The 115343-nt window shown below is 51.2% G+C and carries 111 protein-coding genes and 1 tRNA gene (1 of these 112 running past the window's edge); 39 read left to right on the forward strand and 73 right to left on the reverse strand.

The features are described 5' to 3' along the window. Positions 1 to 105 precede the first annotated feature (105 nt). On the reverse strand, positions 106 to 1269 hold the full coding sequence (locus AAC636_RS09200) for an MFS transporter (protein ID WP_340301275.1): 1164 nt from the start codon (positions 1267 to 1269) through the stop codon (positions 106 to 108). Positions 1270 to 1471: 202 nt separating this feature from the next. On the opposite strand from AAC636_RS09200, the gene AAC636_RS09205 reads away from it, so the two are divergent. The 5 genes from AAC636_RS09205 to AAC636_RS09225 are packed head-to-tail and all read left to right on the forward strand — an operon-like array spanning position 1472 to position 5658. Continuing rightward, entirely contained in the window at positions 1472 to 2386 is a 915-nt protein-coding gene (locus AAC636_RS09205) for a polysaccharide deacetylase family protein (RefSeq protein ID WP_340301276.1), read from the forward strand. Then, entirely contained in the window at positions 2383 to 3282 is a 900-nt protein-coding gene (locus tag AAC636_RS09210) for a polysaccharide deacetylase family protein (protein WP_340260030.1), read from the forward strand. Before AAC636_RS09205 ends, AAC636_RS09210 begins: the two co-directional genes overlap by 4 nt. Further along, a complete protein-coding gene (locus AAC636_RS09215) occupies positions 3279 to 3581 on the forward strand; it encodes a DUF4387 domain-containing protein (RefSeq protein WP_340301277.1) in 303 nt (100 codons plus the stop codon). Before AAC636_RS09210 ends, AAC636_RS09215 begins: the two co-directional genes overlap by 4 nt. Continuing rightward, positions 3578 to 4981 carry an acyclic terpene utilization AtuA family protein gene (locus AAC636_RS09220; RefSeq protein WP_340301278.1) on the forward strand — a complete coding sequence of 468 codons (1404 nt, stop codon included), beginning with the start codon at positions 3578 to 3580 and terminating at the stop codon, positions 4979 to 4981. The genes AAC636_RS09215 and AAC636_RS09220 overlap by 4 nt, the downstream gene beginning before the upstream one ends. After that, the gene (locus AAC636_RS09225; protein WP_340301279.1) at positions 4978 to 5658 is read left to right on the forward strand and encodes a cysteine hydrolase family protein; all 681 of its coding nucleotides are present in this window, start codon (positions 4978 to 4980) and stop codon (positions 5656 to 5658) included. The genes AAC636_RS09220 and AAC636_RS09225 overlap by 4 nt, the downstream gene beginning before the upstream one ends. Positions 5659 to 5660: 2 nt before the next feature. Here AAC636_RS09225 and AAC636_RS09230 read toward each other — a convergent pair whose 3' ends face one another. Both AAC636_RS09230 and AAC636_RS09235 read right to left on the reverse strand, forming a co-directional pair. Further along, positions 5661 to 6041, reverse strand: a complete 381-nt coding sequence (locus AAC636_RS09230; RefSeq protein WP_340254916.1) for a hypothetical protein — start codon at positions 6039 to 6041, stop codon at positions 5661 to 5663. Further along, on the reverse strand, positions 6038 to 6424 hold the full coding sequence (locus tag AAC636_RS09235; RefSeq protein ID WP_340254913.1) for a nuclear transport factor 2 family protein: 387 nt from the start codon (positions 6422 to 6424) through the stop codon (positions 6038 to 6040). Before AAC636_RS09235 ends, AAC636_RS09230 begins: the two co-directional genes overlap by 4 nt. 160 nt (positions 6425 to 6584) lie before the next feature. Here AAC636_RS09235 and AAC636_RS09240 point away from each other — a divergent pair, with 160 nt between their 5' ends. From AAC636_RS09240 to AAC636_RS09260, 5 genes are all read left to right on the forward strand, one after another. Then, positions 6585 to 7265, forward strand: a complete 681-nt coding sequence (locus AAC636_RS09240; protein ID WP_340301280.1) for an isochorismatase family protein — start codon at positions 6585 to 6587, stop codon at positions 7263 to 7265. Position 7266: 1 nt separating this feature from the next. Continuing rightward, a complete protein-coding gene (locus AAC636_RS09245) occupies positions 7267 to 8631 on the forward strand; it encodes an MmgE/PrpD family protein (RefSeq protein ID WP_340301281.1) in 1365 nt (454 codons plus the stop codon). After that, complete coding sequence (locus AAC636_RS09250; protein ID WP_340254904.1) at positions 8624 to 9979, forward strand: FAD-dependent oxidoreductase; 1356 nt, start codon at positions 8624 to 8626, stop codon at positions 9977 to 9979. Before AAC636_RS09245 ends, AAC636_RS09250 begins: the two co-directional genes overlap by 8 nt. Continuing rightward, complete coding sequence (locus AAC636_RS09255) at positions 9976 to 11325, forward strand: MmgE/PrpD family protein (RefSeq protein ID WP_340301282.1); 1350 nt, start codon at positions 9976 to 9978, stop codon at positions 11323 to 11325. Before AAC636_RS09250 ends, AAC636_RS09255 begins: the two co-directional genes overlap by 4 nt. Before the next feature lie 84 nt (positions 11326 to 11409). Continuing rightward, positions 11410 to 12774 (forward strand): nitroreductase family protein, encoded by a 1365-nt coding sequence (locus AAC636_RS09260; protein WP_340301283.1) that lies wholly within the window; start codon positions 11410 to 11412, stop codon positions 12772 to 12774. Here AAC636_RS09260 and AAC636_RS09265 read toward each other — a convergent pair. Then, a complete protein-coding gene (locus AAC636_RS09265) occupies positions 12767 to 14158 on the reverse strand; it encodes a dihydroorotase (protein ID WP_340301284.1) in 1392 nt (463 codons plus the stop codon). The genes AAC636_RS09260 and AAC636_RS09265 overlap by 8 nt on opposite strands. Positions 14159 to 14298: 140 nt before the next feature. Between AAC636_RS09265 and AAC636_RS09270 the strand changes: the two genes are divergently transcribed. Continuing rightward, positions 14299 to 15195, forward strand: a complete 897-nt coding sequence (locus tag AAC636_RS09270) for an isocitrate lyase/PEP mutase family protein (protein ID WP_340254892.1) — start codon at positions 14299 to 14301, stop codon at positions 15193 to 15195. Between the two features lie 27 nt (positions 15196 to 15222). On the opposite strand, the gene AAC636_RS09275 is transcribed toward AAC636_RS09270, so the two are convergent. Beyond that, positions 15223 to 16548 (reverse strand): MmgE/PrpD family protein, encoded by a 1326-nt coding sequence (locus AAC636_RS09275; protein WP_340301285.1) that lies wholly within the window; start codon positions 16546 to 16548, stop codon positions 15223 to 15225. A gap of 84 nt (positions 16549 to 16632) precedes the next feature. Here AAC636_RS09275 and AAC636_RS09280 point away from each other — a divergent pair, with 84 nt between their 5' ends. From AAC636_RS09280 to tcuB, 3 genes are all read left to right on the forward strand, one after another. After that, a complete protein-coding gene (locus AAC636_RS09280; RefSeq protein WP_340254885.1) occupies positions 16633 to 17397 on the forward strand; it encodes an aspartate/glutamate racemase family protein in 765 nt (254 codons plus the stop codon). A 139-nt stretch (positions 17398 to 17536) separates the two neighbouring features. Continuing rightward, on the forward strand, positions 17537 to 18937 hold the full coding sequence (gene tcuA / locus AAC636_RS09285; protein WP_445322502.1) for an FAD-dependent tricarballylate dehydrogenase TcuA: 1401 nt from the start codon (positions 17537 to 17539) through the stop codon (positions 18935 to 18937). Then, positions 18927 to 20003, forward strand: coding sequence for a tricarballylate utilization 4Fe-4S protein TcuB (tcuB, locus tag AAC636_RS09290; RefSeq protein WP_340301286.1), 1077 nt, complete (start codon positions 18927 to 18929; stop codon positions 20001 to 20003). The genes tcuA and tcuB overlap by 11 nt, the downstream gene beginning before the upstream one ends. Positions 20004 to 20073: 70 nt before the next feature. Here the strand turns inward: tcuB and AAC636_RS09295 are convergent, their stop codons facing one another. Together AAC636_RS09295 and AAC636_RS09300 are read right to left on the reverse strand one after the other, a co-directional pair. Further along, positions 20074 to 20967, reverse strand: coding sequence for a polysaccharide deacetylase family protein (locus AAC636_RS09295; protein ID WP_340301287.1), 894 nt, complete (start codon positions 20965 to 20967; stop codon positions 20074 to 20076). A gap of 1 nt (position 20968) precedes the next feature. After that, entirely contained in the window at positions 20969 to 21961 is a 993-nt protein-coding gene (locus AAC636_RS09300; protein ID WP_340301288.1) for an asparaginase, read from the reverse strand. Between the two features lie 184 nt (positions 21962 to 22145). On the opposite strand from AAC636_RS09300, the gene AAC636_RS09305 reads away from it, so the two are divergent. The 3 genes from AAC636_RS09305 to arsC are packed head-to-tail and all read left to right on the forward strand — an operon-like array spanning position 22146 to position 23882. After that, positions 22146 to 22484 carry a DUF952 domain-containing protein gene (locus AAC636_RS09305; RefSeq protein ID WP_340260016.1) on the forward strand — a complete coding sequence of 113 codons (339 nt, stop codon included), beginning with the start codon at positions 22146 to 22148 and terminating at the stop codon, positions 22482 to 22484. Positions 22485 to 22503: 19 nt separating this feature from the next. Continuing rightward, complete coding sequence (locus tag AAC636_RS09310) at positions 22504 to 23556, forward strand: quinone-dependent dihydroorotate dehydrogenase (protein ID WP_340301289.1); 1053 nt, start codon at positions 22504 to 22506, stop codon at positions 23554 to 23556. Then, the gene (gene arsC / locus AAC636_RS09315) at positions 23547 to 23882 is read left to right on the forward strand and encodes an arsenate reductase (glutaredoxin) (RefSeq protein WP_340301290.1); all 336 of its coding nucleotides are present in this window, start codon (positions 23547 to 23549) and stop codon (positions 23880 to 23882) included. The genes AAC636_RS09310 and arsC overlap by 10 nt, the downstream gene beginning before the upstream one ends. Here the strand turns inward: arsC and AAC636_RS09320 are convergent. Genes AAC636_RS09320 through AAC636_RS09330 form a run of 3 tightly spaced genes read right to left on the reverse strand, consistent with a single transcriptional unit; the run spans position 23879 to position 26057 of the window. Beyond that, complete coding sequence (locus AAC636_RS09320) at positions 23879 to 25195, reverse strand: MATE family efflux transporter (protein ID WP_340301291.1); 1317 nt, start codon at positions 25193 to 25195, stop codon at positions 23879 to 23881. The two genes, arsC and AAC636_RS09320, sit on opposite strands and share 4 nt — an antisense overlap. Further along, positions 25192 to 25584 (reverse strand): PaaI family thioesterase, encoded by a 393-nt coding sequence (locus AAC636_RS09325; RefSeq protein ID WP_340301292.1) that lies wholly within the window; start codon positions 25582 to 25584, stop codon positions 25192 to 25194. Before AAC636_RS09325 ends, AAC636_RS09320 begins: the two co-directional genes overlap by 4 nt. After that, positions 25584 to 26057 carry a PaaI family thioesterase gene (locus AAC636_RS09330; RefSeq protein ID WP_340301293.1) on the reverse strand — a complete coding sequence of 158 codons (474 nt, stop codon included), beginning with the start codon at positions 26055 to 26057 and terminating at the stop codon, positions 25584 to 25586. Before AAC636_RS09330 ends, AAC636_RS09325 begins: the two co-directional genes overlap by 1 nt. Before the next feature lie 139 nt (positions 26058 to 26196). On the opposite strand from AAC636_RS09330, the gene AAC636_RS09335 reads away from it, so the two are divergent. From AAC636_RS09335 to AAC636_RS09345, 3 genes are read left to right on the forward strand one after another with little or no spacing between them, the layout of a single operon-like run. Then, on the forward strand, positions 26197 to 26619 hold the full coding sequence (locus AAC636_RS09335) for a MerR family transcriptional regulator (protein WP_340301294.1): 423 nt from the start codon (positions 26197 to 26199) through the stop codon (positions 26617 to 26619). 22 nt (positions 26620 to 26641) lie between these two features. After that, positions 26642 to 27295, forward strand: a complete 654-nt coding sequence (locus AAC636_RS09340) for a glutathione S-transferase family protein (protein WP_340301295.1) — start codon at positions 26642 to 26644, stop codon at positions 27293 to 27295. Positions 27296 to 27310: 15 nt separating this feature from the next. After that, entirely contained in the window at positions 27311 to 28333 is a 1023-nt protein-coding gene (locus AAC636_RS09345) for a hypothetical protein (protein WP_340301296.1), read from the forward strand. A 5-nt stretch (positions 28334 to 28338) separates the two neighbouring features. On the opposite strand, the gene AAC636_RS09350 is transcribed toward AAC636_RS09345, so the two are convergent. The 8 genes from AAC636_RS09350 to AAC636_RS09385 form a co-directional block, all read right to left on the reverse strand. Continuing rightward, positions 28339 to 29382, reverse strand: a complete 1044-nt coding sequence (locus AAC636_RS09350) for an SPOR domain-containing protein (RefSeq protein WP_340301297.1) — start codon at positions 29380 to 29382, stop codon at positions 28339 to 28341. 329 nt (positions 29383 to 29711) lie between these two features. Then, positions 29712 to 30350 (reverse strand): uracil phosphoribosyltransferase, encoded by a 639-nt coding sequence (gene upp, locus AAC636_RS09355; protein ID WP_340301298.1) that lies wholly within the window; start codon positions 30348 to 30350, stop codon positions 29712 to 29714. Positions 30351 to 30360: 10 nt separating this feature from the next. After that, the gene (locus AAC636_RS09360) at positions 30361 to 31347 is read right to left on the reverse strand and encodes an adenosine deaminase (RefSeq protein ID WP_340301299.1); all 987 of its coding nucleotides are present in this window, start codon (positions 31345 to 31347) and stop codon (positions 30361 to 30363) included. A 10-nt stretch (positions 31348 to 31357) separates the two neighbouring features. Continuing rightward, complete coding sequence (locus AAC636_RS09365) at positions 31358 to 31519, reverse strand: hypothetical protein (RefSeq protein ID WP_340301300.1); 162 nt, start codon at positions 31517 to 31519, stop codon at positions 31358 to 31360. Next, positions 31516 to 32700 carry a phosphopentomutase gene (locus AAC636_RS09370; protein ID WP_340301301.1) on the reverse strand — a complete coding sequence of 395 codons (1185 nt, stop codon included), beginning with the start codon at positions 32698 to 32700 and terminating at the stop codon, positions 31516 to 31518. Before AAC636_RS09370 ends, AAC636_RS09365 begins: the two co-directional genes overlap by 4 nt. Next, positions 32701 to 34011 carry a thymidine phosphorylase gene (locus tag AAC636_RS09375; protein ID WP_340301302.1) on the reverse strand — a complete coding sequence of 437 codons (1311 nt, stop codon included), beginning with the start codon at positions 34009 to 34011 and terminating at the stop codon, positions 32701 to 32703. An 8-nt stretch (positions 34012 to 34019) separates the two neighbouring features. Further along, positions 34020 to 34433, reverse strand: coding sequence for a cytidine deaminase (locus AAC636_RS09380; RefSeq protein WP_340301303.1), 414 nt, complete (start codon positions 34431 to 34433; stop codon positions 34020 to 34022). 116 nt (positions 34434 to 34549) lie between these two features. Further along, on the reverse strand, positions 34550 to 36442 hold the full coding sequence (locus AAC636_RS09385; protein WP_340301304.1) for a propionyl-CoA synthetase: 1893 nt from the start codon (positions 36440 to 36442) through the stop codon (positions 34550 to 34552). Positions 36443 to 36597: 155 nt separating this feature from the next. On the opposite strand from AAC636_RS09385, the gene AAC636_RS09390 reads away from it, so the two are divergent. Next, a complete protein-coding gene (locus tag AAC636_RS09390; protein WP_340301305.1) occupies positions 36598 to 36849 on the forward strand; it encodes a hypothetical protein in 252 nt (83 codons plus the stop codon). Between the two features lie 18 nt (positions 36850 to 36867). On the opposite strand, the gene AAC636_RS09395 is transcribed toward AAC636_RS09390, so the two are convergent. Continuing rightward, the gene (locus AAC636_RS09395) at positions 36868 to 39147 is read right to left on the reverse strand and encodes an NADP-dependent malic enzyme (RefSeq protein ID WP_340301306.1); all 2280 of its coding nucleotides are present in this window, start codon (positions 39145 to 39147) and stop codon (positions 36868 to 36870) included. A 106-nt stretch (positions 39148 to 39253) separates the two neighbouring features. Further along, positions 39254 to 40021 (reverse strand): NAD kinase, encoded by a 768-nt coding sequence (locus tag AAC636_RS09400; protein WP_340301307.1) that lies wholly within the window; start codon positions 40019 to 40021, stop codon positions 39254 to 39256. Positions 40022 to 40256: 235 nt separating this feature from the next. Between AAC636_RS09400 and glyA the strand changes: the two genes are divergently transcribed. After that, positions 40257 to 41555, forward strand: coding sequence for a serine hydroxymethyltransferase (glyA, locus tag AAC636_RS09405; protein ID WP_340301308.1), 1299 nt, complete (start codon positions 40257 to 40259; stop codon positions 41553 to 41555). A 3-nt stretch (positions 41556 to 41558) separates the two neighbouring features. Here the strand turns inward: glyA and AAC636_RS09410 are convergent, their stop codons facing one another. Beyond that, a complete protein-coding gene (locus tag AAC636_RS09410; protein WP_340301309.1) occupies positions 41559 to 42710 on the reverse strand; it encodes a M24 family metallopeptidase in 1152 nt (383 codons plus the stop codon). Further along, the gene (locus AAC636_RS09415; protein ID WP_340301310.1) at positions 42703 to 43779 is read right to left on the reverse strand and encodes a pyridoxal-phosphate dependent enzyme; all 1077 of its coding nucleotides are present in this window, start codon (positions 43777 to 43779) and stop codon (positions 42703 to 42705) included. Before AAC636_RS09415 ends, AAC636_RS09410 begins: the two co-directional genes overlap by 8 nt. A gap of 248 nt (positions 43780 to 44027) precedes the next feature. Here AAC636_RS09415 and AAC636_RS09420 point away from each other — a divergent pair, with 248 nt between their 5' ends. The 5 genes from AAC636_RS09420 (at position 44028) to AAC636_RS09440 (ending at position 48599) form a co-directional block, all read left to right on the forward strand. Next, a complete protein-coding gene (locus AAC636_RS09420) occupies positions 44028 to 44207 on the forward strand; it encodes a hypothetical protein (protein ID WP_340254815.1) in 180 nt (59 codons plus the stop codon). A gap of 110 nt (positions 44208 to 44317) precedes the next feature. Further along, positions 44318 to 45604: a homoserine dehydrogenase gene (locus AAC636_RS09425; protein ID WP_340301311.1), complete on the forward strand. Its 1287-nt coding sequence runs from the start codon at positions 44318 to 44320 to the stop codon at positions 45602 to 45604. An 18-nt stretch (positions 45605 to 45622) separates the two neighbouring features. Beyond that, positions 45623 to 46591: a class II fructose-bisphosphatase gene (glpX, locus tag AAC636_RS09430; RefSeq protein WP_340301312.1), complete on the forward strand. Its 969-nt coding sequence runs from the start codon at positions 45623 to 45625 to the stop codon at positions 46589 to 46591. A 47-nt stretch (positions 46592 to 46638) separates the two neighbouring features. Further along, complete coding sequence (recJ, locus tag AAC636_RS09435) at positions 46639 to 48420, forward strand: single-stranded-DNA-specific exonuclease RecJ (protein ID WP_340301313.1); 1782 nt, start codon at positions 46639 to 46641, stop codon at positions 48418 to 48420. Positions 48421 to 48524: 104 nt separating this feature from the next. Next, positions 48525 to 48599 (forward strand) — tRNA-Glu (locus tag AAC636_RS09440). Positions 48600 to 48809: 210 nt separating this feature from the next. On the opposite strand, the gene AAC636_RS09445 is transcribed toward AAC636_RS09440, so the two are convergent. The 6 genes from AAC636_RS09445 to AAC636_RS09470 form a co-directional block, all read right to left on the reverse strand. Further along, the gene (locus tag AAC636_RS09445) at positions 48810 to 49388 is read right to left on the reverse strand and encodes a YdeI/OmpD-associated family protein (RefSeq protein WP_340301314.1); all 579 of its coding nucleotides are present in this window, start codon (positions 49386 to 49388) and stop codon (positions 48810 to 48812) included. 34 nt (positions 49389 to 49422) lie between these two features. After that, positions 49423 to 50340 carry a DMT family transporter gene (locus AAC636_RS09450; protein WP_340301315.1) on the reverse strand — a complete coding sequence of 306 codons (918 nt, stop codon included), beginning with the start codon at positions 50338 to 50340 and terminating at the stop codon, positions 49423 to 49425. 239 nt (positions 50341 to 50579) lie between these two features. Beyond that, positions 50580 to 51233 carry an aspartate/glutamate racemase family protein gene (locus AAC636_RS09455; RefSeq protein WP_340301316.1) on the reverse strand — a complete coding sequence of 218 codons (654 nt, stop codon included), beginning with the start codon at positions 51231 to 51233 and terminating at the stop codon, positions 50580 to 50582. Then, a complete protein-coding gene (hydA, locus tag AAC636_RS09460; RefSeq protein ID WP_340301317.1) occupies positions 51230 to 52678 on the reverse strand; it encodes a dihydropyrimidinase in 1449 nt (482 codons plus the stop codon). The genes AAC636_RS09455 and hydA overlap by 4 nt, the downstream gene beginning before the upstream one ends. 34 nt (positions 52679 to 52712) lie before the next feature. After that, positions 52713 to 53648: a dihydrodipicolinate synthase family protein gene (locus AAC636_RS09465; protein WP_340301318.1), complete on the reverse strand. Its 936-nt coding sequence runs from the start codon at positions 53646 to 53648 to the stop codon at positions 52713 to 52715. A 100-nt stretch (positions 53649 to 53748) separates the two neighbouring features. Further along, on the reverse strand, positions 53749 to 54675 hold the full coding sequence (locus tag AAC636_RS09470; RefSeq protein ID WP_340254788.1) for an N-carbamoyl-D-amino-acid hydrolase: 927 nt from the start codon (positions 54673 to 54675) through the stop codon (positions 53749 to 53751). Positions 54676 to 54793: 118 nt separating this feature from the next. Here AAC636_RS09470 and AAC636_RS09475 point away from each other — a divergent pair, with 118 nt between their 5' ends. The 3 genes from AAC636_RS09475 to AAC636_RS09485 all read left to right on the forward strand — a co-directional run bounded on the left by AAC636_RS09475 (position 54794) and on the right by AAC636_RS09485 (position 58653). Next, a complete protein-coding gene (locus AAC636_RS09475) occupies positions 54794 to 56470 on the forward strand; it encodes a flavin-containing monooxygenase (RefSeq protein WP_340301319.1) in 1677 nt (558 codons plus the stop codon). Between the two features lie 207 nt (positions 56471 to 56677). Continuing rightward, positions 56678 to 57631, forward strand: a complete 954-nt coding sequence (locus tag AAC636_RS09480; RefSeq protein ID WP_340301320.1) for a class I SAM-dependent DNA methyltransferase — start codon at positions 56678 to 56680, stop codon at positions 57629 to 57631. A 101-nt stretch (positions 57632 to 57732) separates the two neighbouring features. Continuing rightward, a complete protein-coding gene (locus tag AAC636_RS09485; protein WP_340301321.1) occupies positions 57733 to 58653 on the forward strand; it encodes a DMT family transporter in 921 nt (306 codons plus the stop codon). Here the strand turns inward: AAC636_RS09485 and AAC636_RS09490 are convergent. Further along, positions 58650 to 60164, reverse strand: a complete 1515-nt coding sequence (locus tag AAC636_RS09490; protein WP_340301322.1) for a malonate--CoA ligase — start codon at positions 60162 to 60164, stop codon at positions 58650 to 58652. The genes AAC636_RS09485 and AAC636_RS09490 overlap by 4 nt on opposite strands. 98 nt (positions 60165 to 60262) lie before the next feature. Here AAC636_RS09490 and AAC636_RS09495 point away from each other — a divergent pair, with 98 nt between their 5' ends. Together AAC636_RS09495 and AAC636_RS09500 are read left to right on the forward strand one after the other, a co-directional pair. Continuing rightward, positions 60263 to 61519, forward strand: a complete 1257-nt coding sequence (locus AAC636_RS09495; RefSeq protein ID WP_340301323.1) for an aminotransferase class V-fold PLP-dependent enzyme — start codon at positions 60263 to 60265, stop codon at positions 61517 to 61519. Positions 61520 to 61596: 77 nt separating this feature from the next. Then, positions 61597 to 62283: a D-lyxose/D-mannose family sugar isomerase gene (locus tag AAC636_RS09500; protein WP_340301324.1), complete on the forward strand. Its 687-nt coding sequence runs from the start codon at positions 61597 to 61599 to the stop codon at positions 62281 to 62283. Between the two features lie 92 nt (positions 62284 to 62375). Here AAC636_RS09500 and AAC636_RS09505 read toward each other — a convergent pair whose 3' ends face one another. The 8 genes from AAC636_RS09505 to AAC636_RS09540 form a co-directional block, all read right to left on the reverse strand. Continuing rightward, positions 62376 to 63407, reverse strand: coding sequence for an NAD(P)-dependent oxidoreductase (locus AAC636_RS09505; protein WP_340301325.1), 1032 nt, complete (start codon positions 63405 to 63407; stop codon positions 62376 to 62378). Next, entirely contained in the window at positions 63404 to 64474 is a 1071-nt protein-coding gene (locus AAC636_RS09510; RefSeq protein WP_340301326.1) for an ABC transporter ATP-binding protein, read from the reverse strand. Before AAC636_RS09510 ends, AAC636_RS09505 begins: the two co-directional genes overlap by 4 nt. A 10-nt stretch (positions 64475 to 64484) precedes the next feature. Continuing rightward, positions 64485 to 65465 carry a levansucrase gene (locus AAC636_RS09515; protein ID WP_340301327.1) on the reverse strand — a complete coding sequence of 327 codons (981 nt, stop codon included), beginning with the start codon at positions 65463 to 65465 and terminating at the stop codon, positions 64485 to 64487. Positions 65466 to 65469: 4 nt separating this feature from the next. Next, positions 65470 to 66348 (reverse strand): carbohydrate ABC transporter permease, encoded by an 879-nt coding sequence (locus tag AAC636_RS09520; protein ID WP_340301328.1) that lies wholly within the window; start codon positions 66346 to 66348, stop codon positions 65470 to 65472. After that, the gene (locus AAC636_RS09525; RefSeq protein ID WP_340301329.1) at positions 66348 to 67433 is read right to left on the reverse strand and encodes a carbohydrate ABC transporter permease; all 1086 of its coding nucleotides are present in this window, start codon (positions 67431 to 67433) and stop codon (positions 66348 to 66350) included. The genes AAC636_RS09520 and AAC636_RS09525 overlap by 1 nt, the downstream gene beginning before the upstream one ends. Before the next feature lie 62 nt (positions 67434 to 67495). After that, entirely contained in the window at positions 67496 to 68749 is a 1254-nt protein-coding gene (locus AAC636_RS09530) for a sugar ABC transporter substrate-binding protein (RefSeq protein ID WP_340301330.1), read from the reverse strand. After that, positions 68746 to 69825 carry a LacI family DNA-binding transcriptional regulator gene (locus AAC636_RS09535; protein ID WP_340301331.1) on the reverse strand — a complete coding sequence of 360 codons (1080 nt, stop codon included), beginning with the start codon at positions 69823 to 69825 and terminating at the stop codon, positions 68746 to 68748. Before AAC636_RS09535 ends, AAC636_RS09530 begins: the two co-directional genes overlap by 4 nt. A 144-nt stretch (positions 69826 to 69969) precedes the next feature. After that, positions 69970 to 71457 (reverse strand): FGGY-family carbohydrate kinase, encoded by a 1488-nt coding sequence (locus AAC636_RS09540; RefSeq protein WP_340301332.1) that lies wholly within the window; start codon positions 71455 to 71457, stop codon positions 69970 to 69972. A gap of 270 nt (positions 71458 to 71727) precedes the next feature. Between AAC636_RS09540 and AAC636_RS09545 the strand changes: the two genes are divergently transcribed. After that, positions 71728 to 73527, forward strand: coding sequence for an NAD(P)/FAD-dependent oxidoreductase (locus tag AAC636_RS09545; protein WP_340301333.1), 1800 nt, complete (start codon positions 71728 to 71730; stop codon positions 73525 to 73527). A 291-nt stretch (positions 73528 to 73818) separates the two neighbouring features. Here AAC636_RS09545 and xylB read toward each other — a convergent pair whose 3' ends face one another. The 9 genes from xylB to AAC636_RS09590 form a co-directional block, all read right to left on the reverse strand. Next, a complete protein-coding gene (gene xylB / locus AAC636_RS09550; protein WP_340301334.1) occupies positions 73819 to 75267 on the reverse strand; it encodes a xylulokinase in 1449 nt (482 codons plus the stop codon). 39 nt (positions 75268 to 75306) lie between these two features. Further along, positions 75307 to 75441: a hypothetical protein gene (locus AAC636_RS09555; protein ID WP_340301335.1), complete on the reverse strand. Its 135-nt coding sequence runs from the start codon at positions 75439 to 75441 to the stop codon at positions 75307 to 75309. Between the two features lie 70 nt (positions 75442 to 75511). Continuing rightward, positions 75512 to 76999, reverse strand: coding sequence for a mannitol dehydrogenase family protein (locus AAC636_RS09560; protein ID WP_340301336.1), 1488 nt, complete (start codon positions 76997 to 76999; stop codon positions 75512 to 75514). Further along, a complete protein-coding gene (locus AAC636_RS09565; protein ID WP_340301337.1) occupies positions 76999 to 77772 on the reverse strand; it encodes an L-iditol 2-dehydrogenase in 774 nt (257 codons plus the stop codon). The genes AAC636_RS09560 and AAC636_RS09565 overlap by 1 nt, the downstream gene beginning before the upstream one ends. Continuing rightward, on the reverse strand, positions 77769 to 78773 hold the full coding sequence (locus tag AAC636_RS09570; RefSeq protein ID WP_340301338.1) for an ABC transporter ATP-binding protein: 1005 nt from the start codon (positions 78771 to 78773) through the stop codon (positions 77769 to 77771). Before AAC636_RS09570 ends, AAC636_RS09565 begins: the two co-directional genes overlap by 4 nt. An 11-nt stretch (positions 78774 to 78784) precedes the next feature. Beyond that, positions 78785 to 79615, reverse strand: coding sequence for a carbohydrate ABC transporter permease (locus tag AAC636_RS09575; protein WP_340301339.1), 831 nt, complete (start codon positions 79613 to 79615; stop codon positions 78785 to 78787). Positions 79616 to 79627: 12 nt separating this feature from the next. Continuing rightward, positions 79628 to 80494 carry a carbohydrate ABC transporter permease gene (locus AAC636_RS09580; protein WP_340301340.1) on the reverse strand — a complete coding sequence of 289 codons (867 nt, stop codon included), beginning with the start codon at positions 80492 to 80494 and terminating at the stop codon, positions 79628 to 79630. A 128-nt stretch (positions 80495 to 80622) separates the two neighbouring features. After that, a complete protein-coding gene (locus AAC636_RS09585) occupies positions 80623 to 81927 on the reverse strand; it encodes an ABC transporter substrate-binding protein (protein WP_317656338.1) in 1305 nt (434 codons plus the stop codon). Between the two features lie 115 nt (positions 81928 to 82042). Continuing rightward, positions 82043 to 83074 (reverse strand): LacI family DNA-binding transcriptional regulator, encoded by a 1032-nt coding sequence (locus tag AAC636_RS09590; RefSeq protein ID WP_340301341.1) that lies wholly within the window; start codon positions 83072 to 83074, stop codon positions 82043 to 82045. 171 nt (positions 83075 to 83245) lie between these two features. On the opposite strand from AAC636_RS09590, the gene AAC636_RS09595 reads away from it, so the two are divergent. Continuing rightward, the gene (locus tag AAC636_RS09595) at positions 83246 to 83437 is read left to right on the forward strand and encodes a zinc-binding dehydrogenase (RefSeq protein ID WP_340301342.1); all 192 of its coding nucleotides are present in this window, start codon (positions 83246 to 83248) and stop codon (positions 83435 to 83437) included. A gap of 37 nt (positions 83438 to 83474) precedes the next feature. Here the strand turns inward: AAC636_RS09595 and tpiA are convergent, their stop codons facing one another. From tpiA to AAC636_RS09635, 8 genes are read right to left on the reverse strand one after another with little or no spacing between them, the layout of a single operon-like run. Beyond that, entirely contained in the window at positions 83475 to 84215 is a 741-nt protein-coding gene (gene tpiA / locus AAC636_RS09600) for a triose-phosphate isomerase (protein ID WP_340301343.1), read from the reverse strand. Between the two features lie 35 nt (positions 84216 to 84250). After that, positions 84251 to 84586: a carboxymuconolactone decarboxylase family protein gene (locus AAC636_RS09605; protein WP_340301344.1), complete on the reverse strand. Its 336-nt coding sequence runs from the start codon at positions 84584 to 84586 to the stop codon at positions 84251 to 84253. A 36-nt stretch (positions 84587 to 84622) separates the two neighbouring features. Continuing rightward, a complete protein-coding gene (locus tag AAC636_RS09610) occupies positions 84623 to 85294 on the reverse strand; it encodes an HAD-IA family hydrolase (RefSeq protein WP_340301345.1) in 672 nt (223 codons plus the stop codon). Continuing rightward, on the reverse strand, positions 85287 to 87320 hold the full coding sequence (tkt, locus tag AAC636_RS09615) for a transketolase (protein WP_340301571.1): 2034 nt from the start codon (positions 87318 to 87320) through the stop codon (positions 85287 to 85289). The genes AAC636_RS09610 and tkt overlap by 8 nt, the downstream gene beginning before the upstream one ends. Positions 87321 to 87356: 36 nt before the next feature. Continuing rightward, the gene (locus AAC636_RS09620) at positions 87357 to 88637 is read right to left on the reverse strand and encodes an alpha/beta fold hydrolase (RefSeq protein ID WP_340301346.1); all 1281 of its coding nucleotides are present in this window, start codon (positions 88635 to 88637) and stop codon (positions 87357 to 87359) included. Between the two features lie 11 nt (positions 88638 to 88648). After that, positions 88649 to 89869, reverse strand: coding sequence for a transaldolase family protein (locus AAC636_RS09625; protein ID WP_340298607.1), 1221 nt, complete (start codon positions 89867 to 89869; stop codon positions 88649 to 88651). Between the two features lie 11 nt (positions 89870 to 89880). Beyond that, positions 89881 to 90870 (reverse strand): alpha-ketoacid dehydrogenase subunit beta, encoded by a 990-nt coding sequence (locus AAC636_RS09630; RefSeq protein WP_317656661.1) that lies wholly within the window; start codon positions 90868 to 90870, stop codon positions 89881 to 89883. Positions 90871 to 90913: 43 nt separating this feature from the next. Further along, a complete protein-coding gene (locus AAC636_RS09635; protein ID WP_340301347.1) occupies positions 90914 to 91900 on the reverse strand; it encodes a thiamine pyrophosphate-dependent dehydrogenase E1 component subunit alpha in 987 nt (328 codons plus the stop codon). Between the two features lie 301 nt (positions 91901 to 92201). Here AAC636_RS09635 and AAC636_RS09640 point away from each other — a divergent pair, with 301 nt between their 5' ends. Next, positions 92202 to 93086, forward strand: coding sequence for a MurR/RpiR family transcriptional regulator (locus AAC636_RS09640; protein WP_340301348.1), 885 nt, complete (start codon positions 92202 to 92204; stop codon positions 93084 to 93086). A gap of 134 nt (positions 93087 to 93220) precedes the next feature. Here the strand turns inward: AAC636_RS09640 and AAC636_RS09645 are convergent, their stop codons facing one another. The 11 genes from AAC636_RS09645 to AAC636_RS09695 form a co-directional block, all read right to left on the reverse strand. Then, positions 93221 to 93910, reverse strand: coding sequence for an MBL fold metallo-hydrolase (locus AAC636_RS09645; RefSeq protein ID WP_340301349.1), 690 nt, complete (start codon positions 93908 to 93910; stop codon positions 93221 to 93223). Between the two features lie 11 nt (positions 93911 to 93921). Further along, positions 93922 to 94206 carry a putative quinol monooxygenase gene (locus AAC636_RS09650; protein ID WP_340298599.1) on the reverse strand — a complete coding sequence of 95 codons (285 nt, stop codon included), beginning with the start codon at positions 94204 to 94206 and terminating at the stop codon, positions 93922 to 93924. Continuing rightward, complete coding sequence (locus AAC636_RS09655) at positions 94203 to 94934, reverse strand: HAD-IA family hydrolase (protein ID WP_340301350.1); 732 nt, start codon at positions 94932 to 94934, stop codon at positions 94203 to 94205. Before AAC636_RS09655 ends, AAC636_RS09650 begins: the two co-directional genes overlap by 4 nt. Continuing rightward, positions 94931 to 95803: a class II fructose-bisphosphate aldolase gene (locus AAC636_RS09660; RefSeq protein WP_340301351.1), complete on the reverse strand. Its 873-nt coding sequence runs from the start codon at positions 95801 to 95803 to the stop codon at positions 94931 to 94933. The genes AAC636_RS09655 and AAC636_RS09660 overlap by 4 nt, the downstream gene beginning before the upstream one ends. 53 nt (positions 95804 to 95856) lie before the next feature. Continuing rightward, a complete protein-coding gene (locus AAC636_RS09665; RefSeq protein WP_340301352.1) occupies positions 95857 to 96408 on the reverse strand; it encodes a VOC family protein in 552 nt (183 codons plus the stop codon). A 21-nt stretch (positions 96409 to 96429) separates the two neighbouring features. Next, positions 96430 to 97992, reverse strand: a complete 1563-nt coding sequence (locus AAC636_RS09670; protein ID WP_340301353.1) for an FGGY-family carbohydrate kinase — start codon at positions 97990 to 97992, stop codon at positions 96430 to 96432. Next, the gene (locus tag AAC636_RS09675) at positions 97982 to 98383 is read right to left on the reverse strand and encodes a hypothetical protein (protein ID WP_340301354.1); all 402 of its coding nucleotides are present in this window, start codon (positions 98381 to 98383) and stop codon (positions 97982 to 97984) included. Before AAC636_RS09675 ends, AAC636_RS09670 begins: the two co-directional genes overlap by 11 nt. A 238-nt stretch (positions 98384 to 98621) precedes the next feature. After that, positions 98622 to 99716 (reverse strand): ABC transporter ATP-binding protein, encoded by a 1095-nt coding sequence (locus AAC636_RS09680; protein WP_340301355.1) that lies wholly within the window; start codon positions 99714 to 99716, stop codon positions 98622 to 98624. A 52-nt stretch (positions 99717 to 99768) separates the two neighbouring features. After that, positions 99769 to 100647, reverse strand: coding sequence for a carbohydrate ABC transporter permease (locus AAC636_RS09685; protein WP_340298592.1), 879 nt, complete (start codon positions 100645 to 100647; stop codon positions 99769 to 99771). Between the two features lie 2 nt (positions 100648 to 100649). Further along, positions 100650 to 101651 (reverse strand): carbohydrate ABC transporter permease, encoded by a 1002-nt coding sequence (locus tag AAC636_RS09690; protein WP_340298591.1) that lies wholly within the window; start codon positions 101649 to 101651, stop codon positions 100650 to 100652. Positions 101652 to 101736: 85 nt separating this feature from the next. After that, complete coding sequence (locus AAC636_RS09695) at positions 101737 to 103263, reverse strand: extracellular solute-binding protein (protein WP_340298590.1); 1527 nt, start codon at positions 103261 to 103263, stop codon at positions 101737 to 101739. Between the two features lie 432 nt (positions 103264 to 103695). On the opposite strand from AAC636_RS09695, the gene AAC636_RS09700 reads away from it, so the two are divergent. From AAC636_RS09700 to AAC636_RS09710, 3 genes are all read left to right on the forward strand, one after another. Further along, positions 103696 to 104358 (forward strand): GntR family transcriptional regulator, encoded by a 663-nt coding sequence (locus AAC636_RS09700; RefSeq protein WP_340301356.1) that lies wholly within the window; start codon positions 103696 to 103698, stop codon positions 104356 to 104358. A 36-nt stretch (positions 104359 to 104394) separates the two neighbouring features. After that, on the forward strand, positions 104395 to 105207 hold the full coding sequence (locus AAC636_RS09705) for a class II aldolase/adducin family protein (protein WP_340301357.1): 813 nt from the start codon (positions 104395 to 104397) through the stop codon (positions 105205 to 105207). A gap of 354 nt (positions 105208 to 105561) precedes the next feature. Further along, positions 105562 to 106578, forward strand: coding sequence for a rod shape-determining protein (locus AAC636_RS09710; RefSeq protein WP_340301358.1), 1017 nt, complete (start codon positions 105562 to 105564; stop codon positions 106576 to 106578). 78 nt (positions 106579 to 106656) lie between these two features. Here the strand turns inward: AAC636_RS09710 and AAC636_RS09715 are convergent, their stop codons facing one another. The 7 genes from AAC636_RS09715 to AAC636_RS09745 are packed head-to-tail and all read right to left on the reverse strand — an operon-like array spanning position 106657 to position 113990. After that, positions 106657 to 108315, reverse strand: coding sequence for a Na/Pi cotransporter family protein (locus tag AAC636_RS09715; RefSeq protein WP_340301359.1), 1659 nt, complete (start codon positions 108313 to 108315; stop codon positions 106657 to 106659). 11 nt (positions 108316 to 108326) lie between these two features. Beyond that, positions 108327 to 109124 carry a metallophosphoesterase gene (locus AAC636_RS09720; RefSeq protein WP_340301360.1) on the reverse strand — a complete coding sequence of 266 codons (798 nt, stop codon included), beginning with the start codon at positions 109122 to 109124 and terminating at the stop codon, positions 108327 to 108329. A gap of 4 nt (positions 109125 to 109128) precedes the next feature. Then, positions 109129 to 109938, reverse strand: coding sequence for a carbohydrate ABC transporter permease (locus AAC636_RS09725; RefSeq protein ID WP_340301361.1), 810 nt, complete (start codon positions 109936 to 109938; stop codon positions 109129 to 109131). Continuing rightward, positions 109935 to 110828, reverse strand: coding sequence for a carbohydrate ABC transporter permease (locus AAC636_RS09730; RefSeq protein ID WP_340301362.1), 894 nt, complete (start codon positions 110826 to 110828; stop codon positions 109935 to 109937). The genes AAC636_RS09725 and AAC636_RS09730 overlap by 4 nt, the downstream gene beginning before the upstream one ends. Before the next feature lie 56 nt (positions 110829 to 110884). Then, positions 110885 to 112141 carry an ABC transporter substrate-binding protein gene (locus AAC636_RS09735; RefSeq protein WP_340254756.1) on the reverse strand — a complete coding sequence of 419 codons (1257 nt, stop codon included), beginning with the start codon at positions 112139 to 112141 and terminating at the stop codon, positions 110885 to 110887. Between the two features lie 44 nt (positions 112142 to 112185). After that, positions 112186 to 113217 (reverse strand): ABC transporter ATP-binding protein, encoded by a 1032-nt coding sequence (locus tag AAC636_RS09740; RefSeq protein WP_340301363.1) that lies wholly within the window; start codon positions 113215 to 113217, stop codon positions 112186 to 112188. After that, a complete protein-coding gene (locus AAC636_RS09745) occupies positions 113214 to 113990 on the reverse strand; it encodes a DeoR/GlpR family DNA-binding transcription regulator (RefSeq protein WP_340301364.1) in 777 nt (258 codons plus the stop codon). Before AAC636_RS09745 ends, AAC636_RS09740 begins: the two co-directional genes overlap by 4 nt. A gap of 223 nt (positions 113991 to 114213) precedes the next feature. On the opposite strand from AAC636_RS09745, the gene AAC636_RS09750 reads away from it, so the two are divergent. Beyond that, the gene (locus tag AAC636_RS09750; RefSeq protein WP_340254747.1) at positions 114214 to 115098 is read left to right on the forward strand and encodes an HAD-IIA family hydrolase; all 885 of its coding nucleotides are present in this window, start codon (positions 114214 to 114216) and stop codon (positions 115096 to 115098) included. Positions 115099 to 115102: 4 nt separating this feature from the next. Here the strand turns inward: AAC636_RS09750 and AAC636_RS09755 are convergent, their stop codons facing one another. Next, positions 115103 to 115343, reverse strand: partial view of a glycerophosphodiester phosphodiesterase family protein gene (locus tag AAC636_RS09755; RefSeq protein ID WP_340301365.1) — the final stretch only. Its footprint extends 743 nt past the window's final position; 241 of the gene's 984 nt are visible here — the last part of the coding sequence; its start codon lies off the right edge, out of view — the gene reads right to left on this strand; the stop codon is at positions 115103 to 115105.

A 115343-nucleotide genomic window follows, 5' to 3' on the forward strand; every position in this document is an offset into this window, starting at 1 on the left:
GTCAATAGACTCTCAAGATCGAAATCCATTGCCTGTACTGGCTTAATAGCTTGCTGAAGCGACCTAAAAAAATTTAATGCCTACCAGCTCTCACATAGGAGGTCATTACTGATATTGTTTCGGTGTAACATGATGCAATGCGATCAAGACGACTATTAGCGTTGCGCTTATCGTGGTCACTAATGCGAGTGAAGGGGCAAAAGAGCCGGTCAAATCGGACAATATACCGAATGAGACAGGTCCCAAGACACCTCCAATTTCAGCAACGGTAAAAAACAACCCTCCCGCCAACCCAAGGCGGTCAGCAGGCACTTTTGGCGTTTCCATAAGTATGAGTATCGCAACAGTCATCATAGATCCGCGAGCCAATCCTTGAATGCACAGGCCCATAAACATTAAGGGACCAGCATCGGTCTGCAACAACAGGCTGGCTGTAAATGTGGCAATAAAAAGACCTGCCATCACACTCAAACGATACTTTGGAACAGCTAACCGAGGGATTATTAGTGCACCGAGGATCCCGATGATTGACGGAATTGACGCCCAATATCCCGCTGCAACTCGATCAAGGCCACGGCTGACCAGAATTTCTGGCAGCCAATTGTTCAATGAATGGTTGATAAAGAATATTCCCACGCTCATTAACAAAATAAGTTGAACAGGACGTAAACCGATCAATTCGAAGAATGCCAATAAATTAAATTTTTTACCGTCTGCATCTTCAGCTACTTTTACACCTTTAATATTTGTGGCGATTAACCAAAGCATGCCACTCATCAACGTGAATAGAGCAAAAATGCAGATTGCAGCGCGCCAGTTTTGATCCACAAATACCATAACAACACTATTCATAAGAGACAGAGACACCAGTCCTCCAAGGTATGGACCAGTTACATATACCCCCATCGCGCTTGCACGCGATGGACCCTTAAAACACCCAGCGATCACCTTAGGGGCGCCGACAGAAATTAGTGGTCCACCAAACCCCAAGATTGAAACAGCGAAAAACATTTGGAATGAATTAACTGCAGCACTACGCGCAATCATCGACGCCGCCATTATAAAAGCAGCTACGAAAAGCATCCTACGGGCACCAAACCGATCAAGCAAAATCCCGGATGGTATCGAAGCAATGATGTAAGTAAGTGGCCACGCCCCAAGTATCAGCCCCATACTTGAAAAGCCGACCCCCAACTCTTCGCTTATCGGAGCGATCAACGGGGCCATTGAGGCGATATTAATGCCAAAGCAAAAGTAAATCAGCCACACCCCGGCTAGTACAATCCACTTCCCATAGCGACCAGTGAAATCTAGATTTTCGATATCATCCTCATGGAGTTATTATTGTGTCGCCACCCTAATATTCTACCTTTTTTGTTGGCGTTTGATGCAGAGAAATATTGATTGGATTGTTTGACAGTGAATACCAATTAGCGTCAACTATAATCAATTTTGATTTGGGAGTAGAGGCATGTTGAATGAGTTCAACTTCGATCCTGCAGACAGAGCTCCTTTTTCTCCAATATCAGAAAGGCCACAACTTAGGTGGCCAAATGATGCAAAAATTGCAATCTGGGTAGTGCCAAATGTTGAGCACTATGAATTCTTGCCGCGACCATCCAAAAAGCGCGATCCATGGCCACGAATGAAGCACCCCGACATAATTGGGTATGGCACAAGAGACTACGGAAATCGGGTCGGAATTTGGCGCATGTTTGACCTTTTTGACCGTTTTGAAATACGCGCAACAGTCTCATTATCAATGGCAAATTGGGTCCATTATCCTGAAATTTTTAAGGCCATGGACGCACGAAACTGGTCGATCATGTGCCATGGGATGTATAATACTAGGTACCATTGGGACATGTCAGAACATGAGGAAAGAGCGGAAATTGAGGAGGCCGTCACTTTATACGGTGAACTCACCGGTAAAACACTACGCGGCTGGTTCTCACCAGCGGCATCTTACACGCTTAATACGCCTGATCTGATCGCTGAAGCCAAAATAACCTACTACTGCGATTGGCACCATGATGATCAGCCTCTCCCCCTAAGGGTCCGAACGGGTTCTTTGATCACAATTCCATATTCAATGGATTACAATGACTCAATCTTACATCGCCAGCAATTTGAGGCGTTGGATTATTACACATTTGCTAAAGACGCGTTCGATACTTTGTACGACGAAGGTGGACAAGTTTTATGCCTTGCTTTGCATCCGTACATGATGGGCCAACCACATCGAATAGGACATCTCGCACGGCTGTTAGAGTACATCAAAGAACATGACAAAGTTTGGATCGCCACTGGTGATGAAATTGCTGATTGGTACCTAAGAAATTGCGCTGATCACATCGCATGGCACAAAGCTAGAGAAGCATCATGACAAAACCCCGTAGAGGAATGGATCATGATATTTACGAGTTTTCACCAATCACGCGTAGGCCGCCTCTTGACTGGCCATGCAACAAAAAACTTGCGGTCACAGTCCTTTTACACTTGGAATATTGGGAATTGCAGCCACCTGATCAAGCGATAAGGGACAATAGATTTACGGGGGAATATGGCTTCTACTTCCCAGAATATAGACCATTTACTCAAAGAGAATATGGCAACAGAGTAGGCGTTTTCCGAATTCTTAAATTACTCGACGCTTTCAAAATGAGGGTCTCAGTAGCTGCAAATTCATTGGCGTTATCGCGTTACCCTGAACTTGTTAATGAATTCCGAGGCCGGGGATATGAATTTGTGGCACACGGTGAAGCACAGACACGAATGCTGTCTTCAGCGATGAATGAAGAAGAAGAACGGGCAGTAATAACTCGTACCACTGACACATTTGAAAGAGTTTTAGGCATAAAGCCGATCGGCTGGTTGGGCCCAGACAGCGGTGAAAGCGATAGGACTCCGCATTTATTAAGCGACGCGGGGTATCAATACATCCTTGATTGGCCGAATGATGATCAACCATATCCGATGACTACGAAACCTCCTATTCTATCTATCCCGAACCAAATGGAATGGGATGACGTTACGGCGCTATGGCTACGTAAAGTGCCAAACGACAGGTATCCTGATTTGGTTAATGAAGCTGCAATCAGCCTCGCAAAAGAAGGCGGCCGTTCATTTGTTTTATCTCTGCACCCCTGGGTGATAGGACAGCCACATAGGATTAGATATCTTAAAATGGCGCTACAAAACTTAACGAACATAGACGGGATATGGAAAGCTACTGCGGGTGAAGTATCAAATCATTTGAGACACTTGTGGGGATGGACATGAAAAGGAGTTTGGCAGATGTCGCTAAAATTATCCGTTCAAAAAACGCAGGCCCCACACTGCTAACAATAGATATTTTGTTCAATACTGATGAAGAATTTGTTCTGGGCCTCTCATCACTAACGCCAAATTCTGTTTGCCAGAGGTATGGCTGTAAAATCGCTGACTTGGAAATCATTCCATATCAAACTGCTTTAGCCATAAAGATAGTTCTTAGGCGTAAGATTATAGCCGGTTCGCCAGGTGACCGTGATGTGTACGGCAGTCAACAGCATGGACCACTGTTGGGGATTTTAGTATGAGCGCGCTTGAACGGCTGCTTAAATTGCGGGAACAAAACCCAGGTCCATTAAGGATATTATCTGCTTCAGGGCAACTTGGCTTTGGAATTCCCAAGAAGAGCTTTGAGCGCGGAATCAAATCTAAACCGCATGTTATAGCGGCAGATATGGGATCTGTTGATCCAGGACCAACGTATTTAGCAACCGACAAAATCGCAGCTCCGGAAGTTTTAGTACGCTCCGATATGCGGTTGGTTCTTCATGGCGCGCAACAGCTGGGTGTTCCCTTACTAATAGGAAGTGCAGGGACAGCAGGAGCGGACGTTCATCTAGACGTTGTTCTTAAAATTTTGAAAGAAATTGCCGTCGAAGACAAACTCCATTTTAAACTCGGCATCATCCGCTCCGTCATCCCACATGATCTAGTTGAACACTCACTGCTAAATCAAAAACTTAAGCCCATTGGTCCAATTGACTTGGATGAAAACACACTCAAACAAACCGAAGTAATTGTCGGTCAAGCAGGTATGGGACCGTTCGAACGCGCATTAAAGTTGGGAGCAGACGTGATTGTAGCTGGAAGGGCATGCGACACCGCTCCGTTTGCAGTAATACCAAAGATGTTAGGCTTCCCCACCGGCGTTGCTGTGCATATGGCGAAAATTCTTGAGTGTACATCATTGTGCTGTGAACCTGGTGGGCGTGATGCAATGCTCGCCACTTTCGACGGCGACAGTTTTACGGTCGAAAGTATGAATGAGGCCATGCACGCAACTCCGACATCCGTAGCCGCCCACGCACTTTACGAACAGTCTGATCCCTACTTTATTCATGAACCCAACGGCCGTGCATGCCTAAAACATGCAAAATATGAAGCCATCGACGAAAGGCGCGTGAAAATATCAGGAGCAACTTGGCAAGCCGCTGACAAGCCCTGGATAAAAATAGAAGGCGCCCGAAAACTGGGAAGTCGGGCAGTCATGCTCGCAGGAAATGCAGACATCAATTTCATAAAGCAGAGTAAAAATATAATAAATAAAGTTGAAGAGGTTGTCAGGGAAATCATTCCATTCAGCGAGTGGAGTTTGAATATAAGGCACTACGGCATTGACGGAGTAACAGATTGGCCTGAACCTCCGGTTAATTTGCCGCGAGAAATTTTTCTGCTTTGTGAATGTATCGCTGAAAATTCTGAAAAAGCTAAGTTAGTTTTGGCAACTTTCAGACAACAATTGTTGCATTTCGGTTTCCCCGGAAGGTCGGCCACTGGAGGCAATCTGGCATTTCCGATTACTCCACCTGAATTAGATGCGGGTGAGGCTTTTACTTTTTCAATATACCACCTCTTAGAATTAGATGACTGGAGCGCTCTAGAGCAGCTATTTCCCGTTACAATAGAAAAAATTGGAGATCAGACGTGACTGATGTTCTCGAGACTGCCGATTATATTCAAGCCTACAACAATGTGCGCCCTATTGACCCAACCAAGTCGGCGTTGCTTATTGTGGATATGCAATATGCGACTGGGCATCGAGATGGACCACTAGCGCAGCGCATGAAAAGCGAAGGTTTAACAATTACAGATTGGCGCTTTCAACGCATTCATGAATTGGTAATTCCAAACAATTTACGCCTAATTGACACCATTCGGAAAGCCAGCGGCCATATTATCTATATCACAATCGGCGCAGCGATGCCCGATTGCAGAGATGCTCCTGTTCACATGCGTGAATTATTTCTAGACATGAAAAATTTCATAGGGTCGCGATCTCACGAAATTATAGATGAACTAAAACCCGGCCCAAATGATCACATCGTGAGAAAAACGACCATTGGTGCATTTGCATCTACAGGAATAGATCATCTTCTAAGAACACTTGGGTGCAACGCTCTTTTTGTAACTGGCGTTTCGACCAATATGTGCGTCGAAACGACTGCGCGAGAAGCTGCTGATAGAGGTTACGATGTCACCGTCGTGGAAGATGCTTGCGCGACGACACATAAGGACCTCCACCACAATACGATGCGCAACTTTCAACGTTTGTTTGGTAAAGTGCGTAGTACCGAAGAAGTAATGGAACTACTCTCACATACTTGAGCTTACGATTGAACTGTGTTCGCACCAGCCATGTAAATTTGAATTGTTGATATCAAGCGGTTTTGGATCTGAAAAATATTAGCGTTTGACTTAACAGGCGGGGCTTCAGGTCCAGAGTAAGTGACCTTGAAAGTTGTTACGATGCACTTAGCGGGGACATCAACAATGTGTTTAAAATCATGATGTACTGCACTTATTTTTGAATTTTCCCAGCGACTTCTGAAAAGCTCTAATATTTCAGTCTTGCCACTATAACGCAAATTGTGCGTTTCAATTATCAAGGCGCATTGATCGGTTAAAAGGTTACCTAACCTAACTAAATTTTTATGGTCTAAAGCGTAAAAATAAGATTGAGAAAGTTTAGTCAAATCACCTGAAGTCATTGAGCGGATTCCAACGTATTTTCACCTGTCATATACACGGCAACAGCACAGAACCTATCGTCCCGCACCTCAAAAAAGTTACAGTTTGACTTCAATGTGTGGCTTCCATCGTGTTCAGTATTATCCACTTGAAAGCGCGCAACAATGCGGTTTGTCTCCGCATCTGAAACGAACTCAAACTCATGGTGTAAAACCGCAGCATGGCTATTCCATAACCTGCGGAACATGCCTTCTATTGCATCGTGCCCTTGCAACCGCACTCCGTGCGTTTCGACCGTAAATAAGCAATCACTGGTCAGCGTTCCTAGAAGAGTATCAATATCCTCTCTATCAACCGCAGAAAAATATCTTAACACCAAATTAATCAGTTGCTCATTGTTCATATCAAGAACTTCCATTGCTTGAACGTGATCGCCTTGGATCGTTCAGTTTTTAATTTTTTCTTCAAGCGAGATATCATCCGCAACTGTGTGACTTGACATGATGTAATCAGTTCCGTCAACTTCGCCTTCAGTCCTGTTATGATGATCTGGAGTGCGTGCAATGGCAGCCTGGGACCAAGTAATCACTGACGATGAAAAAAAGCGTTACAAAGAAGCAGGTTTTGGGGGTCAAGGAAGTATAGGAAAACGCCCTGCCCTACTGATTATCGATGTTCAGTACCGCACAATTGGAACGACGCCAAAGCCCTATTGGGAGGCTATTAAGGAGTATCCAACATCCTGCGGTGATGTCGGATGGAGCGCTGTTGAGAATATCAAACGGCTGGTATCACTTTTTCGAGATAGGGGATTTCCAATTTTGTATCCTCACGTTGCGCCAAAAAATCTAGCTACTGATGGAGGGCGACTAGCCGAGAAAATTCCATCAATCATGGGGATTGACTCAAAAGGCTACGAATTTGTTGAAGAAATTGCACCAATTTCGGGCGACATACTATTACCCAAAAAACATCCAAGCGCATTCTTCGGCACGCCTTTGGTCAGCCACTTAATCGACCTTAATGTGGATACTCTTGTTGTGACCGGTTGCACCACGAGCGGATGCATAAGGAGTTCTGTAACTGATGCTTTCGCGTACAATTTTAAAGCATTAGTACCTGACGATGCTGTTTATGACCGGTCACCAACTTCGCATGCAGTAAACCTGTGGGACATGAATGCCAAATATGCGGACGTTCACACTTCCTCCGAAATAATCAGTCTTATTAAAACGGAGGTGTGAAATGCATGCAAAATCTGTAGCGAGTGCTTTAGAGAAATTAGTAGCTTTCACATCAACAACAGAATGGAAAGATATCCCGGTTCCAGTTCAAAAGCGAGCCTCATTGGTTCTTTCTGACGATATTGGGGCGATGGTTGCAGCACGCGACGAACCTGAACTTCAATCTCTTCAAGAAGGCGTTGCTGTAAGTGCAGGAAAACCAGAAGCAACGCTTTTCAACGGAAAAGGGCAAAAACTAGATCGCTATTCTGCTGCTCTCGCGAACGGATGTGCGTCAGACTGGGCCGAGCTCGATGAAGGGTATCGACGCGTCATATGCCATGCAGGCATTTATTGTTTGCCTGCTTTGCTGGCCGAAGCAGAAGCTGAAAACCACACAACTGAAGAACTACTCAGGGCTCTTGTTCTTGGCTATGAAACCGTTGCCCGTGTGGCCCGGGCTTTTACGTTTCCTAATCTGGTGTTGCATCCGCATGGCTCACTCGCCGCTGTGGGAGCGGCGGCAGCAGTTTGTGCCCTCCGCCGCACTGAACAAAGCACAACCGTTGGAGCTATATCTAGTGCAGCAACCATGGTTGTTCCTGGCCCATACACGCATCCAATCTTAGGCTCTCTTTGTCGAAACATCTGGCCGGGGATAGCAGCGCAAACCGCTTTGCGTTCAGTAGACTGGGCCACTCACGGCATAGTTGGTTTGCCAACGGCACTACACGATGTTTATGCTGACGCATTTGGCGCCAAGCCTAATGCAGATGAATTATGTTCAGATTTAGGCCAAAGTTGGGCCATATCTGACGGATACCATAAAGTTTTTGCATGCTGCCAATATGGCCATGCAACGATTGAAGCTAACCTCAAATTGGCCGAGCAAGCGGATCCATCAGAAATACAAACCATTCATCTTGAGACGCATGAAAAAGCTCGTGTTATGGATAATCCAGATCCTACCACGACTATTGCCGGGAAGTTCTCTATCCAACATATCGCCGCGGCATCCGCTTTAAAACGCGAGGGAGGATTTGCAGCATTTTCGGCAGAAGTCTTATCGGAGCCCAGTGTAGTTTCATTAAGGCATAGGGTCTCTACGTCACCTTACGAGCCAATTCCCGAATGGCCCAATGATCGCCCCACGCGAGTAACTTGGACATTGAAAGACGGGCGGACGTTGACACACGAAGTGTTGAGCGCCCGAGGCGGTCCAGATCTTCCATTCACTCCGGGCGAAATACGTCAAAAAATAAAAGATATCGTCTCTGATCCATACCCCAATATGTTCGCATATCTTGAAAAGATACTGGAATTAGAACCAGAAGTCCTTGCCAAGGGTTGGAAGGAAAATGTCGCGTGGATGACAAAAGATGAGTGACCATCTGGATCTTTTGGTCATCGGTGCGGGTGCATGTGGGCTTGCAGCAGCCATATCTGCTCATGACGCGGGCGGAAACGTAGCTATTATTGAAAAGCGCGCAACACCGGGGGGCAACTCATCATTATCTACGGGTTCAATCCCAGGAGCTGGATCGCGTTTTCAAGTTGCCGCAGGCATAAAAGACAGCCCTGAACAGATGATATCTGATCTCACAGCAATTGCGGGGGATCATGATGCAAACAATATTACGTCACTGATAGCGCATGAATGCGGCCGCTTATGCGAATGGCTGATTGATGATTTGGGCGCTCGAATGGAACTAATCATCGACTATCGCCATATTGGACACTCAGTTGAAAGATTACACGCACCAAAGTCGCGGCGTGGACAAGACTTGGTAGATGACTTGCTTAAATTTGTGGAAGAACGTGATATTCCCCTAGCGGTAGGTAATTCGGCGGAGCGGCTTCTAACAAATAAAGATGGAGACGTTATTGGAGCCGTGGTTGCGGGAGTAGATGTCTTCTCTAAAAAGGTCCTACTGGCGACTAATGGTTTCGCTGCAAACCGTGAATTGGTCCAACGATTTTGTCCGGAAATTGCTAACGTGGAATATTTTGGGGCACCCGGCAGCACTGGTGATGCCATTGAATGGGGTCAATCACTTGGGGCAGATCTCGGCAACATGGCAGCCTACCAAGGATATGCAGCAGTCGCCTACCCACAAGGCCAATTGCTCAGCTGGACGACAATCGAAAAGGGTGGAGTTTTGGTTGGCAGTGATGGTGAGCGGTTTGGCAACGAAGATGATGGTTACTCGGGGTTCGCGGCACAAGTGCGTAAACAAGGCGAATTCGCTTGGGCAGTATACGACGAGCAAATACACGCAATCGCCTTGGCTGAAGAGGAATATGCTGAAATGTCCAATATGGGGGCGATCAAATGGTCGAACTCTCTCCAAGGTTTAGCCGAGAAAGCCAATCTACCGACCAAGCCCCTTGAAGAAACCATTAGAGCTTACAACAAAGCTGCAACAGGCAGTGCAAATGATTTGTATGGTCGCAAAAAGTTTGAAATGGCACCGCTACAAGCGCCTTATGCCATCGTCCAGGTGAAGCCTGGACTATTTCATACTCAAGGTGGCTTGAAGGTCGATAACCATGCACGTGTGATGCGTAAAGACGGAAGTATTATTAAAAACCTATTTGCTGGCGGGGGAGCTGCGGCAGGGATAAGCGGTGCCAAAGGGGCTATGGGCTATGCTTCTGGAAACGGATTAATCACAGCGCTGGTACTGGGTCGCAACGGTGGATTACGCGCAATGCATGAAATCAATATGCAATGATGTCCGCAGCTCATTTAATCACAAATTTCACCACCGCTGTGAAAGAAAATGACATTCCAACGCACGTTATCGAGTCTGCTAAATTGCATTTTGCAGACGCCATTGGGGTAGGATTAGCAGCTTCTGCAGGAACCATGCAAAAAAGATGGTATGGCTCTGTAGACAAAGGGGGATCGGCAACATGTATCGGTGGCAATAGTTCGTCACCAGCCGACGCTGCATTACTAAATGGGATGTTAATCCATTCTCTTGAGTATGATGACACGCACACAAGCTCGGTAATCCACGGAAGCGCGGTTGCTGCACCATCAGCTTTAGCCGCTGCAGAGGAGGCAAATTGCAGCGGAGCTGAAATGCTAATAGGGTATATTTTAGCATACGAAATAATGATACGAATTGGCCTAGCTGCCCCTGGCATGTTCCAAAAAAATGGTTTTCAGGTGACATCTATTGCCGGTCCGATCGCGACCGCTGCGATAACATGTCGCCTGCATGGCTTAAGCCAAGAAGTAACGGAAAATGCTATCGGAATCGCTGGGTCACAAGCATCAGGCCTTCTTGCGTTTTTAGAAAATGGTTCAAGCGTTAAGGCTTTGAACCCAGGTTGGGCCGCCCATATTGGAATAAAAGCTGTACAGCTGAGTAAATCGGGCATGACGGGCCCGCCTGGAATTCTTGAAAACCCTCTGGGGGTTATGAAATCATTTGCTAGAACTTCAGGAAATTTATTGGATCAATTGGGAGATCTGGGCCAAGTTTGGCACAGTCAGAACGCTGCCTTTAAACTATATCCCTGTTGTCACTATATTCACCCCTTTTTGGAGGCGATCGAACAGCTAATGCAGGATGGCTTGACTGCGCGTGACGTGGATAAGATCCATCTAAAAGTGGCAAACGCGCAAGCGCCTTTAATCTGTGAACCATGGGACAGAAAACAGAACCCCTTATCCGGCTATGATGCAAAATGGGCGCTGCCATATTGTATAGCGTTACTACTTATAAAAGGAAAAATTGACGTTCATTCATTTGAGAAAAAGCCTTCCAAGCCAGTTATTGAATTAGCAAAAAAAATTGAGTGGACACCAATGAAAAACTCAGGTTTCCCCAATGTTTTTCCTGCGTATGTTAGAGTTAAGAGGAAAGACTCAAGTGTGGCGGACATCACCATACATGATGTCAAGGGAACCGCGAACAGACCGGTCGAGCCTAATTTGATAAAACAAAAATTCTTAGAAAATACGGCACGCAAATTAGATGAGAGCACACGCAATGATTTTTGGAACTCTCTTCTAGAAATTACTCAGTTTCAGTCCATCAAGAACATCTCGAGCATGCTGAAATGTTAACTTCGTCAACCTATGGAATTTGTCGCCGACAGGCATTTTTAGGGGCTAGAACCTTCGCAAACTGCAGTAAACTGGGAGCTAAAATTGACACTAATTGATCCCAACGAAACACACGAAAAAAATCGCAAACATCCACATTTCACAGAGATTTTATACAGACTAGCTGAGCGATATTCATGTCGCGACTTTGATGGCTCTTCTATTGACCCCATGGAACTAGAAGAAATTATTGCGGACGGCCTTCAAGCACCATCTTCTTGCAATCAACAAAATTGGCATTTCATTGTTGTAGCAGACCCAGAGCGAAAGAAACACGCGAGGGAAATTTCTGGTGGAAATCACCATTTCGAATATTGCAGCGCGTTAATATACCTGTGCTTTCAGAAAGGCTGGACTCATGGAAATTTTTCTATTGTTCAGTCAGTCGCAGGCGCTTGCTACCATATGATGCTATCAGCACATTTGCGCGGCTATCAATGCATATGGAACGCCGGGATTGGCGATCAGGATGAGTTACGAAGTTTTCTCAAAATACCAAAAAATTTTGAAATTCAGGGTGCACTAGCAATCGGAAAAGCTAAGAATAGCGCTCCAGTTATCAAAGCACCACGCCGCCCCGTGAATGAGGTTTTTTCATGGGAACACTTTGATCGTCCGTCAAACGCGACTTACCCAGTCATACCTGCCGATGACTATCCGTATTTCGAGATTACTAACAACGTTAACCCGTTCGCTGAATGGGATCCTGGAAATTGGTCATTAGCTCAGATTGCGGATTTTAGAGGGTACGCCGTGTGGGCCAAATCTCCCTTGGCGAATGTGTATGTTTCAAACAGACAAGGTGAGGCTCAGAGTGTCGAACACAGTCTGCTGCCAACCATTCGTGATGGTCGGGCGCTTGAAATCATGCCTTGGGGAGGAACATCAACAACAGCGCTTTGCAAAATCTTGGGGAATAAATGCAAACTTTCAGTAGCGGAACTTTCGACTCACAACTTGACGTTCATTCGAGAGCGCTTGGTTCAAGAGGGGATAGCGCTTGATAACGTCTCATTTGAACTAATGCCCGACGGACGTCTTTTACATAAAAATCGCACCATAGACTTAGTAGTCATTCCGCAAATCCTTGAGCATTTGCCCGATCCTGAAGGATTATTAGATGAAGTGGCCCGTGTACTTAAAAAAGACGGTCATTTGGTTGTAAGTAGCCGAAATATGGCTTCTCAATATGGTAAACTGTGGCGCGATAAAGAGTCCAAAGCTCAAATTCCAAACCAAGGGCCGTTCACCCCAATTGAGGCCTGTGAACTAAAAAATTGGATATCAAGCCGTTTCGAAATCGAAGAGGAACTTGGTATTGGCCGATATCCCACTGGAGATGCAACACCTCTTTTGAACGATGATGCCCTAAATGGACGCCTTTATGCCGTGCGAGCTCGGCTTAAGTAACGTGTGATACTGGAGCTAGCATGCGGGGAACATAGCGCCCCTTCCCCACGCTATCGTTAGTCAAGTCACCATCTCTAAGTACGAACACTCCACGAGACAATGTATGTATAACTTTTACAGTCATTGTTTGCCCTTCTAACGTGGAATAGCCAGCATCAGAGGCTAAAGAGCCGTTACTAACTTTCCAACGAGCGTTCATATCTACAATCGCGAAATCCGCATCAGCACCCACTTCAATACGGCCTTTATTCTTAAGGCCCATCCTGCGCGCTGGGTTTCGGCTAATAAGTGGCAAGATTTTATCAATAGAAATTGAACGCTCCTTTGCCGCCGTCAACAAAGCCGGTATAAAAGTATCAAGGCCAGGAAATCCTGGTTGCGCCTTCCATATGCCACCCTGTTTAGACTCTATTGGGCGGTGAATATGATCGGTCGCAATAGTATCAATCTGGCCATTAACAATACCCGCCCAAAGCGCATCCCGGTCACTCGCCATTCTCAGGGGCGGATTGACCTTACCAAGGGCACCGATATCACTATCAACATCATGAAGCAGGTATTGTATGCATGTTTCAATAGACACATCGGAGCCTGCATTTCGCTGCATGACTGCAGCCTCAAGAGCGGCTGCAGACGATGTATGCACACCGTGCACTTTTGAGCCCGTAATTTTCCCAAAATAGGAAGCGCGCGATAATGCCTCGGCCTCTACAAATGGAGGTCGTGTGGCATTCCAAGCTGCCAAATTATCGTTGTCAGGACCTTCTCTCCTCATCACACGGTCTCTTAAAACCCACGCAACCTCTATATTTTCTGGATGGGGGCACAACATGCCGTTCTCGGCAGCAAGAGTTTCTAAAAGCCGATACATAAATCCGTCATCTGTACCTGGCAAACCTAAGCGGGCGCCTTCGTCACCACGGATATTCATAAATAGTTTAGCGGTGGGTGATCCTTTACTGCAAAGAAATGGAACTTCTGAAAGCTGTGCCTCAGTGGCAATGACAAAATGAAATCCAAAGTCAATTCTAGCTCCAGCTTCAGTGACAGATTTAAGTTCATCAAAAACCGGAGTATATGGTTCTGAGCTCATTATATATGGGATAAAACATGTGACCCCGCCACACGCGGCTGCAGCGGTTTCAGTCATTGCATCGCTAGGCAACCTTGGGCGGGAAATATCACTACCATGCCCGAGATGAATGTGTGCGTCGATCGCGCCTGGCAAAATCGTCGTGCCGGTTACGTTGATAACTTCTTCCCCAGTCCCAGTTCCGGGTGCTAAGATCGCACTAATTTTGCCTTTGGAGATTACAATATCAGCCGCAACCATTCCTTTTTGGTCGAGCCAGACATTCCCACCAGTAAGTACAAGTTCGGCCAAATCTTCACTCCTTTCGAAAGTTTACAACACAAAGCATGACTCAAGAGAATTAAATATCAATCTATGAATTATGGCACTCATATAAGGCGGTACAAAAATCCGTGCGTAGCTTACGGCACAATGGTTCAAGGAGAAACTAGGTGAGTAATCTTAGAGATCAGAAAACTTTGGAACAGCGACGCAGAGAATTTCGTGAACTATGCATGTCACGTAGTGCTCTCATCGTGCCGGGTGCTGGAAACGCTCTGACCGCAAGGATAATTGAAGACACTGGATTCGAAGCTATTTATGTTACAGGCGCTGGTATTGCTAATACTTATCTCGGAGCACCCGACATAGGACTGGTAACCCTCACAGAGCTTGCTTACACAACTTCAGCGATTTCTGAGATTACCGATAAGCCATTAATTGTCGATATAGATACTGGGTTCGGAAATGCTTTGAACGCGCAACGCACCATGCGCGTTATCGAACGTGCTGGAGCTTTCGCAGTACAATTGGAAGATCAGGTTTTTCCGAAAAAATGTGGGCATTTTGAAGGGAAATCCATCATACCACTCAGCGAAGCGGTGAATAAAATCAAAGCGGTTTGCGACGTCAGAAATGATCCAAACACTATGGTGATCGCTCGCACCGATGCGAGGTCTATCGAGGGACTTAATGGTGCGCTAGATCGCGCAGAAGCGTTCCTTGAGGCTGGAGCTGATATGACTTTTGTTGAGGCTCCGCAGACGGTGGAAGAACTGAAAGAGATCACGAAACGACTATCTGCACCTCAGGTAGCCAATATGGTCGTGGGTGGCAAAACACCTCTCATAAACCAAAAAGATCTCTTTGACCTAGGCTACTCAATAGTTCTTTACGCAAATACTCCTTTGCAAGCTGCAATGCGTGCGATGAGTAATGTTCTCAAGTCACTTAAAGAAACAGGCGATGTAAGCGAGGTGATCGATAGCCTTTCTGATTTTGCAGAACGTCAGAGATTGGTTGCAAAGTTTGAATACGACGCAGCGGAAAAGAAATATTCATCAGATTAATAAGATGCCGATCAATATGCGGTAACTCTACAGAGCATCAAAAAGCTCTGACAAATCTTCCGCTTTCTCAAGCCGCATTATTGCATTCCAAACGTCATCAGACTGCTCTAGACTCCAGGAACGCTTGGTAAGCGAATGATATTTAGATTTGATATCCTCAATGCTATAGGGGTCTGCCCAATCGCCGCGATTGGTTTCAGTACTGGCCTCCAAAATGCGTTCATCCTTCAGGTAAACTTTTACCTTCGCAGGTCGTTTATTGGGTAGCTGTGCACTCATAACTTTATCTTCAAAAACTCTTACTTTTGACGCCAACTTTGTGATCAGCTCATCACCGACTTTATCGATGGTGAAGCTATCTACTCCGCTTGATCCATTAATGAGCGTGGTGGCTACCGCAAATGGAACAGAAAACTTGGCCGCTAAAACATTTCGCGGTGCAGGATCATTTAGCTCTACTGCCAATCCATAGGTGAATACTTCTACTTTTTTGATCTCAGAAGTCGACATGCTGGGATGCTTGACCTGCAAAGCTTCGATCACATCCAACGCCGCATGATTGTAACGGCAACAAGAGTGCATTTTGAAATAGTTTCTCATCACTTCCCAACGTTCTCCAAGTTGATCTGAAAGTGCACTGTCATCAAAACTATCAGAGGCGACAGATCCAAACACATGCCCTACCCCGTTGCGATCACCTGAATATCCCACTTCTACTAGATCTGCTGCAATCAAACCCATCTTGTTTGAAATACCCGCAAAAACGTTTCGAACTGTCCCACCTTCCAACATCGTTTGGCGCGAGGTTGTAAGGCCAAGGTTTGCCGCAATATTCATAACTTCATAAATTTGTGTTTCGCTACCATCTCTTAGATGCATCACCGCTACTGCTGCCCCAATTGCACCCCAAGTGCCATGTGGATGCATCGAAGGCCGTAAAGACGTTGCAATTCCAACTCGCGCTGCAGCCTCATACCCCAGCGTAATTGCTGTAAGCAGTTTTTTTCCAGATATTTTTTGAACCGAAGCCTCCGCTAGTGCCGCTGGAATGACATGCATTGCGGGGTGGCCTTTGCAAAATTGATTACCCTCATCCATTTCAAGGGTCGTACCAGCAGTGCCATTTAAAAAAGCAGCAACTTTTATTTCAGTTAAACTTTTTGAACCGATAATTACGGCAGGGCCATGAGATCGGGACGAAAACTTTTCAGTTAACGAACGAACTTCTAACTCCTCCGCTCCCCCGACTATGGCGCCAATACTGTCACAAAGGATCAATGCCGTTTTATTTAAAACATCATCTGGAACTGAAGCCTGTGCAAGAAACTCGGCAAAATTCAGCATATGCTTCATAGGTGTAGCCTTTCAAAAATTTGGGTTTAATGTTACTTAAAATTAAAAAAATCACAATAAAATCACTGCGTTTGGAGTGCCAAAATGAAGTCTGTTCTTGTAATTGTTCCATTCCCTATGACGCCAGAAAATCGCAGCCAGAGAGAAGAACAGCTGAATGCTGTAAAGTTAGGCCCAGACATATCTTTTACGTTTGAATCCGTTAAGTTAGCGCCACAAAATTACGTAAGCGCCTCAGACATGGCGCTGGCTGAGATAGGAGTTTTGGAGGCTGGTCTAGAAGCCGAAAAACGGGGATTTGACGCAGTATGCATTGACACGATGAGTGACAGTGGGGTGGCGGCCCTTAGGTCTGAATTGACTATACCAGTTATTGGTCCCGGACGAGCCTCGCTTCTAATGGCGATGATGCTGGGAAAACGTTTCTCAATTATTGCCCTGTGGCCGCACTGGAAGCACCTCTACACAAAGACGCTCGATGAGCTTGGTATAACCCATGCCTGCGCGTCAATCAGAGCATTAGATATAACGCCGAATAACCAAAGCCTGTTGACGGGAAAAGAATCCGACATCTTCCCAGCTCTTACAAAACTTGCATTACAATGCATCGAAACAGACGGAGCTGATGTCATAGTCTTAGGCTCAACCACTATGCATCAAGCCCACATGCATTTGGCTGAGGCGCTACCTGTCCCAGTTATAAACCCAGGTCCGCTTACATATGCTATGGCTGAGGCTTTGTTCGGCCTAAACCTATCACACAGTAGAACTGCCTACCCAAAATCTCCAAAACCGAAGCCGGAAGTGATACATGCTATGCTTGAAACTGCGTCTAAGTATGACCACTGAATGTTACTTAATAAAAAACAACAATTATCGATACTCAAGTTCGGTATAAATGCACTTTGATTGCTTGTGCTTTACTAACCGGTTTGCCGATAGATCAGACATGGTGTTTTCAAATCCTTAATTTTCCAAAAGGTGTAAATTGAAGATTATTAGAGCGTCAGAGTCCTACGAAATTGTCGTGATTGGAGGTGGAAATGCAGCACTGTGTTCTGCGATTAGTGCCGCTGAGGCTGGCGCAAGGGTTTTAATTCTAGAGGCTGCGCCAAAGGCTTACCGCGGGGGGAACTCTCGTCATACGCGTAATTTTCGATGCATGCATTCCGAGCCGTTAGGGCCTTTAATCGAAAGCTATAGCGAAGATGAATATTTTAACGATCTAATGAAAGTTACAAACGGCAAAACCGATCAAGGCCTTGCACGAATGGTCATTCGCCAATCCGAGAAATGTATGCCGTGGATGGAGAGACACGGCGTAAGATTTCAGCCATCTTTATCCGGCACGTTGTCCCTTGCCCGGACAAACGCCTTTTTTCTCGGTGGCGGGAAAGCTCTTATCAATGCGTATTACCGCACGGCTGAAAATTTGGGAGTAGATGTCAAATACGATGCGAGTGTTACCCATCTTGAAATAGATGACGGCGAAGTCATCTATCTCGACTACATTCAGCACGAGCAATCTTATCGACTATCGCCAAAGGCTGTTGTGGTAGCATCAGGCGGATTTCAAGCGGACACCGATTGGCTCGCACGTGCCTGGGGCCCCGCTGCAAAGAATTTTCTAATCCGAGGCACGCCCTACAATCGTGGTGTAGTTCTAGACGACTTGCTCCGCCAGGGGCTAGAGCAAGTGGGAGACCCGACACAATGCCATGCTGTTGCTATAGATGGACGTTCGCCGAAATACGATGGTGGTATCGTCACACGGCTTGATTGTGTACCTTTCTCGATTGTCGTGAACAAGAATGCTGAACGGTTTTACGATGAAGGCGAAGACGTGTGGCCCAAACGTTATGCTATCTGGGGCCGGCTGGTCGCCGCTCAACCTGAGCAAATAGGCTATGCGATCATCGATGCAAAGTCACTTGAACTGTTCATGCCGTCCGTCTTCCCACCGATCAAAGCGGACACGATTGAGGATTTAGCATTAAAAATGGATCTACCCGCACAAAAGCTGCGAGCTACGGTAGACAAATTCAATGCAAGCTGTGGTGATACTACTGGCTTTCGTCCGACAGAATTGGATGGTGTAAGCACATCTGGCCTTAAACCACCAAAGACCAACTGGGCACGGCCCATTATAGAAGCACCTTTTTATGGTTACTCGCTACGCACTGGAGTCACATTCACGTACCTAGGCTTGAAGGTCGACGAGAACGCGCAATGTAGCGTTGGCAATCGCCCGGTAAGCAACCTTTGGGCTGCGGGTGAGACAATGGCCGGATCCATTCTGGGCCAAGGATATTTAGCGGGGTTTGGAATGACTATCGGTACCGTTTTCGGACGTATCGCCGGGAAAGAGGCTGCAAAGTATGTTAACTGATATGAAGGAAGAAGCGCGCCGGCAGGCTGAAATTTGCAATGCATGCCGCTACTGTGAAGGCTACTGCTCAGTTTTCCCTTCGCTTCATAGCAATCGAGAGTTTTCTGACGGAGAAATCATACAATTGGCAAATCTCTGTCACAATTGCCGTGGCTGTTACTACGCGTGCCAGTATACGGCTCCGCATGAGTTTGACCTAAACCTACCAGCCGCGCTAGCAGAGGTCAGGCAAGACAGCTGGGAGGCTTTTGCGTATCCGCGTTTTGTCGCAACCCATTTTCAAAAAAATGGGATGGCCATCGCTCTTGCAACCAGTCTTTGTTTCTCTGCTTTTTTCGTTGTGACCCAATGGCTTGGGCGAGGCAATGGAGAAGGGTTTTACGCGTTCATCTCTCACGACCTAATGATTTTAATATTTGCACCTGCCTTCGTATTGCCACTTACCAGCCTCACAGTAAGTTTGCGTCGGTACTGGCTGGCTGTAGACGGAACGCGCATTAAACTTATCCATATTTACGATGCCCTCCGCGCTGCTGCTACTATGCATAATCTGGCTGGTGGGCATGGCGAGGGCTGCAATTTTGAAGACGAAGACCGCTTTACCCAAGCAAGGCGCGTTGCTCATCAATTAGTTTTGTACGGATTCTTGCTGTGCTTTGCGAGCACTTCCTCAGGGACCATTCTCCACTACATCTTTGGCCTTCCAGCGCCACACGGTTTTTTCTCGTTGCCCAAACTTTTGGGTATGCCTGGCGGCCTGATGCTAACATGGGGCGCTATTTGGTTATTCCGCCTCAAACTTAAAGCTGATCCCAATTTAGGCTCAATGGCGGCGCGCAATGGGGAATTCGGGTTCATTGCCCTATTGGGGTTTGTGGCCGCCAGTGGCCTCGTTTTGTATATTCTTGGCCAGACCGCCTTAATGCCGCTGACTTTGGCGGTCCACCTAGGCGCAGTTCTTACGTTTTTTCTACTTACGCCATATACAAAAATGGTGCACGGCATTTATCGCTTTGCTGCGTTAGTGCGTGATGCGCAACGTAAAACGGGGTCAACCAATCCGTAATCTGAATGACGAGGGATACATTTGCCTTCTTCCAGCAGCCGCACTTTTTGACACGATTAGAGCAAGTATCTCAACTCCCGGGCACAATGCCCTTTTCGAGACCAGCACAATAATCGTAAACGCCTCCAACAGTTGTAATCCAAAGCTCGTCTCGGCGCTCCATTATATGCGTCAAAGCACGGCGCAATGCTCTGAGCCTATACGGGTGACCAAAGACAAATGGATGAGTAATTAATGTGAAAACAAGAGGCCGTTTTTGGGATAGGTACATCATTTCATCAAATTGGTCTTTGATCATCCTTTCAAACGACATCGCACTCTCTTGCCGAAAGACCATCGAAGGCGAGTCATTTAACTCAATTGAGTAAGGCACAGACATAATACGACCGTTACGTGTCCGCATCCAAAATGGCTGATCATCTGCCGGCCAATCCAAATTGAAGCAATATCCGGCCTCTTGCAGCAAATCTAATGTTACTTCGCTTTGTGCGAAATACGGCCCCATCCACCCTTTTGGTTGGTAACCAATCAGTTCAATGAGCTCTTCGGTAGCTTCCTGTATCAATTCACGTTCGTTTGGTTCATCCAAGACGTCTTGTCGTTCACCATTGGAACGGCCATGAGCAACTATTTCATCACCCCTTAGTTTTATCCTATCCAGCAGTTGCGGGTGACGCCTGAAAAGCGCGGAATTTGAATTATGCGATGCAGGAATTGAAAAATCGTCGAGCAAGTCAAAGAGATACCATTGACCAACTCTATTTCCATAGTCACGCCATGCGTAATTACGGTGTGTCTGAGGAGCGTTTAAAACCGCGCTATCAGATCCGATACCCTCTCGATAGGAAAATACTTCCAAGTTATTGCATAAACAGAAAGCTAATCTCTTCCCTTCCGGCCAGGTGTAATCCTGACGATCTGGCAAGGGGACATAGTCATAACGATTATGAGCACGCAGTTTCATTTCACATCTGATCAAAATAGTTTTGCAACGCTTCAGTCTCCTCAGTAACGGTCAGTCCCAACATAAGCAAAATTCGTGCCTTGTGAGCTGACAAGTTTTCTCCAGAAACAATACTGAATTCTTTCAAATGTAACCTTCGTGCAATCCTACCAGAAGCAACTCGGCTACATTGTACAACCGGGATACCTTTGGAAACCGCCCTCAGTAATTCTTTCCATTCTAGTGGAGATGTCATACCTGGGGCAAACCCCGCAGAAACTAAACCACGGGCACCAGCTTTTATACAAGCACGTGCAATTGTTTCATCACCACCAGCAACAGCATAAAGCACGTCTACCCGAGGTAGAGCAGAAAGGTGAGAAATAGAGAATTTGACATCACTACGAAGCGGCGCTCGTCTGACCCTTACCCCATCTGGATCTACTACGCCTAATGCTCCATAAGCTCCCGAAGAAAACGCATTGAGGCGATAAGTAGAGCCCTTAGCAACATCACGGGCACTATGAATTTCATCGTTAAAAACAATCAAAACCCCCATCGAACGTAACTTCTCATCGGTGGCCGTTCGGATTGCCGCTACGGCGTTGGACAATGCATCACTACCTACGGCTCCTAGCGGTCGCTGGGCACCTACAAGGACAACAGGGCGATCTAATTCGACTGTGAGATCGAGAAAGAAAGCCGTTTCTTCTAATGTTGCCGTTCCATGAAGTATGACTATCCCCGTTAATTCAGGTTTCTCATCAAATATATCTCGTACTAAGCGCGCTAGCTCTAACCAATCTATTGGACCAATCTTGCTTGATCCAACTTCTCGAAAAGCGATTGCCTCTAAATCAGCAAAATCTATGAGTGGTTGTAATTCGGAAACCATCTCATTTGCGGTAAGCTTATGCCCAGTTTCAGGGTAATCTAACACATCAAAGGCGTGAGAAGCGCGAGTGGAAATCGTTCCACCACATCCGATTAAAGCTACCTTTTTTGAGGGCTTCATTGACTTCAACCCAAGCTTACTTCGCTGTTCAATAAGTCACACAGTGAGTTTGGAAGCAAGTAAGCTTGAAGCTTATCGAAGCAAAAACTAGTTCGTTTTACGAAAACAACTGATACAGACTTACCAATCTAAGCTTTGGCCCTATCACGATAGTAACATTCTTAACCGGCGAACTTTACTGGAAATGATCATATTTAAAATCCTTCAAACCCTAGAATGGCGAGATCTTTGCACACAAAAAGAAACATTGGGTGCGCCCGTTGATCAGGCCGATGGGTATATCCATTTCTCCACCGCGGCACAGGTCGAGGAAACCTTGTCCAAACATTTTTCGGGTGTTAGCGGATTGGTGCTCATAGCCTATGAAGCCAGTATATTTGGCGACGCGCTGCGTTGGGAGGTGTCACGCGGGGGTGCCCTTTTCCCTCATTTGTATTCAAAACTGCCCTTGCGCGGGATTTTGTGGCATCACGAATTAAAGTTACAAAATGGTGTTCATATCCTGCCCAATTTAAACGGTTGATTAAAGATTAGGACAGTTGATGTTTGATAAAGCTGCTCTCGCTGCGTTGCGCCTTATTTCTCCTGAACGGGCGCATGGCCTTGCGCTAACGGCGCTGAACATGGGGCTTGCCCCCCAAACGGGGCCGATTACCACCCCACGTTTGGCAGTAACTGTTGCAGGGATGAATTTCCCAAACCCGCTTGGCCTTGCGGCGGGCTTTGACAAAAATGCCACCGCAATTGCGCCCTTAATGAAAACGGGGTTGGGGTTTATTGAGGTGGGGGCAATCACGCCGCAGGCGCAGCCAGGAAACCCGCAACCCCGCGTGTTTCGCCTGCCGCGTGACCGCGCAGTGATCAATCGCTTTGGCTTTAACAATGAAGGCATGGAGGCTGCATCCAAACGTCTTGCCGACCGCCCCCATCGCATTCCTTTGGGTTTGAATTTGGGCGCCAATAAAACCAGCACGGATCGCGCGGCAGATTACGCTTTGGTTTTGGCCCGTTGTGGGGGGATGATTGATTTTGCTACGATCAACATCTCCTCGCCCAACACCGAGAACCTGCGCGACCTGCAGGCCGCAGACCAGCTAGAACGCTTGTTGCAAGGGGTAATGGATGCAAATTTTGATCTCGCCCGTCCCGTGCCCCTCTTTGTGAAAATTGCACCTGACCTGACCAATGACGAGATTGACGCCATTGCAGAGCTTGGCTTGCGGATGCAGCTTGCGGGGATCATTGCCACTAATACCACCATTTCACGCGAGGGGTTGCGCGGGCGCCATCGGCGCGAAACAGGGGGCCTCTCAGGGCAGCCCTTGTTCGAGCGATCCACCCAAGTTCTGGCACGACTGTCGCAGCAAACAGGCGGCAAGATTGCCTTGATTGGTGTGGGGGGCGTGGCCAATGCGGATCAAGCCTATACCAAGATCAAGGCGGGCGCGCATTTGGTGCAGCTTTACACGGGGCTTATTTATGGGGGTATGGGTTTGGTTGCCGATATCCTTCAAGGTCTTGACGCCGCTCTTGCGCAAGATGGCCATGACAGTTTGCAATCTGCCATCGGCACGGGGGTTGACGCATGGCTTTGACCGTCTGGCATAATCCACGCTGTTCGAAATCCCGTCAGGCTTTGGCATTGCTGACAGAGCGCGGCATAGAGTTTGACACGCGCGCCTATTTAGACGCCGCGCCCACCCATGCCGAACTGGCCGCAGTGATCTCAAAACTAGGCCGCCCTGCCCGCGATTTGATCCGCGCAAAAGAGGCACGCGAAACGGGGGTGGATTTGACGGATGAGGCCGCAATCTTAGCTGCCATGGCCGATGATCCGCGCCTGATTGAACGCCCTGTTTTGATCAGTGAAACCGCCGCCGCGATTGGCCGCCCGCCTGAAAATATCCTTACGCTGCTTTAGGTCGCGCTGCGCTCAAGTGCGGGATAGCGCGCCCCAAGGCTGAGACCGCGCAGGATGAACATCCCCAACAACGCGGCCCATAACCCGTGATTTCCATAGGCGGGAATCAGCGTCAGGCACAGCATGACATAGCCTGCGAAAGATAGGGCCATCATGTTGCGCATGTCACGGGTGCGGGTTGCGCCAATGAATATCCCGTCCAAAATCCATGCTTGAAACCCAACAAGCGGCGCAAGCACCATCCAAAACAGGTAATCACGCGCCTCAATCCGCACTTCGGGCGCAGTGGTAAGAATATCAATAATCTCGCCTCCAAAGACCCAAAAAGCTGCGGCCATCACCACCGCGACACCGCCCGACCAAAGCGCCGTCATCATGGCGCTTCGGCGCAAGGCGGCGCGGTTTTTGGCCCCTAAGGATTTTCCAACAAGACTTTCGGCGGCAAAAGCAAACCCGTCCAACCCATAGGCGGTAATATGAATGAATTGCATAAGAATTTGATTGGAAGCGAGGGTCGTATCCCCTAAATCCGAGCCGATATAGATAAATGAGGTAAACCCCGCCATCAGAAAAACGGAACGGATCAAAATATCGGTGTTGACCTGCGCCATATGCATCAGCCGCCCGCGATCAAAAACGCGCGGCCAATCGCGCCATGCCGCTTGCGAAAATCCCGCGCGACACAGATAAAGCCCAAGCGCCAAGCCCGACCATTCTGCAATGGCCGTGGCGGCGGCCACACCATCGACATGATAACCCAAACCCAACACAAACCCCACTGACAGCAGGATGTTCAACCCGTTCATCCAGAGCTGTAAAACGAACACAGCGCCTGTGCGTTCAGCGGCAATCAACCACCCCGTGATGCCATAAATCGCGATTGCAGCGGGGGCAGACCAAATGCGGATTGCCATGTAATCGCGCGCCAAGGCCTCGACCGCATCACTTGCGGGGGCTATTGCAAAAATGGCCACGAAAATTGCTGATTGCAGAAGGATCAAAAGCACACCAGCCACCACGCCGATCATCAAAACGCGCGACAGCAAGGCCGAGATTTCGGCCTGATCCCCTGCCCCATGGGCCTGCGCGGCCAAACCGACCGTGCCCATGCGCAAGAATCCAAAAATCCAAAATACAGTGGTCATGGATATCGCACCCAAGCCCACCGCGCCTATCATAGCCGCATCACCCAATTGGCCAACAACGCCCGTGTCGACCAAACCCAAAAGCGGCACTGTGATGTTTGACAAAACCACAGGCACGGCAATGCGCAACACCCGCGCATGGGTCAAGGGCGGAGTCTGATCCGTCATGGGGCTGTCACCAAGGCAAAATGGCCATGCGCCGCGGCAATGGGGGCGTCTTGATCACCTTGCCACATCGTGACCGAGACCGAGGCAAAACGGCGCCCCGCGCGGGTCAGCTGCGCCTTGGCAAACCCATCTTCGGGCAGGCCGCGGCGCAAATAATCCACAGTGAAATCAATCAACTTTGGCGGGGTTGTCAGTGGGATAGAGAGCACATCTATAACATGGGTTTGCGCCGCGATCTGCAGCACCGATGCCGTAACCCCGCCATGCAGCGCGGGCAAAATCGGATTGCCAATCAAAACGCCACCATAAGGCAATTTGATCACCCCGCCCTCTTGGCCCTCTAGGCCCAAAAACCGCGCATAAGGCAGCTGGTTCAAAATCTGCTGCATCAGCCCTGCCTCTTTTGCGGGTTGACCATCTCCAAGACACCCTTGCCCTCTGGCCCATATTCGACCGTGAAACTTCCGCTGGCTTTGGCCAAAAGCGCGCCTGTCTCTTGATCGGTGGCCGCCACAGTGACAAAGGCCACATTTCCCCTGATGGCATAACACTCCGCCTTGGCCAGAACCGTGCCTTTTGCACTCTGGCCCATCACATCAAGGCGCAGATCTAAGGTCGCGGTCGCAAGGGGTTTGCTGTCATGCGCCACCACTGCCGTGCCTGCACAGGTATCCATCAGCGCCGTGAGTGCGCCTTCATGCAGCGCGCCCGCAGCATCACGGAGATGGGGTAGAACCCGCATCGTCATCGCCGCAGTCCCAGATCCAAGGGCAACAATGTTCATCTGCAACGCCGCCGCATAGGGCAATTGCGTTATGAAACTTTGCGCGACATGGAGGATATCCGACTGGTCGGAGGGCACGGGCATAATCCAACAAATTGGGGTTGATAATCTGCACCATCTAACGCGCGGCGCGCGCCCGCGGCAATGCGCAAATTACATCGATACCAATTCTATGATAAGCTGTGGTCAAATCATGGATCAGCCGAGGATGCCTCAAATGCCATCAGACGCCCCACAGCGCGAGGCCGATTTTCGCACCATCGGCGAGATGTGCGCCCTGTTTCAAGTGACGCCGCGCAGCCTTCGGTTCTACGAAAGCAAGGAGTTGTTGGCCCCCTTGCGTGTAGGACAAAAGCGGGTTTATTCCCGCAGCGACCAAGCGCGTCTCAAACTGATTTTACAGGGCAAACGCTTTGGCTTTAGCCTAGAGGCGATGCGACAATTGCTTGACCTTTATGCACTTGGCGACAATCAAGTGACGCAACTGGAAAGAAGCCTAGAATTTGGGTGTGAAAGATTGCACGATATGCAGGCACAATATACCGAGTTAGGCCAAGCCATTCGTGATTTGCAAAGTCAAATTGATTTGGTGGCGCAAATGCTGGCAGACCGAAAATCGGATCAAGACCGACAGGCATAACGTGACATAAGGAAACGGAGCCGTGACCAACACCCTCTATTGTTTTGGGGAATCTGGAAATGCCTATAAAGCCGCGCTGTGCCTGACTTTGGCAGGTGTGCCTTGGCAGCCCCGTTTTGTCGATTTCTTCAACGGCGAGGCGCGCGGGGCAGAGTTTCGCGCAATAAACCCAATGGGCGAAGTTCCCGTGCTAGATGCAGGGGGTAAAATCCTGACCCAATCAGGGTTGATCCAAACTTGGGTTATGGATGAAACAGGCAAACTCGCAGGGGCGAGTGCCGCAGACCGTCAAGAAATCTTGCGGTGGATTTTGTTCGATAATCAAAAGGTTTCGGGCACTGCGGGGCCGTTGCGGTTCTTGATGAATTTCGCGCCCGAGGACAAACGAGATGCGGGCGTTATTGGGTATTTGACGGGGCGGATGCAGGCCGCGCTTTCCATTCTCGAAGGGGTGCTCAGCACCCGCGACTGGATTGCCTGCGACAGTGTCTCTGCGGCCGATATCGCCTGTGCGGGCTATCTCTATTATCCTGAAAATTTCAATTTCACGCGCGCCGATTATCCTGCGATTTCGGCATGGCTGACCCGCTTGGCCCGCCAACCCAATTGGGCACATCCCTATGACCTAATGCCTGCGCCAACCTTGGGCAAAGATGACGGGTTTCGCGATGCATAAGCGCGAGGGCATTCCGTGACCGCGTTAGAGGAATATCAAAAACTAGAGGCCACAGGCCTTTGGCGCGATGTTGGCGACAGCCAACGCCGCGAAGTGTTGATCAATTTGGGCAACACTTCTTTGATCATATCGACCCTTTCAGAAACCGCGCTCACCCATTGGTCGCTGGCCGCGGTGATCCGCGTCAATCCAGGCGGGCTGCCCGCTCTTTATGTGCCTGTGGAGGGTAGTGACGAAAGCCTCGAGATCGCGGATGAGGACATGATCGCCGCAATCGAAAAGCTGCGCAGTATGATTGACCGCCATCGCCCCCATCCGGGGCGGTTGCGTGGTATTCTGGCGGCCACAACCGCGGCAGTGGTTCTGGGCTTGGGCCTGTTTTGGTTGCCTGATGCATTGGTGCGCCAGACAGTGCATCTTTTGCCCGAGGCAAAAAAGCGCGAAATAGGTCAGGATATTCTCACAGAGATGATCCAACTGACGGGGCCAAGCTGCAATCAAACCGCGGGGCAAGCCGCGCTTGCAACCCTTGCGCGGCGGGTGTTCATCGCCACACCGACCGTGCCGCGGCTTGTGGTTCTGCGCGATGGTCTGCCCGCAAGCCTACATTTGCCAGGCGATTTGATCGTGCTGAACCGATCCGTGGTTGAGGATTACCAAAGCCCTGATGTGTTGGCAGGATTTTTATTGTCGGAATATATCCGCTTGGTGGACAGCAACCCCACCCAAGCCCTGCTGCAAGAGGCGGGTTTGTGGGCGACATTTCGACTGTTGACCACAGGCGAGATCAGCAAAACGCATCTGGCTGCGCGCGCCGCCAGTCTGCTGACCGAAACACCAACAGATATTGCCGATGAGGCGCTTTTATCGCAATTTGCACAGGCTGAGATTTCCTCGCAGCCTTACGCCTACGCGCTCGATATTTCGGGTGAAAACACCCTTAGCCTGATCGAGGCAGACCCCCTTCGGACAGCACCAAATGCGCCCTTGTTAGAAGATACGAGATGGGTTGCCCTACAGGAGATTTGCACTGAGTGAACAGATCACTGAACGCGGGCCGAGGTGAACCCTGCCGCACGCAGGGCCAATGCCGCGCGTTGCGTTGCTGCATCACTTGAGAACGGGCCGACCAGAACCGCATATCCCGAACTCATACGCCCAAGCCGTGCGGTCATTCCAAATTGGGCCAATTGCGCGGCGGTCTGCGCGGCTTCGTTCCGCGTGCTATAGGTGGCTGCCCGAACCAATGCACCTGTCACGGAAACTGCGGGCATGGCTGTTGCCTGAACCGTTGCAGGCTCTGAGGCCCTTAGGCCGCTACGGGGCGGGACGAGTGCTGTCTCTACGGGTGGGGCATTGCGGCTTGATTGCGACACGGGCCCCTGCGGCTGTGCGGCGGGTTCCGCGCGTGTGGATCGGCTGACGAAAATTGACGGCGCCTCCGTGGCCTGAGGCGTTGCAATTTCCTGTGGGATAGGCCCGGGTGCAGCCACCGCTGTGGCAACGGGTGGTCTGCCACCGCTAAATAGGCTCGCGAAAAAATTTTGCAGGCCAAAGCGCAAGCGTCCCCTGCGGTCATTTTGCAGACGCGCTGGCACGCCCTGATCCCAAATCTGCGCCATTTGCGCATCACCCGTTGCGGTGCGCGGCCCCCGCATCGGATTGAGACGCCCATCTGACCACGCAGACCGATACCCTTCGGGCACGATAAGCCCACTTGGATCCGTTGCCGCAATCCGTCCTGTCGCGGCACCCGCAATCATGGAGGGAACCGCCAATGGCGCGCGAAGCTCAGAACGGGCCAACCCATCGGCAGGGTGAATGGGTTGCGGGCCACAACGTATTGCCGTGCGGCTGCGAATTTCGGTCACGCTGCCATCGCGGGCGCGAATGATGCAGCGATTGGAATTATTTGACGGGCTTGGCACGGGCGGAACAACCGCCATGACAGGTGCCGCAGCGGGTGCCACACCAACGGGTTCCCGCAGGCGCATGGGGGCCTGTGCGGGCTGTATCACGGGCGCTGCACCCACAACCGGGGCGGGCGCGACAGGGGCCGCCGCCATTTGCGACAGGGAGGGCGGCAAACCGCAAATCTGCCTGCGATCCCGCGAGATACGCGGAATCCAATCTGTCGAAGCCCCCTGCCCCGTGCGAATAAACGCACAGCCTGTGCTGTCGACATATTGTTCAGAGGTAAATGACTGGGGGGAGGAATTCCGCGGGTGGCCTTAGGTTTTGCGCGATCCCCTGCCCAGCAACGGCAACCATTGAGGATAGAACCGTTGCAGAAAATCCCATGCTGCCCCAAAATTTTACTGCTTTTTTGACCATTCAAGCCCCCGAATTGGGGCAAGAATGCATCAATATTTAGACATAGTAAAGGCACATAACAGAACAAATAGATATCCGCCCCTCATTTGGTGGCAAATATCCGATCCCCCGCATCCCCTAGACCCGGAAGGATATACCCCTTTTCGTTCAAACCGCGATCCAAGGCCGCGGTAAAAATTGGCACATCAGGATGGCGAGCGGCGAATGTCCTGACACCCTCAGGGGCGGCCAGCAATGTCATCAGACTGATATTAACGGCCCCTTCCGATTTGATTTTATCCACCGCCGCAGCCGCCGAATTGCCCGTGGCCAGCATGGGATCTAGGGCGATGACATGACGTTGGGACAGGTGCGAGGGCAGGTTGAGATAGTAATCCACGGGCTCAAGCGTTTCCTCATTGCGATACAGCCCGACAAATCCAACCCGCGCAGCAGGGATTACGGCGCGCATCCCCTCAAGCATTCCGTTGCCCGCCCGCAAAATCGAAATCAAAGCCAGTTTTTTCCCTGCAAGTGTCGGCGCATCCATCACCTCAAGCGGGGTTTCAACGGCGGTGGTTGCAACCGCCAAATCGCGGGTGACCTCATAGGCCATAAGCATCGAAATTTCGGTCAAAAGCCGCGCGAAATCTTGGGAGGCGCAGTTTTTATCGCGCATCAAGCTCAACTTATGTTGCACAAGCGGATGGGTCACGATGGTCAGTGTATCGAATTCTGTCATAGTCTTCCCTCTAGCCTTCAAGCCGTTTTGCAACGCGCGCGCGGGTTTCCTCATCACAAAAGGCCGCCGCAAGCGCGGTTTGGTTTATTTCCGTGAATTCCGTCTCACCCCACCCAAAATGCTGTTCCAAGGCCTCATATTCACGGCTCATATTGGTATGGAAAAAGGGTGGATCATCGGTTGACACGGTTACCTTGACCCCAGCCTCGCGTAGCCGCGCAAGCGGGTGACTTTTCCAATTTGGGAAAACCCCAAGAAAGACATTCGACACAGGACAGCATTCCAAAACAACACCCGTATCGGCAAGGCGTGCGACCAAGTCAGGGTCACTGATCGCCTCGACACCATGCCCGATACGGGGCGGATTATAGGCATCTAACGTCTCGCGCACCGATTGCGCGCCCCCCCATTCGCCTGCATGAATGGTGAAGGGTAGTCCTGCCTCGGCCGCGCAATCAAAGCTCCATGAAAAATCGCGCACATGGGCAATCTTCTCGTCCCCCGCCATTCCAAAGCCGCAAATCATGCGCCCCGCCGTTTCCGCAGCACAGCGTGCGGCCCGTTTCGCCTGATCTGGCCCGAAATGACGAACCGCCGTAATCACGCCCCGCATCGTGATCCCAAAATCCCGCTCGGCGGCATCTGCAGCTTCGGTCATTGCAGAAAGATACTCGCGCCAAGCACCAATATCCCCACCGCCGCAAAAATCAGGGGACAGGAAGGTTTCGCAATAAACCACCCCATGGCCTGCTGATGCCTCAAGCACAGACCGCGTCAGACGCGCATAATCTTCGGGCGTGGTGAGAACCGATGTTGCCGCCTCATAGACGCGCAGAAAATGCACAAAATCATGAATGTCATAGCCGCCTTGCGCGGTGAAAATGCCCGATAAATCCACCTTTTTTTCGAAGGCGATCTGACGAATAAAATCAGGCTGTGCTGCCCCCTCAAGATGAAGGTGCAATTCAACCTTTTTGACGCGGGCCATATCTGACATCGCCGTTCCCCTAGAAATAATAGCCAAGCGCGGTGACCACTAGGGCAAATAAGGTGGCCGCGCGCCATGAGATCACCCGCTGCGACAAGACCCGGGCGGCCAGACGCACCCCAAATAGGGCAGCGACAAAGGTCATGGCAGCATAGATTATTTGACTGTCAATCTGGCTCATAAAGCAGGGCTTCCAATCTGAAGGGGGCCAAGCCCCAAATGCGCGGCAAGACTTGCACCAATATCGGCAAAGGCCCGAAGGCCCAGCCCTTGGGGTGCATGGTCAGGGGCCGCCACCAAAAATGGGACACGTTCACGGGTGTGATCCGTGCCAACCCATGTGGGATCATTGCCATGATCCGCGGTTAAAATCAGCATGTCACCCGCGCGCAGCGCGGCAACAATTGGCGCAATCGCTGCGTCAAACCATTCCAGCGCACCCGCATAACCCGCCACATCGCGGCGATGGCCAAAACGGGCATCAAACTCAACGATATTGGCCACCGTGAGGCTACCATCGGGGGCGCAATCTACCGCGTGGGCCAGATGTTCCATCAGGCGGGCATCACCTCCCTTATGGCTTTCCGTGATGCCACGATGGGCGAAAATATCGCTGATTTTGCCAATGGCAATGACCGCGCGCCCTGCCTCAGATGCGTGATCCAACAAGGTTAGGTGGGGCGGCATCATCGCGTAATCGCGGCGGTTTTCAGTGCGCTCAAACGCGCCTAGGCGACCCGTAAAGGGGCGCGCGATCACCCGCCCTACCCGCATCGCGTGCAGCTGCGGGGCGATCCTTTCGCAGAGGTCATAGAGACGCTCTAGCCCAAAGACCCCTTCATGCGCGGCAATCTGAAAGACACTATCGGCGGAGGTGTAGCAAATCGGATACCCCGTTTGCAGATGATGCGCCCCAAGGCGTGCTATGATCTCAGTGCCAGAGGCGTGGCAATTGCCCAAAATCCCCCCAACACCTGCGATAGATTGAACCGCCGCGACCAAAGCCTCAGGGAAACTGGGAAGGGTAGCGGGAAAATAGTGCCAATCCCAAGGCAAAGCGCAGCCCGTCAATTCCCAATGGCCTGATGGCGTGTCTTTGCCTTTGGCGGATTCTTCGGCCACACCCCAAATGGCATTCGGTGCGGCCGATGTCAGGGGTGCAGGACAAATGCCGCTTGCCAGATGCAAAGCGGCCCCAAGACCCAGACGATCCAAATTCGGCACTCTCAGCGCCTGTGCCTGCGCGATATGGCCCACGGTATTCGCGCCAGTATCGGGATGGCCCGCATTGAAATATCGGTCTGCATCTCGCGCGCCCCCGATACCAACAGAATCCATCACCACCAAAAATCCGCGCGCCATTCAGCCGATCCTTTCATGGATCAAGGCAGGGCGCGGCGGCGTTTCTTCGGAGAGGGTGAAGGCGTCTAACACAATTGCCCCCATATGTTTGGCAATCTCAGGGTCGCGCGCATGAAGGCGCAAAAGCGGGGTCGTGGGGTCGGCCAAATCACCAATCCGCTGGATGTCAGAAAGACCCACACGTTTGTCGATCTGATCCTCTGCCTGCAGGCGTCCCCCGCCAAGATGCACCACAACCTCGCCCAAGGTGCGGGCGTCAATTGCACGGATATAGCCCGTCTTTTGCGGGAAAATATCCACCGCATAGGGCGCTGCAGGCAAGCGATCTCGCCAACGTGCCACAAAATCTGTGGCGCCCCCTTGCGCCGCGACCATACGGCCAAAAACCTCGGCGGCGTGACCTTGGGTCAGCGCGTTTGTCAGTGCCATCTCACCTGCCGCCGCATCAACCGCAAGCCCCGCTTGCACCAAAACCTCACCCCCAAGGCTGATGGTTACGCGGATCAGATCACTGTCGAGCTTTGGACTGCACAGCGCCTCCATCACCTCCATCATTTCCAAAGAATTGCCCGCTGCACGCGCAAGCGGTTGGTTCATATCGGTGACAAGCGCCGTGGTTTTACAGCCCGCACTTTGTGCTGTATCCACCAAGGATTGAGCCAGTTGCACGGCCTCTTGCGGGGTTTGCATAAAGGCACCCGTGCCGCATTTAACGTCTAAAACCAAGGCCTCTAGCCCTGCTGCCAATTTCTTGGACAAAATAGAGGCCGTGATCAAATCAATGCTTGGCACAGTGGCGGTGATATCACGCAACCCATAAAGCCTGCGATCCGCAGGGGCGATATCGGCATTGGCGCTGACAATCGCACAGCCCACTTGCCCCACAATGCGTTGCAAATTCTCAATGGAGACATCAATCTGCAAGCCCGAAATTGCCGAAAGTTTGTCCAAAGTGCCGCCCGTATGCCCCAAGCCGCGCCCTGAAATCATCGGCACATAGGCCCCGCACGCCGCTAAGGCAGGGGCAAGGATCAGCGACACACAATCGCCCACCCCGCCTGTGGAATGTTTGTCGATCACAGGGCCATCCAGTGACCACCCCAAAACCGTGCCGCTTTCCAGCATCCCATGGGTCAGATGGGTGCGGTTCTCAAGGCTGAGACCGCGCAAACATACGGCCATCGCAAAGGCCCCCGCCTGCGCATCGCTGACAGTGCCATCCGCCAACCCTTCGGCAAAGGCAAACATCTCAAATTCGGTCAGAGTTTGCCCCTCTCGCAATTTTGCCAAGATGCTGCGCGGATCGGCCATGATCTGCCCTATTCCATCGCCGATTTCACAAAGGCGCCAGGCAGAATGTCCGCCATGCTCAGGATCGCCTGACCTGTGCCGCGCGTTGTGGCCATGGTGATCAGCACCTCATCTTTGCTGAATTCCCGCAATTTTTGACGACACCCCCCACAAGGGGCGACAGGAACGGGGCTATCTGCGATCACTGCAACCTCTAGGATCTCATGACAGCCTGCGGCAATCATCGCTGAAATTGCGCCCGCCTCGGCACAGGTGCCTTGGGGATAGGCCGCGTTTTCGACATTCACCCCTTGGTAAATCTGCCCATCTGCCCCACGCAGCGCAGCACCGACTGCAAAGCCCGAATACGGGGCATAGGCGCGCGGACGGATTTCTGCGGCGGCGGCCATCAATGCGGGGTCTGGTGTCTTTGTCTGGGGCATGATCCGCACTCCTTGAATTGCGTTGCCTCAATCTGTCCTGACGAACCGATGCACGCAAGGCGAAAGAAAAAGCGGGCCCAAAGGCCCGCCCTTCATCCCGTCTCGTCAAACCCGCCTTAGGCTTTGGGGTAGCCCAAAGTTTTCAAGGCCACTGCAATCTCGTCTAAAATCGCAGGATCATCAATTGTTGCAGGCATTTTATAGCTTTCGCCATCGGCGATTTTCACCATTGTTCCACGCAAAATCTTGCCCGAACGGGTTTTGGGCAGGCGATCCACCACAACGGCCAGTTTGAACGCCGCAACGGGGCCGATTTTGTCACGCACAAGTTTCACGCATTCAGACACGACATCTGCCGCATCTTTGGTCGCCCCTTTATTGAGACACAAAAACCCCAGAGGCATTTGCCCTTTGAGATCATCTGCCACACCGATCACCGCGCATTCAGCCACATCTGGGTGGGAGGCAAGAACCTCCTCCATCCCACCTGTCGACAAGCGGTGACCCGCCACGTTGATCACATCATCCGTGCGCGCCATGATATAAAGATACCCGTCTTCATCCTTATATCCCGCATCACCCGTCTCGTAATAGCCTTTGAAATGCTCAAGATAGGATTTGCGGAAGCGGGCTTCGGCATTCCACAACGTAGGCAAGGTTGCAGGCGGCAAGGGCAATTTAATCACAATCGCGCCCAATTCGCCCGCAGGCAATTCATGCCCGCCCTCATCCAAAATTTGCACATCATACCCGGGCATTGGCACCGAGGGGCTGCCGATTTTGACAGGCAATTTTTCAATACCCAATGGGTTGCCACAAATGGCCCAACCCGTTTCGGTTTGCCACCAATGGTCAATCACGGGCACGCCAAGTTTTGCCTGCGCCCATTGGATTGTGTCAGGGTCGGCACGCTCACCCGCCAAGAACAGCGATTCAAGGCTAGAGATGTCATATTTCCCAATAAAGCTGCCTACTGGGTCTTCTCGCTTGATCGCGCGAAAGGCCGTTGGGGCGGTAAACAGGCATTTAACTTTATGCTCATCAATCACGCGCCAGAACGTGCCTGCATCAGGCGTGCCAATAGGTTTGCCTTCAAAGACGATTGTGGTGCAGCCAAAGGTCAGAGGCGCGTAACAAATATAGGAATGCCCCACGACCCAACCCACATCAGAGGCGGCCCAAAACACCTCGCCGGGGTTCATGTCGTAGAGATTGCGCATTGACCAATTCAACGCAACCAGATGGCCGCCTGTATGGCGCACAACGCCCTTTGGCTGGCCCGTTGTGCCAGAGGTGTAGAGAATATAGGCGGGGTGGTTGCCCTCTACGGGCACACAAGGCGCAGGCGCAACCCCGTGTTGGAAGCCATACCAATCGACATCGCGCCCATCGGTCAAGCTTACCACTTCTTGCTCGCGCTGAAAGATCACGCAGAAATCTGGCTTATGGGCGGCGGCCTCGATGGCAGCATCCAAAAGCGGTTTATAATGCACCACGCGGCCCGGCTCGAGGCCACAGGAGGCGGCGATGATACATTTGGGTTGCGCATCATCAATGCGCACCGCCAATTCAGCCGCAGCAAAGCCGCCAAAGACCACCGAATGCACCGCGCCAATACGCGCGCAGGCAAGCATCGCCTCAACCGCCTGTGGCACCATCGGCATATAGATAATGACCCGATCCCCTTTGGTCACACCTTTGGCTTGAAGGCCACCCGCCAGAAGCGCGACACGTTCTTGCAATTCTGCATAGGAAATTTTCTGAACCGTGCTGGTGATGGGGCTGTCATAGATGATAGCGGTGCGATCCCCATGGCCTGCGGCAACATGGCGATCGACCGCGTTCCAACAACCATTCAGTTGACCATCTGCAAACCATTCATAAAGAGGCGCGTTTTCATCAGACAGCGCTTGGGATGGTTCAACATCCCAATCAATGGCAGAAGCAGCCTCCATCCAAAACCCTTCTGGGTTGGAACGGGCATACTCATAAATCTTTTGATAGCTCATGCGGGCCTCCCTTTGCTTGCGCAATTTTCTATCCCTTCAACCATAGCTTGCGCAAGAAGGTGACTTTGACGCAGGCGCGAAAACTGCGGCCATGCGCCACTTTGTTTTAACGGCGGGGACGTTAGATTGGGGAATATCGAACAGGAGCCTCCCCCATGACCATGTCCTTAAACAAAGACACAAGCCACTATATCACACGCCATGTCACCTATCGCCTGCCCGTCATCGGGCGCATCGCGCGCGAGGTGATCGAGGGCGAAGTAGACAACAGTTTTGCCCTTATTATCATGGTTGTTTCGGCTGTTGCCTCGGCCGTTCTGATTTGGGGTTTTCCCGCACTGATCATCTCGGGGCTTGGGGCAACCGCATTGATGTTTCTCACACTGTTGCACACCACCTTTGGCTAAGGCGCGGCCGTGCGCCTGTCAGCCATAGGTGGCGACAGGCGTGCCTGCGAGGGCAGAAATATTCAACAACCCCCGCGCGGTAATTGAGGGGGTGACGATATGGGCGCGATTGCCCATCCCCATAAGAATCGGCCCGACTTCCAGCCCGCCCGCCTTCATCTTTAGGATGTTCCGTGCCGCCCCAGCGGCATCAGTATTGGCAAAGACAAGCGCGTTGGCCTGCCCCTCAAGGCGCGAATTGGGGAAAATTCGGGCGCGCAGTTCGGGATCAAGCGCGCTGTCTATATGCATCTCGCCCTCATAGGCGAAATCAAGCGCCATCGCGTCCAGAATATCGAGCGCCGCACGCATCCGCCGCCCACTATCACTGTCGAGATTGCCGAATTGACTGCCAGAACACAGCGCAATTTTTGGCGCGATGCCAAAACGGCGCACATGACGGGCTGTGGCAATCACCGTCTCGGCGATTTGGTCTGGGGTGGGCTGCGCATGAATATGCGTATCGGCAATAAAGAGCGGCCCATCTTCCAAAATCATTAAGGACAGCGCCCCAACAGGATGTAACCCGTCACGGGCCAAAAGCTGGCTGATATATTTCAAGTGCCACAAATACTGGCCGAAGGTGCCGCAGATTAAGCTGTCTGCCTCTTCGCGATACACCATGACCGCGCCGATGGCGGTGGTGTTGGTGCGCATAATCGCACGGGCCAAATCGGGGGTCACCCCGTGACGTTCCATCACGCTGTGATAGCTGCCCCAATAATGCCGATAGCGCGGGTCATTTTGGGGGTTTACGATTTCGAAATCCACCCGCGGGCGGATGGTCAGGCCTGCCCGCTCGGCTCGCATTTCAATCACATCGGGACGACCGATAAGAATGGGGGTGTCTGTGGTTTCCTCAAGCATGGCTTGGGCCGCACGCAGAACGCGCTCATCCTCGCCTTCTGCGAAAGCGATACGGCGGGTCGTAGTGGCCGCTGCGGCAAAGACAGGGCGCATGATAAGCGCAGAGCGGAACACCGCCTGATTAAGTTTGGCGCGATAGGCGGCGATGTCATCAATGGGCCGCTTCGCCACACCCGAACTCATAGCCGCCTCAGCCACGGCACTGGCCACCACACCCATCAGGCGCGGGTCAAACGGCTTGGGGATCAGATAGTCAGGGCCAAAGGTCAGCTGCTCGCCCTTATAGGCCGCCGCCGCTTCGGCACTGGTGGTGGCGCGCGCCAAGGCGGCGATGCCTTCAATACAGGCAATTTGCATCGCGTCATTGATTTCGCTTGCGCCGACATCCAAGGCGCCGCGGAAGATGAACGGAAAGCATAAGACGTTGTTCACCTGATTAGGAAAATCTGACCGCCCCGTGGCAATGATCGCGTCAGGCTTTACCGCGCGCACATCATCGGGGGTGATTTCTGGGTTCGGGTTCGCCAAGGCAAAGACCACAGGACGATCCGCCATGCGCGCAACCATCTCGCGCGTCAAAACACCCGGGCCAGAGAGGCCAAGGAACAAATCCGCCCCCTCGATCACATCACTCAAGGAAGCCGGGCTATCGCCTTGGGCATATTCGGCTTTTTGCGGTGTCATCCCCGCTTCACGGCCCCGATAGACCAGACCATCCAAATCGCAGAGCCAAACATTCTCACGCTTGAGGCCCAGTTTCAGCAGCATATTGAGGCAGGCAATCCCCGCCGCACCACCGCCCGTGGACACGACCTTGATATCGGCAAAGGATTTCCCCGCAAGACGCAGCGCGTTTGTTGCGGCCGCGCCCACGACAATCGCCGTTCCATGTTGGTCGTCATGGAAAACGGGAATATTCATTCGCTCGCGGCATAGTTTTTCTACAATAAAACAATCTGGCGCTTTGATATCCTCAAGATTAATTGCGCCAAAGGTTGGCTCAAGCGCGCAAACAATATCCGCCAGTTTCTCGGGGTCGCTCTCGTTCAATTCAATGTCAAAGCAGTCAATGCCGGCAAATTTCTTGAAAAGAACGGCCTTCCCCTCCATCACAGGCTTAGAGGCGAGTGCGCCAATATTACCAAGGCCTAGCACAGCCGTGCCATTGGTGACCACGGCGACAAGGTTACCGCGTCCTGTATAGCTTTCGGCATGGGCGGGGTCTGCTTTGATTTCAAGGCAGGCTTCAGCAACGCCGGGGCTATAGGCCAAGGACAGGTCGCGCCCATTCGCCAAAGGCTTGGTCGCGCGCACCTCTAACTTTCCTGGTTTTGGGCCTGCATGATAGGCAAGCGCGCGCTGGCGCAAACTGTCGTTGCTGTCTTCAGTCATCATCTATTCCCACTCGGCTATGGTCGCCAAACAGCCGCAAACGGCCGCCCTCCACAATTAGTTTAACGTTAAACTATCGCCTAGGAAAGGGTAAATCCCGTTTGGATTACACGAATTGCTCGCGTAAAAGCCGCTCTTCCAAACCATGGCCTGGATCGAACAGGATACGATGGGTCACGTCTTGCGCGCTGGATATCTCTACATGGGTGACATTGTTCACCGAAACGCTATCGGCATCTGCCATCACAGGGCGGTGGTCAGGATCGACCACTTCGAAAATTACGTTGGATGATTTATTGAGCAGCGCCCCCCGCCACCTGCGCGGACGAAAGGCCGCCACCGCGGTCATCGCCAAAACATCTGCACCAATGGGCAAAATCGGGCCATGCGCGGAATAGTTATAGGCGGTCGAGCCTGCAGGCGTGCATAACAACGCACCATCGCAGACCAGTTCTTGCATGCGCAGCTTTCCATCAACATGGATGCGCAGCTTGGCGGCTTGGGGGCCTGCACGCAGCAAACTGACCTCATTGATTGCCAAAGCCTCGATTGTTTTGCCTGTCGCGCGCCGCGCCTTCATACGCAACGGGTTGATCTGCGCCTCCTCCGCCGCAGTGAGGCGGGCCATCAAACCATCGGCAGAATATTCATTCATCAAAAAGCCGACCGTACCACGGTTCATTCCATAGACAGGACGATTGAGCGGTTGGGTTTCATGCAAGGTCGACAGCATGAAGCCATCCCCGCCAAGCGCCACGATGATATCGGCCTCCTGAGGCGTTGATTGGCCATAAGCCGCGCTCAATTCCGCAAGGGCTGCCTGCGCCATCCGCGCCCGCGAGGCCAAAAAGGCTATTTTCAAATCTTTGCTCATCTGCGCGACCTTTGCGAGACAGGGGTGACGCCATCCTGTTCCCTGCCATGCCGAAACACAAGACCCCGCAAAACAGTGCAAATTTGCCCGCCTTGCAGGGCGGCAGGGCGCGACTCTCTGTCGAATTGCCGCTTTCGCCCTTTTCCAAGGGGCTGTTCTGCCCTAAACCCCATGCGATAGACAGCGCCCGCGCGTGACCCAACAAAACGCGCCCCCGATGTAAGGAGCCCTCACTATGTCTGCGCCCCACCGTGACGATGGATTTTTCACCGAAGCCCTCAGCACCCGTGACCCTGAAATCTTTGGCGCGATTACCAAAGAATTCGGTCGTCAAAGCGAAGAGATCGAATTGATCGCCTCCGAGAACATCGTCTCGGCTGCTGTGATGGCTGCGCAAGGCTCGGTGATGACCAATAAATATGCCGAAGGTTATCCAGGTCGGCGGTATTATGGCGGCTGCGATTATGTCGATATCGCAGAAAACCTTGCGATTGAGCGGGCCTGCAAATTGTTTGACTGTGCGCATGCCAATGTGCAGCCCAATTCAGGCAGCCAGGCGAACCAAGGGGTTTTCACAGCTCTTTTGACGCCCGGCGATACCATCTTGGGCATGAGCCTTGATGCAGGCGGCCACCTGACCCATGGCGCCAAGCCCAACCAATCGGGCAAGTGGTTTAACGCCATTCAATACGGCGTGCGCAAGCAGGACATGGAAATCGACTATGACGCGATTGCCGAACTTGCGGCTGAACATAAGCCCAAAATGCTGATCGCGGGCGGCTCGGCCATTCCGCGCGTCATTGATTTTGCAAAAATGCGTGAGATTGCTGACAGTGTCGGTGCATATCTTTTGGTCGACATGGCGCATTTCGCGGGGCTTGTGGCATCGGGTCATTACCCCTCGCCTTTCCCGCATGCGCATGTTGCAACCACCACCACGCATAAAACCCTGCGCGGGCCACGCGGCGGGATGATCCTGACCAATGACGAAGATATCTCCAAGAAGGTCAATTCTGCCATCTTCCCCGGCATTCAAGGCGGGCCGTTGATGCATGTGATCGCCGCCAAGGCTGTGGCCTTTGGTGAGGCGCTGCGCCCCGAATTCAAGGCCTATCAGACCCAAGTGATTGCCAATGCCAAGGCGCTGGCGGATCAGCTGATGAAGGGGGGCTTGGATATCGTCACAGGCGGCACAGATACGCATTTGATGTTGGTTGACCTGCGCCCCAAAGGCGTAAAAGGCAACGCCACTGAAAAGGCGCTCGGCCGTGCCAACATCACCTGCAACAAAAACGGCATCCCGTTTGACACCGAAAAGCCAATGATCACCTCTGGCGTGCGCTTGGGAACACCTGCGGCCACAACCCGTGGCTTTACCGAGACTGAATTCCGCCAAGTTGCGGATTGGATCGTTGAAGTGGTCGATGGCTTGGCCGCGAATGGCGAGGATGGAAATGGCGCCGTAGAGGCGAAAGTTGCCGCAGAGGTAAAGGCACTCTGCCAGCGCTTCCCCATCTATCCAAGCAGCTCATAGCGCTTATAAAATTGCAATGTCACGCGGGGCGGGGTTTGTTAAAAACTCCGCCCCGTTTTCTGTCAGGACAATATTTTCTTCGGCGACCAGTATCCGCCCCTGCCCTAGATCAACAGATGGCTCAAGCGTGAGAACCATACCTGCGGGCAGCATTGTCTGATCGTGCGGTGTAAGGGATGGCCATTCAGTCAGCGTCACGCCCAACCCGTGCCCTAAGCGACCACCACAAGGCGTGCCGCCGCGCGCCGTAATTTCGCGGCACAGCATCGCGTGCAGGTCTGAGGCGCGTATATTCGGCACCATCCCCTGCATCACCGCATGGATCGCATCTTGCAAAATCTGATGCCCGCGGGCCGCGTCGGGGCTTGGGGTGCCGATGGCAAAATTGCGATCAAAGTCACAAAAATAGCCGTCTTTCACCGCGCCTGTATCCAGCATCAAAATATCGCCATTGTGCAGGGGTGTCGGCGCGGCAGGTGAGATCACATCTCCATAGCCCCCCTCGCCCGCGCCCCCTGCGACATAGGACACCCAATCGGCCCCCTCCTCGAGCAGCAGGATTTGAAAGGCCCGAAACACTGCGTCTAAGGGCATGCCAACACGGGCAATTTCATCAACGCGGGCAAAGGCACGATTGCCAATGGCGCAGGCGGCGCGTAATTTTTCAATCTCAAGCGTTGATTTTATCTCGCGGGTGCGGTGCATGATATCTGTCGCATCGACAAAACTGCGGGGGGCGAGACGGGTTTGCAGCGCAAAGAAATCCCCCAAAGGCATCCGCAGCTGCGTCTCTAGGCCCATGGCCACACCGACCTTTCCGTCTTTGGATATCACGTCACATAAGGCCTCAGCCAGCAAGCTGACCCCATCATCTTCGGGGCGCGGCGCGGGCCATGTGCGGATATCGGTGATCACCGATTTCCCCATGAGATAAGCCCCAATCTCGGGGATCACGGCGATTGGGGCGCCTGTGGCGGGGATCACTACAAACCAAGGCCGAGCGGGGCTTTCCCAAAAGCGGGTGAGAAAACCCGTAACATAAAAAATATCCGCCGCTTGGGTCAGCAAAATGGCATCTAGGCCTGCGGCCTGTAAGCGGGCCTGAATCGCGCTATGACGGCGGTGATATTCAGAGGGCGGGAACAAATCAGACATCCTCTGGCCCTTCGCTCAACACACAAAGAATCCGCGCATCGGGTGGAAAGTCATAGCCAAGATAGGCCGCAGCAATCACGCCCGCGGCACCCGATGGCGTGGAGGCAAGCCCCGCTTCGGTCAGGCACGCCACGCCTGAGGCTGCTTGACCATCTGAGATCGTCAAAAACTGATCCGCATCGCGCGCTAGCCCCGCAAGCGCCACAAGCGAGGCGGTTTTGCAGTCGAGCCGCCCCATGATTGAGACAGGGCCGTGGCTGTCGACCACATGACCCGCGGTAATCGCATCTTGCAGGGCGGGGGCTGCGTCAGGCTCGACCACAATAATCTGCGGAGCCTGCCCCCATGTGGCGCGCGCATCGGCGGCTAAGGCCCCTGCCATGCCACCCACACCTGCTTGCAAGAAAATATGGGTTGGGGGGCTGTCCAGTGCTTCGGCCATTTCCGCCCCGATTTGCAAATACCCCTCCATCACGAGATAGCCTTGGGTCATCTCATCCGCCCATGTGCTATCGGGCAAAAGCGTGCCTTCCCCCGCCGCGGCTGCGGCCTCGGCGGCCTTCATGCTTTCCTCATAGGTTGCCCCTGCACGGCGCGGTTCCGCCCCTTGCGCGCGCAGACGATTGGCAAAAGCCTCAGGCACCGTGTCCGACAGATAAATTATGGCACGCGCGCCAAAAACACGCGCGCCTGCCGCAACAGACAGACCATGATTGCCCGCACTTGCGGCGATAAACGCACGGCCTGTCAGGGCTGTGCTATAGTCACTGGCCCCATTTTCTATAGCTGCGCGCGCAGCGCGGGCAATAACATAGGCCGCGCCCAAGGCTTTGAAGCTTCCAAGCCCCATACGCGCGCGCTCATCTTTAACGAAAAACGCGGCCGTCCCTGCCGCTTTGGCCAAATCATCGCGCACCAAGAGGGGCGTGGCCGCATAAGCGGGACACTGCTCCAATAGCGCCTGAACGAGGCTTGCATCCTCACTGGGAAAGCATTGCAAATCAGGCAGACCCGCCCCGCGATAAGGGTTCTCGTGGATCGCGGTTGGGTGCAAGGCTGTGTCTTCCATGGCGCAATGTCCCTTTTCTAATCGCACCAAGCCTAAGACCAGTTTATCGGCGCTTTCGTGTTCCCCGCGTCACTCTAACCACAAAAACCACCAATTTGCCAAATTGCAAAGGCCTGAGCACGCAAACAAGGCTAGACCCAAGCCGATTGGCGCGCTATCGCAGTGCTATGCGATATTTCACGCCCTTTTTGTTAGTATTACCCTTCATTTTGTCTGCCTGCAGCACCCAGGACAGCGCTCGCCAAGAAGTGCGTAATGCAAGCTATCCCGCGCTTTTGCCGCTTAGCGCGCTTGAGATTGAAGAGATGCGCAGTCCTGCCAGCGCCGAAACACTAAGCACCCCTGAAGCAACCGTTGGGGAATTGGCTGGTCGCGCGGAAGACCTGCGCCGCCGCGCAGCGGCTTTGGCTAATGAGCCCATTAATTAATGCTTGAGGAATAGTTGTTCTGCCTGCGTTGCACCTTTTCTTGGAAGGAGCTAACAGGGGTTCAACTTGATAATGTGCGCGATACGCACAGCTATTGGAGGTTCGGCATCATGGAACGCCCTTTGCGTCTTGCAATCGCAGGTCTTGGCACGGTTGGCACAGGTGTCATCAAGATGATTCAGAACAATGGCGCACTGATCGAGGCTCGCACAGGGCGCAAGGTTACCATTTCTGCCGTAAGCGCACGCAGCCGTGACAAAGATCGCGGCGTGAATTTGGCGAAATACGCATGGGAAGATGATCCCGTTGCGATGGCCAAGCGCGATGATGTGGATGTATTTGTTGAATTGATGGGCGGCTCGGATGGCCCTGCAAAGACGTCGACCGAAGCAGCAATTGCCGCAGGCAAGGATGTTGTCACAGCCAATAAGGCGCTTTTGGCGTTGTATGGACAGGAACTGGCTGAAGCGGCAGAGGATAATAACCTTGTCCTGCGTTTTGAGGCTGCAGTGGCGGGCGGCATCCCAATCATCAAATCTTTGACCGAAGGGTTGGCCGGCAACCAGATCACCCGGATAATGGGGGTGATGAACGGAACCTGCAATTACATCCTCACGCGGATGGGCAATGCAGGCCTCACCTATGAGGAAGCTTTTGCCGAGGCTGATAGCCTTGGCTATTTAGAAGCTGACCCACAGCTTGATGTCGGAGGCATTGATGCGGGACATAAATTGGCGCTTTTGTCCTCTGTCGCTTTTGGAACAAAAGTCGATTTTAGCGGTATAAGCCTCGAGGGCATTGGCGCAGTCACCATCGAAGACATCAATCGCGCTGCTGATCTTGGGTTCAAGATTAAACTTCTCGGAGTGGCGCGTATGACAGGGCGTGGCTTGGAACAACGGATGAGCCCCTGCCTGGTTCCTGCTTCTTCGCCCCTAGGGCAGCTTGAGGGAGGCACCAATATGGTGGTGGTGGAAGGAGACCATGTTGGCCAAATCGTGCTGCGCGGTGCGGGTGCAGGCGAAGGTCCAACAGCAAGTGCAGTGCTGTCAGATATTTGCGATATCGCGCGCGACATACGGATTTCTACATTTGGCCAACGCGCGAATACCCTCAAAGCCGCACCGCCCGCATCAGCGGCCTCGGCTGCGCGTTACTATATTCGCATGACCCTCAACGACAAACCTGGCGCTTTGGCAAAAATCGCCACAGTATTGGGAGATAATGGCATTTCAATTGATCGAATGCGTCAATATGATCACCCTGACGAAGCTGCGCCCGTATTAATAGTAACTCACAAAGCTGCTCAGCCCGCACTGCAAGAGGCGCTTGCAGCCTTGCCGCAGACGGGCGTATTGATGAGCGCCCCAGTTGCTTTGCGCATCGAAGACGTCTGAAGAAAGGCTATAGCGCCCATGTCGCAAAAATCCGATTTCAATGATCGTATGCTCTCTTTGGGCTTGGCCCGTGTTTCTGAAGCGGCGGCGATTGCCTCGGCAGATCTTATTGGCCGCGGCGATGAAAAGGCCGCCGACCAAGCCGCGGTCAACGCCATGCGCGAGCAGTTAAACCTGCTTGATATCCAAGGTGTGGTTGTGATCGGTGAGGGCGAACGAGACGAAGCACCAATGTTGTATATCGGCGAAGAGGTCGGCACGGGAACAGGCCCCGCGGTTGATATTGCGCTTGATCCCCTAGAAGGGACAACCCTGACCGCAAAGGATATGCCTAACGCTCTGACAGTGATTGCGATGGGGCCGCGTGGCTCCATGCTGCACGCCCCCGACACTTATATGGATAAGCTTGCCATTGGGCCGGGCTATCCTGAGGGCGTCCTTAATCTGGATATGACCCCTGCAGAACGTGTCATGGCCTTGGCCAAAGCACGCGGATGCAGCCCGAATGACATCACAGTTTGTGTTCTCGAACGCCCCCGCCATGAAGCGATGATTGCAGAAATCCGCGGCACAGGCGCCTCAATCCGTTTGATCACGGATGGTGATGTCGCGGGGGTGATCCACACGGCAGAGGCCAATCTGACAGGGATCGATATGTATATGGGCCAAGGCGGCGCGCCCGAAGGGGTGTTGGCCGCAGCAGCCCTGAAATGCATGGGCGGTCAGATGTGGGGCCGCTTGGTATTCCGCAATGACGATGAACGCGCCCGCGCCACCAAGGCAGGCATCAGCGATTTTGAACGTGTCTACACGCGCGATGAAATGGTAACAGAGGATGTGATCTTCGCTGCCACAGGTGTGACCTCAGGATCGATCCTTTCCGGCATCAAAAGAGAACCAGGTTGGCTGACCACAGAAACGGTCTTAATGCGTTCCAAAACCGGATCAATTCGCCGTATGAGCTACCGTCATCCTACGGGTCGCTAAATGACCAACACTACAAAACACACGGAGCTCATACCACGAAATCTGTTATGACAGATGATTTGAACGCGAATATCTGCCTTGAAGTAAAGGTATCGCTTACGGGCAAAAGATGGGTCGCGCCTGCAACTGAAATGGCGCGCCATGCAACCGTAATTACGCGTGAGGCGCAACTCCCCCAACCTGTGGCCATGCTTTTGGCGCAGCGCAGAGTATTGTCTGAGCAGGCCAAAAGTTTTTTGAACCCAACACTTCGCGACCTGCTGCCTGACCCAAGCAATTTGCTGGATATGAATAAGGCCGCAGTTCGTATCTTGACCGCCGCCGCCACGCGCCAAAAGATTGCAATTTTTGCAGATTACGATGTCGATGGGGCTAGCTCTGCCACACTTTTGGTCGACTGGCTGCGTCAACTGGGCCACGACGCCACCATATATGTGCCTGATAGAATTGACGAAGGCTATGGCCCAAACATCCCTGCAATGCAGGAACTAGGCGCTTCACATGATCTAATCATCTGTGTTGATTGTGGGACCTTGTCACATGAGCCAATCGCAGCAGCAAACTGTGATGTGGTGGTTCTCGATCACCATTTGGGTGGTGCTGAATTGCCCAATTGTGTCGCCGTTGTAAACCCAAATCGCCAAGACGAAACTGGAGAATGGGGTCATCTTTGTGCGGCTGCTGTTGTATTTTTAGTATTAGTGGAAATGAACCGTGAGCTAAGAAAAGTTCATGACAAAATCGGCCCTGATCTAATGGCAATGCTAGATCTAGTTGCCCTGGCTACAGTGGCTGACGTTGCGCCGTTAATCGGGGTAAATCGCGCATTTGTGCGTCAAGGACTAGCTGTCATGGCAAGACGTGCGCGTCCAGGGATTGTGGCGCTATGCGATGTAGCTCGCCTTGATCGTACTCCAAGCGCCTACCATTTAGGATTTGTCCTCGGCCCACGCATCAATGCAGGAGGACGTATTGGAGAAGCCGATCTTGGTACAAAACTTTTGTGCGAGACTGAGCCGCATAAGGCCCAAGCGATAGCAACCAAGCTCGAAAGCCTAAACACAGACCGCCGCGAAATCGAGGCTGCAGTACGCAGTGCAGCTTTTGCGCAAGCGGAAGCACGCGGTTTGGATGCACCGCTTGTCTGGGCTGCAAACGATGGATGGCACGCTGGTGTGGTAGGCATTGTTGCAAGCCGACTAAAAGAAGCATCGAACCGTCCAGCCATTGTCATCGGCTTTGATGGGGATACCGGCAAGGGATCTGGTCGTTCAGTTGCGGGTATTGACCTAGGCGCAGCCATACAAAAGTTAGCGGCAGAGGGCCTGATTGAAAAAGGCGGTGGGCACAAAATGGCTGCAGGTCTAAGTCTCGATCGCGCGCAACTAGAACCTGCGATGGCACGCTTGTCAGATCTTCTAGCTCGTCAAGGTTCAGGTCTCACCATGCATCAGGATTTACGGATCGACGCTATAATCCTACCCTCGGGGGCCACTACGGGATTAATAGAACTGTTAGACCAAGTAGGACCGTTCGGTGCCTCAGCCCCCGCTCCACGCTTTGGCTTTCCAAATATGAAAATCATCTTCTCAAAACCGGTGGGCGAAACTCATTTAAAATTCACTGCCACCGATGGCGGTCCTACGAAAATAGACGGCATTGCTTTTGGTGCTATGGAGGGCCCGCTTGGTCCTGCTTTACAAGAGGCACAGCGATCAGGACGCAACATCCACATCGCAGGGAGGCTCGAGTTGAACTATTGGCAGGGCCGCAGCAAAGTACAATTGCGCCTCGAAGATGCCGCGTGGGCAGATGGCCAAGCACGCTGACTTAGACCTAGATCAATTTATGAAATAAAAAATTAGCGCGCTGTAGTACAGAATCCTCTTGCGCCTCAGCCGCACATTTCCTAAGAACCGCCCACACTAAGCGTGGCCCGTTCGTCTATCGGTTAGGACGCCAGGTTTTCAACCTGGAAAGAGGGGTTCGATTCCCCTACGGGCTGCCACATATCCCCCAAAATAAATTTAATTACTTGGTGCATGGCGCTTTCACAAGTAAATGGCGATGTGTGCAGGACAAAATTTCGTAAAATAGTCGGCTCTTGCAAATCACACGCCGCAGTTAAACACAATTTTATGCTCAACTCGAACCAACATCCCACGCGAGTGGCAGTGTGTTTGCTCCCGCCCGCGCACGCATTGCTGTCGTTTGTTTGTTAAAGGTTTGGCACTTTCACGGACTGAGAGGACAGCGCAACGATTTTGGAAATTCGACCAGCGCGTGTTTCTTTACGTTTCGCAGCGTGAAGCCACCGAAGAACGTTTCGGCGATAGCTGGGTGCAGACGCACCAAAAAATTGCCAAGCTACTTCGTTGGCAGAAAGCGCATCCTGCAAATCCTTTGGAATAACCAGCGCATCCACCTCATCGGTGTCATTCCAAAGACCACTCTGCTTTGAAAACATTATCGCGGCACGGCCAGCTTCGTGCATTTGACAGCTGGCCTCCAATCGCTCTGCTCTGTCCTTGTAGGATTTCGCCCATGCTTGCTGCTTGCGGGGTGAAATAAGTTGCATGGTCTTTTTTTCATCAAGCTGTCGCCTGATGCCGTCAATCCAGCCGAACGCAATAAGCTGATCGAGAACCTCATCCCGAGACACGTAAGGGGCGTTCGCAGCTTTCTTCCATGTCACTAGCCAAACACTCTCAGATTGAGCGTAATGTTTAATTAGCCAATCGCGCAGTTCATTTGCTGATTTGACTTCCAATGTCTCGAATTTATCTCGGGCGTCCATTGCTTAACTGACCATGACGCTTCATCGGATACTATTAAACCACTGAGGTCGATGCATGTGCGGGCTTCGCGTTACTTTTCTTTTCTCTCATAGCAATGAGCACTCCTGAGACAAAAATTATAGTTCCACCGATCCAAGTGAAAACATCCGGGACTTCGCCAAAGAGCCAAAACCCGAATACAATTCCCCAAATTAACTTAACATAGTCAAAAGGCATCAATAAGGTTGGGTCCCCCTCCTTGAATGCCTGGCTAAGGGTGAGCTGAGTGGCAGATCCCAAGCATCCAATAACGACTAACCAGACAAGTTGATTAAAATCTGGGGTTTTCCAAACCAAAATAGCTGGAATGAACGATAAAATAATCGTGGTGACGCCCATCCAAGAAACTATGGTCAAGCTATCGTCAGTTTTTGATAAGATTTTAATAAATAGCATTGATCCAGCCCAAAAAAAAGCTGACGCAAGTACCAATATCGAACCAGTGTCAATTTCCAACCAACCTGGGCGAAGAATGATGAGCATTCCTATGAAACCCATGACAATTGCCATCCAACGATAGATCCGGAAGCGCTCACCCAAGAAGATCACGCTTAATATCGCCAAAAAGATTGGGGCTGTGAAACTCAGCGAATTAACGCGAGCTAACGTAATCAATCCTAAACTAGAAAAGAACATTAGCATCGAAGTTGTGTTTAAGAGACCACGGACAAGGTGTAACCGTAACTTAGTCGTTTTTAGAAACTTAAAACGTGATCGAACTATCATTGGCAAAATCACGATAAAACCAAAGAGGCTCCTGAAAAAAGCGACCTCAAAGGCGTGCAAGTCTTCGGTATTAATCCTCACAAGAACATGCATCGTCGCAGCAAAGAAAGTGGATGCTATCATCAAAAAAATACTTTTTAACGACGCGGATTGATTTGCCCAAACAATCCCAATTTTATTAGTCAAGTTTCACCACTTTTCTTTTATTTATAAAATTACTAGCTTCCACAGACACATCACAAAGTTTTCATTGTAAATTCAACAACGCACAGCCGTCCTAGCTAGCATGGTTGACTGATCAATCATTAGGGATTTCCATGAGAAATCATAGAACTTAAACAGACCACATTAATCACTTGTCCACTAACAAAATAACAATTTTCTCAAGACGATCGCGGATGAACACTTACGGATTGTACAGTTGCTTATGCGTTTGAGAGCAAAACTCCCATAGCCAATGCTACAGCTGCTTGAGTTGGATCAATCACAGGTATTCCAAGCGCCTCTTCTACCTTTTTTCGGTGCGTTGCCATTCCAGCACACCCCAATACAAGTACATCAGCGCCCTGTTTTTTCAGAAGTCCGCCCACATTCACAAGTTTTTCGAGCGTTTTAGTGCCCCGTGCGCTTTCATCAACGCTCATATTCAATGGCAATTCACCGGCCAGCCGATCAAGAACTTGCATCCTTGCCATAACTCGCCAATGACGTTGTATGGAGGCGTCTGAGATTGCGATAACTCCAAAGCGATCTGCGCGAGCTAGTGCGCTCAACACTCCACTTTCTTGAATTCCAAAAACAGGCTTTTTGGTAATTGATCGGCAAGCGTGAAGACCTGGATCTGAATAACAAGCTATAACAAAAGCCCCCGCATCCGTTCGGGACTGTACCAAATTAACTAACGGGATAATCACACTATCAGAATCCAACTGACTTTCGATTCCGAACGGCCCCTCCTTCAAAGTCACACACTCAATTTCGGGACTTTTGGGCAGATTAAATTCCTTCAACGCATCCCTTATGCCATCGGTAACCAATTCATTCGAATTTGGATTAATTACTACTATCGGACCATTCATGTAAAAATATTTGCTCCAAAATTGTATATTGGATCAGTTTCTGGCAAATGCGTTCCGGTTAAGCCCGACAAATCGGTACGACCCCGTTTGACGAATACTCCATCACCTGGATTAGCTATCAGCTTATCGTTCTCAACAATCTTTTGACCCCTTGTAAGAACAGTCACTGGCCAACCTGTAATCTCCATCCCTTCAAATGGATTATAATTCACATAATCATGCGTCTCACCAGCCACCTTCGTGAGGTTTGGATCCCATATCGCGATGTCAGCATCTGCACCAATGGCCATTGTCCCTTTGAAAGGGTGCATGCCATACAATCTAGCCGCATTAGTAGATGATAAAGCTACGAACTGATTAAGGTTAATTCGGCCCTTCATCACACCTTCTGAGAACAGAATTGGCAATCGCATCTCAATACCTGGCATTCCGTTCGCTATTTTGCGGAAATCGACATCCGGCCCATTGGCAAACTTACCCGTATCATCGAACCGGTAAGGGGCGTGGTCCGATGACACAACGCTAAACGTTCCAGCAGCGACATGACGCCACAAAATTGATTGCGTATTTTTGTCACGAAGTGGCGGCGAACAAATGTACTTTGCTCCTTCCTTGCCGGAGCGATCTAGATCATTTCGCGTCAATAATAGGTAATGCGGACAAGTTTCACCAAAGATGTATGCACCCTCAGATCTCGCTTCAGCAACCAAGGCGGCGCCCTTCGGTGTCGAAACATGAACAATCATCAACGGGGCATTTGTGAGCTTGGCTAAACTTATTACACGATTGATTGCTTCTTCTTCAGCTATAGCTGGGCGCGATGGCGCGTGAAATTTGGGATCGGTGTAGCCATTCTCCACTAAAGCAGAGGACATCCACGTGAGCATGTCATGATTTTCAGCGTGGACCATGGTAAGGCCCCCGTAGCGTCGCGCCATGGTCATAATATCAAGTATTTGCGCATCACTGACTCGGGTCGCATAAGTCATGAAAATTTTGAAAGAGGTAATCCCCCTCTCAAAGACGCCGGGAAGCTCTGCCAGAACATCTGCATTCGGATCGGTAAGTATGAGATGATAAGAGTAGTCGATAACTGATTTTGTTGAAGCCCTGCCGTCATAGGTAGAAAGCGTTTCAGCGACACTCTGACCAACTTTTTGAGCTGCGAACGGTACGAAACAAGAATTTCCACCAAACGCCGCTGATATTGATCCAGTTTCATAGTCATCAGCACTCATGAGGCCCATGCCGCTCTCCTGAGCGATGTGGCAATGCGCTTCGATTCCGCCTGGCATTACCAGTTTATTGGTAGCATCAATGACCTCATCACCCGACAAATCGCTACCCAATGTGGCAATCTTACCACCCGAAACGCCAACATCAGCAACGAAGATTTCGGACGCGGTGACAACTTTACCGCCCTTTATCACCAAATCATGCTGCACCGTTCTCTCCAGACCTAATTATATTGAAAATATTTTACTGCAGTTCAGACAATCTTACATTCAGGCGCTCAATTAAACGCGTTAGCTCGGCGTGGTCGACACCGCTAAGCGCAGGACCAGGAGCTCGTACAGTAGGACTTTCAATTACACCTCGACGGAATAGTATCTCCTTGCGTATAGCTAAGCCGATACCAAGCTGATGTTCGTAGCGCACTAAAGGCAAGTAAGCATCAAAGAGGTTTTCAGCTGCATTTAAGTCACCTTCTTGATACCGGTTTACCACGTTCACTAACATTTCAGGGTAGGCAAAACCTGTCATTGCTCCATCAGCTCCGCGCTGAAGTTCTTGAGGAAGAAATAAAGCGGCATTTCCCGTTAGAATAGACAATCTCGGCGTATCGTCAGTGCCACTTTGAGCGCGAACCTGTGACAGTTTAGTTAGTCCAGGCCAATCTTCATGTTTTAGCATAACGATTTGTGCGTAAGTGCGAGTTAAATCGAGGATTGTTTCTACGCTAAAATTAACGCCTGTTGTCTGTGGGTAGTCTTGCAGGCAAATCGGGACATCATCCCCTAGAGCCTTACAAACTTCACCAAAGTAGTTTTTTAATTTCACCTCGTGCACAAGACCAGGCATGGGAGCTACCATTACACCCGCAGCACCATCATCCATGACGGATTTAGTCAGGTCAGATAGGTTCCCCAAACCAGCGCCAGATACGCCAACCACAACTGGAATTCGACCTGCAACACGATCCAAAACATGCTTGGAGAACTGGATGGCATCTTGCGCTGATAGTTTTTGAGCTTCGCCCATTATACCGAGAATGGTCATGCCGGTTACACCACATTCGATGTAAAACTCGATCAATCGGTCAGCGCTTTCTAAATCAAGCGCTCCGTTTTTCGAGAATGGTGTAACGGAAATGATAAATACGCCGCGCGAATGTCTGTTAATCTTTTCAGCCATTTTGACCGCTCCAATATCCTTCTCTAGTCATCAGACGCCCAAACCAACGCAACGCCTTCTCAAACTCAGACGACTTATTCTGAGCGTGCAATGCTTTTGGTCAGTCATTTGTAACTACACCAGCTTGTGTGCCTATCCGTTGATAATGTTCGATACGACGATGCCGGCCAAAGTCAAAAATTGTTGTTTTACCAAAGGTACAAGCATCCATATCACAAGCATGAACAACAAGTTCATCGACCTCAGAGGAAGCTCTCGCAACAACATAACCATTAGGATCTACGATTATTGATCCTGCCATTAGAGGGTGTCCGTCCTCCAAACCGGCTTTTGCAATACCCACCACCCAAGTCGCATTTTGATAAGCGCCTGCAGTCATCGAAAGTTCAGAGTGGTAAAGCCTTTGCTCAATACCTTCATCAGATAACTGACTATTCACCGTCGGAGTATTGTATCCAAGCATCACCAGCTCGACACCTTGCAAACCCATTTCACGATATACTTCGGGCCAACGGCGATCGTTACAGATACACATCCCCATTCTTGCATTCAAATTTTTCCACACTGGAAATCCAAGATTTCCAGGCTCAAAATAGCGTTTTTCAAGATGCTGGAATGAGCGCTCGGGATCATATTCCGAATGCCCAGGCAAATGCACCTTTCTATACTTGCCAATTATGTTCGCATCTCGATCAGTGAGCACAGAAGTGTTGTAGTAATGCCCATCTTGAGTGCGTTCCGCATATCCAAAACTTATCGCTATCTGAGCTTTCTTCGCTGCTGCAAAAAGTGGCGCAGTTGCAGCATTAGGCATTTCATTTTCAAACCAAAAATCAACCTCTGATTGGTTATCAATAAACCAGCGCGGGAAAAAAGTTGTAAGAGCTAGTTCCGGATATACGACCAGATCGCAGCCCGCTTCTTTTGCCTGATCAAGCAAAACAATCATCCGATCCACGACAGCTTCTCTAGTATCGGCTTTTTGAATGGCGCCCATTTGGGCGCCGCCAATCACTATCTCTCTCATAATTCACCTCCCGAACAGCTCCAAAACTTCAACCCAAACGCAACAACTGCCTTGGCTCTGTCCAGACTAGAATAGTCACGTTACAGTGCTAGCTCCTAGAGGAAATTCTGAAACACTAATGTTTAAAGAGACAATGGCGAACACATCGATTGATCAACACCCCGTAGCTAAAGGATCGAAATTACAGCTTGATGCCCTCATCATCGGCGCTGGATTTTCCGGCCTATATCAGCTTCATTTATTGCGGGATAAATTGCACTTGAAAGCCGCTATTGTTGAGGCTGGCGCTGGTGTTGGGGGGACTTGGTACTGGAACCGGTACCCGGGCGCTCGGTGTGACTCAGAAAGCCACACATATTGTTATTATTTTTCCGACGAAATTCTGAATGAATGGAGATGGTCAGAGCGATATCCGGGCCAAGCTGAGATACTCTCCTATCTGAATTTTTGTGCAGACAAATTGCATTTGCGACGTGACATTTATCTTGATCAACGCGTCAAAACAGCTGTGTGGAATGAAGACACGGCATGCTGGCAAATACAGTGCAATAGTGGCTTTAGTATTGAAGCAAAATATCTGGTATCGGCGGTAGGCTGCTTGTCCTCGACGAACACTCCAGATTTTGATGGCGCGCAAGAATTTGAAGGTCAAATATACCATACGGGTAAATGGCCTCATGATGGCGTAGATTTTCGCAACAAATCGGTAGCGATTATTGGCACAGGCTCAACCGGAATTCAGGCAATTCCAGTGATCGCAGAAGAGGCGCAGCAGCTAACCGTCTTACAGCGTACCCCCAATTACAGTGTTCCAGCTAGAAATGCTCCACTGCACCCCGATTTTCATTCAAAATTTACAAAAGAACGAAACCATGTAAGGGCTCAGATGCTATCATCACGGCATGGCCATCCATGGACAGCTCCTCCAAGGAATCTAGTTGAAACACCTGAAAACGAACGCACCGAGATTTTAGAAGAAGCCTGGGAGGTAGGAGGCCTTCGGTTCCGCGAAAGTTTTCAGGACATTCTATTCAACGAGCAATCAAATAAGATCATGTCCGATTTTATACGCTCAAAGATATTTGAAATTGTCGGGAACCAAGACACCGCCCAAAAGTTAATGCCGTCCGATCACCCATTCGCGACAAAGCGTCCCCCGATAGATACAAATTATTTCGAAACCTACAATCGGAAGAATGTTCATCTTGTTGATGTTCGTGAAAACCCGATTTCGAAATTAGACAAGCACGGTTTGGTTCTTGAGGACGGGACAAAGATCGAAGCCGATATCATAGTATTTGCCACTGGCTTTGATGCGATGTCCGGCGCACTTCTTAATATGGACATAGTCGGAAAAAACGGCCTTCGGCTGTGTGACGCATGGCGCGACGGACCAAAGACTTATCTAGGTGTCGGCGTAGCTCATTTTCCAAATATGTTCATTGTCACTGGACCAGGCAGCCCATCAGTCTTAACCAATATGCCAAGATCGATTGAGCAAAATGTGAATTGGATTACTGACTTATTACAATTTGCTGAATCTAACAAAGTTCGATCCGTTGAGGTTCGTGAAGAAGCGATGATTCAATGGACAGAACACGTGAATACAGTTGCAAGTAACACCCTGCTACCTAAGGCAAACCACTCTTGGTATTTGGGAGCTAATATTCCCGGAAAACCGCGCGTGTTCATGCCGTATGCTGGCGGGCTAGATGTCTACAGCGCCCGTTGTGAAGATATAGCAAAGAACGGTTATACGGGCTTTCAAATGATCCGTGACGTCAGCATGTCATAAATAATTAATCGCATCTGCGTGCAAGCTATCAAATCCAAAGATTACAACAAAAATTGAAGGCCAAAGCGATACCTTGATTTGATGTGTTAAGGTGCTTGACTGCAGGACAGTCAGGACATATCTGCGGCTCTGCTACGGGGCTCAGCCGTAGTTTCATGGCCACGGACGCAACAAAGACGTTAGGCCAAGGTTTAAAGTTTAAAAATCATGGGGTTTAACACCTTTTCCTCTGGCGATACAGCGGCAGATAGGCGCGCATCTTTTGCCGAGACCCTCGCCCATTTAGGCGATGCTGCAGGCGCGGTCGAGGCGTTAAATTCCGCGCTTGAGTTATCCCCTGATTGGGCGGCCGGGTGGTATCGTTTGGGTGAATATCACGAGGCCACAGGCGAAGCAGATTTGGCCCTTTCAGCTTGGCGCAAGGCCATGGCCCTTGACCCAAGCGATCCTTTTGGCGCGGCGATGAAATGTGATCTTATGGCGCGGGTTGATCCCATTACCGACCGCATGCCCGCCGCCTTTGTCGAAACATTATTCGATCAATATGCGCCGCGCTTTGAGAAATCCCTGCGCGAGGGACTTGGATATCGCGCCCCAGAATTGATTGCCGAAGGATTGGCGCGCGCAGGCCTACGCCACGCCGATGCTGCGCTGGATTTGGGATGCGGCACAGGTCTGATGGGGGTTCTGTTGCGGCCCCTTGCAGCGCAGCTTGTTGGTTACGACCTCTCTGCGGCCATGTTGTCAGAGGCGCAAGAAAAGGGCTGTTACGACAGGCTGGAAAAATGCGATATCACGGAACTGGCCCTTATCGGCCCAAGTTATGATCTGATCGTTGCGGCGGATGTGTTCAATTATATCGGTGCATTGGAACAGGTGATTGGGTGGTGCGCCGATGCGCTTTTGCCCGAAGGGCGGCTTTGTTTCACGGTTGAGGCTGGGGATGCGCCCCTGCGTCTGATGGCATCGCGCCGCTTCACCCATTCACAGGGATATATCACCGATCTTCTGGCACAAGCGGGCTTTGCCCCGCCGCAGATCACCAAAGCCCCTATTCGCCAAGATCGTGGAGAAGATGTGATGGGGTTGATCGTCTTCGCAACACCTGCCCCCCGCCCAGCCTCCTTACGCGATGATGATCGCAACGAGGTCATGGCCTAAACCCCCGCCCCGCAAATTATCATTCCCAAAACCACCTGATCGTGCCAGTGATGGGCCATGCGCCCCTGTTTGTTGGGGCCACTCTCACGATGGATTACCGCATGCGCAGCACCGCAGATAAGCCCGTTTTGGGCATTCTTTTTATGATCGGCTTTTGCATCACCGCCCCAATCATGGATGGGATGGCCAAGCTGACCCCAAATGAAGTGCCTGTGCTGCAAATTGTTGCGGCGCGCTTTGGGATTCAAGTTGTGATCTTGATCCCCTTAGCAAACATGATGCGGGTCGCCATACGCCCCACTGCGCGTGATGTTGTCGGCCATCTGATGCGCGGCTTGATGCTGCTTCTCGCAACATTTTGCTTTTTTTCGGCCATTCGATACATGCCGATTGCAAATGCTATGGCCATCTTTTTTGTTGAGCCGTTTATCCTGACTCTAATGGGCGGTCTTTTGCTGGGCGAGCAGGTTGGCCCGCGCCGTATCATCGCCTGTATCATTGGGTTTATCGGTGCGCTTTTTGTGATCCAGCCAAGCTTTCAGGAGTTGGGGTTTGTGGCGTTATTCCCGCTTGGCACGGCTGTGACTTTTGCGGCCTATATGATCCTCACGCGCACCATGTCAGACCGCCAACATCCAATCACGCTTCAGGCCTATACGGCCTTGGGGGCATCGGTGCTGATCCTGCCCCTGATCATCGGGTTTGACGGCACGGGCAACCCTTGGCTCGACCCTGTGTGGCCCAATGAATTTGCGATGATGACCTTATTGGCCGTGGGGATCATGGCAACGATTTCCCATCTCTTGCTCTCAGTTGCATTGAAACTGGCCCCCACAGCCACAATCGCGCCGCTGCAATATCTCGAAATCGCGGGATCTGTCGCGGTGGGATATATCTTGTTCCAAGATTTCCCAGACAGCCTGACATGGTTGGGCATCGCGATTATCGTGGGATCAGGTCTGTATGTCTTCGCACGCGAGCGGCGCGCAGATTTGGAACGCCGCCCGACCCCACCTGTCTAATCCTGAAACACATCTGCATAGGTTTTACGCATCTCTGCCTTTTGCACCTTGCCCATTGTGTTGCGTGGCAAGGCATCGACAATCGCGAAATGACGGGGGCGCTTGAAGCCTGCAAGTTCGGCCTTGGCCGCGGCAAGGATGGCATCCAAATCAATACTGCCTTCCGCCTCAGGCACCAAGACCGCGACCACGCTTTCCCCAAAATCGGGATGCGGGGCCCCGATGACAGCGCTTTCCTTAACCCCTGACTGCGCATCGAGGAACATCTCGATCTCTTTTGGGTAAATGTTAAACCCGCCCGAGATGATCAAATCCTTACCCCGCCCCACAATGGTGATATAGCCATCCGCGTCAATCTTGGCCAAATCGCCCGTGATGAAAAACCCATCGTCAAGCAGTTCTTCACGGGTTTTTTCAGGCATATTCCAATAGCCACAAAATACATTTGGCCCCCGCACATGAAGCATCCCGATCTCACCCGTGGGTAATTCTAAGCGCGTCTCAGGATCACAGACACGCACCTCCACCCCCTTTAGGGGGAAGCCTACCGTTCCTGCGCGCCGATCCCCCGTATAGGGGTTTGAGGTGTTCATATTCGTCTCAGTCATCCCGTATCTTTCAAGAATGCGGTGACCTGTGCGCCCCTCAAAAGCCAAATGGGTTTCCGCCAAAAGCGGGGCAGAGCCAGACACAAAGAGCCGCATATGCACGACCAAGTCACGGGTAAAGCGCGCATCCTCCAACAGTCGCGTGTAAAAGGTCGGCACACCCATCATCGTGGTGGCGCGTGGCAAAAACTGCAAAATTGTCTCTTGGTCAAATTTTGGCAAAAAGATCATCGCATTGCCCGCCAATAAGCTGACATTGCACGCCACAAAAAGCCCATGAGAATGGAAAATCGGCAAAGCGTGCAGCAGCACATCATCGCTTGTAAAGCGCCACTCCTCGGCCAAGGCGCGCGCGTTTGACAGCAGGTTCTCATGGGTCAACATCGCCCCCTTGGAGCGGCCCGTTGTCCCCGAAGTGTAAAGAAGCGCTGCAAGATCATTCTGGCCGCGCGGCACGGGCGTAAATTCCGTGGGGTGTTGTACCGCGGCACGGGCCAAACTGCCCTGCCCTGAGGCATCCAAGGTCAGGATTGTCGCCTTGCAGGTTTCAGCAATTGGGGTCAAGGCGGCCAGTTCAGACGGATCACAGACCACCAGCGCCGCATCCGCATCAGTGATGAAATAGGATAGTTCTGCGGGCGTGTAGGCGGTGTTCAGTGGCAAAAACACAGCACCCGCCGTGATACACGCCGCATAAAGCGCCAAGGCAGGCGCGGTTTTCTCAACATGCACCGCAACCCGATCCCCCACCCCCACATCGGCGGCGCGCAAAGCATGCGCCATTTGGTTGGCCAAACCAAGGAATGCGCAATGTGCCATTTCTGACCCGTCCGGCAAAATGAGAAAGCTGCTCTCCTTGCCCTGATGGGGGGCCAATAAAGCGTCAAAAAGGGGGTTGCTCATTTGCGATTTCCTCACTCCTATAGGCGCGCTGATTTGGGACGTTTTATCGCCCTCTGCCCTAAGAGGCGCAACCCTACTGTCTAGAAAGAAATGGTCAAATGCTGAGTGAAAAATCGGGTTTGTTGGATGAAATTCGCGGTCGCTTCGCCCATGTGGACACCTGCCCCTTTGAAGGGCCTCGGGTGTTTTTCGAGAATGCAGGCGGTGCATTGACGTTGAATTCTGTGGTCGAAACTTCGGCCAAATTCGCCGCCATCCCTGACAATCAAGGCCGTGACAACCCTGCCGCCCATGCCCTTGTGGCGCTGATTGACAAAGCAAAGGCAGATATGCGGTTGTTTTTCAACGCACCGAAGGGGCAGTTTTTCGTCGGCGAAAGCGGAACAGAATTGCTGTTTCGCTTGATCCGAACCGCGATTGTCGGCACGGGCGCAGGCCGCATTTTGGGCAGCACATTGGAGCATCCCGCCTCGCGCAGTGCCGCCGCCCATTGGGCCGAAGTGGCGGGCAAACCCCATATTCTTGTCGCGCATGATGACACCACGGGCACAGTCGGCCCCGAGGCCTATCGCCCCGAAATCACCCCAGATACCCGCGTGGCCACGATCCTGCACACCTCGCCCGTCACGGGCATGGGTGTGGATGTGGGCGCCATTGCCGCCGAAATCCGCAAAATCGCGCCTGATTGCATCATCATCGTTGATGGCATCCAGCACGCCGCGCATGGCAGGCTTGATATCGAAAGCTATGATGTCGATGGCTATGTCATCTCGCCCTATAAGGTCTTCTCGCGTCATGGCTATGGCGTGGCTTGGGTCAGCGACAGGCTGCATGCGATCAAGCACGAACATCTGATTGATGCGCCCGGAAACCCATGGGAATTCGGCACCCGCGATACGGGTGCCTATGTGACCTTTTCCGATGTGGTGAATTATTTCGTTTGGCTCGGCGGTGAAGTCTCGGACCAGACCGACCCACGCGCGCGGATAGTGGCGGCGGGCGAGGCAATCCATGCACATGAAAAACGTCTCACCGATGCCATGATCAACGGCATTGGCAATATCAAAGGCCTCAAGGATATGGCGGAGGTCGACATCATCGGCGGCCTAGAGAACCCTGCCCGCGAGGGTCTGGTTTGTCTCACCGTTAAAGGCCAAGCCGCACCCGATATTGTCACCAAACTGCGCGAACGCGGCATCCGTACCCATACCCGCAAGGCGGATCACTATTCAGGAAACGTGCTCTCCCCCTTGGGCCTAGACGCCGCCGTGCGCGTCTCGATGTGCCACTACAACACCGAAACCGAAGTCGCACAATTCCTCACCGCAATGCGCGAAATTACAGACGGAGTTTGAAGGGGATTATGACACGTTTAAGCAGACTTCCAAGGACCAAAGTCCTTACCTGCGCAAACTGGAAGAAGTAAAATCCTATGAAACGCTCCACCATCAACAACATCATGGCGGAAGCCGATGAACTCATACAGAAGCACGGATTCACGCTACCGCCATTTGCATATTGGTCACCCGAAGCCTTCATTGATCAAAAAGAGCTCGCGCAAAATGTGGTCAACGGACGCTGCGGCTGGGATATCACAGATTATGGCGCAGGTAATTTCGACGAAATGGGTCTGTTCCTGTTCACTCTGCGAAATGGCAGGCTTGAGGACCTGCAACGCGGGGGCGGTATGTGCTATGCTGAAAAACTACTGATCTCCCGACAGGATCAACTCTCACCCATGCACACCCACATCATTAAAGCCGAGGATATTATCAACCGCGGCGGCGCCAATTTGATTGTTGAACTCTTTGGCTCGGACGATCACGGAAACTTTGCGGAAGACAAAGGCGGCACCGTATTTTGCGATGGCATAAGAGTTGATTATGCTGCGGGGCAAAAGCTCAAATTGGCACCCGGCGAAAGTGTTTCGCTTATGCCAGGTGACTGGCACGCTTTCTGGGGCGAAGGTGGCGATGTATTGATCGGAGAGGTCTCAACCGTCAATGACGACGAAACCGATAACATCTTCCGAGAACCGATCGGGCGATTTGCAAATATCGATGAGGATGTTGCACCGACCCACTTACTTGTAAGCGACTACAGTACTTGGCTTAAATAATCAGGCACAATAGCTATACCTACCCACGGGCCCTCGGCCCGAGCAGCTGATGTTATGGGATACGAATTAACCTAGAGGTTCGGCCTCACGGCTCACAATGATTTAGCGTCGCCCACTCCTGCCAATTCCGAGATTGTATTTCGATTAGCAAGTGACAATTTACGGTTAGGGTCACCAGCCCTAATTGCCTTAAGATCGCTCAAGATCAAGTCACCAATGAGCTGGCGCCCCTTATCTACAGCGGCTGCGCGATGAGGCGACAGGATAGTTGATTGCGCCTGTCGGATCGACGCGTCCGGCATCAGGGGCTCAACGGGAAAGACATCAATGCACGCGCGAATACGCCCAGAAGCTAACTCCGCCTCCAGAGCTAAGAAATCAATGAGATGTGCGCGGCTGAGCACAACCAATAATGCATTTGATTTTAGTATCCCAAGGCGCTCTGCATTCAACAAATGATAGTTTTCTGAGGTCGGCGCTTCAGTAACAAAAAGACATTGCGACTGGCTAAGCACCTCGTCTAAGGGCACTAACTCCGCACCACGCACGTTTGCAGCCGATGATGCAAGCCATGGGTCATACGCCCGAACACGTGGCTGAAATGGCTCCATCAAGCGAGACAATTCCTGGGCAATCTGGCCGAACCCAACAAAGCCGACATCCGCACCATACAACGAAAAATCAATACCGGGACGATCAGAAAGCCAATGCTCGTCCCCCCGCCGAAAGGCTTCATGCTCATCGACCAGGCCGCGTGCACCTGCAAGTGCCATAGCCAAACCCATTTCAGCGACGGCTCGGCGAAAACCCGGCGCGCAGCTTAGGACCTCAATGCCCGCCTCAAAACAGGCGGCGTAGTTAATGGTATCTGGGAATGCTCCCGAGACTTCGATGATTGTATGAAGGTTTGGAGCCAATTTGAGAGTATCCGCTGTCACACATGGGATTGCTGCAATCAAGACTTCTGCCCGCGGAAGAGCTTCAGCCAAGACGTCTTTAGGAATTGTGCCGTCCCTGCCCCATATAACGTCGTACTCCTCGAAAAGTCTGTGACGTGCAGCATCGGAAAATAGCTCGTCCATGCGACGCCAATCGGGATCAAGAATAAGTACGGGTTTGATCATCTCGTTTCTGGGAAAATGTGAGTTTGCATGGGGTCAAAGTCAAAAATTACTTCCGAGCCCGGAGCCAAAATAGTGTCTTCACCCAGTGCGGCAATCAACTTACTTCCATCACTTAATGTTAAGTCTATGACAGTTTCGCTGCCCAGGCGTTCGGTCAATACGACCTTACCGTGCAACTTGCCGAGTCCAGCGTCGGTAAGATGCAGGTATTGTGGACGGATGCCGAGTGTTGCTGTCTGCCCAACTTCAAAGCTCCGGCCCTTATGCGGCACCTCGATCTGATTAAGCGATGAATTATGAACCGTGACGCTGTCAGCGTTAATTGCGTCTACCGTCACCTCCAGAAAATTCATAGAGGGCGAACCAAGAAAACCGGCCACAAACAAGTTGTCGGGTGCGTGATAGAGATCCATCGGCGAGCCCGCCTGCATCACTCTCCCATCTTTTAAAACGACAATTTTATCGGCCAAGGTCATCGCCTCAACCTGGTCATGGGTCACGTAAATCATGGTCGCATTGAGCTGCTGGTGCAGCTTCCCAATTTCCATGCGCATGTCCATTCGAAGCGCTGCATCGAGATTGGATAGTGGTTCATCAAACAAAAAAACTGAGGGATCACGCGAAATGGCTCGGCCAATTGCCACACGCTGGCGCTGTCCACCAGAGAGCTGGCTAGGCCGACGATCTAGCAAATGTTCCATTTGGAGGATGCGAGCGGCCTCAGCGACTTTCTTATCTTTCTCCTCTTTAGGCACTTTTGAAATTGTGAGCCCAAAGGCAATATTTTCACGGACGGTCATGTGAGGAAAAATTGCATATGATTGAAATACCATAGCAACCCCACGCTCTTTCGGCTGCTTGTCGTTTACAATAGCTCCATCAATTTGAAGCGTGCCTGACGTGATATCTTCCAGGCCAGCGATCATGCGAAGGAGGGTAGACTTTCCGCAACCTGATGGACCCACAAAGACGACAAATTCACCGTCTTTGATATCAATATCCACTCCTTGAATGACATTCACTGAGCCAAATGATTTTTTGACGTTTGAGAGTTTTATTTCAGCCATATCTAGTCACCTAAGGAGCATGCTGGCTGATGAATAATAAACCATCAGGGTCAACATGAACCGTCTGAGGGTCTCGGACATGGCCTATGAAATTCTCTTTGCCATTGTCGTCAAAACCCAAAATTACCAATTCGTCATCTCTCTTAAGAATTCGAGCCGCGTAGCGGCGACAGGGTAAGCCCCCATCCAAAAATCCGGGGGCTACGCGCCAAGGTCCGCGGGGATTATCCGCCACGAGATAGTGATTGCCGGTAACCGGAGGGACCCCCGCTTCATTTTTTTGACGCTCAGACCAATGGATATCTGCAGTACAAAACAAACAGTACCATTTTCCGGAAACTTCAAAAACTTGGGGTACCTCTAATTGGCCATATGAGCCTGAAAAGACTGGTGGTTGTAATTCCCAAGTATTCAGATCGCTCGACGTGGCAAAACCAATCGCCCCACCCTCATTAGCTTCGTCAGCCCCTGGAACTCGAGCGGTGAAATACATCAACCACCCATTGCCATATGGATCCTTCATCACCCAAGGGTCACGCATCGCGCGATCATGCCAAAAACCTCGAGCCCACTCTGCCTCATAATACTTTGCGTTTGGCCCAACCAAATCAAGACAGAGGCCATCCCCGACCCTCTGCCAGTTGTGCATATCAGTAGAAGTAGCGTGGCCCACACGCTGATACATTGCGTCTTCTGCAGCCGAGGTGCCCGTAAAAAAAAGATGCCATAGGCCGTGATCATCTTTTACGACGGACCCAGTCCAGGTTGTCTTATCATCCCATGCGGGTCTTCTAGATGGAGCCAGGCAGGTTCCAAGATGCTCCCAATGCACAAGATCATCACTAACCGCGTGACCTTGAGTGACATTGAAATGCCGCAGATCAGGATCACCAAGTGATTTATTGGCTTTGAGAAAATATGCATGCCAACGGTTCCCGTCATGCGCGTACCAGCTATCCCAAATCCATTGATCGTGCAGTGCAAGAACCATCGACTTATCCCTTTACACCAGTTGAAGCGATTGAAGCTATGAAGGCACGTTGTAGGAAAAGATAAAAAACCAGCACTGGAACCGTAATCAGAGATAGGTATGCCATCACCTCACCCCAGGCTAAGTTCAATTGAAAAAAGTACTGCAAACCAACCAATACTGGTCTGTATTGTTCCTCCTGAACCACCATCAAGGGCCAAAGATATTGGTTATACATGACCAAGAATTTTAAAATGGCAGCAGTAGCAATGACTGGTCCAGAGAGGGGCATGACCACCTTGTAATAAATTTGCCACCAGGTAGCCCCTTCAACTCGGCTCGCCTCTATCAGATCCTTTGGTAAATCCCTAAAGTATTGGACAAACAAGAATATTGTTAAACCATCGGCAATCCACGGAATGATTTGAACACGATAGCTGTTTAGCCATCCAAATTCCAAACCGCTTGCTCCAATCCAAGGCAGCTTAGATGACATTAGAAGAAGCGGTACTGCAAAAGTTTCAAATGGAACCGTGAGGGTTGCCAAAATCGCAGCTAAGATAAAGGACTTCCCGCGCCAATTCATTAAGGCGATTGAGAACCCAGCCAGAGAGCAGAAAAATAGTGAAAGCATCACTGTTGCCGTGGTCACAAAGACGGAATTGAAAACAAACAGACCAATGGGCGCTCTACGAAACGCATTTCTGTAATTATCTAAGCTAATATCGCCAACTGGCAGAAATGCTCTCATTGATCCGGAGTCTGTCAGCAACTGCTGATCAGGTTTCAATGAAGACATCAGCATAAATACTAGGGGAAAAATAAAAATTACTGCGATCATGGTCAGCACTAAGTACTGAACTGCTATACGCAATTTATCTCCCCTGTAGCTCACAGCAGCCATCAACTACGCTCCCTCGTGACATAGCGTTGGATGAGCGAAACCGACAAGACGATCAAGAAAAGCAGAACAGAAATCGCTGAACCACCCGAGATATCTTGCTTGCCATAGCCACGATCAATTGCCTGGAACACTATCGACTGAGTACTGTCCAGTGGGCCGCCATTCGTCATCACATCAATTTGTGCGAACACGCCGAAGGCCTGCATCGTAATCACAATCAGTATAAGAACTGCGGTGTTTCTTAATCCAGGCCAAGTGATGTAGCGGAAAGTTTGCCACTTACTTGCACCCTCTAATTTACCTGCCTCGTAAAGTGTGGGGCTAATTGTTTGCAAACCCGACAGCCAAATTACCATATGGAAACCCACGGCTTGCCAGATGGACATCCCGATTATTGAACCCAGAGCGGTATCACTATTTCCAAGCCAGTCCACCGGCTCAAATCGACCGAACGTGATTGCCTGCAGGATGTTATTTAATAGGCCATTTTCACCGTCATAAACTAAGCGCCAGAGAAACGCGACGACGACAATCGATATTACAACCGGCATAAAATAAACGGCTCTGTAAAAATTTATGCCCCTCAACTTTTGATTAATCAGAAGGGCGAGTAGCAAGGCCAAACTTGCCTGAAGAGGGGCAACAACCAATACAAAAATGAACGTATTTTTCATGGCTCGCATGAAGACAACATCCTGAGCCAAAATGACCCGTTTTAATTCATTATTGGGTCCAGTTTGCCAGGAGAACCACTCACGCATCCGATCTAAATGCGGGTATTCCGGATTGTTACGAGTAAAACTACGTAAGCGCGGGTATTCGATGGATCCATCATCATTGATAATTAATGCGCCATTCGCATCGCGTTCTGGCTCAAGGACAATAGTCCCCACAGACAATAGATTTCGGTAGTTCTCGAAACCTACAAATTCTGTTGGGTTTGGAGATATCAGTCTTTGGTTAGTGAGCGAGAAATAAAAAGCAAAGAAAAAAGGAAGTATAATAAAGGCGACGAGAAGGCCGAAGCTTGGAAGCACATAAGCCCACCCGGCAGCATTTGACTCCGTTAGTTTGCGGACAAACATTAACTCACTCCGAACCATCAAAATAGAGAGCCCCAATTTGATGGGGCCCTCCAGTTTTGGGCTTAGTTGCCGTAGCCACCATTACTTTCGATATCGGCGTCAATCTCATCGACTGCCGCGTCAAGAGTGTCAGCCACATCAGCGCCATTCGCGATGTCTGCCAATGCTTTCTCAAACACTTTGGCAACTACCGCATATCCTGGTGTAACCGGGCGAACGAGCGCTTGTGCTTCTGAAAGTCCGTAGAAGACTTCCAAAGCCCCGCCTGATGCGTAGTTCTCAGTCAGCAAAGCTGCCGATGCGGTCGAAGGGATCAGTCCAATACCGTCTGAGAATGCAGCCAGATACTTGTCCTGAGTAGCAAATCTAATGAACTCAGCTGCTCCCTCTGGATGTTCAGAAGTTGTTGTTACTCCGAACTGCCATGAAGCTGCACCGATTGTTGACCCATTACCAAAATCTGGTGCTGGCAAGAAAACAACGTCATCAACCTGCTCCAGTGTCGGGATTGCGGCCCAGTTACCGTTCCAGCTGAAGGCGTATTTTCCAGTGTTAAAGCCTGCATCACGATCCGCGCCATCTTGGGTTGCTTGGGCGTATCCATCAGTGAACAAACCCTGCCACCACTCGCCGAATTCGATTGCCGCATCCCCATTTAACGCGCCTTCGGCGGTTGTGTAGGATGAGCGATCGATCATATCGCCGCCGAAGGATTGCAGGAATGGAGAAAATGCATAGGGGAACCACTCACCAGTCCAAGCTGTTCCGAGATCAAGCGCATAATCATAATTGCCAGACGCTTTCGCAGCCTCCAGTGCAGACATGAACTCTTCGCCAGACCAAGGGTTATCAAGCGTTGGAGTTCTTAAGCCCAATTCATCAAGAGTTGATTGACGGGCATACAGCGCGACGGCTGCATCCCAGAGACCAATCGAGTAAAGCGTTCCATTCCAAATGCCTTTGGTCCCAGGCAAGAAATCTGCAAATTCAGCCTCATCAATTGGTAGCGGGGCGATCCAGCCTGCCCACGCCCAGCCCGGCATTACAGGCCCATCGACGTCAATGATGTCTGGCAAATTACCAGCCAATGCAGCTGCCTGAACCGCATCGTTATAGGCCCCTTGCGGAAAGCTTTCCAAGGCTATCGTATAATCAGACTGTGACGCGTTAAAATCATCAATAATTTGATTGATGATAGCACTTTCAACTTCATTGCCTGCGCCGTGATACCACATCGAAAGTTCTGTCTGCGCAGCGGCAGCAGAAGACATCAAGGTACAGCCTGCCAAAATGGCAGATAGTTTAGTCAGTTTCATGATAGTTCCCTCCCGAGGTTAATATGACTGACGGAATTAAGAGCGGTGACTGAGGACCGCCAAGCGACTGGCCCTTCAACTAAAGTTGCGCGTTCAGGCTGATGCGAAACCCCATCTACCATAGCCAAAAGTTTACGCGCAGTTTCATGCCCTAGAGCACGATATGGCAGCTCCACAGTCGTTAATGGTGGAACTAATGTCTCTGCTATGACGTGATAATTATCAAAACCGGCAACCGAAATTTGTTCGGGCACCTTAACTCCCCGCGTTCTAAGCAATCCGTATACGCGCAATGCCATCTCATCGTTACCACAGCATAAAACTGTGGGTGGATTTGACAGAGAAAGGAGTTGGTCGAGCGATTTGGACAACGATGCGCTATCACGCTCTGACCCTTCTGAGTAGCCAACGGTTATCAACATTGGATCGAATGGTAAGTTAGCTTCAGCTAATGCTTCTTTATAACCTTTTGTTCTCTCGATTGATGCGGGTATCGAGCTGTCAAGTGTCACGAAACCAATGCGTGTATGCCCAGTTTGAATAATCTTTTTAACCAATTTTTTCTGCAAATTGCGATCATCAGGCAGAACCGATGGCGTTCCAATTTTATCATAGCAATTTGCTAAAACGACTGGGCATTTAGCAACGCTTACATCAATTTCAACTTCCATATGGTGATCAGCAACGTATACCAAGCCTTCTACTCTATGCTGCTGAAACGTGTGCGCCAGGTGTGCAACTTTGGCATAATCACCACCTGTATCGGCCATGATTAGCGTCTTACCAACTTCTGCCATCACTTGTTGGATACCCTGAACAATGAAAAGGTCTGGAAGTCCGTGAGGCTCGCGCGGATCGGTATTTCTGGATATGGCTCCCGTGATTAAGCCAATGAGACCAGACTTGTTTGAACGCATCGTGCGCGCTGCGCTAGAGGGAACATAGCCCAAATCGGCAATCGCGGCTTTCACCTTTTTCTTGGTGCTGTCACCAACCGGGGCGTCGCCATTCAACACCCGGCTCACAGTCTTTGGCGAAACGCCAGCAACCCTAGCAACATCATAAATGGTAGCCACGACCCCTCCCAGAGCGTAGAAATTTTGCCTGACACCCAATTATGACATCGGTGTCATGACATCGATGTCATAAATCAAGACAAAACGATTCTCAATTATTTTTTCAAATGTCTCCGAAGTGACCAAATTGATGTTCATGCATATTCAGCCCAGACAAGTCTTAAGCGCGGGATAAAGTGACTTATATCGGGCGTAGACCTCTTCATACTGCTCTACATTGGCCGAAATCGGGTCAATGGTCCGGCCTGCGTGGACCATCTGAGATATTCCCTCATCAATGGACACATAGTACCCGGCTCCATACGCAGCGAGAACTGCCGAACCAGTAGACGGCGCGTCTGGAGAGGCTGGCACACGCACAGGAATGCCGGACGTGTCAGCATGAATTTGCAGCCACAGGTCTGAGCCGGAAGCTCCACCACCCAGTGTCATCTCGTCCGCCGAATAACCTGCAGCCTTGAACGCATCCAAAATCGCTCGCGTCCCAAAGCCCACACCCTCCATCATGGCTCGGAAAATATGATGCTTCTCATGCGCAAGCGTCAGCCCGACCAATGCACCGCGGGACAGAGGATCTGTATACGGCGTTCGATTGCCTTGGAAATGGTCTTGCACAATGAGACCATCACACCCGGGAGCGAGTTGGGCCGCCTTCGCATTTAGTTCGTCAAAGTCGAGGCCACCAGTCAACCGACCCAGCCAATTGATAATGGATCCCGTCGATGTCTGTCCGCCCTCAACAATATACCGATCAGGATAAACGATGTCGGCATATGACCCCCACACACCGGGCGCATTGAGCGGTGCCTCAGTCACGCCAAATTGCAAATGGGAGGAGCCTGTAATCAGCGCTAGCTGTCCGGGTTGCGCTACTCCCAAGCCAATCATGCCAATGAGTGCGTCCGCGCCTCCCTGTATCACCTTGACGGATTGTGGGAGGCCCAGCGCATCAGCAGCTGTTTTCGTTAACGTTCCGATTAACGAACCAGGCGCGACAATGCGAGGAGGCCACTTCTCTAAGATATCTCCAATCCCGAGAGCCTCGACCATGGTTGTGGCCCATCCACCATCGCGATTGCGGTAGTGCCATCGCAATCCAACATTATCCAAACTTGCAGCCCATTCACCGGTAAAGCGGTACGTCAAATAATCTTGATACTCACAAATCCTGTAGGCGCGATCATACGTGGTTGGCTCGTTACGTTTTAGCCATAGAGCCTTCGGGATCATCCACTCAGCCGAGACAGGCCCCTTCCCGCCCCCATTCAGCATTAAAGCGGGATCATTGGTTTCTAGAACGGCGTCTGCTTCTTCATTAGCCCGCACGTCCATCCAGATGAGGGCTGGCCGCAAGGCATCGCCATTTGCGTCAAGTGCGACTACCGAGCAGCAAGTTGTGGCATAGGATATCGCTTCAATTTTTTCTGGCGCGACATTCGCTTGTGCCAGCGCCCCACGGGTCGAATTAACGACGGCATCCCACCAATCAGACGGGTCTTGCTCTGCCTGGGCCCCCGCAGAAAACTTAGTCTGATACGGAACTGCCTGGCTGCCCAAGCATGCCCCCGACAAGTCATATATGCGGGCGCGAAGACTTTCGGTTCCACCGTCAAAGGTAAGAAAATACGTCATTGTTTAACTCATCTCCGCTTGCAACGCATTCAAAAGGCGTAAATCCACGCGCAGAGCGTATATGAAAATAATAAACAAAAGTATAAATTTTTTCAAATTATATGAAAATTTTTTTCAAAATTTCTTGACCGACTCGTATACTCGTGCGAGCGTTTCAAACAAATTTCCTTCGTGCATGCGATGAAACCAATAACGCAAGTGAGGGAAGCAAGCCCAAATCCACACCGCCCCACTCATATTAGAGTGAGCTCAGACTAGGGGAAAAATGCGATGCTTGACACTTCAACCACTCAAGAAGTCCAAAATTTTATTGATGAATTTGGCGCATATTTATCAGGTCATGAAATAGACAAGGCCACGAGCATGTTCGCTGATGATACCTATTGGCGAGATTTGGTGACATTTACTTGGAACATCAAAACCATGGAGGGGCGTGGGCAAATCGAAGAAATGCTCCACCACCAACTCAAGGCAACCAGGCCCTCAAATTGGAAAGTAGCTGAGGGAGAAGTGCCAACGGTGGAGGGAGATGTGACCACCGCGTGGATCACATTTGAAACTGAAGCCGCACGAGGTAATGGACTAATCAGGATCAAAGCCGGCAAAATTTGGACGCTCCTGACCGCCATGACTGAATTGAAGGGGCATGAAGAGCCAAGCGGTGACAATCGGCGTATGGGCGCCAAGCACGGCGCAGGAAAAGACCGTGCGACATGGCTGGAAGAACGCAGCAAAGAAATCGAGGACCTTGGCTATAAAACTCAGCCGTATTGCGTCATCGTTGGCGGCGGACAGGGCGGGATCGCGCTAGGAGCGCGCCTGAGGCAGCTAGGTGTCCCGACTATTATCTTAGAGAAAAACGAGCGCGCGGGGGACAGCTGGCGAAAGCGATACAAGTCTCTCTGCCTTCACGATCCGGTCTGGTATGACCACCTCCCCTACATCAAGTTTCCCGACAACTGGCCCGTATTCTCTCCAAAAGATAAAATTGGGGACTGGCTCGAAATGTACACCAAGGTCATGGAGCTGAACTACTGGACGAAGGCCACAGCAAAATCCGCCAAGTATGATGAGAAACTCGGGGAATGGCACATTGTGGTGGATCGCGATGGTGAGGAAGTTGTCCTCAAGCCGAAGCAACTGGTAATGGCCACTGGAATGTCGGGCAAGGCGCGAATGCCCTCCTTTCCGGGAATGGATACCTTCAACGGCGACCAGCATCACTCATCCCAACACCCCGGCCCGGATGCCTACAAAGGCAAGAAGGCAGTCGTAGTGGGATCCAACAACTCTGCTCACGATATTTGCGCGGCCCTTTGGGAGGCTGGAGTGGACGTGACAATGGTGCAAAGATCGTCGACTCACATAGTCCGCTCGGACACGCTAATGGATGTGGGGCTAAGCAGTTTATACTCTGAGGAGGCCGTGGCAAACGGTGTCACTACCGAGAAAGCGGACATGATTTTTGCATCAATCCCGTACGCTATTCTGCACGAGTTCCAGATACCGCTATACGAAGAAATGAAAAAACGCGACGCTGACTTTTACAAGGGCCTCGAGAAAGCTGGGTTCTGGTTGGATTGGGGTGATGACAGCTCTGGGCTCTTTATGAAGTACCTCCGTAGGGGGTCTGGCTACTACATAGACATTGGCGCGAGCCAGCTAATCATCGACGGTGAGATAAAGCTGAAGAGAGGCCAAGTGTCTGAAGTCACCTCAAGCGGCGTAAAGCTTGAAGATGGATCGGAACTTGAAGCCGACGTAATTGTTTACGCTACAGGCTACAACTCCATGAATGGTTGGGTCGCTGACCTGATGGGGCAAGACGTTGCAGACAAGCTCGGCAAGGTATGGGGCTTGGGCTCTGACACCACCAAAGATCCAGGGCCCTGGGAAGGTGAAGAGAGAAACATGTGGAAACCGACACAAGTTGGTAGCCTATGGATGCACGGAGGAAACCTGCACCAATCGCGCCACTATTCTCTGTACCTAAGCCTTCAGATCAAGGCACGAATGGAGGGCCTCGCAACTCCAGTCTATGGCCTGCAGGACGTGCACCATACCGCTTGAGACAAAACAATCTTAAAATCTTCAGGGCATCGGGTAAGTAAATGAAAGCAGTTGGCTTTATTGAACCGGGAGCAGTCGACCGGCCCGATGCCTTGTTAGATTTTGAGTTAGAAAAACCAATTGCATATGGCCATGGTTGAACGCAACTTGGCGTGAGAATGAAATTAAGGGATTTAATTTCGAATTCGACACCCCATACGAGCTCGAGAAACAGTCTCGTTGATTAGACGTTAGTCGCTCTAAAGATTTTACACGTCCGTTCTATCTCCAGCACGCACAGATGTTCTAACCTTATCGCAGCCGTTGCTGAACCGTTCTCAATGCGGGATATAGGGCGCGGTATGCCTCAAGTCGCATTTGCGTGCTGTGATCCGTTGCTCCCCTTGGCTTGAACCAATGACGGACATTGGGACGCTGCATCACAGCATCCATGGGCATGTCGCCGCAGGCCACTACTGCAAGTCGCGCAGCCCCAAGGGCAGGGCCCACCACGGCCTCATCACTGCGGCCGAGAGCGATCCCTGTCACATCTGCAATCATTTGCATCAACAAATCACTGCGGGTGCCCCCGCCAATGGCCAAGAGTGAGGTTGGTGTTGTGCCTGCTTTTGCAAAGGCTTCGGCCGCATCGGCAAAAGAAAAGGCGATCGCCTCAAGGACAGCGCGCATCAAGCTGCCTTGGCTCATGCCCTCGCCCAGATTGGCAAATCCCCCGCGTATTGTAGTGTCTCCATGCGGTGTGCGCTCCCCTGTCAGATAGGGCAGGAAGAGCGGACCTGGCCGCGCCTCGGCCGCTTCTGCCAAAAGAAGATCAATGGGGCGGTTTAACAGATCGGCCAGCCACGCCATTGGGCGCGCGCCATTCAACATTGCGGCCATCTGAAACCAGTGATTAGGCACGGTATGGGCATAGGCGTGAATGCGATTTTCGATATTTGGACGATAGGTATCTGTGGTCACAAATAGCTGCCCCGATGTGCCAAGCGAGATAAACCCATCGCCCGCATGCACGGCGCCAAGCCCGACTGCCCCCGCCGCCCCATCGCCTGCGCCAGCGGCTACAGGAATGTCAGGCGTCAAACCGAGATCAGTGGCGATATCGGGCAATAGGCTGCCTGCAATCTCTGTGCCATGCAGGATGCGGGGCAGCCATGCTAGATTGGTTGCAGTGAGGTCACAAAGGCGCGCCGACCAACACCGCGCCGCCTCGTCAAACCATGATGTGCCTGCAGCGTCTGATGGGTCAGTCACAAATGCTCCATGCAGGCGGAGCCCGATATAATCTTTGGGCAACATCACATGGCGGATCTTGGCGTGGGCCTCGGGTTCGTGACGTGACAACCACAAGATTTTTGGCGCCGTAAAACCGGGCATCGGCAAAACGCCTGCAAGTTTCGCGGCTGATGGATCGGCCGCGAAAATATCGGAACATTCAACATCAGCGCGGGCGTCATTCCACAAAATCACTGGCCGTACAGGTTTGCGCTGCTCATCTAGCACAACGGCGCCATGCATTTGGCCCGAGAGGCCAATTGCCTTTATGGCGGCGCGAAGCGCGGGATCTAACGCCTTGATACAGGCGCGTGTTACCTCCCACCAATCTTCACAATTCTGCTCGCTTGCCCCATCAAACGGGTGTGCAATGGCCAAATCTTTGGCGCCTTGCGCAATCAGTTCTCCCTCCGCATCAATGACACAGAGCTTAACAGCCGATGTTCCCAAATCGATCCCCAGATACATCTCCGACGCCCTTTCCCCAACGGCTGAATGCCCGCATCGTTATGTTTTCAGCGCGACAGGGGCATTTTGAAATTTAACTTCCATAAGGTTTTGTTGGTATTGCAGCGCAAGAAACAAGTGTAAATCATCCATATCTTCAGAGATGAAATTGATGTGGTGAAATTCTAGCTTCATGGCACAGACCTTTGTTGTCGAGGATCTTTGTCCTGACTATAGGCGCAAAGAACCTGCAAATGCCGAGGGCTTAATCAGCCGCCACATATGCGCGCAAGGCAGCGCGCATACCCGTCGACCAAATCAAACTTAACCAATCGCAAAAGGCTGCGGCAAAGCGCGGATCACCGGCCAGATCGCCATAGATGCGCGACATTGAGAGCCAAGACATTGGATCAGATTTGGCCGCAAGAGCGGTCTGATGCAAATCAGACCAATTAGGGTCGTTCGCTTCAATCACACTTCCATCTTCGCGCGTGGCGGCACACATCCGCGCCCATGCGGCCTCGACCAGAGCGAGACCTGAAATTGAGCTGCCCTTTTCCAAACTATCGCGCAGCGAAGGCAGAACAAAACCTGGATGACGGGATGACCCATCAAACGCCACACGGCGCGTGGTGTCGATAATCATCTCATTGCCAAAGCGGCGCTCAATCAGCGTCACATAATCAGCGGGGGTCATATCAGGCACGGGCTGCACATGGGGCGCGATTTCCTCGCGCACCACTTTCGCGAAGAAGGGTGCAACATCCGGATCCCCCATTGCCGACGAGATTGTCGCAAGCGACAGAACCTCACCTGCATTGGCCAACACCTGATGCCCGCCGTTCAGGATACGGATCTTCATCGCCTCGAACGCGTGAACATGATCTGAAAAGGTCGCGCCGGCCAAATCCCAATTTGGGCGACCCGCACAAAAATCATCTTCAATCACCCATTGACGAAAGGCCTCATGGGTGACGGGCACCTGATCATGCACACCAAACTCTTCGACCAAGGCCAATTCATTTGGCCCTGTCGCAGGAACGATACAATCCACCATCGAATTGGGAAAGCTGCAGGCGGTGTCGATCCAATCGGCCAAATCCGCATCCATCAGACGCGCAAGCGACACAATCGTCTGACGCAAAACCCCACCATTACCTTGTAGGTTGTCGCAAGACTGCAGCGTGATTGGTCCCTGCCCGTTAGCACGGCGCAGCCGCAAGGCTGCAACAATCGCGCCAAAGGCAGTGCGCGGCGTGTCAGGGTGAGCGATATCATGCACAATATCAGGATGCGCCGCATCAAACCCTAGCGTAACAGGATCGATATAATAACCGCCTTCGGTCACAGTTAGGGCGACAATTCGAATATCCGCCTCAGCGATACGCGCGATCAGCGGGCCATTACCATCTACCACGGGAATGTAGTCAATCATCGACCCAACCACTTCGGCAGAGACACCTTCGGGATCAAGTTTAATCAATGTCGTCAGACAATCCTGTGCCAGCATTTTTTGACGCTGCGCTTCGTCATAAGGGCGCACGCCTGCGCCGACAATCGCCCAGTTATGGGCAAGACCCTGCTCCATCAAGCGGTGCAAATACCATGATTGGTGCGCGCGGTGGAAATTCCCAAGACCAATATGAACAATTCCCGCCGAAAGCGCGCTTCGATCATAACTGGGCCGCGCAATCTTTGAAGGCAGGCTTGAGAGGTTATCTTGGCTAAGGGCAATCATCGGCACGTCTCGCATCAGCTCATCCAATTCCCGCCATCGACATTATATGTCTGGGCCACGATATAATCGGCATCCGCGCTTGCCAGGAACACGGCCATGCCAGTCAGATCTGCAGCGGTTCCCATCCGCCCAAACGGCACCGAAGCCCCGACCTCACGCTTTTTCTGTCCAAGTGGCTTGTTCTCGTACTTGGCAAAGAAGGCATCGACACCGTCCCAATGCTCGCCATCCACGACCCCGGGGGCGATGGCATTCACATTGATCCCGTGCTCGATCAGGTTCAGGCCCGCCGATTGAGTCAGGCTGATGATCGCAGCCTTGCTGGCACAGTAAACCGCAACCAACGCTTCGCCGCGACGCCCGGCCTGGCTGGCCATGTTGATAATCTTGCCCTTGATGCCGCGCTCGATCATGTGCCGCGCCACGGCCTGCATCGTGAAGAGGGCGCCAGCTACGTTAATCGCGAAGACCCGGTCGTAATCGGCACGGGTGATCTCGCTAATAGGCGCGGCCGAGAAGATCGCCGCGTTGTTGATCAGGATATCGATTTGGCCAAGGGCACCGATCACCGCTTCGACGGCCGTATCGATGCTTGATTGCGACGTCACATCCATCTCGACCGCGAACGCCTTAGAGCCAAGCGCCGCCGCCGCCTTACGGGCACGGGTGATATTGATGTCGCCAATCGCAACCTCTGCGCCTTCTGCAATGTAGCGCTGCGCAAACGCGTATCCGATGCCGCGCGCAGCCCCCGTGATCAGCGCCTTTTTCCCGACAAGCCGTTTCATGACTGGCGGAGCCCCTTTGCGTCAAAGCGGTGAATGTGATCAGGATTTGGCGTCAAATGTACAGTCGCGCCGTAATCTACGTTCATCTCACCTGAAATCCGCACAGTAATTGGTTCGGCATGGCCCTCGATTTGAACGTGCAAAAACGTATCAGACCCCAAATGTTCAGACACACCAACCTTTCCTGACCATGTGCCTTTGCTTGTGGAAATATCCAAATGCTCGGGGCGGATGCCAATTGTATGGGCACCATAGGGTTTTGCCAGATCACCGCCTAACAGGTTCATCTTGGGTGATCCGATAAAGCCTGCGACAAAGGTGTTGCAAGGGCGCTGATAGAGCTCCAACGGGCTGCCCACCTGTTCGATAACGCCTGCACGCAAGACCACGATCTTATCGGCCATGGTCATCGCTTCGACCTGATCATGGGTCACATAGATCATCGTGGTCTTCAGGCGCTTGTGCAATTCGCTGATCTCAAGGCGCATCCCAACCCGCAGCGCCGCATCTAGGTTTGACAAAGGCTCGTCAAACAAGAATGCGGCAGGCTCGCGCACGATGGCACGGCCAATGGCCACGCGCTGACGCTGACCACCCGATAATTGCCCTGGCTTACGGTCGAGATAATCCGTGAGGTTCAAAACCTCTGCCGCTTGCGCAACACGGGCGTCTTGTTCCGATTTGCTCAGCCCCGCCATACGCAGCGGAAACGCGATATTCTTGCGCACCGACATATGCGGATAAAGCGCGTAAGACTGGAACACCATCGCTAGACCGCGCTTGGCTGGAGCAATGTCAGTTGCATTCACCCCGTCAATCATCACCGCGCCATCGCTGACATCCTCAAGCCCTGCGATCAAACGCAAAAGCGTGGATTTCCCGCAGCCTGATGGGCCGACAAAGACGACAAACTCGCCATCATTAATGTCCAAATCCAGCGGCGGAATAACTTCGACATCCCCGAATTTCTTGGACACTTTGTTTAATGTGATCTGTCCCATTTCCGCTCCGCTTATTTAACCGCGCCAAAGGTCAGGCCGCGAACAAGTTGTTTCTGGCTGAACCACCCCATCACAAGAATGGGCGCAATCGCCATGGTCGAGGCTGCCGATAGCTTCGCGTAAAACAGCCCTTCTGGGCTCGAATAACTGGCAATAAAGGCCGTCAGGGGGGCCGCTTTGGCCGCTGTTAGGTTCAATGTCCAAAACGCCTCGTTCCACGCCAAAATGACATTGAGCAAAATGGTTGAGGCAATTCCTGGGATGGCCATTGGTGTCAGCACATACAGGATTTCCTCGCGCAAGGTCGCGCCATCCATTCGCGCAGCCTCTAGGATCTCGCTCGGGATTTCCTTGAAATAGGTGTAAAGCATCCAAACGATAATCGGCAGATTGATGAGCATCATCACCACAACCAAACCAACGCGGCTATCCAAAAGGCCAAGCTCAATGAAGAGCAGGTAAATAGGATAAAGCACCCCAACCGCAGGCAACATCTTGGTGGACAGCATCCAAAGCAAAATATCCTTGGTGCGTTTAGAGGGCACAAAGGCCATAGCCCAAGCGGCAGGGATCGCCACTAACAGGCCGAGCGCGGTTGAACCAAACGCGATGATGATCGAATTCCACAGGTAGCGGGTATAGTCCGACCGCTCCTGCACAACGCCATAATTCTCTAGAGTCCAGTCAAAGAACAAGAATAAAGGCGGGTCATTGATCGCTTGCGCCTCGGTTTTGAAGCTTGTCAGGATCGTCCATAAGATCGGGAAGAAGATCAAAAAGCCAATCGTCCATGCAACCAAAGTATTGATGAGCTTACGGTTTGGGGTGACTGCGCGGGCCATAGCGTTTCCTCCTCACGCGTCCAAATTCTTGCCAACGATGCGCATCAAGAAGACGGCAACAATATTGGCAAGGATGATGGCGTAGACCCCGCCCGCAGACCCCAGACCCACATTCTGGCTTTCCAACACGCGTTGGAAGATCAGGTAGGTCAGCGTCCGCGTGCCAAAGGCCCCGCCCGTGGTCACAAAAATTTCGGCGAAAATAGACAGTAAGAAAATCGTCTGGATCAAGATCACAATCGTGATTGCCCGCGCCAAATGCGGCAGCACCAAATTGAAAAACCGTGCAACAGGGCCTGCGCCATCCATTTCGGCGGCCTCTAGTTGCTCACCATCCAAAGATTGGATCGCGGTTAGCAAAATCAGCGTGGCAAAGGGCAGCCATTGCCACGAGACAATCATGATCAGCGATGTAATCGGCACATCCGACAACCACACAACAGGTTCGGCCCCAAAGGCGCGCCACAAATGCGCGAACAGGCCGTTGACGGGATCCATAAAGATATTCTTCCACACCAAAGCCGATACAGTGGGCATAACGAAAAAGGGCGCGATGACCATGATCCGCACGACACCCTGCCCCCAAATGGGCTGATCCAACAGCATGGCGAGGAAGATCCCAAATATGACAGTGATGGCCAAAACCCCAAGCACGATCACAAGGGTGGTTTGAACCGCAGGCCAAAACGAACTTGAGCTGATAAAGCGGATGTAATTCTCAAATCCGATAAAGCCTTGGTCGCCACCGCGCAGCGGCAGATATTGCCGAAACGAAAACCACAAGGTCATGGTCAACGGAACAAGCATCCAACCAAGCAGCAAGATCACAGCAGGGGCCATCATCACACGCGCAGCGGATCGTGAATGTTGGGTGGCCATCGGCAAATCCTTCACGGGACAGACATCGGGTCTGGTCAATATATGTTAACAAATACGGGGGCGATGTCGGAAAATGTGGGAGGCGACCTTGAGACGCCTCCCACGTTCTTGGGGAGGTGGGTTACCGCTTAGCGATAGCCCGCAGCTTCCATGGCTTCATTGGTGATGGCTTGTGCTTTTTCCAAAGCCTCATCAATGGACTGCTGGCCTGCATAAACTGCCGAGAATTCTTGGCTCACTTCAGATGCAATGCCCGCAAATTCTGGGATCGCTGCGAACTGAATGCCGACATAGGGGCTTGGCTCAACAGTCGAGTCGTTCGGGTCTGCGGACAAGATCGAACGAAGCGTCATGTCTGCAAATGGAACGTCTGCGTAGTTGGGGTTCTCATAGAGCGAGGTGCGTGCGCCTGGAGGCACGTTTGCCCAACCTTCATTGGCGGCAACCAATTCGATATACTCTTTGGAAGTCGCCCATTCGATGAACTGCTTGGCTGCATCTGCTTGCTGTGTGCCTGCAGGGATAGCCAAGGCCCAAGCCCAGAGCCAGTTGGAACGCTTGCCAAGGCCATTATCAGGTGCCAGAGCAAAACCGACGTGATCTGCAACGGTCGAGTCATTGGGGTTGGTGACGAAGGATGCCGCAACAGTCGCGTCAATCCACATACCGCACTTGCCCTGCTGGAACAGCGATAGGTTCTCGTTGAAGCCGTTGGTGGCATAGCCCGCAGGGCCCGATTCATTCATCATGCCAACAAAGAATTCCAACGTGTCACGCCATGGCTGTGTGTCGAACTGTGCGTTCCAGTCCATGTCAAACCAACGTGCGCCAAACGAGTTGGACATTGCAGTGATGAAAGCACCGCCTTCACCCCAGCCTGCCTTACCACGCAGACAAATGCCGTTGATGTCATTTGCGCGATCTGTCATCGCTGCTGCCGCCTCGCGGATGAAGGCCCAAGTTGGCGCTTCTGGCATTTCCAGACCCGCTGCTTCCATCAGGTCTGTGCGATACATCACCATCGAGCTTTCGCCGTAGAAAGGTGCCGCGTAAAGCGTGCCATCATGGCTCAAACCGCCTGCCATTGCAGGCAGAAGGTCAGCCACATCGTATTCGGCGCTGAGGTCGTCCAAAGGCACAAGCCAGTCATTAGAACCCCAGATCGGCGCCTCATACATGCCGATGGTCATGATGTCGAACTGGCCACCATTTGTGGTGATGTCAGTGGTCACGCGCTGACGCAGCACGTTTTCCTCAAGGGTCACCCATTCAACATTGATACCAGTTTGTTCTGTGAATGTATCCGTATAGCCCTGCATACGGATCATATCGCCATTGTTTACCGTTGCGATTGTGATGGTCTGCGCCATCGCAGCGCCAGCAGTCAGCACAGACAAAGCTGTCGCTGCAAGCAACGAGCGTTTCATAGTCATCCTACTCCTCCCAAGGATTCTACTCAGTGGCCAGACGTTACTGACAAAACTTGTTTCCCGTCAATAAAAAAATTTACGCGTGTAAATTTTAATTTTAGCCCTTGATAACCTTGGATTATGCCGAAGCGCGCATAATCAACTCGCCGTCAAACAGCGTCACTTGTCGGGTATCGCCGCGTTCGCCCGACTCGATCAAAGCCATCATTGTCTCAACGCTTTTCGTGGCAATACGCGCGTAGTCATGCGAGATCGTGGTCAAGGTCGGGCAGGTAAACCGCGCCACGGGGTGGTTGTCATGCCCCGCCACCCGAAACGCGCAATCCGCCTCACGCCCCACGCGCAAACCCAATTCATAAGCCGCTGCCAAAAAGCCAATGGCCAAGCGGTCATTACTGCAAAAAATCGTGTTGCTCGCAAAGGCGCGTTCCATAATCACCCGCCGCCCTTCGTTATAGCCGATCTCCTCAAGCGCCCACCCTTCCCCATGGGCCTGCACGACCTGTGGCGCGAACCCCAATCGTTCCATCGCGCCGATATAGGCCAAGCGGCGCTTATTCGCATTTGGGTTGGGCGGCGTGCGCATCTCGAAAAATACGGGCGGCTCGCCTGTACGGGTCAGATATTCCACCATCTTATCGGTTGCTTGTTCGTTGTTATGGCCCACAAAGGCCACGCCGATCCCCTCAATATTGGCATCAAAATTCACTGTAGGCACATCAGCGCAAAAGCTTTCCAATGCCGCCCGATCAGAGGCGCGCCCAAGCGGGGCCAATAGAACAGCCGCAGGCTTAATCGCGCGTAGTGCGTCCAAATTGCCAACCTCAAGCTGCGGATCGCCATGCGAGCTCAGCAAAATTGGGCGAAACCCCTGCGCAATTACCAATGTCTCAATCCGCCTTGCGATTTCGGCAAAAAACGGGTCTGCCAAATAGGGCAAAACAATGCCGATATTTTTCGTCAGCTTGCGGTTCTGGTTCACCGCAAAGATATTGGGGCGATAATTGCTTTCCTCTAACGCCTGCTCAATTTTGGCTCGGGTGGCGGGGCGGACGCTTTCGGGGTCGTGAAAATATTTTGACACAGTCGGACGCGACACCCCGCATAAGGCGGCAAACTCCTCCATATTGCGCACGGGCCGATCTTCCATTTGTCTCACTTTCAATTTTTTACCAAGCTTTACGTTTTCTTATCGCGCGGAAAAAATCAAGACTTGAGAAACTCTCCGATACGGCTTGATCGATGGACCAGACGTTTTTGACGTAGTTCCCTTAAATCAAAGGCTATTTCTATCCACTGGGAGTTTATGTTCACACGTCCAATGTTTGAGACTGCTGACATGCAACGTCAGGGCGAAATTCTCAATGAAGTTGCTTCCCTAATCGACGCGGGAACCATTAAATCAACAATCACAAACAACCTAGGGCGCATAAATGCAGTGAACCTTTTGGAGGCTCACCGGTTAATTGAGAGCGGCTCAACGAGGGGAAAGATTGTGTTGGCCAAGTTTTGATCGATATTTCTGGTATTTGTTAGGTGCTGCCAGATCATTAAGCGGCACATGAGACAATCTTCAAAAAGTCTTCCGCGCGCAGTGAAGCTCCACCCACCAAGACGCCAGATACATTGGACTGGGCCAGGATTTCAGACGCATTATCCGCGTTGACTGATCCACCATAAGCCAAGGGAACAGAGCAAGCTTCATCCCCAAAGCGTTCTATCAGCTTACGTCTCATGAACGTGTGCACATCACTAATTTCTGAAATGGTCGGTGTTAAGCCAGTACCAATGGCCCAAACCGGCTCATAGGCGACGACAAGCTTCGACAACTGGACATTTTCCGGAATTGAGGCGTGGAGCTGATTTTCTATGACACTAAGAGTGTTCTCAGCACTTCTATCTGCTTTTGTCTCCCCGACGCAGACGATGCAAGTGAGCCCTGCTGCCAAAGCAGCAACACATTTGGCATTGACTATGGGGTCAGACTCGCCGTGGTCAGATCTACGCTCAGAGTGACCCAAAATAACATACTCTCCCCCTGCATCGGTAATCATTTCCGGTGATATGTCGCCAGTGTGAGGTCCCATTGAATTCCAATGGCAGTCCTGCCCCCCAACTTGGATTGGCGAACCCTTAACAGCTGCAGCCATTTGAGCAATCAATGTAGCTGGTGGACATAACACCATATCGCAGGACTGACCGTTTAAGCCATCCAATAACTTGTCCACCTCGGCAAGATTACGGCTTTTGCCGTTCATCTTCCAATTACCAATTATTAAAGTTGAGCGCATTTGAACCAACTCGAAATGAATTATGTTTGGGGGTTTCACATTGCCCGGTAAGCTTCCAGAGCCTTGCCTGAATACATTAGGGCCGGGCCACCTCCCATTTCCACTGCCACGGCGAGGACTTCCGCAAGCTGATCCTCGGTGGCGCCATTACGCTTTGCCGCGTCCACATGGTACAAAATACAGTCGTGACACCCCTTCACGACAGCAATTGCCGTTGCGATCAGTTCTTTCTGCGCGACAGAGAAAGTCCCATCAGCAATCGCCGCCTTAGCGAGACGACCAAATCCCTGCATCATGTCTGGCGCAGCCTTACCTAGAGCCCCCAAACGTTCCTTTGCGGAGCTGAGTTCTGATTTGTAATTTGCAGTCATCGGCTTATTCCCCTTCAAGATTGGAGTTCATTTGGATTAATTGCTGCTAATCTTATCTAAGATCTGGTGTATTTCCCGAATGTCACTGAGCACGAAATTGGGCGCCAATTCTGACAAACGCCCCTTGTTATAGCCCCAGTCCACTAGAACCATTGGAAATCCAGCAGCCTTTGCCGCGGCGCAGTCCACTTCAGAGTCTCCAACCATAATCGTGGGCAAACTTGCCCACTTGTCGGAGACACATTTTTGAAGATGTTCGGGATTGGGCTTTGACACGCCGTAGGTGTCCGGGCCAACAACGTCTTCAAAGAAATCAAGTAGCTGAAACTCTCTCAAAACCTTTCGAGCACTTCCCTCAATTTTGTTGGTACACACAACTAGACGCCAACCCTCCTGCTTCAAGATTGCCAGCGTGGAGGCGGTGTTGGGATACACCGTGCTGTGTTTTGACAAGTTTCGAGAATACAGGCACCTGAAGCGAACAATTGCTGTTTCGATGAGTGGCTCTTGGGGGGAATTATTATCACCTGACAGGGCAGCGCGCACCAACTCGCCGACGCCGTGACCAATCATGTTCCGCACTTCACTCTCGCTGATCCTGCTCCGTCCGTATTCTTCGAGGACTACATTTAGTGAATTCGCCAAGTCAGGGGCGCTGTCCACCAACGTGCCGTCCAAATCAAAGATCACCGTGCCCTTTTCATTCATTTGATGATCTACCGCTGAGAAGCCCTCTGACACGCTCACAGACAGCCTGTGCTGTGATACCAAAGTGCTTATATAAATCATTAGCCGGCGCAGATGCGCCGTATCCCTTCATGCCTACAAATGCCCCATGGCTTCCGAGAAACTCACGCCAACCAAATTCGAGCGCCGCTTCGATACCAATTTTCAATACGCCATCATCCCCAAGAACATCGCTCTGGAGCTTGGCCTCGGCAGCCCGGAATAGCTCAAAAGATGGCAAAGATATAACCGCTGTAGGTATGCCTTCAGCCTCGAGGATTTCGCGGGCCTCGCAGGCAATGGAGACTTCAGAGCCAGTGGCAATTAGGGACACCAATCTCTTTCCGCACGCAGCCTCGGAAAGGACGTAGCCCCCGGTTGAAGACTTATTTTGGTCATCAGCCTCAAGCCTTAGGACGGGAAGATCTTGGCGTGACAATACCAGCGCGGTCGGCCCCTCGGTACGCTTCAACGCTATATCCCAGGCCTCAGCCGTTTCAACCGCGTCAGCTGGCCGGAGTACTACCAGGCCAGGCGTCGCGCGCAAGATGGCGAGGGTTTCAACTGGCTGGTGAGTTGGGCCATCCTCACCAAGGCCAATCGAGTCATGTGTCAACACGTGAACCATCGGCAGCTTCATCAAGCATGCGAGGCGCAGTGCTGGATGAAAATAATTAGCAAAAACGAGAAATGTACCTGCATACGGGAAATATCCTCCGTGGAGAGACAGGCCATTCATCACCGCAGCCATTGCATGCTCCCTAACGCCGTAGTGAATATAGCGCCCGGTGAAGTCATCGGCTGCTATCGCGGCAGTGCTGGAGGTGAGGGTATTTACGGAGCCCGTTAGGTCGGCAGATCCGCCAATGAGATTGGGAATGTAATTGGTTAGGACCTCTAACGCGTTTCCGCTGGCTTTCCGAGTTGAAGTGGCAGACGCCTTTTGGGACACCTGACACTTGTGCTGCAAAAGAGCGTCATCCCATCCAACTGGGAAACGGCGTGCCTGATGGTCACTGAATAGTGCCCTCTGTTGGGATGGCGCTGAATTCAAACGCAATTTCCAATCCATCCGATCGGCTCCGCCCCTGGCACCAATTAGGCGCCAGGCTTCCCGGATATCGTCAGGAATTTCAAATGGCGAGTGGGGCCAATTACACGCTAAGCGGGCTCCTGATATTTCATCGTTCCCTAATGGGGAGCCATGGCTTTTTGCGCTCCCCGACTTTGAAGGGGCTCCAAATCCAATGCGGGTCTTACAAACGACCATTGCCGGCCGGGTAGAGGCTTTCGCCAAAAGTATACTCTCTTCGACTGCCTCTGGATTGTGCCCATCAACCTCAAACGTATCCCACCCGGCGGCCTCAAATCTTTTCTGCTGGTCCTCTGACGTCGCTAGTGAAGTGGATCCATCAATCGTAATTTGGTTGTCGTCATATAAAACAACGAGGCGGCTCAGACCCAAGTGACCTGCCAGTGTTATCGCTTCCTGAGAAATGCCTTCCATCAGGCAGCCATCCCCGGCAATCACGTAGGTATGGTGGCTCACCAAATGCTCACCGAACCTAGCCCGATCCATTTCCTCTGCCAGCGCCATGCCAACTGCTGTCGCAATACCCTGGCCAAGCGGTCCCGTCGTGGTCTCGATACCTGGACCGTGGCCATATTCGGGGTGGCCAGCTGCGATGGAGCCTAATTGGCGAAACGATTTAATTGCGCTCAAGTCCCAACATGGAAAGTCACAAAGGTGTAGGAGCGAATACAACAACATCGAGCCGTGGCCAGCTGACAGTACGAAGCGGTCTCGATCTGGCCACTGCGGACATTTTGCATCAAATTTCAGGATTTTTGAGAACAGTACGGTGGCCACGTCTGCCATCCCCATCGGCATACCCGGGTGACCGGAGCCGGCACGCTCAACGGCATCTGCAGACAAAAACCTAACTGCGTTAGCCATGTCACTATGGCTAACCTCACGGAGGTCACGCATTTCATTCCCCTTTTGGATACTGGGACAGGGCTCACGCCATAGCAGTTCAGATACTTAACTGGCTGACTTCACTGTTCTAGCTACGATAGTGTTGACCAAAGACGGGCACTCAATTTGTGGGAGATGCCCTATGCCCGAAAGCTTATACAAGGCCGCGTGGGGCGGCGTCTTGGCGATGACATCACTGGACTGGACGATTGCGTCATCAGTCCCGATCACGACAGATGCCGCGCCGTTAAAGCGCCGCAAGCCATTCACGATTGAGAAAAGCTGAGTACCATTCTCGAATAGGCCTCGCGCAAGTTCCTGTTGGCTACCTACCAAGTCCGCTTCACTACGCGCCTTCAGGGTGGCGCGCACCAAGACGGGCGCCATATCGTCTGGATCGCGCACAAGGCTTTGCATCCACGTTTTGAGTGCGGCCTCTGATTTGGCGCCCAAAAATCCATCGATAAATTGGGCGTTTATGCCTGCACCCATACCCGCTGGAGACAGAAGGCTCATGGAGCGAATGTCGATATTTCCACGCTCAGACAGTGCCACGGCGACTGCCGCACCCAGCGAGTGGCCGACCAAGTGCAAACTACCACCCAGCGGTGAAATTGTTTGCGCCACGTAATCCACCAACTCGTCAAAGCTCTTGGCTTTTAGATCCCAACAAGATCCATGTCCCGGTAAATCCAGTGCGTAGATGGGATTTTCTAGGCCCAATTGGCCAACCGTTGGACGCCAAGATGAGAGATCGGATCCGAAGCCATGAATGAATATAATTGGATCACCGTGACCAGACTGAAGATTTTTCAAGCCAGGTACAGACTGCGCCCCTGGGGCTTGCGCCGCGACAGTTGCGAGTTGGGCCTCAACGTCCCGCAAGACAACCGCACCTAACGGGCCAGACCCCCGAAACTGATTAAGCATCTGCCCCGCCTCAAATACGCGCTTTCTGGCTGCGGGTGACGCTCTCAGAGGGCCGTCGACGGCTATGGAGCTCTTCTTAGAGTTGGCATTCAACTCGGATACACTTGATCGCACATCAACCACAGAAGACGTTGCGGGCTCCCTCGCGCTTGCTGAAGCTGTCGGCGCAACGGTTTCACCTTCCGCCCCAAGATGCATGAGCGGCTCGAGTACGGTGGCCACATCCCCAACGCTATATGGCAGGTTTATGACAAATCCCTCGGCAAAGGCTTCGACTTCAAAGCTTGCCTTCTCGGATTCTACCACAGCAACCAAATCACCTTTGGCAACCTTGTCACCAACCTTGACGTGCAATTCCACGACAGTTGCCTCTGTCAAGTCCTGCCCCACCTGGGGGACCAAAATCGCTTCAGCCATATCTAAATTCCTCAAGCCGCGCGCGACGACGTCTCTTCGAGAGCATTCGCAACAAAGTCTACAGTTTTTCTGGTTGCAGCCGCGAACTCAGTCGCAGTGGCAGCAAACGCACCAAATTGGGAAAACTCCTTCGGCAGCATTCCACCAAAATCGTAAGCCTGACGGAAATACGGCAGCTTGCGTAACTTCTGAATTAACCTGTCGGGAGCGTCTTCGTTGATAGCCTCACTGTCAAAGGGCTGCATACGATCCTCGGCATTCATTAGCTGCGATATGTAGGATGGGGGGCAAGTATAAACAAAGTCACCGCCTGCCAATTTCTCAACATGCCAGCTGGACGCTGTACCTCCAGGTCCGTCGTCGAATACGCGCATGGAACACTGCAACATTTTCGATGGATGGCCAGTTTCCTTACCGTAGCGATAGGCACGTTTCAGTACCGCAAGCTCTCCAAGTTGGATCTCCTCCGGCGTCAACTCAATACCACGAATTGCAGCCTGAGCACTAAGGTCGCCCAAATTTCCAAGTCGCGAAGACATGTGCGTGATAACGGAGCGCCACTTACTTAAATCAATACCGGCAGCATTTGCTCTGGATAGCCCACGTGACACTGCGTCCATGCACTCCACATACTGAGCGACCGTGAACGACGTCGTATTATTTGTTGAGATGCCGAGAGCCGTGAGTTCTTCAATTACTCGGTAACCCTCCGCAGACCCAGGAATTTTAACCATCATATTGGGGCTCTGGCGGGATAACTCTAGACCTTGTTCTAGCATCCGATCGTAGTCTGTCACAAACCTTGGGTCGACCTGACCCGAAACAAATCCCCGTCGACCGGCACTCGCCTCATATACCGGCAAGATCATTTCAGCACCCTTACGCGCAACGTCCAGGTAAGTGAGCCAATAGACTTCCTCAACCCCGGCCCCAGGATTAGCCTTGGCTATGGCGCGGATTTGTTTGGTCCAAAAATCTGGCTCAGCCTGGAGCGCTTGAAGCGACAGCGGTGGGTTTGTCGTCACGCCGCCAAACACCATTTGACCAGTTGCGTTGATGGTGTCTGCATTGAGTAGACGCTGGAGTTGCTCTTCCCATTCAGAACGCTTTCCTTCAGGAGCTTTTGAGAGGGTTTCGTGCTTCCACTTTTCATAGACCAACGGAGATGAGTCCCACCAAATCTCACAGTCTTGATTAGTTGCCGCCAACTTTTCGAGAATATGCAGCGTCATTTGTCCGTCTCCTATTCTGCAGCGGCGGAATAATTGTCCTGGTGAATGCAACGCTTTACTGCGGCAACAATATCGGGCTTCTGCGGGACACTTGCCGCCTCGAGCGTGAGGTTAAAGGGCACTGGAATGTCCAAGCCGGCAACGATTTCAACCGGCGCGTCTAAGTCCCAAAACGCCTCTTCCTGAATGATTGACGCAATGTCCGACGCGATACCCCCGCGGCGATTGGCTTCTTGAACAATAACCGCGCGCTTCGTCTTAGAAACGGATTGCAATATCATTTCGCGATCGAGTGGCACCAACGTGCGCGGATCAATCACTTCAACTGATATGCCCTGCTCCGCCAATTCAGCAGCCGCTTCTAGGGATCGCGGGATCATATTGGACCACGCAATGAGAGTGACGTCAGTACCGCTGCGTTTGATGTCGCCTTTCCCAAACTCGATGATGTGCTCACCGTCGGGGACCATCCCTTTAGTCATGTAGAGGTGCTTATGCTCTAGGAACATAACTGGATCGTCCTGGCGCATGGCATACTTCAGCAGACCCTTCGCATCCGCTGGAGTGGATGGCATTACAACTTTCAAACCGGGGATGTGATAAAAGAGAGCTTCAAGCGATTGAGAGTGCTGAGCTGCAACACCACCACCCGTGCCGCCCTGTGTTCTCATGACGAAGGGCACGCGGCCATCGCCACCAGTCATTAATCGAAACTTAGCGGCTTGGTTGACGATCATGTCCATGCCCAGCATCGCAAAATCTACGTATAAGATTTCTACAATTGGGCGAGCTCCAGCAATTGCGGCCCCCACACCAACGCCGATCATTCCCGCTTCTGCGATTGGTGTGTCACGCACGCGCAGGGAGCCATACTTATCGAGTAGACCCTCAGTTACTTTGTAGGAACCACCCCGCTCCGCGATACCCTCGCCAATAATGAACACCAGGTCATTGCGGGCCATTTCTTCATCAATCGCTTCGCGCAGCGCTTCGCGATACATCAACTCTCTTTGAGACACTTTACTTCTCCCACCTAACCGAAGCTCAATAGTCGGCCGCAAATGCGCGGAAATCTTCGATAGAAACTTCGCTACTATTTTTTGAAAACTCGACGGCAGCCTCAAATTCGGCCGCAATTTCAGACTCAATGGCATCAATTTCAGCGTCTGAAATGTCGGACATATCTTTAAGTGCCTTGCGGGCACGATCGACTGGGTCGCGCTGCTTGTAGTAGGTTAAGCGATCCTCAGGCATATACTTTCCGGGGTCATTTACGTGATGGCCCATATGCCGGAACGTCTTTGCCTCTATGAGCACCGGCCCCTTACCTTTCCGGCAAGTCTCAACGGCTTGACGCATAATCTCATAGACGGCCAGCGGATCGTTTCCGTCCACCTGGTGACTTTCAACTCCGATGCCCAAGCCGCGCTTGTACAAGTCCGGCTCGCGCGTGGATTCCTCAATCGGTGTGGATACCGCGTATTGGTTGTTTTCCACTACCAACACATAATTCAGGTTCCAGATGGCTGCTAAGTTGAGGCTTTCGAGAAATGTCCCGTTATTGGTTGCACCATCGGTGCTGAATGTCACTGTGACGGCGTCCGAGCCCCTTATCTGGTTTGCGAGTGCTGCACCAACGCCGAGCGGTGTCCCTGCCCCAACAATTCCGTTGGCGCCCAAATTACCAACTGAAATGTCAGCGATGTGCATTGATCCACCGTAGCCCTTGCAATAGCCAGTATCTTTCTGGAGTAGCTCGGCGACCATTTTTTTAACGTCTGCACCCCAAGCGATGCAGTGGCCATGACCTCGGTGAGTTGACGCGATGTAATCGCCCTCGGAGAGAGCCGCGCAGACGCCCGTGGCAATCCCCTCTTGCCCAAGGTACGGGTGGAAGTATCCACGGATCAAACCCTGGCGATAAAGTTTTATGCCTTCAGTCTCAAAAACCCGTATCTTGTGCGCTGTGCGGAAAATTTTTTCCAAAAATTCCCTTGAGTAAGCGTTTGACGCTGACGATTTCTTTGCCATACCCTTAGATCCACTTCAAAACTGAGGAAGTCTGTGCTTTTTCTTGAGTGAATCGGTAGCATCTTCAAAAACTATTGTCGAGAAAATTTTCTACATATTGCAAGAATTTCCAGAAAATTTTTTGTACGAAATTTTCACACTCGTCAGAAAAATGTCAATTTAATAAACAATATCAATTGCTTGTAGTTATTTTGTTTGTGATAAATATTTTCAAGAAATGTGGGGAATGTCTTTCCTGCACTCGCAAATTAGCATAAGCTAAGTGTGAACGCTGCGATCATGCGAAAACTAGGAGAAGAAGTTGGACAAGAATAGCGATCTACTTGACCGTATCCAGGCTCAGTACGCCGATCTCCGCAAGTCTGAGAAGGTTGTCGCAGATTACCTAAGGCGTCACTCTACCGACAAGCTGCAGCAATCGATAACAGAATTCGCAAAGACACTAGGCGTGAGCGACGCGACGGTGAGCCGGTTTAGCCGTGCCTTAGGGTACTCAGGCTACCCAGATTTAAAGCTAGCTCTCGCGGAAGCTTCTGGGGGCGTGGACCGGAACAGTGTTGTTAACATTCCCAGCGAGCTCGACAGAAATGATCCACTCATAACGTTGAGTGCAAAATTATCAGTTTTGCTTTCAAACAGTATCTTGGGAACGCAAAAACTACTCGACGAACAGCTTCTCGAGCAATGCGTTGGAGACCTTAGGACTTGTGACCAAGTTGTTTTGATAGGGGTCGGTGGAGCATCCGCAATCTGCATGGAGGCGGCGCACCTATTCACAAAAGCCGGAGTGGATGCCAAATCATATGATGACGGCTACAATCAAATCGTTGCGGCAGCTAATATCAGTAAAAACAGCTTGATGATCGGTATCTCACATACCGGAACTACAGCTGACGTCGGAAACGCTCTGACGCTTGCCCGCAAAAATGGGGCCTCGACAATCGCCATCACGAGTGAACCGCACTCCTTGGTAGGAAAGTCAGCCGCGCGTACCCTTCTAACCTGGAACTCCAACACCCCAAGCGTCCCACTCTATGGCGACTTCCTAGAGGGCCGCATGAGCCAGCTGTTTCTTATCAATATGTTGTACGTCGGGCTGATTTTTGGGCGTGATGATAAACACACCCAGCACTTAAAAGCCACGGCAGAAGCTTTGGAAGCATATTATCGGCACGATCGGGGCTGAAAATTGTCAGCTCGATGTTGAACAATTGCGTACAAACGCTCCAATCAAATCGGCATGAACTATTGAATTTATGCGCCCGGCCAGGAGGATGGGAGGAAGAGCGGCCGAGCGCAACAGAGAACCGCTGTAATTTCTTATCGCGATTGCTCTAAAACAAACACGTGTGGATTTTCTGAGTGTGGAAGACCCGAAATGTCTAAATCCATCTCTGAACTCTCAATCCACGTTACGCGTTCAGGAGAGATACGGTCCGTGAATGTAGTGACCGGCTCAATGTCTAGAACACCCTTTTCACTGAAGTAGTGCATGGGAATGACGGCCCTAGGCTTTATTCGCGAAATGAAGTCATCCAAATCATCCAAGGAAATTGTCGCATGCTCACCCGTGAGTGCTAACAAGAGATCAACCTTCCCGGCTAGATTTTCAATATGCTCAGGCGCTACTGCATTACCTATGTCGCCCATGTGAAGAACACGGACACCGCCAATCTCAAAATGGTAGAGCGCGTTCGCATCTGGATCTCTTTGGAAGTATTTTTGGAAATCATAGGTCATACTCTCCATCGCGGGATAGGACGTTATAAATAATCCCCCGACTTCCAATCCACTGTCTGAAACTTCAAGTGCATTCACTACGGTAGGATTACCGCCGACGTGGCTAGCGTCACAGTGAAAATCATCCGTTGCGGAGCTCATTATCACGATATCAGCCGGCTCGGATATCGGGTCAAATCCCGCGAGTGAGGGGGTATATGGATCCGTCACCACTGACAAACCCTCTTCCTCTAAGCGAAAGCTCGCATGGGCGTAAAATTTTAGTTTCATCGAAGGTCTCCTCAAACCTCTTCACCAGTAAATAGGGTCCAACTGTCACAGAGTTCTTCTTGGCGAGCAGCAAAAGCGGTTAAGTGGTCGCTTTCCATGTGATCATTCCAATGAGGCCGTGTCTCCCAGTCCTCAACAAACATAAACAGCCCTTGCTCATCGTGTGAGCGATGCATCTCATATTTGTTGCAACCTTCTTCCAACCTGGTTGGTGCAACCAATGAAGCAAGCACATCCTCAAGCTCAGCCTCTTTCCCGGCCTTGGCCTTCAATGTCGCAATAACGGTCAAAGTCATGCCGTCTCCTTTCGATATTTCACTAATTGTTCACAAAGTTGGAGGTCGACGCCCTGGTCTAGGTTTGAAACCACGTGATCAGCGGCGTCGAAGTTCTCGGAAGCTGTGTAAGCTGAGATTGTTATTATACAGTTCATTCCAGCCGCCTTAGCGGCGCTGAGACCAATATGGCTATCCTCAACTACAACGCATTTCGTGGGTTCCACTGACAACGTTGTTGCGGCCAAGTGATATATCGCTGGGTCTGGCTTCTTGTGCTTAACCACATCACCGGCGAAGATTTGTATTCTGGATGATCTTTTGTCACCCAAAAGTTTCCAAACCAATGTAGCAACGGCTCTTTCGTTAGAGGTTGAGCACACGGCAACCTTTAACCCCGCTTCGAACGCGGCGTCTATCATTCGGGCAACGCCATCGCGCAGCGTTAAAGCCCCACTTTCGATTATGTTCAGGAAAAACCCTGTCTTCACTTTATGAAGGTCTATAACCATCTGGTCGCGCTGGTCCTCACGCGCAACAGGCCAGCCCACTTCATCGAAATGGCGGCGCAGTCTTTCTTTGCCACCGCCAGTCGTTAGTAAGTCGCCATAACGCTCAATATCCCAATGCGCATCGATATTAAGTTCCTTAAAGGCCATGTTGAAGGCGACCCGGTGGCCATCGCGCTCAGTATCAACTAAGACGCCATCACAGTCGAAAATAAGTGCTTGAATTGGACTTTCACTCATTGACGTGCTCCTGAAGCTGTGCCGTTGGAGCCAAATAGTTTGATCGATCCTTTCACATCGGCCTTCATAGTCTGATACTGAGCCTCCACATATGGTATCGGCTCACCCAGTGATGGAGACGTCGCCTTCACCCCACAAAATCCATCAATGAACAACTGTTTATGGCCGGTGGAGATGTTAACTTTTGCTGCACCCAAGCTAATGCACTTATGGAACTGATCCGGGGTTAACCCTGTCCCACCATGAAGGGCTATCGGCACTTTTACTGCCTCAGAGATGCTCTGGAGTAAGCCAAAATCAATTTTGGCCTCTCCTCTATAGAAACCATGTGCCGTGCCTATTGCCGGCGCAAAAACATCAAGATTTGGAAGCTCTCGGCAAAACTCAACGCACTCCGCGAGGTCCGCCAACATTGCGGCCTCATCGCTAACAACTTTATCGTCCTCTACGCCACCGATCGCCCCAATTTCAGCCTCCAGACCCACGCCAGCTGCCTGCGTGAGTTCGTATACTTGCTTGGATTTTTGGAGGTTCTGCTCAAAAGGAAGTGACGATCCGTCAAACATCACGGCTGTCCAGCCGGCGTCGATACACATTTTTATGATATCGACATCAGTACAGTGATCGAGGTGCAGCGCGACTGGCGTGTCTACATTGCCAGCCATCGTTGCGACCCACGCTCCGACTTCCTTGGCCCCCCAATACTTAACTGTTTTAACCGATACCTGGACGATCACGGGCGCGTTAAGTTCCGCGGCACCATCCACTATGGATCGGGCGCTGTTGTAATCTATCATGTTATATGCGGCGACCCCAAAGCCTTCGGATCTCGCGCGCCTCAACATAGGCCCCATCGATACTAGCGGCATTTTAACACTCCTAAACGCTGTGAAGCGCCGGCAATAGCCGGCGCTGCCCGCGGTCAAATTTTGGTTTCGTCGACTTTTGCAGGATGAAACAGCCTTGATCTTCCAGCGGCCTTCGCCTCGTTGTCGAACACCGTTCCCTTGGGAGCTGATACAATCTCAAGCTGCATGCCCCATGGGGCCATAAAATAACACCAGGTCAGTCCAAGATTTGGGCCATCGGTATAAGAGGTTGGCTCACCGAGTATTTCCACATTGTTCGCCTTGAGGAAATCTATGGCAGCATCCATATCGTCGACATAGAACGCCAAATGGTGACCGCCTATGTCACTGTTTTTGGGCGGAATTTTAACTTGGTCTGGAGCTTCGTACTGAAAAATCTCCAAATTGGTCCCGTTTCCACAGCGGACATATCGAAACTCTTTGATTACGCACCGGTCATCCACCCTTAGATGCTCCGACATCCAAGAGCCCTCGCCCTTGAAATCTTTCGCAGCGGTGTAAAGAACCTCCGCGCCAAGGATTTTTTCGAAAAATTCACAAGCTTCATCGATGTCTGGCACAGTGAAGCCGATGTGTTCCATTCCTCGCATTCCAGGCATTGCCATTTTACTAATCTCCCTATTGCGTCACAGATGCTTAGAAACAAAGTCACTCAGCGCTTGGTACTGCCCCGAATGAGCGACAGCCTCATAGAAGCCGCGGTAGACTTGATGCTGGTCTTCATAGAGGCCCCGAAGTTGTTGATTTGGGTCAAAAGTGCTCTCAACCTGCACCATAGAGTCCACCGCTTCGTCGATAGAAGCGAAGGCGCCGGCGCCAAATGCACCCAGAATTGCCGCACCAAGAACCGTACACTCGCGCTCTTTCAAGACAGTGGTCGGCTGGCCGATTATATCAGTCATTATTTGCACAAAGCCGTCTGACTTTGTGCCGCCGCCTGTTAACCGGAAATCCGTAATCCCGCCGTCCACGTCGCTTTGAAATGCGTCAAAAACCATGCGCATTTCGTTTGCGCACCCCTCTAAGAGGCCCCGGATCAGGTCTGCGCGCTGATGGTATAGACCGAGCCCGAGGAAACCTCCGCGAGAAACTGCGTCGTAATAGGGCGTGACTTGGCTAGCCATAAAGGAGTGAAACAATACCCCATTCGCGCCAGGCTTCGAAGTTTCGGCCTCGTTCACCATCACGCTGTAGACGCTCTTTCCCCTTTTTGCCGCTTCATCAAGCTCATTGCGGCCCAAGTGGTCGCGCCACCAGCGGAGACAGGCACCCAAGCTGAAGGCGCCCCCTTCAATGTCCCATGCTCCAGGCACACCATGCCCGCCCCACCAAAGATTTTTGCCTTTGATACGTTGAAGGCTGTCGATATGGGCCACCATTACACCAGCGGTACCCACGGTGAATTCAGCCATTCCTTGCTTGATGACACCGGCACCAATGGCAGCACACTGCTGATCACCGGCGCCACGGCACAGTACCAAACCCTCCGGGAGGCCCATCTGTTCAGCCGCTTCCTTGGATAGCCTACCGACTTGACCTGATGGAATACCTACTGGAGGAAGGCGATCACGGTCGATGCCACATACTTTGAGAATGCGATCAGACCAATCAAGTTTTTCAATATCCATCATGCCGTTAAGCGTGAGGGAGGCCGGGTCTGTAGACCAATCCTCTCCCCCCATCCGATAGAGAAAATATTCTTGGCCATTCGCGAACCAACGAGTTTTCTCGAAGAGTTCTGGGGCATTTTCTCTAAGCCAAATAATTTTTGCTGCAGACCAGAGGGGGCTTATTTGCATGCCGGTGTGTTCTTGATGCTCTCCCTCGCCCGGAAATTCATCTGCGAGCTTCTCCTCACATTTGAGGGCCCTCCCACAGTTCCAGACAATTGAATTCATCAGGGGCTTTTTATGCTCATCCAGGAGCGCAAACGTTCCACGCTGACTTGAGAGGCCGAGAGACACGTATGCGTCTGGTGACAAATCTGCTTGAGCGGCTGCCTGGCGTGAGGCCTGACATATACCGTCCCAAACAGCCTTAAGGTCCTGCTCAATCCACCCAGCCTTCGGGGACTGACAATCATATTCCTTGTAGCCATGACCCAAAGCGTCCCCACGCTCACTGAAGATCATAACAGTGCAGCCAGTTGTGCCCGCATCAATTCCGACAAATGCACGTTTAGCTTTCATTTTTTCCTCCCACAGAGATCGAATGGCTGTCTAGCCATGACGACAAAGCGCCTAAAAATTTCTTGCGCCGCTTTTTTTCTTGATCCGAGAAATCATCCAGTAGTCTTTGTTTCTCGATCAAAACGTCTTCACTGACGGAGATCGATTGAACGCAATCCACCGCTGGGTAGGTGTCACCTGTCCCAGTCCATCCACTGTTTGTTGAAAACCCATAGACCGCTAATCCGGATGGCCATGTGGCATCGAGCAATTGTGGTGTATCTCCTCGAGTTCGAACCCAGCAGTGAATGTCGCGAATATTTCCAGCACGAACTTGATCGAGGAGGTCTTGGGACATTGAACTATGCGGGGGAACTCCTGCGGCAAAGTCGCAGTCAACTAGCTCAATCACTGCATCAAATCCCACAATTCGAAGAGCATCACGAAGGATTATGTGTTTAGCAGTGCATGCCCCCCTTCTCGCTTTAAGGGCTGCATACGGAGACCTGTCCCCACTTGAGAAATATGGGATCTCTCGTACTGCGTGATAGACTTCAACCAGGGCAGCATGGCCTGAGCTCGAAATGTTATCGCGCACAAAGCCTTGTAACTCGGACTGATATCCACTGACGCTCACCGATCAATCCTCCTCAGAAATAGGCGTGCCCATCACCTGAGTCGAAGACGTGCCACTTGTCGCGATTTACAGTGAGGTGGCAGCTATCGCCCGGTTTGCCGTTGAACTCAGGGGTTGTTTTCACGCGAATTCGCGCATCTTCCAACTCCACTTCCACGAGCATGTCGCCCCCCAGCAATTCATTAACAAAAATCTTGCCTTTGATGCTGGGTTCGCCTGGATCAGTCATCGAAATACTCAGCGCATCAGGTCGTACGCCCATGCGCGCTTGCTTCGCCTTACGAGCGCCATTAAGGCGTTTTATTTGCTCGGAGAGCAGCGGAATTTGGAAATTTTTATGGCTAAGGTGCACCTGATCCCCATTGCCTTGAAGGTCGCAGGTTAAGAAATTCATTGCCGGCTCGCCAACGAAACCAGCCACCCAAGCATTCACAGGATGATTATAAATCTCACTGGGGGTACCCCACTGCTGCAGCTCTCCGTCATGCATGACCGCAATATAGTCAGCCATTGACAGAGCCTCGAGTTGATCATGGGTGACGTAAATCATCGTCGTACCCAGTGACTTTTGAAGGTGCTTGATTTCACCTCGCATGTGAGCGCGCAGCTTGGCGTCAAGGTGCGCGATCGGCTCATCAAAGAGGAAGAGTTTCGGCTCACGTACAATCGCGCGACCAATTGCAACTCGCTGCTTCTGACCACCCGATAGTTCGTGCGGCCGCCGCTCCATCAAGTGATCAATCTCGAGGAGCTTACCCGCAGCCTCAACGCGATCCTTGATGGTACTGTCGTCCATCTTACGCAGTCGCAATGGATTTGCCATATTCTCAAAAACCGACTTGTGCGGGTAGAGCGCATAGTTTTCAAAGACCATTGCTACGTCGCGATCTTTTGGAGCCAGATCGTTAATACGCTCATCATCAAACAAAACGTCTCCAGAAGAGATGTGCTCAAGCCCCGCAAGCATCCGCATTGTCGATGATTTCCCACATCCAGAAGGGCCTAAGATCGAAACAAAACTTCCATCTGGACAGGTAATGTTGAGGTCCTTCACCGCCGGCGTTTCACCGTAATATTTCCAAACGTTTTTAAGCGTTACTGTAGCCATAATAGCCTCCCAATGTGACGGCTCTGAACATCCTTCATGCCGTACAAACCAATCATTCCTTCACAGCGCCCATGGTGAGGCCAGTGACAAGATATTTGCGAATAACCAAGCCAAGCAGCATCATGGGTGCGGTTGTCACGACCCCCGCGGCCATAATTGAGCCCCACTGAATATTTTGAGGTTGAACCAGCTCACGCGTTGCTACCGGCAAAGTTTTTGCACCGCCTGACCCAATAATCGCGGCGAAGAGAAAATCATTCCACGCGAACAAAATGCAGAGAACAACAAAGGCGCCAATGCCAGGGGCCACTAATGGTACAATCGACCAAAATGCTTGGAAGCGAGTGCTTCCATCAACCATCTGAGACTCTTCGATTGCATATGGAACGTTGTCAAAAAAGCCCTTCAAAATCCAAATTGCGAATGGGAGGTTGAATGTGGTGTAGGCAAGGATCAAACCTGGAAGAGTTCCGACGAGATCAAGTGTACGAAAGATCGAATAGAGCGGCACCATGACGGCCACAACGGGCGCCATTCGCGTAGAAATAATCCAAAAGAAGAGGTCTTTCTTTCCACGAAACTCTACTCGGCTGAGACTGTACGCAGCCAGAGATCCGAACACTACTGACACAATCGCAGAGCCACCCGCTGCGATTAGACTATTTGCCATGTAGCGCCCAAAATTTCCCTCGGAAAACAGGCTTGAGTAGTGCTCAAACGTCGGAGTGAATTCGAAAAAAATACCGACACCCGACCAATCTCCTACTTCAGGCAGGTTGAACGCCTCCAACAAGTCTTTGAAGGACGAAACAAACATGATGACAAAAGGAAGGAGCGTCCAAATCAGGTACACGGCCAGGAACAACGCAGCAGAAACACGCAGCGCTTTTTGTAATGGCGTATCGTAGTGAACGACGTCTTGAGAGGCCATAATTATTTCCTTTCCGATTGCGGTTTGTCGAATACGCGCACCAAAATCATGCCGAGTACTATGGTTACGATGAGCAAAGTAAGGGCGATTGCGGCTCCTCGGCCTAATTTGAAGAACTTGAATGCAACTTCAAAAAGGTAGACCGGGAGGATCTTGGTGGAATTTCCAGGCCCCCCACCAGTGAGCACCAGAATATGGTCGATGAAGCGGAAATTATCCATGAAGCGTAATAGGATAGCGATCAGGAGTACTGGATAAAGGTTGGGCAATGTGATGGCGAAAAAGTTCCGAATTGGTGATGCGCCATCCACCATGTTGGCCTCAAGTTGATCACGAGGAACCTTTTTAAGCCCTGCAAGTGCAATCAAAGTGATTAATGGAGTCCATTGCCAAACATCCACCAAGACAATCGCGTACATTGATGTCGATTGGCTTGCCAAGATTGACGCACTATCCAGGATACCCAGGCTTTGGAGGATCCAGTGATACCATCCAAAAGTACCATTATATAGGAAGAGCCAGAGTAAGCCGGCCACTGCTGGGGCCATCATCATTGGCATCAAAAGAGCAGTTACTAGGTATTTTTCGTAGCGGTGGTTATTCACAATCACAGCAAGCATCAGACCGATAGCCAACTGCATGAACAGGCACATCGCGCTGTATTTAAGAAGCAAACCCCATCCGCTTAAAAAGTTAGGGTCCTTCAATAAGCGAGCGTAATTACGGAAGCCAACCCACTCCGAGCTCCCAATGTCGACAGATTGCAGCGACATAACAATGAGCCAGAAAAATGGGTACAGGGATATAAATGCGAGAACCGCAATCGCTGGCGCCATTAGGTAGAGGTAGTAACGCTTTGGCGCCGGAGGATTGAAAATCGTTGGCGCAGGCAGCGCATCTGTGAGAGGTCTGGCCTCGACTTCGACTGAGTGTTCCCTAGCTCTGAACAATTGGGCGGCACCGGACAGCATAGATTTATTTTCGAAATTTGTGACATCAGTCATGAGTGACGCTCCGAAGTGGTTCTGCTTTTCCTGGGAGGTAGGTTCAGCGGCAGAAAAAAGATCCGCTGAACCTCGCTTTTAAAGATCAGACATCATTCAAGAAATCGAACTGCTCTTTCATCGCTGCAGCAGTCTCTGCAGGCGATTTTTGACCAGATAGCATTTGCTGGGTTTCTGAAGCTAAGATGGAGTGATACTCGTTCGCCTCAGGAATTTTTGGCCCCAATACAAAGTGTGGATCCTTGATGCCGTGATTGTATACAGCGTCAAAGGTAAGAGCGTTTGGCATGTTTGTTGGCCGTTGCTGGGCCGCCTTAACATCTTCCCGCTCCAAAACAGACTTTCTAGTCGGGGTGCCGCCTAGGCCTGCCAAAACATCGTACTGGATCTGGTTGCTGGTCGACCAAATTGCGAACAAATAAGCAGCACGCTGCATATCTTCCGAGGCGTTAGCATTAATGCCAATGCCACCGATGCCACAGTTAGTGCCATTAACGAGCGGACCACCAGTCAGGTTCCAATCAGCATCACCCTTTGGACATGGCGCGTAGGCAGTACGTCCACCAGATGCAACGGAGGTCTCTGGATTTTCCACCGACGCAGCAAATTCATGATATTGGACTTGCATTGCGATGTTGCCAGACTGGTAAACAGTATTCAGCTCCAATGTTCCGTTAGCCAGGTTGTCTGGGTGAGAGGCATCGCCGAGCTCTTTGAATTTTTCCAACATCAGAACTGACTGTTCGTCGCCCCAGTTGGTGGGTCCGGGACGTTTGGAGCCAAGCTTGTCGTCGATTGGGAAGTCAATCCACTGCCCATGCGAGAACATCATGCGCTGGATATCAAGCTGAGTGGTCCAAGCAAACGAGCCCTGGTGCTGAGCGTAGCCGTATGGAACGTCCGCGCCGCCCTCCTTCATCGCCTTGAAGAACTTAGCGATATCGAGGACCTGCTTCCATGTAGTCTCTTCGTTGAACTCCAAACGATAGCCATACTCGGCCTCAAAGTCCTTTGTGTGCGCCTCAAAGAGGTCCTGCCGGTAGAAAGTACATGCCACGGCCGCATCATACGGAAGGGCGATAATCTTGTCTTCGGCATAGAAACGCCCACATGCTGACAGGAAGTTTTCAAACCAAGCACCGTCCCCATATCCCTCGGGATCTTGCGGAAGGGTGTCGTCGCCAAACATGGTGCTCAAATCGACGTAGAAATCAGCAAATGGCGCACCGATTGGTTTATCCTGCACATAATTCAATGTGTAGTCGGACTTGCCGGAGCGCAGATCAATCCCAGCTTTTTGTTGAACAACGGGCAAGTCATCCGTCAGGATCTCTACTTCAATGCCAGTTTTCTCATAGAACGACTGGATATTTTCGCGGATCGCAAACGATGGTGGGGTGTTTTCCGAAAGAAAAACCAGTTTTGAACCAGCGTATTGACGCCATTTTGCTTCTTCGGATGAGGCCGCTTGAACCCTTGTGCTCATGATGGTGGAATTCAAGCCTACTGCCAGAGATCCCGCTCCAAGCATGGTGGCTCCCGCACCGCCCAACTCAAGAAACTTGCGGCGACTAATAGGCGTATGGATCGCCTGTTTAGGTTTATAAAACATTTAGTCTCTCCCTTTTTAGAGTGGCCGTCCGGCCAAACCTGACCTCAGTCATCGCTCCCACCCATTTGGGCCCTTCGATTCTTGAGTCAGCGCCCCCACGTTATTGTAAAAAATTTTTTTGTAAATAATTTTCTTCATTTTTTCTTTTCGATTAGATTTTTTAGGAAAAACAATACATATTTTCATATTTTTAACAATTTTTACAAAAAAAATATTTTTTACCGTCCAGGACAAAGTACGATATTTTTTCCCTTAACTCGCCCCTGAGTGTCAGAAGTTCACCCAGAGAAGCGCTCCCTCACGCCAAAAAGAAAAAAATTTTCATACTTGATTCCAGGCTTTTCAAATTTCGTATACGAAATACAAAATACAAAGTCTTGTCAACACCAAATAAAATGCTATCCTGCATCATTCAAAAGGTGATGAGATCTGATGCGCTCGATACGTAACAAAAAATCATTGGTCGAAGAGACATATGACAGCCTTCTTGCCGCAATCACGTCTGGGGAACTGGGGCCCGGTGAGCGACTGAACCAAGACCAATTAGCTGAACAATTGAACGTGTCACGACAACCCGTGAACAGCGCCATTGCAATCCTGAAAGCCAACGGCCTGTTACATGACAACGGGAAACGTGGGGTGATTGTTGCCCCAATCGATCCTCAGTATTTCGTAGATATCTACGAATTTAGATTAATCGTTGAGCCCTCAGTCGCAAAACTAGCGGCTGACCGTAAGCCAGACAATGCGGAGGCAGAAGCCGAAGAAATAATGAAATTAGGACAGTCTGCGGTGGAGAAAGCGGATAGCTTTGACCTAATCGCGGCAGATGCAGCCTTTCACAGAATGATTTATCAATGGGCTGGCAACACTGTGGTTGCGCAATCTCTAAACGCTAATTGGCATCACGTCGAACGCTTCATGGGACGCGTTCTAAGCGATGAAAAGTTTATCAAATCCACTTGGAAAGATCATCGCATGATATTGGAGCATATCCAGACAGGAAAAGGTGATTTGGCCGAAGTACAAATGCGCGACCATATACACAGAGCGAAGGAAAGCACACTGGCCGCGCTTATGGCACATGAAAAATAAGGTAGCTGTAAGCGCCTTCTAAGCAAAGGATACCAAATGCTCGATCTCGGCAAAAGAAAGTCCATCTATCAACCAGAACAGGACGGCTTAATATTCCCACAAGAGCCAAAAAATGAAACCTTTGAAGCAGAACGGGAACACCGCAAACAACGCCTCGTAGCAGCCTGCCGTGCATTTGCTCAACAAGGGTTTGATTACGGCTTTGCTGGTCACTTAACAGTCCGCGACCCAGAGCATCCTGAGCTGTATTGGACAAACCCTATGTGCATTCACTTTAGTAACGTGAGGTTATCCAATCTCATACTTGTGGATCACAATGGCACTGTAATCGAAGGCGAATACGCAGTTAACCGAGCTGGGTTTGTACTGCATGCTAACGTACATGAGCAGCACCCTGATATTATTGCGATGTGCCATGCCCATACCACCTATGGGACAGCTTGGTGCGCTACGGGGCGCCCAATCGATCCGATCACTCAAGACGCGTGTGCATTCTTTGAGGATCACGTTGTCGTTGGGGAACAGGCTGGAGCAGTTGCAGTTGAAAGCCATGCTGGCTCGGATGTCGCAAAAGCATTCAAAGGGGTTAAGGCGGCGCTCCATCAAAACCACGGCCTGTTAACTGCCTCGCGCCACTCCATCGAGAGTGCGGCCTTCTGGTTTATCGCACTTGAGCGCTGCTGCAAACAGCAGCTTGATATCGCCGCAAGCGGAATTACGCCAATCCGAATTCCTGATGAGCGTGCTCGATACAGCCGAGAGCACGTTGGCAGCGAGTACATTGGATGGCTTCACTTCCAAACCATATGGAACCAGCTTGTGCTAGACCAGCCGGATATGTTGAGCTGACATACCTAATTGATAGCCAAAAACTAATCAGCGTGTTTCACGCCACAATGCCAAACACGAGCTCAAGGTCAGCACCGTCCAACATTTGAGAATTATTGACGACGACCTCTGGAGGCCACTGGAGGACCCATGCACCTTTGGCTCGATACCTTGAGAAGGCAGAGCACAACGTTTGGGAAAGTGTGTAGAAGAATTTTGTAGCTCAGAAAAAAACATTGATTGCATTTGATATTTTTGTGAATTTGGTTGAATAAAAAAATGAAGAATGGAGCGCCTTGGAATTCCAGGGGCAACGCAGTCGGCAACTAGCCTGCGTCATCAAAAGGCCAGGAATTTAATAGTGAGGACAAATTCTTGGCTTATGAGATTAGCATTGACCTCGGCACTGCCAACATCGTCATCGTCGACAACAAGAATGGCGTCGTCTTAGATGAGCCCTCAGTGATCGCCTATCAGTTGAAAAACGGGCAGAAGCGGCTCTTAGCGGTTGGGGATGACGCCAAACTAATGCTGGGCAAGACGCCGGAGAGTATTTTGGCCATCCGCCCCCTGTCCGATGGCGTGATTGCGGATTTCGACGCGGCCCAGGACATGATTTCTGCCTTCTTTAAAAAAGTTCTGAATAATTTTGCCTTCAGGAAACCGATAGTATTCGTGTGCGTGCCATATGGCGCCACCCCGGTGGAGAAGCGCGCGATCAAGGCGTCCATTGAGGCGGCTGGTGGCCGCCGTGTTGGCCTCGTTGAGGAGCCGATGGCGGCCGCACTGGGCGCCGGAATGCCAGTCTTGGAGCCCACGGGCTCCATGATCGTGGACATTGGCGGCGGCACGACCGAGGTCGCGGTACTGTCTCTCGGGGGCATTGTCGTGGCGCAATCCATCCGAGTTGGTGGCGATCACTTCGACGCGGCGATAGCGGCATTCCTGAAAAAGAAATATAACCTCAACGTCGGCCTGGCCACGTGTGAAATGCTGAAGTTCGAGATCGGGACCGCCACACCCCCCAGTGACGGCGTCGGGAGGAAGACAAAAGTGCGCGGCCGCCACGGCGTCAGCGGCCTACCGGAAGAGATCGAGGTCACTCAGGCAGACATGGCCGAGGCACTGCGGCCATTGGTAAACAATATCTGCGAGGCCGTGATGCTACTCCTGGAGCAGACGCCACCCGACCTGGCTGGAGACATTCAGGAAAACGGACTAGTTCTCACGGGAGGTGGGGCTGGCCTCACAGGGATAGACAAGGCCCTGATGAATGCGACACACCTACCGGCTGTTGTCGCAGAAAATCACAAATACTGCGTGGCATTCGGCACTCAAATTGCTATGAACTTAGGCAAGCGCATCGAGCACGCAATTCAGCGAGATCCCTGAACTAGCTAGTGGTGGCGCCGGAAGCTCGTGCGTGCGCAGCACTGATTAAATTTGGAATAAAATCCACAAAAACATTAACTAAACGCTTGATAGACGGCTTTCTAACAGTTCACCAGTCTCTATTAGGAGCGGATACGCTAGTGTCGCAAATGATGAATTCAGCGTCTTCAAAGACCTCAGAAGATCTATATGGATTGCACTCGTCTCTATCGACGCCGTTTGCCCGTCACTTAAACGGATCAAATGTTTCTTTTCCAACTCTTGCTCCAGGTCTCTAACTGTTTCTTTTTGTTCAACTAATGAGCGCGCAATGTCCACATCGTCGGACATCAGTACTACTATGCCCTGCTGAACATTGCGCAACACATGATCATAAAAATCTAGAAGCTCTGCCTTGCCCTGATCTGAGAAATTTGTCTTTTCGAGGTGTTTTCTTCGAGCCAAGCTAATAATCTTCCTGGCGATTATATCTGAGCCGGTTTCAATATTGACTGCGTTACTCGCTAGGTCGAATGCGCGCGTTCCTATTGCCTCTTTGCGATCAGTGCTTCGTACACTTGACAGGTAAACTCTTACATCGTTTGCCATTCTGGCAATTTTGGCATGCTCATCTCTCAATCCATCTGCAGCGCGCTGGTCGAAGACGTCGAACAAATCCATAGCCTCCCGCAACATAGCTTCGACCCTATTACCCATTTCGACCATTTCGCGGCGTGCGCAAGAAAATGCGCGCTCAGGCTGATTGAGAACTGCCTGATCTAGCACAGAGCGATGGATAGATTGACCGTCAAAGGCTGCGCGAGATGGCACCACTAATTCGATTAAACGTAAAACTGGTCGCAAAAGTAGGAGGCCTATCATGACCAGAGAAAAATTGAACAGTACGTGCAGGCCCAATACTTTTTGTTCGTCGCTCATTCCCTGAAGCAGATCGCTCAATTGGAACTGCGCAATGCAGAATAGGCCCACAAACGCACCACCACCCCGTAAACATAAATTTCCAATCACAACTCTTCGAACGGGCAGCTCAGATCGAAGGGTCAAAACGAATGCAATTAAAGCACCACCCAAGTTTGCTCCCAAAACCATTGCAAAAGCAGCATCCACAGGGAGAATTCCATAGGCTGTGAACATGGCGAGCAACAGGATAGCAGCGACACTCGAGTGGACAAACCAGGCGAATAAAGCAGCCAGAATAAAAGCTGTAATCAGATCCCCAGATAAATATACCGTAATTGCCTGAAGAGCTTGAGCCTCAGCAACAGGTTGACTTGCAAGCCTAATTAAATCCAATGAAACAAAGATTAAGGCCAGTCCAATCAGAATGCGCCCAAGCTGTCGAAAAGTTCGACGAGAACTTCGTAGAAAGAGGGTCACGCCAGCCAAGAGTAGAATGGGCTCCAATACTGCAATTTTAGAATTAAGAATTTGGACTGCGATTGCTGATCCCAAATCTGCGCCCAAAACAAGCGCGAGGCCTGCCCTGGTGGCTATGGCGCCTGCGGACATGAAACCAGCTAGTAGAAGGATAACGGCAGTCGAGCTCTGCAGCAGTATAGCTGCCGCCGCGCCGGTAATTGATGCACTCACTCTGTTTTTAGTGGTGCGCTTCATCCACAAACGGATGTTGTTTCCATATGCGCGTTCAAAACCAGTGCGCACCAACCTTACAGCCCAAATCAGAAGCCCCGCAGCGGCGGCCAAATTCAGAGCAATTATGATTGGTGAATTTTCCATCCTAATGTGACCTAAAACGCGTGTGGACCGCCGAAGTAGGACGTGGGAACAGCACTCCAATGATACCCCGCACCCGTGTCCAGAACGGCAAAACCCGTTGGGCTTTCAAAAAAACCGACAAATGCATCGGGCTGTCGGTTCAACGCAAACGCACTGCAAATGGACGGGGCTGTGACCACCGGGTGGCCGCTCAACTGACAATGGTGCACACCGTGAACATGGCCCGCTAAAACGATAAGACTACGATCTTCTGTAGCCAAGGCTGCAGTCATCGCGCCAATGTTGGTCAAACCGATGGCATCCATAAATTTGATGCCTGTTAGGAATGGTGGATGGTGCATCAATACGACGGTCGGACTTTTATTTGAATGGGCGAGGGTCGACGTCAGTAACGCCAATCCATTTTCGTCGACCGTCCCTGACCCACTCCCCTCTACAAGAGTATCAAGTCCAATTACTTGGGTGCCAGCTATTTCTGCTTCCCAGTTTATGGAGCCACTTTTTGGTAAGGTCATGAAGTCACAGAACACCTCCCGAAATATGCTTCGCTTATCATGGTTTCCAGGTACTGAAAAAATCGGGAGCCCTAATCGATCCAGCTGCACGCGCGCAAATTCGTAACTGCATTGGGTTCCATCGTCGCTTATATCCCCGCTCACCAATACTGCATCAATAGGACTTAAGCCGGGCAACATTTCGATAATGTGATCAATCGTGGACGACAAAACACTCCGGGTATCTAACACGCCAGATGAAGTCGTGCCTTCGGCAACAACGTGCAGATCCGACAGATGTAGAAACCGAGCCATAGGATTATTTAATCCCCGCTCTTAAAAACGCTTGAACAAACTGACGCTGGAAAATCAGGAAAGCTAACAGCAATGGCGCTACGGACATCATAGTCGCCGCTGAAATTACGCTAATGTCTACCCCATTTTCAGGGGCTCCAAAAATCGACAAGCCCACAGTCAGCGGGCGCGTATCCGGGGAGTTCGTGACAATCAGCGGCCAGAGGAAGTTGTTCCAGTGCGTGGATACGGACACCAAGGCGTAGGCGAGGTAGGTTGGACGAGCCAATGGTACGTAAACGCGCCACAGAATTCCAAACCAACTGCAGCCTTCTACGCGCGCAGCTTCATGGAGCTCAATTGGAACCCCTTTAAATGCCTGCCGCATGAGAAAGATGCCGAACGCCGAGGCCATATATGGCATACCGACACCCAGTATCGTATCGAAGAGGCCAAGACGCGACACCATTGCGTAGTTCTCAACGATCAGCACTTCTGGAAGAATAAACAACTGCATCAACACCAGAATGAACATCAAATCTCGTCCCGGGAAACGAACTTGTGCAAAGGCAAAGCCCGCTAGCGTGGTAACAATAAACTGGCCACTCAGAATTACCGTGACCAATGCAAAAGTGTTTAGAAAGTAACGTATCCAGGGCGCACCATCCCACGCTGTACGAAAGTTATCTAGCGTCCAACTCGCCGTGAGATTGAAGTTTACTGCGTCAGACGTCGAATGAAACGCTGCCCAGAACGCGAACACGAGGGGCGAGACCCAGATTATGGCAAGAACAATGGCTCCAAGCGGCTCGATATTTTGAATGGTACGGCTCATTGATAATGGGTCCGCTTATCCAGAATTGTGAATTTGATCCCCGCGACAATGCCTAGGACCAAAAGCACTAGGATCGTCATCGCGGCGGCGTGCGGCGCATCAAAGAACGCAAAAGCCATCTCCCATATATAATAGAGGATAAGTTTTGATGCGTCATTGGGACCACCTTTGGTCAGAATAAACAGGTGATCTATCAGCTTCACTGAATTAATGAGCGCATTGACCATTATGAAAAGGGTCGTCGGCATTAACAAAGGCAAAACAATACGCCTTGTATAAGTCCACCTGCTCGCGCCCTCGATATCAGACGCCTCCTTCAAATCTTCCGGGATGGTCTGAAGCGCAGCGAGATAGAAAATCATAAAAAAGCCAGCCTCTTTCCAGATCGTAACCATGATGACTGCCCACAAGGCCGTCGAGGGCTGGCCTAGCCAGTTGACACTCGGCAGCCCAACCAAGCTACCAATTTGATCCAACACACCGAGACCCGGTGTATAGAAAAATAACCACAAATTTGCTGCCGCGATCATCGGCAGAACCGTTGGCGTAAAATACGCTGTGCGAATGAAGCCGCGTGCCGGGATTTTAGAGTTTGCCCAAAGCGCCATCGCCAATGCGATTACAATTGATATTGGGATCGTCGCACCAGCGTAGATCAAATTGTTTATCACAACTTTCCAAAATGTCGGATCGGCAAATAAGTCAGAGTAATTTTCAAACGCCACATACTCACTCGGACGCCGACGGGTTTGGCGACTGAAGATGCTGGACCAAAAAGTTGCTATTGAGGGATAAAATGCAAATGTGCTCAACAAAACTACAGCGGGCGAAAGCAAAATCCACCCGTAAATCGCCTGCCGACGTCGCTCTATCTGAACAAATCTTGACATCAAGTTGACCTCTGCAAGACGTTGGACGCCCAAAAATATGGGCGCCCAACAAGTTATTACTGATAAGCGCTCAATAACCGCTCTGCAGCATCTTGTGCTTCGGACAATGCCGCCTCAGGCGTCGCAGCACCCGTCAAAGCCGCCTGAATTGCATTATTTAAGCCTTCACGAACTCGAGCCGTCTCAAAGGTTGAGAACTCTGCAACTGCATTTTCAAGTTGGTTCCGAGCAACCAATGCAGGTGGAAACTCAGCAGTGTAAGCCTTAAGAGCTTCGGTCTCATATGCGGCAGGTGACACACCCATGTAACCCGTTGCAATTGACCAAGCAGCTGCCTGCTCAGGCGACGTCATAAATTCAATCAACCGAAGAGCGGCTGCGCGCTCTTCTGGCGTGGTGTCTTCGAAAACGTAGAAGTTACCGCCGCCGGTTGGCGAGCCTGGACGAACATTGGCCGGCAGTTCTGCCACACCGAAGTCAAAGGTAGCGTTATTTTTAACTGCGGTAAGATTACCCGTGGAGTGCCACATCATTGCTGTTTGTCCTTCTAGGAAGGCTTGGCGCAATGTGCCCCACTCGACAGTACCTTCTGGCATGATGCCATGCTCTTGGCTGAGAGACAGCCAAAACTCCAAAGTATCGACCACTGCCTCATCATCGAAATAAGTAGTCAAGCCATCGTTTGACATAACTTCTTTTCCGTTCTGAATGGCCAACGCCTGGAACATCCAATACGGATAGCCGGTTGATGGGATCATGAGACCGTAGGTGTCACCGTTCGTGAGCGCCTGTCCCATAGAAATCATTTCTTCCCACGTGCTGGGGGGGCTTTCCGGATCTAGACCAGCGGCCCGAAACATATCTTTGTTATAGTAAGCCACAATTGTTGAGCGTTGGAATGGGATCCCCCAAGTCTTCCCTTCAATGCGGCCATTCGCCATCAAGGCAGGATAAAAGCTATCCAGCCAAGCTGGGTCGACACCTTCGATGTCGTCAAACGCAACAATCAGCTCCTGTTCAATCAGATCATAGGCATCGATTGAAAACATGACTGCCAACTGAGCAGGTTCGCCCGACGAAAGAGCCGAAAGCGCTCGAACCCGCGTGTCATCATAGTTGCCTGAATAAATCGCATTGACTGTGATGTCTGGGTTCGCCGCCTCAAAATCGGCAACGATCCCATCGACCACCTCCGTCAAAGCACCCCCTACCGCAATCGGGTAGTACATAGTGAGTTCGGTGTCCGCGATAGCGGGTGTGGCAAGCGCTGTCGCAGCGGTAGCAACAACTCCTAATTTGCGTGAAAGTGTCATTTAGTCCTCCCTGATTTGCATTAGACAGCTAATGCGCGAAGCCCTTAATGGGCATGATTTGCAAGTCGATTGCCTGCACTGTTGAAAAAGTGAAGATCGTTGTCAGAAAACGAAATTTCTATCGTTTCCCCTGATGGGATATTGTGCAGCCCAGGCAGGCTTAGAGTTAAACCTGAAGCGGCTTTGTGCTCCAATCCCACGAAAGTTTCGGAACCCAAAAATTCACACTCAGTCACCTTGCACGAGAGCCGTCCCTTGCCTTTTTGGGCCACTGTTATGTTTTCGGCACGCAAGCCAACTTTGTCGGCGCCATCGAAACCTCCCAGTGCAGAGGCATTGATGAGTGCCATTGGCGGCGCCCCGACGAATTCAGCAACAAATGTATTTGCAGGAGAATAATAAAGGTCTTCTGGCGTGCCAGATTGCTGTATGCGGCCATCTTTCATTAAGACGACCATGTCAGCCATACTCATGGCTTCTGTTTGATCATGAGTTACGTAGACAACAGTTATACCGAGATCAATTTGTAGCTTTTTAATATCCTTGCGCACTGATGCACGCAATTTAGCGTCCAGGTTTGATAGCGGCTCATCCATTAAACAAAGTGGCTGGTTTGCGACAATTGCCCGCGCCAGAGCAACACGCTGGCGCTGTCCCCCCGACAATTCGCCAGGCTTGCGCGCCTCGTATCCAAGCAAACCGGTTATCTCTAGTGCGCGTTGAAGCTTCTTCCGACGCTCTGCCGCTGATACTTTGCGTACCTTAAGCCCGAAAACTACATTTTCAGCGACGCTCAAGTGAGGAAATAGAGCGTAGGACTGAAAGACCATAGAAAGATTACGATCTGATGGCGCAGCATCAGTGACGTCCACTCCATCAATTATGATGCGGCCCTCATCGGGCAGCTCTAAGCCCGACAAAAGTCTCAAAGTAGTAGATTTGCCGCACCCACTCGGCCCCAAGAGAGCCACGAACGCTCCTCTAGGAATAGACAAGCAAACATCTTCAACACCGAGCTGGCCGTTCCAGCGTTTGGCAACGTTGTCAACTTTTACAAAAGTGGAAGGCTCTGTCATTCAGTTCTTCCTACAAACGAAATTCGATCTGCAACTGACTCAACTACAGGATCAAAAATTGGATCGGGCCTTACATCGCAAATGACCTCACTCACATCCGAAATCATTGCCCCGGCCGCGGGTGCAAGCCGACCAAATTTACTGCCGTCTATGACAAGAATTGAACGCTGTGCGTTTAGACGCATGGCCTCACTCGCCCTGACCTCTGCCTCATGAAACTCAAGCAGTCGACCATCCTCAGCCACTCCAGCCGTACCAAAAACCGCAAATTCAGCGCGATAACGGCTGAAAAACGATACCACTTCCTCACCGACAAAATCCCGGTCAGGCAAGCGCAGTTCTCCGCCCGGAAGAATGATCCGATTTGAAAGTTCTTCGCTAAGCGCCATAGCAACGCTTAAGTTATTCGTAATCACGGTCAGCTCTTTGTGATACCTCAGCGCGCGCGCGACAGTGAGAGGCGTCGAGCCAATCGACATGAAAAGTGTTGCACCGTTGGGAATTTGAGACGCCACAACTGATGCGATGGCGCGCTTGCCCATCAAATTCGTACCGGCACGCTGATCAAACGGTGTATTTATGTGCCCGGCCGTGAGCTCAATACGGCCATGAGCTCTCCGCAACGTCTTGCCATCGCACAACACGTCAACGTCTCGGCGAATGGTTTGCATTGATACGCCAAGCATCTCAGATAGCGAGCCAACGCTCACTCCTCCGCGCTCTCTGACGAGCTCCAAAATCAACTCATGCCTACGAATTTTTTTAGACGCCACGACCCGTGCCTCCCACAGAATCAGACGATACACCACAAAAACAACAAAGCAACAAAATTTGTAATTTTATGTTACAATTATACGAAAATTTTGGTAAAACTCTTTGGTAAATTAGAAAAATAATCTTAATTTTTCAAATTATGTTGTTTTGTAACTTTCTTTCTATAGAAGAAGAGTGCAGGGTGAATGCGCTGACACTTTGATCGAAAGGCCACCTACATTCATGCATGACGTAGCAAGCATATTTGAACGGTACGAAGCCATTCGGCACAGACTTCCACGGGCTGTCCCTCCAGAGAAATCAAAGCTTATCGGCTCTCTCATCGAAATTTCAGATGATGCGGATGCCTTTGTGTTCGACGCATTTGGAGTTTTAAACGTTGGTGAGACGCCTATCCCTGGAGCGGCGCATAGACTTGATCAACTACGTCAAAACGGGTTCAGAATACGCATCTTGTCAAATGCTGCGAGCTATCCCCACGATCAGGCGACAAAAAAATTTAACAAGCTCGGTATGCGGGTCGAACCTCACGAAGTCATAACGAGCAGAGATGCTGCAATCAGAGATTTAGACGAACGAGTTTGGGGCTGTATTGCTGCAGATTTCGATCATCTAGGCGATATTGGAAAAGATACCATCAAACTATCGGATAAAAGCAATGATTATGACGCAGTAGATGGCTTCCTGTTTCTTTCAACCGAGAGGTGGACCCTTGAGCGCCAGTCGATACTGCGTGACAGCCTCCTGAAACGGCCACGGCCCGTAATCATTGCCAATGCCGATATCGCTGCTCCTCGTGATCACGGGTTTTCACTTGAACCAGGTCACTTTGGCCATCTGTTGGCGGATAGCGGCGTGACAGACATTAGATTTTACGGGAAGCCGTTTCCAGAAGTGTTCCAGATGATTGAGCAGTCCCTGCCCAATGTACCTCCCTCCAGAATAGTGATGTGCGGGGATACACTGCACACTGATATTCTTGGAGCGGCTGCACGTAATTGGCGGACCGTCTTAGTAGAACGAGACGGAATGTTCGCAGGGGTCGAAACAAACAACTTTCTGGCCGCTGCTGCGCTGAACCCAACTTGGCGCTTGTCCAGAATTTAAAAGATCAGCTGGCCTGCTTAGACGCCTCCAGCCGAGCCTTGCTGCGGGTTTGTGTGGCAATTCGGTAGCCGTAATCTGCGATTAACCTCTGAACTCGACCAGGATAATCAGTCACAATGGCATCTACCCCAAACCCTAACATTCGCTTGATGTCAGCCGGCTCATTCACCGTCCAAACGGCCACTATTAGGCCAAGTTCTTTTGCCTGATCAATAATATCCTGGCTTACATCTTCAAAATAAGGG

Source organism: Roseobacter sp. HKCCD5988 (assembly GCF_037830355.1).
Classification (GTDB): Bacteria; Pseudomonadota; Alphaproteobacteria; order Rhodobacterales; family Rhodobacteraceae; genus M30B80.

Excerpts from the sequence above, each read along its gene's own strand:
- AAC636_RS09205 (WP_340301276.1), top strand. The coding sequence starts at position 1,472 with ATGTTGAATGAGTTCAACTTCGATCCTGCAGACAGAGCTCCTTTTTCT.
- AAC636_RS09210 (WP_340260030.1), top strand. The coding sequence starts at position 2,383 with ATGACAAAACCCCGTAGAGGAATGGATCATGATATTTACGAGTTTTCA.
- AAC636_RS09215 (WP_340301277.1), top strand. The coding sequence starts at position 3,279 with ATGAAAAGGAGTTTGGCAGATGTCGCTAAAATTATCCGTTCAAAAAAC.
- AAC636_RS09220 (WP_340301278.1), top strand. The coding sequence starts at position 3,578 with ATGAGCGCGCTTGAACGGCTGCTTAAATTGCGGGAACAAAACCCAGGT.
- AAC636_RS09230 (WP_340254916.1), bottom strand. The coding sequence starts at position 6,041 with ATGACTTCAGGTGATTTGACTAAACTTTCTCAATCTTATTTTTACGCT.
- AAC636_RS09235 (WP_340254913.1), bottom strand. The coding sequence starts at position 6,424 with ATGAACAATGAGCAACTGATTAATTTGGTGTTAAGATATTTTTCTGCG.
- AAC636_RS09240 (WP_340301280.1), top strand. The coding sequence starts at position 6,585 with ATGGCAGCCTGGGACCAAGTAATCACTGACGATGAAAAAAAGCGTTAC.
- AAC636_RS09245 (WP_340301281.1), top strand. The coding sequence starts at position 7,267 with ATGCATGCAAAATCTGTAGCGAGTGCTTTAGAGAAATTAGTAGCTTTC.
- AAC636_RS09250 (WP_340254904.1), top strand. The coding sequence starts at position 8,624 with ATGAGTGACCATCTGGATCTTTTGGTCATCGGTGCGGGTGCATGTGGG.
- AAC636_RS09255 (WP_340301282.1), top strand. The coding sequence starts at position 9,976 with ATGATGTCCGCAGCTCATTTAATCACAAATTTCACCACCGCTGTGAAA.
- AAC636_RS09275 (WP_340301285.1), bottom strand. The coding sequence starts at position 16,548 with ATGAAGCATATGCTGAATTTTGCCGAGTTTCTTGCACAGGCTTCAGTT.
- AAC636_RS09280 (WP_340254885.1), top strand. The coding sequence starts at position 16,633 with ATGAAGTCTGTTCTTGTAATTGTTCCATTCCCTATGACGCCAGAAAAT.
- tcuB (WP_340301286.1), top strand. The coding sequence starts at position 18,927 with ATGTTAACTGATATGAAGGAAGAAGCGCGCCGGCAGGCTGAAATTTGC.
- AAC636_RS09295 (WP_340301287.1), bottom strand. The coding sequence starts at position 20,967 with ATGAAACTGCGTGCTCATAATCGTTATGACTATGTCCCCTTGCCAGAT.
- AAC636_RS09300 (WP_340301288.1), bottom strand. The coding sequence starts at position 21,961 with ATGAAGCCCTCAAAAAAGGTAGCTTTAATCGGATGTGGTGGAACGATT.
- AAC636_RS09305 (WP_340260016.1), top strand. The coding sequence starts at position 22,146 with ATGATCATATTTAAAATCCTTCAAACCCTAGAATGGCGAGATCTTTGC.
- AAC636_RS09310 (WP_340301289.1), top strand. The coding sequence starts at position 22,504 with ATGTTTGATAAAGCTGCTCTCGCTGCGTTGCGCCTTATTTCTCCTGAA.
- arsC (WP_340301290.1), top strand. The coding sequence starts at position 23,547 with ATGGCTTTGACCGTCTGGCATAATCCACGCTGTTCGAAATCCCGTCAG.
- AAC636_RS09320 (WP_340301291.1), bottom strand. The coding sequence starts at position 25,195 with ATGACGGATCAGACTCCGCCCTTGACCCATGCGCGGGTGTTGCGCATT.
- AAC636_RS09325 (WP_340301292.1), bottom strand. The coding sequence starts at position 25,584 with ATGCAGCAGATTTTGAACCAGCTGCCTTATGCGCGGTTTTTGGGCCTA.
- AAC636_RS09335 (WP_340301294.1), top strand. The coding sequence starts at position 26,197 with ATGCCATCAGACGCCCCACAGCGCGAGGCCGATTTTCGCACCATCGGC.
- upp (WP_340301298.1), bottom strand. The coding sequence starts at position 30,350 with ATGACAGAATTCGATACACTGACCATCGTGACCCATCCGCTTGTGCAA.
- AAC636_RS09360 (WP_340301299.1), bottom strand. The coding sequence starts at position 31,347 with ATGTCAGATATGGCCCGCGTCAAAAAGGTTGAATTGCACCTTCATCTT.
- AAC636_RS09365 (WP_340301300.1), bottom strand. The coding sequence starts at position 31,519 with ATGAGCCAGATTGACAGTCAAATAATCTATGCTGCCATGACCTTTGTC.
- AAC636_RS09370 (WP_340301301.1), bottom strand. The coding sequence starts at position 32,700 with ATGGCGCGCGGATTTTTGGTGGTGATGGATTCTGTTGGTATCGGGGGC.
- AAC636_RS09375 (WP_340301302.1), bottom strand. The coding sequence starts at position 34,011 with ATGGCCGATCCGCGCAGCATCTTGGCAAAATTGCGAGAGGGGCAAACT.
- AAC636_RS09380 (WP_340301303.1), bottom strand. The coding sequence starts at position 34,433 with ATGCCCCAGACAAAGACACCAGACCCCGCATTGATGGCCGCCGCCGCA.
- AAC636_RS09385 (WP_340301304.1), bottom strand. The coding sequence starts at position 36,442 with ATGAGCTATCAAAAGATTTATGAGTATGCCCGTTCCAACCCAGAAGGG.
- AAC636_RS09390 (WP_340301305.1), top strand. The coding sequence starts at position 36,598 with ATGACCATGTCCTTAAACAAAGACACAAGCCACTATATCACACGCCAT.
- AAC636_RS09395 (WP_340301306.1), bottom strand. The coding sequence starts at position 39,147 with ATGACTGAAGACAGCAACGACAGTTTGCGCCAGCGCGCGCTTGCCTAT.
- AAC636_RS09400 (WP_340301307.1), bottom strand. The coding sequence starts at position 40,021 with ATGAGCAAAGATTTGAAAATAGCCTTTTTGGCCTCGCGGGCGCGGATG.
- glyA (WP_340301308.1), top strand. The coding sequence starts at position 40,257 with ATGTCTGCGCCCCACCGTGACGATGGATTTTTCACCGAAGCCCTCAGC.
- AAC636_RS09410 (WP_340301309.1), bottom strand. The coding sequence starts at position 42,710 with ATGTCTGATTTGTTCCCGCCCTCTGAATATCACCGCCGTCATAGCGCG.
- AAC636_RS09415 (WP_340301310.1), bottom strand. The coding sequence starts at position 43,779 with ATGGAAGACACAGCCTTGCACCCAACCGCGATCCACGAGAACCCTTAT.
- AAC636_RS09425 (WP_340301311.1), top strand. The coding sequence starts at position 44,318 with ATGGAACGCCCTTTGCGTCTTGCAATCGCAGGTCTTGGCACGGTTGGC.
- glpX (WP_340301312.1), top strand. The coding sequence starts at position 45,623 with ATGTCGCAAAAATCCGATTTCAATGATCGTATGCTCTCTTTGGGCTTG.
- recJ (WP_340301313.1), top strand. The coding sequence starts at position 46,639 with ATGACAGATGATTTGAACGCGAATATCTGCCTTGAAGTAAAGGTATCG.
- AAC636_RS09445 (WP_340301314.1), bottom strand. The coding sequence starts at position 49,388 with ATGGACGCCCGAGATAAATTCGAGACATTGGAAGTCAAATCAGCAAAT.
- AAC636_RS09455 (WP_340301316.1), bottom strand. The coding sequence starts at position 51,233 with ATGAATGGTCCGATAGTAGTAATTAATCCAAATTCGAATGAATTGGTT.
- AAC636_RS09465 (WP_340301318.1), bottom strand. The coding sequence starts at position 53,648 with ATGGCTGAAAAGATTAACAGACATTCGCGCGGCGTATTTATCATTTCC.
- AAC636_RS09470 (WP_340254788.1), bottom strand. The coding sequence starts at position 54,675 with ATGAGAGAGATAGTGATTGGCGGCGCCCAAATGGGCGCCATTCAAAAA.
- AAC636_RS09475 (WP_340301319.1), top strand. The coding sequence starts at position 54,794 with ATGTTTAAAGAGACAATGGCGAACACATCGATTGATCAACACCCCGTA.
- AAC636_RS09480 (WP_340301320.1), top strand. The coding sequence starts at position 56,678 with ATGGGGTTTAACACCTTTTCCTCTGGCGATACAGCGGCAGATAGGCGC.
- AAC636_RS09485 (WP_340301321.1), top strand. The coding sequence starts at position 57,733 with ATGCGCAGCACCGCAGATAAGCCCGTTTTGGGCATTCTTTTTATGATC.
- AAC636_RS09490 (WP_340301322.1), bottom strand. The coding sequence starts at position 60,164 with ATGAGCAACCCCCTTTTTGACGCTTTATTGGCCCCCCATCAGGGCAAG.
- AAC636_RS09495 (WP_340301323.1), top strand. The coding sequence starts at position 60,263 with ATGCTGAGTGAAAAATCGGGTTTGTTGGATGAAATTCGCGGTCGCTTC.
- AAC636_RS09500 (WP_340301324.1), top strand. The coding sequence starts at position 61,597 with ATGAAACGCTCCACCATCAACAACATCATGGCGGAAGCCGATGAACTC.
- AAC636_RS09505 (WP_340301325.1), bottom strand. The coding sequence starts at position 63,407 with ATGATCAAACCCGTACTTATTCTTGATCCCGATTGGCGTCGCATGGAC.
- AAC636_RS09510 (WP_340301326.1), bottom strand. The coding sequence starts at position 64,474 with ATGGCTGAAATAAAACTCTCAAACGTCAAAAAATCATTTGGCTCAGTG.
- AAC636_RS09515 (WP_340301327.1), bottom strand. The coding sequence starts at position 65,465 with ATGGTTCTTGCACTGCACGATCAATGGATTTGGGATAGCTGGTACGCG.
- AAC636_RS09520 (WP_340301328.1), bottom strand. The coding sequence starts at position 66,348 with ATGGCTGCTGTGAGCTACAGGGGAGATAAATTGCGTATAGCAGTTCAG.
- AAC636_RS09525 (WP_340301329.1), bottom strand. The coding sequence starts at position 67,433 with ATGTTTGTCCGCAAACTAACGGAGTCAAATGCTGCCGGGTGGGCTTAT.
- AAC636_RS09530 (WP_340301330.1), bottom strand. The coding sequence starts at position 68,749 with ATGAAACTGACTAAACTATCTGCCATTTTGGCAGGCTGTACCTTGATG.
- AAC636_RS09540 (WP_340301332.1), bottom strand. The coding sequence starts at position 71,457 with ATGACGTATTTTCTTACCTTTGACGGTGGAACCGAAAGTCTTCGCGCC.
- AAC636_RS09545 (WP_340301333.1), top strand. The coding sequence starts at position 71,728 with ATGCTTGACACTTCAACCACTCAAGAAGTCCAAAATTTTATTGATGAA.
- xylB (WP_340301334.1), bottom strand. The coding sequence starts at position 75,267 with ATGTATCTGGGGATCGATTTGGGAACATCGGCTGTTAAGCTCTGTGTC.
- AAC636_RS09555 (WP_340301335.1), bottom strand. The coding sequence starts at position 75,441 with ATGAAGCTAGAATTTCACCACATCAATTTCATCTCTGAAGATATGGAT.
- AAC636_RS09560 (WP_340301336.1), bottom strand. The coding sequence starts at position 76,999 with ATGCGAGACGTGCCGATGATTGCCCTTAGCCAAGATAACCTCTCAAGC.
- AAC636_RS09565 (WP_340301337.1), bottom strand. The coding sequence starts at position 77,772 with ATGAAACGGCTTGTCGGGAAAAAGGCGCTGATCACGGGGGCTGCGCGC.
- AAC636_RS09570 (WP_340301338.1), bottom strand. The coding sequence starts at position 78,773 with ATGGGACAGATCACATTAAACAAAGTGTCCAAGAAATTCGGGGATGTC.
- AAC636_RS09575 (WP_340301339.1), bottom strand. The coding sequence starts at position 79,615 with ATGGCCCGCGCAGTCACCCCAAACCGTAAGCTCATCAATACTTTGGTT.
- AAC636_RS09580 (WP_340301340.1), bottom strand. The coding sequence starts at position 80,494 with ATGGCCACCCAACATTCACGATCCGCTGCGCGTGTGATGATGGCCCCT.
- AAC636_RS09585 (WP_317656338.1), bottom strand. The coding sequence starts at position 81,927 with ATGACTATGAAACGCTCGTTGCTTGCAGCGACAGCTTTGTCTGTGCTG.
- AAC636_RS09590 (WP_340301341.1), bottom strand. The coding sequence starts at position 83,074 with ATGGAAGATCGGCCCGTGCGCAATATGGAGGAGTTTGCCGCCTTATGC.
- AAC636_RS09595 (WP_340301342.1), top strand. The coding sequence starts at position 83,246 with ATGTTTGAGACTGCTGACATGCAACGTCAGGGCGAAATTCTCAATGAA.
- tpiA (WP_340301343.1), bottom strand. The coding sequence starts at position 84,215 with ATGCGCTCAACTTTAATAATTGGTAATTGGAAGATGAACGGCAAAAGC.
- AAC636_RS09605 (WP_340301344.1), bottom strand. The coding sequence starts at position 84,586 with ATGACTGCAAATTACAAATCAGAACTCAGCTCCGCAAAGGAACGTTTG.
- AAC636_RS09610 (WP_340301345.1), bottom strand. The coding sequence starts at position 85,294 with ATGAATGAAAAGGGCACGGTGATCTTTGATTTGGACGGCACGTTGGTG.
- AAC636_RS09620 (WP_340301346.1), bottom strand. The coding sequence starts at position 88,637 with ATGGCTGAAGCGATTTTGGTCCCCCAGGTGGGGCAGGACTTGACAGAG.
- AAC636_RS09625 (WP_340298607.1), bottom strand. The coding sequence starts at position 89,869 with ATGACGCTGCATATTCTCGAAAAGTTGGCGGCAACTAATCAAGACTGT.
- AAC636_RS09630 (WP_317656661.1), bottom strand. The coding sequence starts at position 90,870 with ATGTATCGCGAAGCGCTGCGCGAAGCGATTGATGAAGAAATGGCCCGC.
- AAC636_RS09635 (WP_340301347.1), bottom strand. The coding sequence starts at position 91,900 with ATGGCAAAGAAATCGTCAGCGTCAAACGCTTACTCAAGGGAATTTTTG.
- AAC636_RS09645 (WP_340301349.1), bottom strand. The coding sequence starts at position 93,910 with ATGAAACTAAAATTTTACGCCCATGCGAGCTTTCGCTTAGAGGAAGAG.
- AAC636_RS09650 (WP_340298599.1), bottom strand. The coding sequence starts at position 94,206 with ATGACTTTGACCGTTATTGCGACATTGAAGGCCAAGGCCGGGAAAGAG.
- AAC636_RS09655 (WP_340301350.1), bottom strand. The coding sequence starts at position 94,934 with ATGAGTGAAAGTCCAATTCAAGCACTTATTTTCGACTGTGATGGCGTC.
- AAC636_RS09660 (WP_340301351.1), bottom strand. The coding sequence starts at position 95,803 with ATGCCGCTAGTATCGATGGGGCCTATGTTGAGGCGCGCGAGATCCGAA.
- AAC636_RS09665 (WP_340301352.1), bottom strand. The coding sequence starts at position 96,408 with ATGGCAATGCCTGGAATGCGAGGAATGGAACACATCGGCTTCACTGTG.
- AAC636_RS09670 (WP_340301353.1), bottom strand. The coding sequence starts at position 97,992 with ATGAAAGCTAAACGTGCATTTGTCGGAATTGATGCGGGCACAACTGGC.
- AAC636_RS09680 (WP_340301355.1), bottom strand. The coding sequence starts at position 99,716 with ATGGCTACAGTAACGCTTAAAAACGTTTGGAAATATTACGGTGAAACG.
- AAC636_RS09685 (WP_340298592.1), bottom strand. The coding sequence starts at position 100,647 with ATGGCCTCTCAAGACGTCGTTCACTACGATACGCCATTACAAAAAGCG.
- AAC636_RS09690 (WP_340298591.1), bottom strand. The coding sequence starts at position 101,651 with ATGACTGATGTCACAAATTTCGAAAATAAATCTATGCTGTCCGGTGCC.
- AAC636_RS09695 (WP_340298590.1), bottom strand. The coding sequence starts at position 103,263 with ATGTTTTATAAACCTAAACAGGCGATCCATACGCCTATTAGTCGCCGC.
- AAC636_RS09700 (WP_340301356.1), top strand. The coding sequence starts at position 103,696 with ATGCGCTCGATACGTAACAAAAAATCATTGGTCGAAGAGACATATGAC.
- AAC636_RS09705 (WP_340301357.1), top strand. The coding sequence starts at position 104,395 with ATGCTCGATCTCGGCAAAAGAAAGTCCATCTATCAACCAGAACAGGAC.
- AAC636_RS09715 (WP_340301359.1), bottom strand. The coding sequence starts at position 108,315 with ATGGAAAATTCACCAATCATAATTGCTCTGAATTTGGCCGCCGCTGCG.
- AAC636_RS09720 (WP_340301360.1), bottom strand. The coding sequence starts at position 109,124 with ATGGCTCGGTTTCTACATCTGTCGGATCTGCACGTTGTTGCCGAAGGC.
- AAC636_RS09725 (WP_340301361.1), bottom strand. The coding sequence starts at position 109,938 with ATGAGCCGTACCATTCAAAATATCGAGCCGCTTGGAGCCATTGTTCTT.
- AAC636_RS09730 (WP_340301362.1), bottom strand. The coding sequence starts at position 110,828 with ATGTCAAGATTTGTTCAGATAGAGCGACGTCGGCAGGCGATTTACGGG.
- AAC636_RS09735 (WP_340254756.1), bottom strand. The coding sequence starts at position 112,141 with ATGACACTTTCACGCAAATTAGGAGTTGTTGCTACCGCTGCGACAGCG.
- AAC636_RS09740 (WP_340301363.1), bottom strand. The coding sequence starts at position 113,217 with ATGACAGAGCCTTCCACTTTTGTAAAAGTTGACAACGTTGCCAAACGC.
- AAC636_RS09750 (WP_340254747.1), top strand. The coding sequence starts at position 114,214 with ATGCATGACGTAGCAAGCATATTTGAACGGTACGAAGCCATTCGGCAC.